At 63.0% G+C, this 83,762-nt stretch carries 66 protein-coding genes, 1 tRNA gene and 2 pseudogenes (1 of these 69 only partly in view); 37 read left to right on the plus strand and 32 right to left on the minus strand.

Translation table 11 applies throughout. From position 1 onward, the window contains the following. Together KPG66_RS06220 and KPG66_RS06225 are read left to right on the plus strand one after the other, a co-directional pair. A protein-coding gene (locus tag KPG66_RS06220; protein ID WP_041754229.1) for a DUF47 domain-containing protein crosses the window boundary here: on the plus strand, positions 1 to 470 show its 3' portion. The gene continues 157 nt to the left of window position 1, outside the view; the window shows 470 of its 627 coding nt (coding positions 158-627); its start codon lies beyond the left edge, outside the window; it ends in the stop codon at positions 468 to 470. 12 nt (positions 471 to 482) lie between these two features. After that, the gene (locus tag KPG66_RS06225; protein WP_013435144.1) at positions 483 to 1,493 is read left to right on the plus strand and encodes an inorganic phosphate transporter; all 1,011 of its coding nucleotides are present in this window, start codon (positions 483 to 485) and stop codon (positions 1,491 to 1,493) included. A gap of 191 nt (positions 1,494 to 1,684) precedes the next feature. Here KPG66_RS06225 and KPG66_RS06235 read toward each other — a convergent pair whose 3' ends face one another. The 11 genes from KPG66_RS06235 to KPG66_RS06285 form a co-directional block, all read right to left on the minus strand. Further along, positions 1,685 to 2,731 (minus strand): C40 family peptidase, encoded by a 1,047-nt coding sequence (locus KPG66_RS06235; protein WP_237070282.1) that lies wholly within the window; start codon positions 2,729 to 2,731, stop codon positions 1,685 to 1,687. 269 nt (positions 2,732 to 3,000) lie between these two features. Further along, positions 3,001 to 4,896 (minus strand): PhoH family protein, encoded by a 1,896-nt coding sequence (locus KPG66_RS06240; protein WP_237070283.1) that lies wholly within the window; start codon positions 4,894 to 4,896, stop codon positions 3,001 to 3,003. 260 nt (positions 4,897 to 5,156) lie between these two features. Then, positions 5,157 to 5,621 carry a peroxiredoxin gene (locus KPG66_RS06245; protein WP_237070284.1) on the minus strand — a complete coding sequence of 155 codons (465 nt, stop codon included), beginning with the start codon at positions 5,619 to 5,621 and terminating at the stop codon, positions 5,157 to 5,159. A gap of 70 nt (positions 5,622 to 5,691) precedes the next feature. Further along, entirely contained in the window at positions 5,692 to 6,588 is an 897-nt protein-coding gene (locus KPG66_RS06250; protein WP_237070285.1) for a polysaccharide deacetylase family protein, read from the minus strand. Between the two features lie 17 nt (positions 6,589 to 6,605). Then, positions 6,606 to 7,646 carry a bifunctional UDP-4-keto-pentose/UDP-xylose synthase gene (locus KPG66_RS06255; protein ID WP_237070286.1) on the minus strand — a complete coding sequence of 347 codons (1,041 nt, stop codon included), beginning with the start codon at positions 7,644 to 7,646 and terminating at the stop codon, positions 6,606 to 6,608. Beyond that, positions 7,643 to 8,599 carry a formyltransferase gene (locus tag KPG66_RS06260; RefSeq protein WP_237070287.1) on the minus strand — a complete coding sequence of 319 codons (957 nt, stop codon included), beginning with the start codon at positions 8,597 to 8,599 and terminating at the stop codon, positions 7,643 to 7,645. The genes KPG66_RS06255 and KPG66_RS06260 overlap by 4 nt, the downstream gene beginning before the upstream one ends. After that, a complete protein-coding gene (locus KPG66_RS06265) occupies positions 8,596 to 9,687 on the minus strand; it encodes a glycosyltransferase (RefSeq protein ID WP_237070288.1) in 1,092 nt (363 codons plus the stop codon). The genes KPG66_RS06260 and KPG66_RS06265 overlap by 4 nt, the downstream gene beginning before the upstream one ends. Further along, positions 9,684 to 10,832 (minus strand): DegT/DnrJ/EryC1/StrS family aminotransferase, encoded by a 1,149-nt coding sequence (locus KPG66_RS06270; RefSeq protein WP_237070289.1) that lies wholly within the window; start codon positions 10,830 to 10,832, stop codon positions 9,684 to 9,686. Before KPG66_RS06270 ends, KPG66_RS06265 begins: the two co-directional genes overlap by 4 nt. 39 nt (positions 10,833 to 10,871) lie before the next feature. Beyond that, positions 10,872 to 11,243: an SMR family transporter gene (locus KPG66_RS06275; RefSeq protein ID WP_041753446.1), complete on the minus strand. Its 372-nt coding sequence runs from the start codon at positions 11,241 to 11,243 to the stop codon at positions 10,872 to 10,874. A gap of 19 nt (positions 11,244 to 11,262) precedes the next feature. After that, positions 11,263 to 13,032, minus strand: coding sequence for a glycosyltransferase family 39 protein (locus KPG66_RS06280; protein ID WP_237070290.1), 1,770 nt, complete (start codon positions 13,030 to 13,032; stop codon positions 11,263 to 11,265). A 110-nt stretch (positions 13,033 to 13,142) separates the two neighbouring features. Then, complete coding sequence (locus KPG66_RS06285) at positions 13,143 to 13,532, minus strand: Mth938-like domain-containing protein (RefSeq protein ID WP_041753448.1); 390 nt, start codon at positions 13,530 to 13,532, stop codon at positions 13,143 to 13,145. Positions 13,533 to 13,845: 313 nt separating this feature from the next. On the opposite strand from KPG66_RS06285, the gene KPG66_RS06290 reads away from it, so the two are divergent. The 6 genes from KPG66_RS06290 (at position 13,846) to KPG66_RS06315 (ending at position 20,241) form a co-directional block, all read left to right on the plus strand. Then, positions 13,846 to 15,078 (plus strand): pyridoxal phosphate-dependent aminotransferase, encoded by a 1,233-nt coding sequence (locus KPG66_RS06290; RefSeq protein ID WP_013435156.1) that lies wholly within the window; start codon positions 13,846 to 13,848, stop codon positions 15,076 to 15,078. Between the two features lie 55 nt (positions 15,079 to 15,133). Further along, positions 15,134 to 16,465 (plus strand): homoserine dehydrogenase, encoded by a 1,332-nt coding sequence (locus tag KPG66_RS06295; RefSeq protein WP_237070291.1) that lies wholly within the window; start codon positions 15,134 to 15,136, stop codon positions 16,463 to 16,465. A 52-nt stretch (positions 16,466 to 16,517) separates the two neighbouring features. After that, positions 16,518 to 17,969 (plus strand): threonine synthase, encoded by a 1,452-nt coding sequence (gene thrC / locus KPG66_RS06300; RefSeq protein ID WP_237070292.1) that lies wholly within the window; start codon positions 16,518 to 16,520, stop codon positions 17,967 to 17,969. Between the two features lie 11 nt (positions 17,970 to 17,980). Then, a complete protein-coding gene (locus tag KPG66_RS06305; RefSeq protein ID WP_442929414.1) occupies positions 17,981 to 19,387 on the plus strand; it encodes a molybdopterin molybdotransferase MoeA in 1,407 nt (468 codons plus the stop codon). A 64-nt stretch (positions 19,388 to 19,451) separates the two neighbouring features. After that, entirely contained in the window at positions 19,452 to 19,709 is a 258-nt protein-coding gene (gene moaD / locus KPG66_RS06310) for a molybdopterin converting factor subunit 1 (RefSeq protein WP_237070294.1), read from the plus strand. A gap of 37 nt (positions 19,710 to 19,746) precedes the next feature. After that, the gene (locus tag KPG66_RS06315; RefSeq protein ID WP_237070295.1) at positions 19,747 to 20,241 is read left to right on the plus strand and encodes a molybdenum cofactor biosynthesis protein MoaE; all 495 of its coding nucleotides are present in this window, start codon (positions 19,747 to 19,749) and stop codon (positions 20,239 to 20,241) included. On the opposite strand, the gene KPG66_RS06320 is transcribed toward KPG66_RS06315, so the two are convergent. After that, entirely contained in the window at positions 20,235 to 20,708 is a 474-nt protein-coding gene (locus KPG66_RS06320; RefSeq protein ID WP_013435162.1) for a group III truncated hemoglobin, read from the minus strand. The genes KPG66_RS06315 and KPG66_RS06320 overlap by 7 nt on opposite strands. A 192-nt stretch (positions 20,709 to 20,900) precedes the next feature. Here KPG66_RS06320 and clpB point away from each other — a divergent pair, with 192 nt between their 5' ends. The 3 genes from clpB to KPG66_RS06335 all read left to right on the plus strand — a co-directional run bounded on the left by clpB (position 20,901) and on the right by KPG66_RS06335 (position 28,245). Then, the gene (gene clpB / locus KPG66_RS06325) at positions 20,901 to 23,495 is read left to right on the plus strand and encodes an ATP-dependent chaperone ClpB (protein ID WP_237070296.1); all 2,595 of its coding nucleotides are present in this window, start codon (positions 20,901 to 20,903) and stop codon (positions 23,493 to 23,495) included. Between the two features lie 503 nt (positions 23,496 to 23,998). Then, positions 23,999 to 25,864, plus strand: a complete 1,866-nt coding sequence (locus KPG66_RS06330; RefSeq protein WP_442929418.1) for a VRR-NUC domain-containing protein — start codon at positions 23,999 to 24,001, stop codon at positions 25,862 to 25,864. Further along, the gene (locus KPG66_RS06335; protein WP_237070298.1) at positions 25,864 to 28,245 is read left to right on the plus strand and encodes an ATP-dependent DNA helicase; all 2,382 of its coding nucleotides are present in this window, start codon (positions 25,864 to 25,866) and stop codon (positions 28,243 to 28,245) included. The genes KPG66_RS06330 and KPG66_RS06335 overlap by 1 nt, the downstream gene beginning before the upstream one ends. A 126-nt stretch (positions 28,246 to 28,371) precedes the next feature. Here the strand turns inward: KPG66_RS06335 and zwf are convergent, their stop codons facing one another. Then, positions 28,372 to 29,856, minus strand: coding sequence for a glucose-6-phosphate dehydrogenase (zwf, locus tag KPG66_RS06340; RefSeq protein WP_237070299.1), 1,485 nt, complete (start codon positions 29,854 to 29,856; stop codon positions 28,372 to 28,374). An 84-nt stretch (positions 29,857 to 29,940) separates the two neighbouring features. Further along, a pseudogene (locus KPG66_RS06345) lies at positions 29,941 to 30,205 on the minus strand (IclR family transcriptional regulator domain-containing protein); the annotation flags it as partial. A gap of 164 nt (positions 30,206 to 30,369) precedes the next feature. Here KPG66_RS06345 and KPG66_RS06350 point away from each other — a divergent pair. Continuing rightward, positions 30,370 to 30,501: pseudogene (locus KPG66_RS06350) on the plus strand (3-oxoadipyl-CoA thiolase); the annotation flags it as partial. Between the two features lie 78 nt (positions 30,502 to 30,579). Next, positions 30,580 to 31,371 (plus strand): 3-oxoadipate enol-lactonase, encoded by a 792-nt coding sequence (gene pcaD, locus KPG66_RS06355; RefSeq protein WP_237070300.1) that lies wholly within the window; start codon positions 30,580 to 30,582, stop codon positions 31,369 to 31,371. A gap of 25 nt (positions 31,372 to 31,396) precedes the next feature. Here pcaD and KPG66_RS06360 read toward each other — a convergent pair whose 3' ends face one another. Further along, positions 31,397 to 33,802, minus strand: a complete 2,406-nt coding sequence (locus tag KPG66_RS06360; RefSeq protein ID WP_237070301.1) for a hybrid sensor histidine kinase/response regulator — start codon at positions 33,800 to 33,802, stop codon at positions 31,397 to 31,399. Positions 33,803 to 33,936: 134 nt separating this feature from the next. Between KPG66_RS06360 and KPG66_RS06365 the strand changes: the two genes are divergently transcribed. Beyond that, complete coding sequence (locus KPG66_RS06365; protein ID WP_237070302.1) at positions 33,937 to 34,818, plus strand: cytochrome c oxidase assembly protein; 882 nt, start codon at positions 33,937 to 33,939, stop codon at positions 34,816 to 34,818. Between the two features lie 138 nt (positions 34,819 to 34,956). Beyond that, entirely contained in the window at positions 34,957 to 36,132 is a 1,176-nt protein-coding gene (bamC, locus tag KPG66_RS06370; protein ID WP_237070303.1) for an outer membrane protein assembly factor BamC, read from the plus strand. A 521-nt stretch (positions 36,133 to 36,653) separates the two neighbouring features. On the opposite strand, the gene KPG66_RS06375 is transcribed toward bamC, so the two are convergent. The 3 genes from KPG66_RS06375 to KPG66_RS06385 all read right to left on the minus strand — a co-directional run bounded on the left by KPG66_RS06375 (position 36,654) and on the right by KPG66_RS06385 (position 38,272). Beyond that, entirely contained in the window at positions 36,654 to 36,914 is a 261-nt protein-coding gene (locus tag KPG66_RS06375; protein WP_041754240.1) for a hypothetical protein, read from the minus strand. A 145-nt stretch (positions 36,915 to 37,059) separates the two neighbouring features. Beyond that, positions 37,060 to 37,338, minus strand: a complete 279-nt coding sequence (locus KPG66_RS06380; protein WP_237070304.1) for a hypothetical protein — start codon at positions 37,336 to 37,338, stop codon at positions 37,060 to 37,062. A gap of 214 nt (positions 37,339 to 37,552) precedes the next feature. After that, on the minus strand, positions 37,553 to 38,272 hold the full coding sequence (locus tag KPG66_RS06385; RefSeq protein WP_237070305.1) for a YdcF family protein: 720 nt from the start codon (positions 38,270 to 38,272) through the stop codon (positions 37,553 to 37,555). Between the two features lie 200 nt (positions 38,273 to 38,472). Here KPG66_RS06385 and KPG66_RS06390 point away from each other — a divergent pair, with 200 nt between their 5' ends. Continuing rightward, a complete protein-coding gene (locus KPG66_RS06390) occupies positions 38,473 to 38,787 on the plus strand; it encodes a hypothetical protein (protein ID WP_041754242.1) in 315 nt (104 codons plus the stop codon). Between the two features lie 205 nt (positions 38,788 to 38,992). Here KPG66_RS06390 and KPG66_RS06395 read toward each other — a convergent pair whose 3' ends face one another. After that, complete coding sequence (locus tag KPG66_RS06395; protein WP_041753449.1) at positions 38,993 to 39,271, minus strand: hypothetical protein; 279 nt, start codon at positions 39,269 to 39,271, stop codon at positions 38,993 to 38,995. Between the two features lie 323 nt (positions 39,272 to 39,594). Next, on the minus strand, positions 39,595 to 39,996 hold the full coding sequence (locus KPG66_RS06400; protein ID WP_237070306.1) for a transposase: 402 nt from the start codon (positions 39,994 to 39,996) through the stop codon (positions 39,595 to 39,597). 462 nt (positions 39,997 to 40,458) lie between these two features. Between KPG66_RS06400 and KPG66_RS06405 the strand changes: the two genes are divergently transcribed. From KPG66_RS06405 to truB, 8 genes are all read left to right on the plus strand, one after another. Continuing rightward, complete coding sequence (locus KPG66_RS06405; RefSeq protein ID WP_237070307.1) at positions 40,459 to 41,361, plus strand: LysR family transcriptional regulator; 903 nt, start codon at positions 40,459 to 40,461, stop codon at positions 41,359 to 41,361. 299 nt (positions 41,362 to 41,660) lie between these two features. Further along, the gene (gene scpB / locus KPG66_RS06410) at positions 41,661 to 42,590 is read left to right on the plus strand and encodes an SMC-Scp complex subunit ScpB (protein ID WP_237070308.1); all 930 of its coding nucleotides are present in this window, start codon (positions 41,661 to 41,663) and stop codon (positions 42,588 to 42,590) included. Positions 42,591 to 42,659: 69 nt separating this feature from the next. Then, the gene (gene rluB, locus KPG66_RS06415) at positions 42,660 to 44,351 is read left to right on the plus strand and encodes a 23S rRNA pseudouridine(2605) synthase RluB (protein WP_272907040.1); all 1,692 of its coding nucleotides are present in this window, start codon (positions 42,660 to 42,662) and stop codon (positions 44,349 to 44,351) included. 394 nt (positions 44,352 to 44,745) lie between these two features. Further along, complete coding sequence (gene rimP, locus KPG66_RS06420) at positions 44,746 to 45,204, plus strand: ribosome maturation factor RimP (protein ID WP_041754243.1); 459 nt, start codon at positions 44,746 to 44,748, stop codon at positions 45,202 to 45,204. Beyond that, the gene (gene nusA, locus KPG66_RS06425; protein WP_013435193.1) at positions 45,201 to 46,676 is read left to right on the plus strand and encodes a transcription termination factor NusA; all 1,476 of its coding nucleotides are present in this window, start codon (positions 45,201 to 45,203) and stop codon (positions 46,674 to 46,676) included. The genes rimP and nusA overlap by 4 nt, the downstream gene beginning before the upstream one ends. Positions 46,677 to 46,781: 105 nt before the next feature. After that, positions 46,782 to 49,727: a translation initiation factor IF-2 gene (infB, locus tag KPG66_RS06430; RefSeq protein ID WP_237070309.1), complete on the plus strand. Its 2,946-nt coding sequence runs from the start codon at positions 46,782 to 46,784 to the stop codon at positions 49,725 to 49,727. Between the two features lie 65 nt (positions 49,728 to 49,792). Then, positions 49,793 to 50,161 (plus strand): 30S ribosome-binding factor RbfA, encoded by a 369-nt coding sequence (gene rbfA / locus KPG66_RS06435; protein WP_237070310.1) that lies wholly within the window; start codon positions 49,793 to 49,795, stop codon positions 50,159 to 50,161. 21 nt (positions 50,162 to 50,182) lie between these two features. Further along, a complete protein-coding gene (gene truB / locus KPG66_RS06440) occupies positions 50,183 to 51,127 on the plus strand; it encodes a tRNA pseudouridine(55) synthase TruB (protein WP_237070311.1) in 945 nt (314 codons plus the stop codon). Here truB and KPG66_RS06445 read toward each other — a convergent pair. The 6 genes from KPG66_RS06445 to KPG66_RS06470 form a co-directional block, all read right to left on the minus strand. Further along, a complete protein-coding gene (locus KPG66_RS06445) occupies positions 51,030 to 52,292 on the minus strand; it encodes a hypothetical protein (protein ID WP_237070312.1) in 1,263 nt (420 codons plus the stop codon). The genes truB and KPG66_RS06445 overlap by 98 nt on opposite strands. 463 nt (positions 52,293 to 52,755) lie before the next feature. Then, positions 52,756 to 54,156 (minus strand): hypothetical protein, encoded by a 1,401-nt coding sequence (locus tag KPG66_RS06450; RefSeq protein WP_237070313.1) that lies wholly within the window; start codon positions 54,154 to 54,156, stop codon positions 52,756 to 52,758. Between the two features lie 545 nt (positions 54,157 to 54,701). After that, positions 54,702 to 56,261: a DHA2 family efflux MFS transporter permease subunit gene (locus tag KPG66_RS06455; protein WP_013435200.1), complete on the minus strand. Its 1,560-nt coding sequence runs from the start codon at positions 56,259 to 56,261 to the stop codon at positions 54,702 to 54,704. Positions 56,262 to 56,270: 9 nt separating this feature from the next. Continuing rightward, positions 56,271 to 57,515 carry an HlyD family secretion protein gene (locus tag KPG66_RS06460; protein WP_237070314.1) on the minus strand — a complete coding sequence of 415 codons (1,245 nt, stop codon included), beginning with the start codon at positions 57,513 to 57,515 and terminating at the stop codon, positions 56,271 to 56,273. A gap of 68 nt (positions 57,516 to 57,583) precedes the next feature. Beyond that, on the minus strand, positions 57,584 to 59,062 hold the full coding sequence (locus KPG66_RS06465) for an efflux transporter outer membrane subunit (RefSeq protein ID WP_237070315.1): 1,479 nt from the start codon (positions 59,060 to 59,062) through the stop codon (positions 57,584 to 57,586). A 190-nt stretch (positions 59,063 to 59,252) separates the two neighbouring features. Then, positions 59,253 to 59,729, minus strand: a complete 477-nt coding sequence (locus KPG66_RS06470) for a MarR family winged helix-turn-helix transcriptional regulator (protein ID WP_041753459.1) — start codon at positions 59,727 to 59,729, stop codon at positions 59,253 to 59,255. A 280-nt stretch (positions 59,730 to 60,009) separates the two neighbouring features. On the opposite strand from KPG66_RS06470, the gene typA reads away from it, so the two are divergent. From typA to zapE, 5 genes are all read left to right on the plus strand, one after another. After that, on the plus strand, positions 60,010 to 61,836 hold the full coding sequence (typA, locus tag KPG66_RS06475) for a translational GTPase TypA (protein WP_237070316.1): 1,827 nt from the start codon (positions 60,010 to 60,012) through the stop codon (positions 61,834 to 61,836). 377 nt (positions 61,837 to 62,213) lie between these two features. After that, complete coding sequence (locus KPG66_RS06480; protein WP_237070317.1) at positions 62,214 to 65,069, plus strand: 2-oxoglutarate dehydrogenase E1 component; 2,856 nt, start codon at positions 62,214 to 62,216, stop codon at positions 65,067 to 65,069. 115 nt (positions 65,070 to 65,184) lie between these two features. Beyond that, entirely contained in the window at positions 65,185 to 66,489 is a 1,305-nt protein-coding gene (gene odhB, locus KPG66_RS06485) for a 2-oxoglutarate dehydrogenase complex dihydrolipoyllysine-residue succinyltransferase (protein WP_041754244.1), read from the plus strand. A 15-nt stretch (positions 66,490 to 66,504) separates the two neighbouring features. Next, positions 66,505 to 67,935 carry a dihydrolipoyl dehydrogenase gene (gene lpdA, locus KPG66_RS06490; RefSeq protein WP_237070318.1) on the plus strand — a complete coding sequence of 477 codons (1,431 nt, stop codon included), beginning with the start codon at positions 66,505 to 66,507 and terminating at the stop codon, positions 67,933 to 67,935. A 126-nt stretch (positions 67,936 to 68,061) separates the two neighbouring features. Then, positions 68,062 to 69,159, plus strand: a complete 1,098-nt coding sequence (gene zapE / locus KPG66_RS06495) for a cell division protein ZapE (protein ID WP_013435210.1) — start codon at positions 68,062 to 68,064, stop codon at positions 69,157 to 69,159. A gap of 137 nt (positions 69,160 to 69,296) precedes the next feature. Here zapE and KPG66_RS06500 read toward each other — a convergent pair whose 3' ends face one another. Further along, a complete protein-coding gene (locus KPG66_RS06500; protein WP_442929415.1) occupies positions 69,297 to 69,770 on the minus strand; it encodes a DUF2147 domain-containing protein in 474 nt (157 codons plus the stop codon). A 479-nt stretch (positions 69,771 to 70,249) separates the two neighbouring features. On the opposite strand from KPG66_RS06500, the gene KPG66_RS06505 reads away from it, so the two are divergent. Continuing rightward, positions 70,250 to 70,969, plus strand: a complete 720-nt coding sequence (locus tag KPG66_RS06505) for a DUF2968 domain-containing protein (RefSeq protein WP_013435213.1) — start codon at positions 70,250 to 70,252, stop codon at positions 70,967 to 70,969. A 9-nt stretch (positions 70,970 to 70,978) separates the two neighbouring features. Here the strand turns inward: KPG66_RS06505 and KPG66_RS06510 are convergent, their stop codons facing one another. Further along, complete coding sequence (locus KPG66_RS06510) at positions 70,979 to 72,142, minus strand: AI-2E family transporter (protein ID WP_237070319.1); 1,164 nt, start codon at positions 72,140 to 72,142, stop codon at positions 70,979 to 70,981. Positions 72,143 to 72,340: 198 nt separating this feature from the next. Here KPG66_RS06510 and KPG66_RS17880 point away from each other — a divergent pair, with 198 nt between their 5' ends. Then, on the plus strand, positions 72,341 to 73,006 hold the full coding sequence (locus KPG66_RS17880) for a hypothetical protein (protein WP_442929416.1): 666 nt from the start codon (positions 72,341 to 72,343) through the stop codon (positions 73,004 to 73,006). 128 nt (positions 73,007 to 73,134) lie between these two features. Further along, entirely contained in the window at positions 73,135 to 73,668 is a 534-nt protein-coding gene (locus KPG66_RS06520; RefSeq protein WP_041754247.1) for a DUF4142 domain-containing protein, read from the plus strand. A gap of 159 nt (positions 73,669 to 73,827) precedes the next feature. Here KPG66_RS06520 and KPG66_RS06525 read toward each other — a convergent pair whose 3' ends face one another. Beyond that, positions 73,828 to 74,637 carry a MipA/OmpV family protein gene (locus tag KPG66_RS06525; protein WP_237070320.1) on the minus strand — a complete coding sequence of 270 codons (810 nt, stop codon included), beginning with the start codon at positions 74,635 to 74,637 and terminating at the stop codon, positions 73,828 to 73,830. A 500-nt stretch (positions 74,638 to 75,137) separates the two neighbouring features. Here KPG66_RS06525 and KPG66_RS06530 point away from each other — a divergent pair, with 500 nt between their 5' ends. Together KPG66_RS06530 and KPG66_RS06535 are read left to right on the plus strand one after the other, a co-directional pair. Next, positions 75,138 to 75,647 (plus strand): ferritin-like domain-containing protein, encoded by a 510-nt coding sequence (locus KPG66_RS06530; RefSeq protein WP_237070321.1) that lies wholly within the window; start codon positions 75,138 to 75,140, stop codon positions 75,645 to 75,647. 749 nt (positions 75,648 to 76,396) lie between these two features. Then, positions 76,397 to 77,836 (plus strand): hypothetical protein, encoded by a 1,440-nt coding sequence (locus KPG66_RS06535; protein ID WP_237070322.1) that lies wholly within the window; start codon positions 76,397 to 76,399, stop codon positions 77,834 to 77,836. A gap of 550 nt (positions 77,837 to 78,386) precedes the next feature. On the opposite strand, the gene KPG66_RS06540 is transcribed toward KPG66_RS06535, so the two are convergent. Together KPG66_RS06540 and KPG66_RS06545 are read right to left on the minus strand one after the other, a co-directional pair. Then, a complete protein-coding gene (locus KPG66_RS06540) occupies positions 78,387 to 78,578 on the minus strand; it encodes a hypothetical protein (RefSeq protein ID WP_049786376.1) in 192 nt (63 codons plus the stop codon). Between the two features lie 23 nt (positions 78,579 to 78,601). Beyond that, a complete protein-coding gene (locus tag KPG66_RS06545) occupies positions 78,602 to 79,141 on the minus strand; it encodes a hypothetical protein (RefSeq protein ID WP_013435224.1) in 540 nt (179 codons plus the stop codon). Positions 79,142 to 79,193: 52 nt separating this feature from the next. Here KPG66_RS06545 and KPG66_RS06550 point away from each other — a divergent pair. From KPG66_RS06550 to rlmB, 3 genes are all read left to right on the plus strand, one after another. Continuing rightward, a tRNA-Leu gene (locus KPG66_RS06550) sits at positions 79,194 to 79,278 on the plus strand. Positions 79,279 to 79,579: 301 nt separating this feature from the next. Beyond that, positions 79,580 to 82,030, plus strand: a complete 2,451-nt coding sequence (gene rnr, locus KPG66_RS06555; RefSeq protein WP_237070323.1) for a ribonuclease R — start codon at positions 79,580 to 79,582, stop codon at positions 82,028 to 82,030. Between the two features lie 35 nt (positions 82,031 to 82,065). Then, positions 82,066 to 82,812, plus strand: a complete 747-nt coding sequence (gene rlmB, locus KPG66_RS06560; RefSeq protein ID WP_041753465.1) for a 23S rRNA (guanosine(2251)-2'-O)-methyltransferase RlmB — start codon at positions 82,066 to 82,068, stop codon at positions 82,810 to 82,812. A 636-nt stretch (positions 82,813 to 83,448) separates the two neighbouring features. Here rlmB and KPG66_RS06565 read toward each other — a convergent pair. Beyond that, a partial coding sequence (locus tag KPG66_RS06565) for an Rpn family recombination-promoting nuclease/putative transposase (RefSeq protein WP_237070324.1) occupies positions 83,449 to 83,762 on the minus strand: 314 nt, incomplete at its 5' end.

Consider the following 83,762-nt stretch of genomic DNA (forward strand, 5'->3'; position numbering starts at 1 on the left):
GTGCCGACAAGCTGACGCACGAATGTATCGATTTGCTGCACAAAACCTTTATCACGCCGTTGGACCGCGACGAGGTCCATAAGCTGATCACGACGATGGACGACATCCTCGATTTGATGGAGGATGTCGCCACTGCGGTGTCGCTGTACGACGTGCGTGCGGTAACCTCCGAGGCGAACGAACTCGCGCATGTTTGCCGGCTGACGTGCGAGCGCGTGCAGACGGCGGTGGGTTTGTTGCACGACATGAAACGCGCCAGTGCGATCCTGAAGGCCTGCGAGGAGATCGATCGTTACGAATCCGATGCGGATCGCCTGCTGCGCTCGGCGATGTCCAAGCTGTTTCGCGAGGAGGACGACGTCAAGACGTTGATCAAGCTGAAAGCGATTTTCGAGTTGCTCGAAGCCGTGACGGATAAGTGCGAGGATGTCGCGAACATCATCGAAGGTATCGTGCTCGAGAACGCATAGATAGGGCAGCTGATGCATTCGATCCAACTTGCTCTATGGGCGGTCGCGCTGCTGGTTGCCGTCGCGCTGGTATTCGATTTCATGAACGGTTTCCACGACGCGGCAAACTCGATCGCGACCGTGGTATCGACCGGTGTGCTCAAGCCGCACCAGGCCGTGGCATTCGCCGCCGGCTTCAACGTCGTCGCGTATTTCATTTTTCATCTGAAGGTGGCGGCCACGGTCGGCAAAGGCACAATCGACCCCGGCATCATCGATCACTACGTGGTGTTCGGCGCGCTGGTAGGGGCGATTGGCTGGAACATCGTGACTTGGTACTACGGGATCCCGTCGAGTTCGTCGCATGCGCTGATCGGCGGTTTGGTCGGCTCGGCGCTGGCCAAGTCGGGGTGGGGCGCGCTGAACGTGGACGGACTGGTAAAGACGATCGCCTTCATTTTTGTGTCGCCGTTGCTCGGCTTCGTGCTCGGGTCGCTGTTCATGCTGCTCGTGTCATGGTTTTTCTTCCGCACGCCGCCAAGCCGCGTTGACCGGCATTTCCGTCGGCTTCAACTCGTGTCCGCGTCGCTGTACAGCCTGGGGCACGGAGGCAACGACGCGCAGAAGACGATCGGCATCATTTGGATGTTGCTGATCGCGACCGGCTATGCGTCGGTGAGCGCCGACGCGCCGCCGACCTGGGTGATTGCCGGTTGCTACGTGTCGATGGGCCTGGGCACGTTGTTCGGCGGCTGGCGGATCGTGCGCACGATGGGGCAGCGCATCACGCGGCTCAAGCCGGTCGGTGGCTTCTGTGCGGAGACCGGTGGTGCGATTACGCTATTCATGGCGTCGTGGCTCGGTATTCCGGTCTCGACGACGCACACAATCACCGGCGCAATCGTCGGCGTCGGGGCGACGCAGAAACTGTCGGCCGTACGCTGGGGTGTCGCCGGCAATATCGTCTGGGCCTGGATTCTGACGATTCCGGCATCCGCCGCGCTGTCTGCTGCCGGCTGGTGGCTCGGTCAGCGGCTGCTGTAGGCGCACTCGGATCACTGCCGCGCTGCGGCCGTCCATCGGGATGATCGCACCGTGCACGTAATTGGGGCGCGCACTGGCCAAGAGCAGCGCAACGTCGGTGATTTCGTCCTGCTTCGTGTCGCGGCCCAGCCCAGTCCAGTACGAGCCGCGGCTGGTTGCGCGCGAGTCGTGCTGATCGGGTGGCCTGGCACTCAGAAATTGTCGTGGGCGAAACGGGCGATGGGATCATTGGCCGCGGCCGCCTGCGCTGGCGTGGCCATCGGCGTATCGGCCCCGTAGTCCTGGCTGCCCGCAGCCGGCGCGGCGCTTGCTGTCGTGGCGGCAGGATCGGGGGCGGCCGACATGACCGGCGCGGCGGTCCATGAAGCCGCTTGGCTGCGCGTGGTCGCAGCGGTCGGCGGGAACTGCTCAAACGCATCGAACAACGTATCGCCGGCGGCCGCCATCGCGCCGATCGGGTCTGGCTCGACGGCACCGACGCCGCGCGCCTGCGCGCGTGCAATGGATACCGACGGTGGCGTCGACGCGAACGCATCCCGGCCGCTCACGGCTTCGCCAGCGGCATAAGCCATCCCGTGCCGCGTACTCGCAGCAGCAGGCGCCACCCAGCTGGGCATCGCGCCGCGCGTGCCGGTTGGCGGTGTCGGTGGCGCTGAGGCCGCCAGCAGCGTCGGTGCGTCAAACGGCCCCTTTGGCGCGTTGCGCACCGGGGCGACACGGCGAATGCCATCGAATCGCTTCGCCCAGTACGGGTTCGTCATGTAGTCGATGCGTACCGTGCCACCGGTTGACGGCGCGTTGACGAAGCGCATGTTGCCCACGTAGATGCCGACGTGCGAATGCGGCCGGCCGGACGTGTTGAAGAAGACCAGGTCGCCGGGCGCGATTTCGTTCGGCTGGATCGGTCGCCCGCGTCGGCTCATTTCAACCGTGGTTCGCGGCAGCTCGACCGCCACCGAGCGTGCTAGCACGTAGCGTACGAGTCCACTGCAGTCGAAACCGCTGCTTGGCGTGTTGCCTCCCCAACGATAGCGCACGCCGACTAGGCTCATTGCCTGGATTGACACTTCCTCCTGGCCGACACTGTGATCCACGAAGCCGAGCCCAGACGATGGGCGCGTGCGGTAGCCGCTCGCCGGCGTTGCATCCCCGCGCGTGACGGGCGGCTGCACGCTGGAGCAAGCGGCAAGCAGTACAGCGATGGAGCAGGGCGCGAGTGCAATCCAGGGGAGGCGCATGAAAAAGCGGGCGGGCGACCAGGCGCACGCCTTCCGGCGGGGCAATGTCCGAATCATAGCCGCCGCACCGGGCTCTGGCCAATACACTTAAGAAAGAACTTTAAGTTTCCGAGGAATGACGTCGCCTGGATAGCACATGTTTCGTGTCGGCAGCTGGCGTGGCATCCCGAAAAAAAAGCGCCGGATCATTAGATCCGGCGCTGGAAGCTGATGTTGGCTGGCGGTGGGGATCGCCGCGCTGTTCGCTATAGCACCACAGCGCTACAGCACTACAGCACGTCCGAGGCGTAGTCTGCCAAGCGCGACCGTTCGCCACGCGCCAGCGTGACGTGGCCGCCGTGGGTCCACCCTTTGAAGCGGTCCACCACATAGGTCAGTCCCGAACTGCCTTCTGTCAAGTACGGCGTGTCGATCTGCGCGATGTTGCCCAGGCAAATCATTTTCGTGCCGGGGCCGGCCCGTGTGACCAACGTCTTCATTTGTTTCGGCGTCAGGTTTTGCGCTTCATCGATGATCACGTACTTATCGACGAAGGTGCGTCCGCGCATAAAGTTCATGCTCTTGACCTTGAGCCGCGAACGGATCAATTCCTGCGTGGCGGCGCGCCCCCATTCACCGGCCGTGTCGTCGGTTTTTTGCAACACTTCGAGGTTGTCGTCGAACGCGCCCATCCATGGCTGCATCTTTTCCTCTTCGGTGCCGGGCAGAAACCCGATGTCCTCGCCTACCGGCACGGTCGCGCGCGTGACGATGATCTCGTTGTAGCGCTTGTCATCGAGCACCTGCGCCAGGCCTGCGGCCAATGCCATCAACGTCTTGCCGGTGCCGGCCTGGCCGAGCAGCGTGACGAAATCAACCTCCGGGTTCATCAGCAGGTTCAGCGCGAAGTTTTGCTCGCGGTTGCGCGCCGTGATGCCCCATACGTTGTTCTTGTGGTGTCCGTAGTCGCGCAGCGTCTGCAACAACGCTGTCCTGCCGTTGATTTCGCGCACCACCGCGTGAAAGGCCGGCTCGCCGTTTTGAGGCTCGAGATAGACGAACTCATTGACCAGCAGCGACGCACACAGCGGCCCGGTGACCCGGTAGTACGTGGTGCCGCTCTTGGTGTCCTGCCAGCTCTCCATGCCCTTGCCGTGCCGCGTCCAGAAATCTTGCGGCAGCGCGCGCACGCCAGAGTAGAGCAGGTCCTTGTCCTCGAGGACCTGGTCATTGAAATAGTCCTCGGCCGGCAAGCCGAGTGCATGCGCCTTAATACGCATGTTGATGTCCTTGGACACCAGCACGACTTGCCGCTCCGGCATCTGCGCCTGCAGCGCCCGCACAACGCCCAGAATCTGATTATCCGCTTTGCCTTGCGGGAGCCCGACCACCAGTTCAATATCGGTGAGTTCGGTTTGGAAGAATAGGCGCCCGGCCGCTTCTCGGTTGCCCAACTGCGACAGCGCGATGCCGGTGATCATCGCGCTGCCGGCGTCGGCCACCAGCGCGTCCAGCGTGCGGCTGACCTGCCGCGCATTGCGTGCGACCTCCGACATCCCTTTCTTATGGTTGTCGAGTTCCTCGAGCGTGATCATTGGCAGGTAGACATCGTGTTCCTCGAAGCGGAACACGCAACTCGGATCGTGCATCAGCACGTTTGTGTCGAGTACGAAAAGCTTGCGCGTCGTGTCGGCGGCGCGCGTACTAGCCCGTCGCCGCGTGCCCCGTGTGCTCGGCGCGATGGAAAGCGTAGGCGGTGTGGCGCGTGTCGGCGTGGGCGTCTCGCGCAATGCGACGGGCGCCGGCGCGGCCGCGTCACGGGCCACCTCGGCCGAGACTGAGTTGGGGGCGGCCGTCTCTGGGGCGGGGCGTGATGGCTGAAGCAGCGCTGCGGTCTGCTTCGACTTGCGCTTGCGCGCGGTGGGCGCCTCGCGTACCACCTCCTCATCCGGCAACGCTGCGCGCAATGCCGCATTGTCTGCTTCAAGCGATGTCAGCGCCGGCAGGGGCTCGCTCACCGCGGCGCCGAGCGCGACACCGTCGTCCTGGCTTACGTAAGCGTCGTCATGGTCGTGCCCGGTGGCAGGCGAGCGCTTGCGCGCGCCCTTGGCCGTCTTCACCTTGGCCTTGTATTCGTCGGGTGAAAGCAGGTTTCCGAGTTTGCTCGGCGCGGTAGGCAAAGGCATGGTTTCCTCTGACGGAATCAGTTCAACGATGCACGCCGCTTGAGCGCCGATACAGCGGCGCCCTCTGCGACGTGCGCGAGTGTCAGTCACATGTAATGGGTGCCGGTTCGCCTAGGTCGGTGCGGCTCCAATAAAAAAAGCCGCACCCCCTTGGACGGGGAGCACGGCGGTAAGGTAGGGAGTCAGCCTTCATTGCGGCCCACTATAACCTGCGTCAAACGCTCACGTCAAAGGGCACATGTGGCGCTGCGTCAACTGCGTCACAGGGCTTGCACGGCGGCCAGCACCTCATCGACATGGTTGGGCACCTTCACGCCGCGCCACTCGCGGCGCAGTACATGCTGCGCATCGAGCAGGAAAGTCGAGCGCTCGATGCCACGTACCTGCTTACCGTACATCTTTTTCATTTTGACGACATCGAATAGCTGGCACACACTCTCGTCGGCGTCGGACACCAGCACGAACGGCAATTCGAGCTTGCGCTGGAAGTTCTCGTGCGAGCGTACACTGTCGCGCGAGATGCCGACGATCTCGGCACCCGCCTGCTTGAAGGCCGGGTACGCGTCACGAAACGCCAGGCTCTCGGTGGTGCAGCCCGGTGTGTTGTCCTTCGGATAGAAATAGAGAACGACCTTGTTGCCTTTCAGCGCAGACAGCGTAAATTCGCCACCCGTCGCTGAAGCGCTGAAATCGGGAACGGCGTGGTCGATCGCAATGCTCGGCACGGATTTCTCCTGTTGTTATGACCAGCGGCAGCGAGCAGGACCGATGCAGACCGACGCTCGCGCCATTGCTTCAGTCGGGCTGAATGATTAGCTCGCCGGCGCGGCCTGGTACCTCACCCCACGCGACAGGGTACGATGGCAGCGAGTCCAGGTCCAGCGTGGCGTAATAGTCGGCCATCGACACCAATGCATGCCCCTGCGCGCGCCAGCCCGCCAGCAGGCGTTCGAGCACGGGGGCGAGCTTCTGTCCTTCCAGTTCTGCGTGCAGTGTGAATACGTGGTCAACGCCGTCGTGCCGCGTCAGCGACAACAGGTAATCGGCGACGTTGTCCACGCTCAACCCATCCAGCCCGAGCACTTCGTCCAATGTTGGCAGCGTGGTTGGCAGCTGCACATGGGCAAGCGGCATGCCGTTTACCGTCGGCCGATACGGGCCATGGCCGCGCCCGTCGGACGCGTACCGGATGCCCCATGCGTCGAGTTGATGAAATGCATGGTCGTTCATCTGCCAGCCTGCTGCGCCATGGGTACGCGGCGCCTCGCCGAATACCTCGACGAAGCGCGCGTGGCTTTTCGCCATTTGTGCGATCGTCCATGCGCGCTCACGCGTGCGCACGTTGTCCTGCCAATACACGTGGTCCCATGTATGAATGCCCACCTCGAAGCCGGCATCGCGCGTGGCACGCATCTGCGCCGCCGCGCGCGCGCCGATGTCCGGGCCGGGCAGCAGCACGCCGTAGGCGAGCGTCTTGAGGCCATAGTGTTCGAGCACCGACGTGCGCGACACCTTGCGCAGGAACCCTGGTCGGAATACCCGGCGCAATGCCCAACCGGTGTGGTCGGGGCCTAGGCTGAATAGAAACGTGGCGCCGGCGCCAGCGTGCCGGAGCATCCGCACGAGGTTCGGCACGCCTTCACGGGTGCCGCGCAGCGTGTCGACGTCGATTTTCAGTACGATACGGGCCACTGCCGTCACTCGTGCCGTCAGTCGACCAGCGCGCGGGCTTCGGCGACCTGCGAGCGGTAGGCCTCGAAGATCTTGCGCAGTGCGTCGTCCATCGACAGCGTCGGTGCCCAGGCCAGATCCTGCTTCGTATTGTCGATTTTCGGCACGCGGTTCTGCACGTCCTGGTAACCGGTGCCGTAGTAGGCGCTCGACGAGGTTTCCACCAGCTTCACCTGTTGTGCAGACTGCGCATACTCAGGGTAATCTGCCGCCAGCGCCAGCATCTTGTTGGCCAGCTCGCGCACCGAGAAATTGTTGTGCGGATTGCCGATGTTGTAGATTTTCCCGGTCGCGATGCCGGCCGGGTTCTCGATGATCCGCATCAGCGCCGAGATGCCGTCGTCGATGTCGGTGAACGCGCGTTTTTGTGCGCCGCCGTCCACCAGGCTGATGTTCTCGCCCCGCACGATATGGCCGAGGAACTGCGTGACCACGCGCGATGATCCCTCCTTCGGCGTGTGGATCGTGTCCAGCCCCGGGCCGATCCAGTTGAACGGGCGGAACAGCGTGAAATTCAGGCCCTCCATGCCGTAGCCCCAGATTACGCGGTCCATCAACTGCTTCGAGCATGCGTAGATCCAGCGCGGTTTGTTGATTGGGCCGTAGATCAGCGGCGAGGCTTCCGGGTCGAACTCGCCATCGGTGCACATGCCGTATACCTCGGAAGTGGACGGAAAGACCAGATGCTTGCCGTATTTGACCGCTGAGCGCACAATCGGCACATTGGCCTCAAAATCAAGCTCGAACACGCGCAGCGGCTGCTTCACATAGGTGGCTGGTGTGGCGATCGCGACCAGCGGCAGAATCGCGTCACACTTACGGATGTGATACTCGACCCATTCCTTGTTGATCGTGATGTCGCCTTCGAAGAAGTGCATTCGCGGATGCTGCGTCAGACCACCCAGACGATCCTTGTGCATGTCCATCCCATAGACTTCCCAATCGGTGGTCTCGAGGATGCGCTTAGACAGGTGATGGCCGATGAAGCCGTTGACGCCGAGGATCAGGACTTTTTTCATGAATGCGATGAGGATTGAGTAAGGCGCAGGAACGTTGCCGCGTCGATTACGCGCTCGTCGTGCGTGGGATCGCAAGCGTTGCGGCCGACATGGCGCAGTTCGCGGATCGCCAGCGCGCGGCCGTCGCCGCACACGCCAAATAGCGCATTATCGCAAACCTGCAAGCCTGGCGGCAATTTCGCGGCGACGGCCGCGCCGTGACGCGCGAGCCGGGCCGCGGCGACGATGAAGCGCTCGCCGCCGACGTCGGTGAACGCGCCTGGATACGGTGGCGCGACCGCGCGCACCAGGTTGTAGACCTGCTGTGCGGGCAGGCGCCAGTCGATGCGGCCATCCTCGGGCCGGCGCCCACCAAAATAGCTACCCGCGGCCAGATCGTTCGGCAGCCGCGGTGCGTCGCCAGCCAGCAGTGCTGGCAGCACCCGCCACAGCGTCTGCTCGGCGGCCACGGTCACCTTATCGAACACCTGGCTCGCAGTATCGTCCGGCAGGATCGGCACTGGCGTTTGCGCGACGATCGCGCCGGCGTCCGGCTTGGCCGTCATCTCGTGCAGCGTGGCGCCCGTCTCGGTCTCGCCGTTGAGCACGGCCCAGTTGGTCGGCACGCGGCCACGGTACTTCGGTAGCAGCGAGCCGTGCAGGTTGAAGGCGCCGCGCGGTGCCAGCGCGAGCAGGCCAGCCGGTAGCATGTGTCGGTAATAGAAAGAGAACAGGAAATCCGGCTGCACCGCGCGCACGGCCTCGGCCAACTCTGGCGCGCGCGGATCGGCGGGCGTAATCGCCGGCAGTCCGTAGTCGGCCGCGACCGCTGCCACGCTTTCGAACCAGATGCGCTCTTGCGGATTGTCTTGATGCGTGACGATGAGCGCGACGTCTACGCCGCGCGCGAGTAGCACGCGCAGGCAGCGCGCGCCGACATTGTGATACGCGAAGACGACGGCGCGCGCGTTCATCGGTTGCGCTCCATCGCGCCGTCCGCGTTGCGCTTCGCCTTGCCGTCTGCGTTGCGCTCCACCATGTCATCTGCGTGCTCGCCGCGCGCAACGCGCGGCGTCGGGGAAGCCGGTGTGCGGCCGGTGCTGGTCGCATGCCTGGGTGCATCGCTGTCGCGCTGTTGCAGTACCGCTTGCACCAGATAGCGTGGCCGCGCGCGCACTTGCTCGTAGATTCGGCCGATGTATTCACCGAGCAGGCCGAGCGCGAAAATGATCACGCCGAGCAGGAAGAACGTAATCGCGAACAACGTGAACACGCCCTGAACTTCCGCGCCAATGATAAAGCGCCGCACCAGCAGCAGTATGAACAGCGCCGCGGAGCCGCTGGACAGAATTACGCCGACGAACGACAGCCATTGCAGCGGCACCACCGAGAAGCCGGTGACCAGATCGAAGTTCAACCGGATCAGGCTGTACAGCGAGTACTTCGATTCGCCGGCGAAACGCTCTTCGTGCGAGACCTCGATCTCGACCGGGTTTTGCGCGAACGTATAGGCGAGCGCTGGGATGAACGTGTTGATTTCGCCGCACAGGTTGATCGTGTCGATGATGCGGCGGCTGTATGCGCGCAGCATGCATCCTTGGTCGGCCATCCGGATCCGCGTGATGCGCTCGCGCAACCGGTTCATCGCGGCCGACGCCTTGCGGCGGAATAAGCTGTCGCGCCGCTGTAGCCGGATCGTGCCAACGTAGTCGTGGCCCTCGCGCATCTTCGCCACCAGCTTGCCGATTTCCTCCGGTGGATTCTGCAAATCCGCATCGAGCGTGACCACGATGTCGCCGCGTGTCTGCTCGAACCCGGCGAGGATGGCCATGTGCTGCCCGTAGTTACCGTTGAGCAGCACAACACGGGTGGCGTCTGGGCGTGCGTGATACTGCTCGGCCAGCATCGCGGCCGAGCGATCACGACTGCCATCGTTGATGAAAATCACTTCGTAGGTCAAGTCCAGCGCGTCCAGCGCCGGATAGAGCCGCGCAAACAGGGCGGCCAGGCCCGCTTCCTCGTTGTAGACGGGGATCACGACGGACAGTTCAGGCGTATTCATTGTTGGTGACGGTGAATAATCTCATTGACGGCTTGCACGACGCGCGACACGTCAGCCATCGTCATTTGCGGAAACAGCGGCAGCGTGACGATTGCCCGCCCAACGCGCTCCGCGTGTGGGAACATGCCCGGGCCGAAGCCCCGTTCCCGGTACAGCTTGAACAGATGGATTGGCGGATAGTGCACGCCGGTGCCGATGCCGCGCTCCTTCATCTGCGCCATGAAGTCGGCGCGCTGGATCGCGAGCCGCTCCAGCGGCAGCACAATCTGAAACATGTGCCAGTTCGAGTTTGTGAAGTCCGCGGGCGGCAACTCGACGCCGGCGGCCACGGCCGCGCCGCCGGCGAAATGCTCGAAATAGGCGCGTGCCAGCGCGCGGCGCTGCGCGGTGATTTCGTCCAGGCGGGCCAGCGAGCCCAACCCAACGCGCGCGGCGACGTCAGTCAGATTGTACTTACCGCCGAGCACGTCGCATTCCATTCCGTCAAAGCCGGTGCGCGTGATGCCCTGCAGCCGGTACTTTTCGGCGAGCCGCGCTTCGTCGTCGTTGTTCAGCACCAGCGCCCCTCCCTCGATGGAGGTGATGTTCTTGTTTGCATGGAAGCTGAACGACACGAAGTCACCGCACGTGCCGACGCGCCGGCCGTTCCAGCTCGAGCCGAGCGCCTGTGCGGCGTCCTCAACCACACGCAATCGGTGCGCGCGCGCGATCGCATGGAGCTGTTCCAGGTCCATGGGCACCCCGGCCAAATACACTGGGATAATCGCGCGCGTGCGCGGCGTGATGGCGGCCTCGAGCTTGTCCAGGTCCAGGTTGCGGGTGACTGGATCGATGTCGACGAACACCGGGGTCGCCCCCACCTCACAAATCACGTTGCTGGTGGACACCCATGACAGCGGCGTGGTGATGACTTCGTCGCCGGGCCCAATGCCGGCGATGCGCAGCGCGATTTCCATCGTGCAGGTGCCCGAATTAAATGTTCGCACCGGCCGGCCGCAGTAATTGGACAGCGCTGCTTCGAAACGGGCGTTTTGCGGGCCGGTCGTAATCCAGCCGCTGCGCAGCACCTCGACGACGCCGGCAATCGTTTCCTCATCGACGTGTGGCCGCACGAACGGCAAAAAGGGCAAGGAGGTTTCACTCATGGTTTGTCTGATCCGGTTCTCTCGGCAGGCTGGGTGGGCTCAACTGCGCGCCAGTACGATCACGCCGAGCAAAATGATACCGATGCCCACGAGGCGCTGTATCGAAATGACCTCGCCGAATAGGTACCAGGCCGCTATCGCATTGACCGCATAGCCGAGCGACAACATTGGGTAGGCGATCGACACGTCCACGCGCGACAGCCCGAGGATCCAGACGACGACGCTGACGACATAGCATGCCAACCCGCCGATGATCGGCCACTGCGTGGCCAGCCGCACGCTGATCGGCACGATGTTCGCCGCCGAGAATTCAAAATGGCCGACCGCATTCACACCGGCCTTGAGCAGCAACTGCGCGCACGTGTTGAGCAGCACGCCGGAAAGAATGCACGTAAGGGAAATCGGATTCATCTTTAGGCTCGGCTTACGGTTAAGGTTTGGCGACGATGACGCGCCGCGTGTCGCGCGCAATCACCCTCATCGGCACGCCGGCGGCGGCCAGCTGCCCGTACAGCGAGGGTGGCAACAACGCCAGTGCGGGTCCGGGCTCACGCCACCGGGCGCGCCACTGGTCAACCGTCGGAATCCACTTGCTTGGCTCAATGGTTGCTCCGAACCATAGCTCATCGGCGTGCTGGACCATGATGGTCGTATGGCGGACATAGAACGGCAGCGTATGGTCGAGCATGTCCACCGAGTAGAACGGCGTGTCGGCCGGCAGCTTCGCCAGCTCTGCCTGGACCGCCGGTGCGAGCAGGGCGCCGCTGCTGTGTCGTCCGAACACCTCGTGGCCATTGCCGCCAATGGCGCCGAGCAGGAACCAGCCGATGCCGAACACAACGATGCTCGCTGCCGGCGGCGCGGCATGCGGCGCGGCGCCGCACGGCAGCGCACGCCGCCGCACGAGCCAGCCGGCGAGCAGCGTCAGCACGAGGCCGACGCCGATGGCGATCTCGACCCAGACGACGTATTCTCGATACAGCGCGTTCGGCGTCTTCTCGTCACCGTCCCCGCTCAGCGCGAAGTACGCGACCACGGCCGCTATGGCCAGGAACGCCGCATAGCCGAGCAAATGCTGCCGCCATTGCGCGCGCGTGACCCCCGGCAGGTACAGGCCGATCACTAGGGCCAGCGCCGGCGCCACGGGCAGCGTGTACGAGATCAGCTTTGAATGCGACGCGCTAAAGAACAGAAAGATGAACGCAGACCACACCAGCAGCAGCGTGACTGGCGCGAAGCCGTTCTGCTGACGCGGTATCCGCCAGCCCTGGCGCACGCTCTGGGCGACGATCGAGACCCAAGGCAGGAAGCCCACGAGCAGCACGCCCGCGAAATAATAGAATGGCCCGGGCCGGTTTTGCGCGGGTGTTAGGTAGCGCTCGAACTGCTGGACGATGAAAAAATAATGGAAGAACTCTGGATTGTTGCGCTGCACGAGCACGAACCATGGCAGCACGATCCCGGCAAAGACCAGCGCGCCGCTGATCAGGTAAAGCCGTTTCCACACCGCCCAGTCACGTGCCACCACTGTGTAAATCACCAGCGTCGCGCCCGGCAGGATGAGCCCAACCAAGCCTTTGGATAGGACCGCCAGCGCCATTGATGCCCAGCACAGCCACATCCAGCCACGTCGCGCGCCGGCCGGCAGGTGTGCGCGCTGGGCTAGCAGCAGCGAGCACAGTGTCAGTGCCATCCAGAACGCCAGGCCTGTGTCCAGCACGTTAAAGTGGCCCATCAGATTCCAGTACGGCGACGCGGCCAGCACCAGTGCCGCCATCAGCCCGGCCGCCGGATTGAACACGCGCGCGCCGGTGTAGCCCACCAGCAGGATGCCGGCAAAACCGCACAGCGCCGTGTAGAGCCGTGCCTGCCAATCACCCAGGCCGAACCAGGCGAACGTGATGGCGTTAAACCAGGTCTGCAGCGGCGGCTTCTCGAAATATTTGTACCCGTTGTAGCGTGGGGTGATCCAGTCGCCGGTGACGAGCATCTCGCGTGCCATTTCCGCATAGCGTCCCTCGTCGCTCGGAACCAGGTGGCGCCAGTTCAACTGCAGGAACCATGCGAGTGCGAACAGCAGCACAAGCAGTAGCAGGGCCGCCGGCGACAGCGGCAACGCGCGCGACGGCGTGTTGCCGACGGCGCTGGGCGGGACGGTCGAGGGCGCCGTCGGCCGCATCGGGTCGAGCAAGTCTTGCATCAGCTATCCGTTTTTCAGAGAGTGTGTAGTTGTCGTGGACGCGTGTATGGGCACGCCCGCCCGCCACGGGCCGTGGCGCGGCTAGCGGGCCACCGCATGGTGGCTCGCGCTCATGGTTTTTCGATCAGCAACGCGAGCGCGACCTTGCGGCCTTCGGCCATCAAGATGTTATAGGTGCGGCACGCGGCCTGGAAATCCATCGCTTCAATGCCGATGCGCCGGCGCGACAGGGCTACGGTTAACCGCGGGTGCGCAAAGCGCAGCCGTGCGCCGGTCCCGAAGATCACGACCTCGATGCCAGATTCGCCGGCGGACTCGACCAGCGCGTCAAAATGCTCGGGCGTGAGCGCATCGAATGAGGAGACCGGCCACGGCACGACCGGCGTCTGCGGGAAGACTAGAACGCTGTGTTCGTAGCGTTGCAGATTGACGTCGACATAGTCAGCGCCGTAACCGGTCACGGTATTCAGGGCGCCGGCAAAATCCTGGTGTAATTTCAATGCAGCAGTCCATGTGCGCCCGCCGCATGCGGCAGACGGTGGGCGCGAGTTATGGGACAATGGAAACGACCCGCGAGGACCCGGCGAGTTCCGCGCGCGGCACGTGCGGCCGCCACGGGCAAGCCGCCCGCGATCGTTTGATGCATTGCGGAACTACGCCAGAATCCGCTAAATTATACCCTTTGTCGTCCGTTAAGCCCGCTAGCTCACGCGAGCGGCGCCGCGTCAGCGGGCGGTGCGCGGTCCGGTGCCCCGGCCGCCCTCCGGCGATGGCCGCGTTCCAGCGTGAGCGCCGATTTCCCTTACCGAAGCGTTGGCCGTGAAGCCCATCCTAAAGTCGCATAAGCTATCAAACGTCTGCTATGACATACGCGGGCCCGTGCTCGAGGAGGCCAAGCGCCTCGAGGAAGAGGGGCACCGGATCATTAAGCTGAACATCGGCAATCTCGCTGCGTTCGGTTTTGACGCGCCCGACGAGATCATCACCGACATGATCCGCAACCTGCCGGAGTCGTCCGGCTATTCGGATTCGAAGGGCGTGTTTGCGGCGCGCAAATCCGTCATGCACTACACGCAGCAAAAGGGCATCGTCGATGTCAAGCTCGATGACATCTTCATTGGCAACGGCGCGTCCGAGTTGATCGTGATGGCGATGCAAGGCTTGCTGAACGACGGCGACGAGGTGCTATTGCCGGCGCCGGACTACCCGTTATGGACCGCGGCGGTGAGCTTGTCGGGCGGCACGCCGGTCCACTACCGGTGCGACGAGTACAACGGCTGGCTGCCGGACCTGGACGATATGCGCGCGAAGATCTCACCGAATACGCGCGCCATGGTAATCATCAACCCGAACAACCCGACCGGCGCGCTGTACCCGGACGACCTCGTGCGGGCGATGCTCGAACTCGCGCGCCAGCACCAACTGATTGTGTTCTCCGACGAGGTCTACGACAAGATCGTCTACGACGGCGGTGTGCACACGTCGGTCGGCGCGTTATCGCAGGATGTGCTCACCGTCACGTTCAACAGCTTGTCCAAAAGCTACCGGTCTTGCGGCTACCGGGCCGGCTGGATGGTGGTGTCGGGCGACAAGCGGCATGCGACTGATTATCTGGAAGGGCTCGGCATCCTCGCATCGATGCGGCTGTGCGCGAACGTGCCGGGCCAGTATGCGATCCAGACCGCGCTGGGCGGCTACCAGAGCATCGACGAGTTAATCCAGCCGGGCGGGCGCCTGTATAAGCAGCGCGAGCTTGCCTACGACATGCTCAGCGCGATTCCGGGCGTGTCGGTCGTCAAGCCGAAGGCGGCCCTGTACATGTTTCCAAGGCTGGATCCGGCTGTCTATCCGGTGCGCGACGACCAGCAACTGATTTTGGAACTGTTGCAGCAGGAGCGGGTGCTGCTGGTGCAGGGCACCGGATTTAACTGGCCCGCTCCCGACCACTTCCGGGTCGTATTCCTGCCCAACGTCGATGACCTGGGCGATTCGCTGAGCCGTGTCGCACGGTTCCTCGACGGCTATCGTAAGCGTACGAGCGCGTGAGGCGTGTCGCGCGCGCGTTGCGCCCCCTTTTAATGACTATGACACACGCGGGATGATGGAACCGATCAAAGTAGGATTGTTGGGCTTTGGCACGGTCGGTAGCGGCACGTTCAACGTGTTGCGCCGCAACCAGGAAGAAATTAGCCGCCGGGCTGGCCGCGGGATCGAAATCACGCGCGTCGCGGTGCGCAATCCGGCTAAGGCGCAACAGGTGCTGGGCGATGCGCTTGGCACGGTGGCGCTGACGTCGGATTTTGTCGCGGTGGTCGACGATCCGTCGCTGGACATCATCGCGGAGATGATTGGCGGCACCGGCATCGCCCGTGAACTCGTGCTGCGTGCGATCCACAATGGCAAGCATGTGGTGACGGCCAATAAGGCGCTGCTTGCTGTGCATGGAACTGAAATTTTCGAGGCGGCGCGTGCCAAGGGCGTGATGGTCGCGTTCGAAGCCGCGGTGGCCGGCGGCATTCCGATCATCAAGGCGTTGCGCGAGGGCCTGACGGCGAACCGCATCCAGTATATTGCCGGCATCATCAACGGCACCACTAACTTCATTCTCTCTGAGATGCGCGAGCGCGGCCTGGATTTCGCGACCGCGCTGGCCGACGCGCAGCGGCTCGGCTACGCGGAGGCCGACCCGACGTTCGACGTCGAGGGGATTGACGCTGCGCACAAGGCCACGATCATGGCGGCGATCGCATTCGGCGTGCCGGTGCAGTTCGAGCGTGCCCATGTCGAGGGCATCACCCGGCTGGACGCGCTGGACATTCGCTACGCGGAGGAACTGGGCTACCGGATCAAGCTGCTCGGCATTGCGCGGCGCACCACGCAGGGCATCGAGTTGCGCGTGCATCCGACGCTGATTCCGGCCAAGCGGCTGATCGCGAATGTGCAGGGGGCGATGAACGCGGTCCTAGTCTACGGCGATGCGGTGGGCGCGACGCTGTACTATGGCAAGGGGGCGGGTGCCGAGCCGACGGCGTCGGCCGTGGTCGCTGACCTGGTTGACGTCACGCGACTGCACACGGCGGACCCCAACAATCGCGTGCCGCACCTGGCATTCCAGCCGGACCGATTGGCGAACACGCCGATTTTGCCCATCGACGAGGTCACCAGCAGCTACTACCTGCGGTTGCGCGTTGCGGACCAGACCGGCGTGCTGGCCGACATCACGCGCATCCTCGCGACCCTAAACATCTCGATCGATGCGCTGCTGCAAAAGGAGTCGGAGGTCATCGACGTAAGCCTGGCGGGCGAGACCGATATCATCCTGATCACGCACGAGACGCTGGAGAAGAACATCAATGCAGCGATTTCTCGTATCGAAGCGTTGTCCACGGTGCGCTCGGGCGTGACCCGACTGCGCATGGAAGCGTTGAACTGATGCCCACGCCAATTGCTTCGGCCCGTGGCCGGAGCGCCAGGAGCTTTCCCGGATGAACTACATTTCCACGCGCGGCGCCGGGCTCGGCGAGCGCCATTCATTTTCCGACATCCTACTCGGCGGTCTTGCGAAGGATGGTGGCCTGTATTTGCCGGCGCAGTATCCGCGTGTGTCCGACGCTGAGTTGTCCCGCTGGCGTACGCTGTCCTATGCGGACCTGGCATTCGAGATACTCGCAAAATTTTGCGACGACATGCCGGCCGACGACTTGCGGGCGCTGACGCGGCGCACTTATCGCGCCGACGTGTATTCAAACGTGCGCGCCGGCAGCGATGCGCAGCGCATCACGCCGCTCAAGACGCTGGGCGTCGAAGGCGGCGCGCCGCTGGCGCTGCTCGAGCTGTCCAACGGCCCGACGCTCGCGTTCAAGGACATGGCGATGCAGTTGCTCGGCAACCTGTTCGAGTACGTGTTGACGCGCCATGACCAGCAATTGAACATCCTTGGCGCGACGTCTGGCGACACCGGCAGCGCCGCCGAATACGCGATGCGCGGCAAGCGGGGCGTGCGTGTGTTTATGTTGTCACCGCATCGCAAGATGAGCGCGTTCCAGACCGCGCAGATGTTCAGCCTGCAGGACCCGAACATCTTTAATATTGCGGTCGAAGGGGTGTTTGATGATTGCCAGGACATCGTCAAGGCCGTCTCGAACGACCACACGTTCAAAGCCCGCTATCAAATTGGCACGGTCAACTCGATCAACTGGGCCCGGGTCGTCGCACAGGTTGTCTACTATTTTCGAGGCTATTTCGATGCGACGCGCGGCAACGACCAGCGCGTGTCATTCACCGTCCCGTCGGGCAATTTCGGCAATATATGTGCTGGCCACATTGCGCGGATGATGGGCTTGCCGATCGATAAGCTGGTGGTTGCCACCAATGAGAACGACGTGCTCGACGAGTTCTTCCGTACCGGTACGTATCGCGTGCGCGTCGCGGCTGAAACCTACCAGACGACCAGTCCCAGCATGGACATCTCAAAGGCGTCGAACTTTGAGCGCTTCATCTTTGACTTGCTGGGCCGCGATTCGGCGCGCGTGTTGCAGTTGTTTCGCGACGTCGAGGTCAAGGGCGGGTTCGACTTGGCCGCGTCGGGTGATTTTGCCCGCGTGCGCGAGTTCGGTTTCGTGTCCGGTCGCAGCACGCACGCGGATCGGATCGCGACGATCCGCGACGTCCACCGTCGCTACCAGGCGATGATCGACACGCATACAGCGGACGGCGTGAAAGTGGCGCGCGAATATCTAGAACCGGGGGTGCCGATGATCGTGCTCGAGACCGCGCAGCCGATCAAGTTCGGCGACACGATCCGTGAGGCGCTGGACCAGGATCCTGCGCGCCCGCCGGCCTTTGAGGGACTGGAGGCGTTGCCGCAGCGTTTCACTGTATTGCCGGCCGACGCCGAGCGTGTGAAGGACTTCATTCGCGCGCAGATTGACGGCTAGGCGGCGTATCGGTGCGGCGCCGCGGCTACCGCGCCGGGGCTACAATACGTCTTTATTCGTCAACATCCGGCCCGAATCCGATGTCGATCCCGAACGATACCGCGCCGGTGGCGTGGGCTAGCCAAACGGCCGGCGCCGCCACGGCCACGGACGCCATCCACCCACCACGGCTGTCCACGCAGGACGCGCTTGCGCAGTTGCTGGCCGCGGCGTTTCCATCCTGCGTGCAGCCTGACGCGGTCGAGATAGTGCCGACGCAAGACGCGCTGAACCGCGTGTTGGCCGCCGACATTCGCTCGGCGCTCGATGTGCCGCCGGCCGACATCAGCGCGATGGACGGCTACGCGGTGCGGGCCGCCGACGTCGTGGCCGGGCGGCCGATGCGCGTGTCACAACGCGTGCCAGCTGGCCATGCGCCCAGTGGAGCGCTCCAGGCCGGCACCGCGGCGCGCGTTTTCACCGGTGCGCGACTGCCCGCGGGCGCCGACACGGTAGTGATGCAGGAGCAGGCGCATGCACATGGCGAGACGGTCGCGTTCGATGCGCCGCCGCCAATGGGCGAGTGGATCAACCGGCGTGGTTCGGATATCCGCAAGGATGCGGTGATCTTGCCCGCCGGCACGCGGCTAACGCCGCAGGCGTTGGGTCTGGCCGCGTCGGTCGGCTGTGCGACGCTGCCGCTCGCGCGACGGCCGAGGGTCGCGATAGCCTTTACCGGCGACGAGTTGACGATGCCGGGCGAGCCGTTGCGTGAAGGCGCAATTTACAATTCGAGCCGGTTCACGCTCGGTGGACTGCTGGCCGCACTCGGCTGCGACGTGACGGATCTTGGTATCGTGCCGGACCGGCTCGATGCGACGCGCGATGTGCTGCGTGAGGCGGCGCTTGCGCATGACCTGATCCTCACCTGTGGTGGTGTATCGGTGGGCGAGGCAGATCACGTGCGGGCCGCGGTGCAGGCTGAAGGTTCGCTGCACCTGTGGCAGATCGCGATGAAGCCGGGCAAGCCGCTTGCCTTCGGCACGGTGCGCCGACCGGCAGCTGCGGGGCCATCGTGCGCCGGCGCGCCGCGCGACGCGGCGTTCTTCATCGGCTTGCCTGGCAATCCGGTGTCCAGCTTCGTGACGTTCCTGTTGTTTGTGCGTCCGTTCATCCTGCGCCTAGCCGGCACGAGATGCGTCGAGCCTCGTGCGCTGCGCATGCGGGCCGATTTCACGCAAAAGAAGGCGGATCGCCGCAATGAATTCCTGCGCGCGCGGATCAACGAGGCTGGAGGCCTGGACCTGTTCCCGAATCAAAGCTCGGCGGTGCTGACATCGACAGTGTGGGGGGACGGATTGATCGACAATCCCCCTGGGCATGCGATCCAGGCGGGTGAGACGGTGCGTTTCCTGCCATTCTCGACGTTGCTGGCGTAATGGCGTAGCAGCGCGACGGAGAGGGCGCGCGCAGGCGAAACAGGTTTTTCAACGGTCAAGGGCAATGAAGATCGAACTGAGGTTTTTTGCAAGTGTGCGCGAGGCAGTCGGCACGGGCGCGGAAACGGTTGACGTACCGGACAGCGTTAACACGGTCGGCGACGTGCGCGCCTGGCTATGCTCGCGCGGCGGCGCGTGGGCAGGCGCACTGGCGGACACGCGCCCGCTGCGCATGGCCTGCGACCACGTCATGACCGACCCGGCGACGCGACTGACCGACGGTTGTGAGGTAGCGTTTTTTCCACCCGTCACCGGCGGGTGATGCGGCAGCGGCCGGGCGGGGTACTGCGGAGGATGAGATGACAGTCAGCGTGCAGGTACGCGATTTTGACGTGACGACGGAGCTTGCCCGGCTGCGTGCGCGCAATCCACGCATCGGCGCGGTGGTTAGCTTCGTGGGTACCGTGCGCGAGTTGAGCGACGGCGAGTCAATCAGCGCGTTGGAACTCGAGCATTATCCGGGTATGACCGAACGGGCGCTGGAGGCCATTGTTGCCGAAGCCGAGCGCCGCTGGGCGGGCATCGACGTGTGCGTGGTGCACCGGTACGGTCGGCTCGATGCAGGCGAGCAGATTGTGCTGGTCGCAGTCGCGGCTGCACATCGCGGCGACGCGTTTGCCGCCTGCGAGTTCGTGATGGATTACCTAAAGTCTAACGCGCCTTTTTGGAAAAAGGAGCGCACTGAGCAAGGCGAGCGCTGGGTCGATGCGCGTGCCACCGACGACGCGGCGCTCGCGCGCTGGGGCATTGCGTCGCACAACGCGGCGAAGGGTCCGCGTGCCGACGATCAGTGAGCGGCACCACGCTCGCCGCGGCGCGGCGCGATTCGCTCGAGCAGCGCCTTCTGCTCCGGCGGCACTTGGTATTGCCATCCGAAGCGGCTCAGCTGCAGGCTTTCCGCGATGCGCAGCGCCGGCTCCATCAGCTTGAGCGCTGCGGCGGGCTCGAACAGGTGCTCGACCGTGTCCAGGAACAGGTACAGCCAGCGGTTGAAATGCTCGGGCTCGATACCCTTTAATGGCAGGTGGGCCAATTGCACATTGCCCTTATAGCGTTTGACGCCCAGCGCGATGCTGGCCCAAAAGTCGCACATTTTCGCCAGATGTGGATCCCATGCGTCGCTAATCGCCTGCGCGAAGATCGGTCCCAGCGTGTCGTCTGCCCGCACGCGTGCATAGAAGCGGTGGACTAGCGCATGGATGCCTGCTTCGTCCAGGATGGCAAGGCGGCTCGCCGCGGCGTCGGATTCGGGAATGAACATGATGTCGTGTCGTCAGTAGAGAGAGCGGATTGCAGCGCAGCCTAGCCGAGCTTGACAAGCACATGGTAGCTGAGTTGAGTCAGCCTAGCGTGCCGCTCGCGCACGCGCTAGGCTTGATCACATTGACCCCGGGCGCTTGAAAAGCGCCATTCGGGCCTCAAGATATGGGACAACCAAGGATTGGAGGTCTCGATGAGGATCGACAAACTCACCACGAAGTTCCAAGAAGCGCTTGCGGACGCACAAAGCCTTGCTGTTGGGCGAGACAATCAGTATATCGAGCCGCTGCATGTGCTCGCGGCGCTGCTCGCGCAGCCCGATGGCGCGGCCCGCTCGCTGTTGTCGCGCGCCGGTGTGCATGTGCAGGCGCTGCAGGCCGCGCTAGGCGCGGCGTTGGAACGGTTACCGCAGGTGCAGGGCACTGACGGCAACGTACAAGTGAGCCGCGAGTTGAGCGGCTTGTTGAACCAGGCGGACAAGGAAGCGCAGAAATACAGCGACGCGTATATCGCCAGCGAAATGTTCCTGCTCGCGCTCGCCGACGACAAGGGCGACGCCGGCCGGCTTGCACGCGAGCATGGCCTGACTCGTAAGGCGCTGGAAGCCGCCGTCGCGGCGGTGCGCGGCAACGCGCAGGTCAACAGCCAGGATGCCGAGAGCCAGCGTGAGGCGCTGAAGAAATACACGGTGGATTTGACCGAGCGCGCGCGTGCCAGCAAGCTCGACCCGGTGATTGGCCGCGATGACGAGATTCGCCGCGCGATCCAGATCCTGCAACGCCGCACGAAGAACAACCCGGTGCTGATCGGTGAGCCAGGCGTGGGCAAGACCGCGATCGTCGAAGGTCTCGCGCAGCGCATCGTCAATGGCGAGGTGCCCGAGACACTGAAAGACAAACGGGTGCTGTCGCTGGATATGGCCGCGCTGCTGGCCGGCGCCAAATATCGCGGCGAATTCGAGGAGCGGCTCAAGGCGGTGCTCAGCGACATTGCGAAGGACGAGGGCCGCACGATCGTGTTCATCGACGAAATTCACACGATGGTCGGTGCAGGCAAAGCGGAAGGCGCAATCGACGCGGGCAACATGCTCAAGCCGGCGCTCGCGCGCGGTGAGTTGCATTGCATCGGCGCGACGACGCTGGATGAATACCGCCGATACATCGAAAAGGACGCGGCGCTTGAGCGGCGCTTCCAGAAAGTGCTGGTCGATGAGCCGTCGGTCGAGGCGACCATTGCGATCCTGCGTGGGTTGCAGGAAAAGTACGAGCTGCATCACAAGGTCGAGATCACGGATCCGGCCATCGTCGCGGCTGCCGAGCTGTCGCACCGCTATATCACCGACCGTTTCCTGCCGGACAAGGCGATCGATTTGATCGACGAGGCGGCGTCCAAGATCAAGATGGAGATCGACTCGAAGCCCGAGGCGATGGACCGGCTCGAGCGTCGGCTGATCCAGCTGAAGATCGAGCGCGAGGCGGTAAAGAAGGAAACCGACGAGGCATCGCAGAAGCGGCTCGGGTTGATCGAGGACGAGATCGCGCGGCTCGAGCGCGAATACGCGGATCTCGAGGAGATTTGGACGGCGGAGAAATCTGCCGTGCAGGGCGGTGCGCACTTGAAGGAAGAGATCGACAAGACTCGCGCGGAAATCGTGCGGCTGCAGCGCGAGGGCAAGCTGGACAAGGTCGCCGAGTTGCAGTACGGCACGTTGCCGCAGTTGGAGGCGCAACTGAAGGCCGTCACTCAGGCTGAGGCCGGTACGCCCAAGAACGATAAGCCGCGGTTGCTGCGCACACAGGTGGGCGCCGAGGAGATCGCCGAGGTCGTATCGCGCGCCACTGGCATCCCGGTCGCGCGGATGATGCAGGGCGAGCGCGAAAAGCTGCTGCAAATTGAGGCGAAGTTGCATGAACGCGTGGTCGGCCAGGATGAGGCGATCAGTGCGGTGGCTGACGCGATTCGCCGTTCGCGGGCAGGCTTGGCCGACCCGAACCGGCCTTATGGCTCGTTCCTGTTCCTCGGTCCGACGGGGGTCGGCAAGACCGAGCTGTGCAAGGCACTGGCGGCGTTCCTGTTCGATGCCGAGGACCACTTGATCCGCATCGACATGAGCGAGTTCATGGAAAAGCATAGCGTCGCACGGCTGATCGGCGCGCCGCCTGGCTATGTGGGCTACGAGGAAGGCGGCTACTTGACCGAGGCCGTGCGGCGCAAGCCGTACAGCGTGATCCTGCTCGATGAGATCGAGAAGGCGCACCCGGACGTGTTCAACGTGCTGCTGCAGGTACTCGACGACGGCCGCATGACCGATGGCCAGGGCCGTACGGTGGATTTCAAGAACACCGTGATTGTGATGACGTCGAATCTCGGCTCGCAGCAGATCCAGTCGATGGTCGGCGAGCCTCATGCGGCGGTGCGCGATGCGGTCTGGGAAGAGGTCAAGCAGTATTTCCGCCCCGAGTTCCTGAATCGGATCGATGAGGTCGTCGTCTTCCACGGCCTGGATCGCAGCCATATTCGCTCGATTGCGAAGATCCAGCTGCAACGGCTCACCGAGCGATTGGCGAAGATGGACATGCAACTGGACGTATCGGATGCGGCACTCGAGCACATCGGCAAGGTCGGCTACGATCCGCTGTTCGGCGCGCGGCCACTCAAGCGCGCGATCCAGCAGGAGATCGAAAACCCGATTGCCAAGCTGATCCTGGGTGGCCGGTTCGGTCCAAAGGACCTGATCCCGGTCGACTTTGAGGATGGCAAGTTCGTGTTCGAACGGGTCGTGCACTGACAGGGCGCCAATGCGCGGGGGCGCAACGGCGGCGCTGGCGCTGATGCTCGGCGCCTGCGCCCCGCCCTGGCAGGGTTTTCAGGCTCGATGGCGCCGGCGCGCTGTGCAGCATGCAGAAAAGTCTTGATCCACTCCACGCCCAGAATGGCAACAAACCGCCCATTCTGAGCGGCTGCTCAGCGCATCGTACGTTAGTCTTCCGTTGCCCGGCAGACGCAATGATGCGGCGCCCGCCGCTGTACCGCTGGGCGGGCTGTTCGATTTATTCCCGCATTACCACGCGTTCGTTAGTCTCCTTAAACTAGTCGCCCCACGAGGATAAGCTGGTCGCCTCATGAGGGGGCGGCGACGCAGCGCGCTGTCGGCCGCGCTGTTCGGCTATCTCGCGGTTAAGGTGATGATTGGCGCCTACCGGACACTGCTACGATGGCGGGTGACCCGATGCGGCCGACGCTGGTATCATCTCGTACTGTATATTTATACAGGATTAGATGATGGACGCGATTCCCGCCGGCGGCGTGGACCCGTTCTACTATGTCGCAAACTTTCGTCGCGTTATCACGTGGTTGAGCGATCGATGCGATGACCTGCTTGACGAGCAAGAACGAGCCTTCATCGACGCGTTCGAGCCGTTACCGCACGCGTCGCGCGCGCTGCTGGTCCGGATGCTAATGCGCAAAGGACCGTTGTTTCGCACGGACAAGCTGCGTTATGCTGAGATCGGCGAGCCGCTTGCCGCATGCGGGCCATTGATTGCGCAAGGCTGGGTCGAGCTCGATCCGTCGATGTCGGTCGACGAACTGTTCACTGTGGCGACCAAGGCCCAACTCGAGCACCGCTTCGAGGCGGCGAAGACGGCGCGCGGCACGAAGGCGGCGCTGCTTGACGCGCTGCGCACCGCGTATCCCGGTGTACAACAGGCGTACTCGGCCTGGTGCCCGAACGGGCCAGCAAAGGTTGTCCGTTTCCTGCTGGGGCCCCTGTGTGATCGGCTTCGATTAATGTTTTTCGGGAACCTGTGGCAGGACTGGTCGGAGTTCGTGCTGGCTGACCTGGGTGTTTTCCGCTACGAAGCCGTGCGCTTGGACGGATCGTCCCGTGCATTCCAACGGCGCGAAGATGTCGATGCCTACTTCTCGTTGCATGCGTGTCGTCAGGCATTGGACGCGGCGCCTGACGACGCGACGCTGGATGCATTGCTGTCGCAGGCGTGCGCATGTCCGACTGAGAATCCTTGGCTCGGTATGCGTCGCGCCAAAGTGTTGTTTCGGATCGGCCAGCACTGCGAGCGGCGGCGCGATTGGCTGCGCGCGCTGCATGCGTACGAGGTGAGCACATATCCGGAAGCCCGCTATCGGCGAGTGCGCGTGCTCGAGGCGCTCGGCCGTCGCGGTGACGCGTTGGCGCTTGCTGCGCAAGTCGTACGCACGCCAGTTAGCGAGGTCGAGGCACAGCGCGCCGCGCGTACCCTTGCGCGGCTACAGCGCGTGCCGCGCGCCGCACGACAGCAATCGCCGCTGCCGATGCAATCAGCATGTGGCGAGCAGCCATCCGGCTCGCATCGCGTACCTTCACTACAATCTGATTTATCGGCATCGGCATCGGCATCGACACAGACACAGACACAGACACAGACACAGACACAGACATCGGCAACGCCGATCTCGCGCAGCGACTGGCTCCTGCCCATGCCCGCCGTGCCGATGCGGGTCGAGCACGTATTGCGCGCTCACCTGCATCGCCCGGAGGCGCCGGTGTTCTATGTCGAAAACGCATTGATCAACACCTTGTTTGGCCTGTTGTGCTGGCAGGTGATATTCGCGCCGATACCCGGCGCATTCTTTCATCCGTTCCAGCGCGGGCCGGCGGACCTAGACGCGCCAACGTTCGTCGCGCGTCGTCAGGCGCTGTTCGATGCGTGCCTGCAACAGCTCGACGATGGTCGCTATCGACGCACGATCGAAAATAATTTTGCCGCGAAGGCCGGGATTCAATCGCCGTTTGTGGCCTGGGGCGTATTCGACCCCGCGTTGTTGGCGCTCGCGCTGGACTGCATGCCGGCCGCCCACCTGAAGCTGTGGTTCGAGCGGTTGTTGTGGGACGTCTCGCAGAACCGTTCTGGATTTCCGGATCTAGTCCGATTCGTGCCGGCCGTGCGTTCGTATGAACTGATCGAGGTGAAAGGGCCCGGCGACCGGCTGCAGGACAATCAGTTGCGCTGGCTCGCCTACGCACACGAAAAGGGGCTGCCGGTCAGCGTCGCGCACGTGCGGTGGCTCGACGACGGAGATAGGATGTCGGCGCCGCCCGCCGCGGTCGGCAATGCGATCCCGGACGGCGTCAGCGCGCCAGCGCAGTGGGCGGTGTGATGCGCTATGTGATTGCCGTGCGCGCATTGTGCGAATTCACGGCGAAGCAAGGCGACCTGGATCTGCGGTTCACGCCGTCTCCCAGCGCCGAGGAGGGTAGGACCGGCCATCGCGTCGTTGCGAGCCGCCGCCATGCGGACTACCAAACGGAAATCAGTGTCACGGGCGAGTACCGGGAACTGACGGTGCGCGGTCGCGCGGACGGCTACGATCCGCAACGGGGTCGGCTCGAGGAAATCAAGACGTATCGCGGCGAACTGGATGCGATGCCGGACAATCACCGCGCGCTGCATTGGGCACAGTTGCGGGTGTACGGCTGGCTGTTCTGTCAGCAGGCGCGCGTGCCGTCGATCGAACTCGCACTGGCGGCTCGGGAACGAGCACACCGCGCCGCGCGCGATGCGATGCTGCACGGTTTGCAGTTGCCGTTTCCTGCGTTTCGTGCGGGTCAGCGCGAGCTTGCCGAGGCGGTCTACCGCGCGGCACTCGGCGCCCGTGTGCTGCTCGCGCAAGCACCGACGGGCATCGGCAAGACGCTCGGTACGCTGTTTCCACTGCTCAAGGCCTGTCCGCGCGCATCGATCGACAAAGTGTTTTTCTTGAGCGCGAAGAGTCCGGGTCGGCAACTGGCATTGGATTCACTGCAGTTTTTGACGCGTGGCACCGTGGGACCGCGACGGTCAGCAGAACCAACAGAACCAACAGAACCAACAGAATCAGCAGAATCAGCAGAATCAGCAGAATCAGCAGAATCAGCAGAATCAGCAGAATCAGCAGAATCAGCAGAATCAGCAGAATCAGCAGAATCAGCGCGGGCCGGATCCAGGGTGGTCGGACGCACAGGCATCGGCGCGCGCGCGCCAAGGTCTGCCCCCGCGCTGCCGCTGCGCGTGGTTGAACTAGTCGCGCGCGACAAGGCGTGCGAGTATCCGGGGAATGCGTGTAACGGGCAGTCATGCACGCTCGCGCAAGGCTTCTATGATCGGTTGCCGGCTGCCCGTGAGGCGGCGTTGGCAAGATACTGGCTCGATCGCAGCGTGCTGCGCGAAGTGGGCTTGACCCATCATGTGTGTCCGTACTACTTGGGCCATGAATTGGTGCGCTGGGCTGATGTGATCGTCGGCGATTACAACTACTATTTTGACACCGGCGCCCCCCTGTTTGCGTTGACCGTGCAAAATCAGTGGCGGATCGCCGTGCTGGTGGACGAGGCGCATAATTTGCCCGAACGGGCGCGGGCGATGTACTCGGCCACGCTCGAACAGGGAGAACTGGCCCAACTTGCTCGTGGCGCGCGCGGCACGCTGGGCACCACACTGCGTCGCTTGCAGCGATGCTGGAACACGCTGAATCGCGCGCAAGCCGAACCGTATCGTGCCTCTGACGTGTTGCCCGATGCATGGCTATGCGCGCTGCAGCGCGCCGTTGGTGCGATCGGCGAGCATCTGGCCGAGCCGCAACTTGTACCGGACGTGCGCCTGGAGCGCTTTTATCTCGATGCGATCCACTTCCTGCGCATCGCTGAGCGTTTCGACGAGCACTGGATGTTCGACGTCACACTGGCCACGCTGGAGGGGGCCGCGGCGCGCGCCACGCGGCGCTCGACGTTGTGCATCCGCAATATCGTGCCGGCGGCGGCATTGCGCGCGCGTGTGGCGGCAGCCCATTCGATGACGCTTTTTTCCGCGACACTGTGGCCTGCGCGCTTCTATCGCGACCTGCTCGGGCTACCGGACGATACTGTCAATGTCGACGTCGACAGTCCGTTCAGCGCGGAGCAACTCGCCGTGTACGTGACGCCGTCGATCTCGACCCGCTATCGGGACCGCCAGGCGTCGCTTGGCGCGCTGGTTGAGCAGATTGCCTCGCAGTATGCGGCGCGGCCCGGCAACTATCTGTGCTTTTTTAGCAGCTTTGCATATCTGGAACAGGCGGCTGCGCTGTTCAGCACTACGCATCCGTCGATTCCGGTGTGGCAGCAGGCCCGGGCGATGGACGAGCCGGCACAGCGTGCCTTCATCGCCCGCTTCGAGCCGCACGGCCGCGGCATCGGTTTCGCCGTGCTCGGCGGTGCATTTGCCGAGGGCATCGACCTGCCCGGCACACGGCTGGTTGGCACGTTTATCGCCACGCTCGGGATGCCGCAAATCAATGCGGTGAACGAACAGTTGCGCGAGCGGATGCAGCGGCTGTTTAGTGCCGGATTCGACTATACGTACTTGTTCCCAGGGGTGCAGAAAGTAGTGCAGGCCGCAGGCCGCGTGATCCGCAGCGAGACTGACCGTGGTGTCGTGCATCTGCTGGATGACCGCTTTATGCGGCGCGACGTGCGCGCGTTGCTGCCACGCTGGTGGAAGATCCAGCCGGAGAGTCACCGCTAGGCGGCGGGCAGCGGGCCGACCACTTGCGGCGTAACGGGTCAACTACCGGTAGGGCCACGGGCCTATGCACCGATCCGACCACCAACCGGGTGTTCCGGCTGGAACACCCGGTCGCCGCCCGCTGCGTCACATTTCTTCGGCCCACGACATATTTTCGTGCGCCATTAGCGCGGACGAAGCGGCGGGCCCGTAGGTGCCGGCCGTGTAGGTGCGGGGGCGTTCGCCCAGTTCGCGCCAGCCGGCCAGGATCGGCTCGACCCAGGTCCAAGCGGCTTCCAATTCATCGCGGCGCATAAAATGGGTCAGGCGCCCCCGGATCACGTCGATCAGCAGCCGCTCGTAGGCTTCGGCGCGGCGTCCCGTAAACGCCTGCTGCAAGTCCAGGTTCAAATTGACCGGCAGCATGTGCATGCCGCTGCCCGGCTCCTTCGCAAGCATTTGCAACTGGATCGATTCCTCCGGTTGCAGCTGGATTACCAGCCGGTTACCGTAGTTGCGCGGCCCGCTCGGAATGATCGAGAAAGGCAAGTCGGCGAAATCGATGACGATCTCGGAGAGCCGCTTCGGCATCCGCTTGCCGGTGCGCAGGAAGAACGGCACGTTGGCCCAACGCCAGTTGTTGATGTGCGCGCGCAGCGCGACGAACGTCTCCGTGTGGCTGCCTGGCGGCACGTTGTCTTCCTCAAGATAACCCTTGACTGGCTCCCTACCGATCGCGCCTGCGGTGTACTGGCCGCGCACCGTATCGCGGGCGATGTCCGAGACCGTCATCGGACGCAGCGAGCGCAGTACCTTGAGCTTTTCGTCCCGTACCGCATCGGGATCGAGCGACACGGGCGGTTCCATCGCCACGATGCACAGCAACTGCAGCAGGTGGTTCTGCACCATGTCGCGCAGCGCACCGGTCTGGTCATAGAAACCGGCCCGGCTGCCGACGCCCACGGTCTCGGCGACCGTGATTTGCACGTTCTTGATGTACGGCGCTTGCCACAGTGGCCCGAAAATCGCGTTGCCAAAGCGCAGTACCATCAGGTTCTGCACGGTCTCCTTGCCCAGGTAATGGTCGATCCGGTAGATCTGCGATTCGGCAAAGTGCTGGCCGACCGACGCGTTAATCGCACGTGCCGACGCGAGGTCGTGTCCCAACGGTTTTTCGAGCACGACGCGCGATTGTTCGTCGACCAGCCCGCACGCGGTGAGGTTGTCGCAGATCGTCGTGAAGAGCTCGGGTGAGGTGGCCAGATAGAACACGCGTTGTGCTCCGGGGCGGGACGCCGCGACGAGGTTGGCGTAGTCGGGTGACGAGCCGGCATCGATCCGCACGTAGTCGAGCAACGCCAGGAAGCGGTCCCACGCTTGTTTGTCCAGCACACTGCTGTCGACGAACGGCCGCGAGTGCTCGTCGATGAACGCGAGGTACTGGTCGCGCGAGAAGTCCTTACGGCCGATCGCGATGATCCGCGTGTCGGCCAGCAGGTTGCCGTGCAGATGCGCCATGTACAGCGCCGGAAGCAATTTGCGGGCCGACAGGTCGCCGCCGCCGCCGAAGATGATCATGTCCAGCGTAGAGGCGGATGCGGCGGAGGCTGCGGAAGAAACCGTGGTTGTCATGGTGCGTGCGTGTCGCGGGCCGGTTGAGCAACCCTTATGGTGCATGGTTATTCGGATTTTTGCACGCCCCCGCGCATCGCACGCTCAGCCGCGTCGTGCGATCAACTCGGAGACGCGTTGCGCCGCGTCGAGCAGTGGCGCAAGGCATGATTGGGTCATCTGAATTGCCGATTGTCGTTGTGCATTTTGCCGCTGATATTCATCGCGGCGATGATGCGCTGCTGGCGGTCGCGAATCGGCGCTGACATCGAAATCAGGCCACCTCCAGCTCCTGGTCAACGATGGACCAGCCTTGTTCGCGCACCTGTGCGATGGCTTGCTTGATCTGGGCCTTGTCGGTCAGCGTTTGCTGCGCCCGCGTTGCGTCGAATGAGCGGATCATCCGCCAGTTGGCGTGCGAACGACTGCACGTATGAGTCGCCCGGGCGTTCGCCGCCGGCGGGTCGTCCGGCGTCAGGCGCCGGTCCTTTGGCGGAGACGCTCGGATTCGAAGTTGTTGTTTGTTGCATCGTGCTCGCTTGCGTTAGTGCGCGGCTGACGTTGACGGCCACCTATGAATTGCAGCGACGGGCCGGGCGCTTCGTACTTGCGACAATGTGCATCGGCGTTGGCCAAGGCATCGCGCTTGCGCTCGAGCGCGTGTGAAGTCGGCGCGCTCCAATGTGCCATAGTGGGCGTGCAGCCCGCCGGCTCATTATCTGAACGACTGACGAGGAACCCATCATGCCATTTGCGTCGATCGACGGAATTCACCTGCATTACTGTATTGACGGTGCCGAGCATACCGATGCGCCGTGGGTCGTGCTGTCCAATTCGCTGGGCACGCAGCTCGCGATGTGGGATGCCCAAGTCCCGGCGCTAAACGCACATTTTCGCGTGTTGCGTTACGATACGCGCGGACACGGACAGTCAGATACGCCGCCGGGGCCTTATACAATCGGACGGCTGGCCGATGACGTGGTCGCGTTGCTTGACGCATTGGGTATCGAGCGTGCGCATTTTTGCGGTTTGTCGATGGGCGGGCAGATCGGCATTGCGCTTGGCGCGCGCCATGGCGACCGGCTAATCCGGCTGGTGTTGTCGAACACGGCACCCAAGATCGGCTCGCCGCCGGTATGGAACCCGCGCATCGCGAAAGCGCGCGGCGAAGGCATGGCTGGCTTGGCCAACGCGGCCATTGAGCGCTGGTTCACGCCGGGATTTCGCGAGCGGCAAGCCGCCCAGGTTGAGCCGTTGCGAGCGCAACTGATGGCTACCGACCCCGAAGGGTATGCCGCAAACTGCGAGGCGGTGCGCGATGCGGATTTACGCGACGAACTGGGCCGCATCACCCTACCGACGTTGGTCATTGCCGGCACGCACGATGTTGCGACAAGTCCGGAGCAGGGCCGGGCGATGGCTGTGGCGATCCGGGGGGCGCAGTATCTTGAACTCGACGCATCGCATATCTCGAACATCGAACAGCGCGACACGTACAACCGCGAGTTGGTGGCATTCCTGCGGGGCGCCGCATAACAGGGCCCGCTGGCATAAGCCATCGTCATGCCGCTTGAGGAAGCGCGGAGCGCAGCACGTCGAAATTGACCGGCTTGGGTAGCACCAGCAGGCCTTCACGTTGCGCCAGACTTAACTTGTCGGTGTGCCCGGTGACCAGGATCACGGGCAAGCTAGGGTTCGCATCGCGCAACGCGATGGCCAGGTCGATGCCGTTCATCGGGCCGGGCATTGTCACATCACTGATCACCGCATCGTATCGCGCGTGCCGATGGTAGATCTGCAGGGCTGAATGGGCGTCCGGCGCGGTGGTTACTCGATGACCGTCCAGGTTCAGCACTGCCGCCGTCGCTTCGGCGACCTCGTTATCGTCCTCCACCAGCAGGAGATCAAGCCCGGTCATGCCGGTCAAGGCGCGGCGCGCCCGCGCCGCGCGGCTCGGCCGGCCGTCGGATACCGCGTCGACGTTCGCCGGTGCCGTGGCGGGCGATCGTCGCGACAAGGGTTCATTGGGCGCCGGTACGGGAATGTCGCCGTTAGACACCGACGGATGCGGGGCAGCCCCGTCGCGTTCGGCGGTGCGCAGCCCGACGTGGGCGGGTGCCTCGGCTTCGGCTGCCGGCGCCGCTGGCAGGAACAAGGCGACCGTCGTGCCCACGCCGGGATGGCTAATGATTTGCGCATTGCCGCCGGCCTGCTGGCAGAAGCCGTAGACCTGCGGCAGTCCGAGGCCGGTGCCCTTGCCGAGCTCCTTGGTCGTAAAGAATGGCTCGAACGCGCGCGCTGCCACGTCGGCGCTCATCCCGCAGCCGTTGTCGCTGACCGCAATACGCACTAGATCCGGTTCGGCTATCGACGCCGCGCCGGCGTGCTCGTGCGCCGCCTGGTGGTTGTTGGCCGAAATGGCGATCTGGCCGCCGGCCGGTAGCGCGTCGCGCGCGTTGGCGAGCAGGTTGATCAGCGCAAGCTGCAGGTCGGTGGGGTCTGCCAGCACGGGCCACACGCTGTCGGGCACCGCGATGCGCACGTCGCACTGCGGGCCGGCGGATGCTTCGATCAACCCCTTCCACTCGGCCAGACGGCTGCGCAGGTCGATCCGCTCGGCTCGCGTAGGCTGCTTGCGCGAGACGCTGAGCAAACGACGGGTCAGCGCTTCGCCAGTGTGCACGGCCCGGTCAATGGCCTGCCACTGTTTTGCCATGTTGCCCTCGCCCATCTTTAGACGGATCAGCCGCGCATTCGCGGACAGCACCATCAGCAGGTTGTTGAAGTCGTGCGCGACGCTGCCGGTCAGCCGGCCCAGCGATTCCATTTTCAGTGCGTGCCGATAGTCTTCCTCGGCCGCACGCCGCAGCGAGGCTTCCGCCTGCCATTGGCGCCATGCTTTTTCCTCGCTATCGAGGCGGCGCAGTGCAACGAACGCCACCAGGAACAACGCGATGCTGGGTACGACCGAAAAGCCGGTGACGATCGCGGTGCGAGCGAGCCAACGCGAGAATACCTGGTCCAGCCGCAAGTAGTCGGTGACGTAGACGTCCCGCGAGCCCACGCGCCGGTAGCCAATGATCGCCTGCGTATCGGCCAGGTGGACCCGCTCGGTGCCGCCCAGTTGCGCGGCCAGCACGCCGCGCGGCACCGGCGGCTCGACGTCGCCGGGCACTGGCGGCGGATAGCGGGCGAGCAATGTGCCATCATTGCGCATCAGCGCGAGCTGGCCGATGTGGCTGCCGGTCACGAGCTCACGATAAAAGTCCTCGAAGTACGACGCGCGGATCGACAGGGCGACGACGCCGGCAAATGAGCCATCGCTGAGATGGCGCGGCGTGATGACATCGAAGATGCGGTCACGGTGTCCCCGTAAAGGGATCGCCTCGGTCACGTAGTCGCCCTGGTTCCACCGAGCGGCGTTGCGGAATGCATCGGTCTGCGCAAGACTGCGCGGCACGCCCAGATAGGGATCGTTGGTGACCACGAGTCGGCCGCTTGCATCGTACACACTTACCGCGGCCAAGTGATCGAAAGGTGCGGCAATTGAGCGCAGCTTGGTGGTCATTGCGTAACCGCCCAACGCGCCGCCATGAGATTCGGCTTCATAGATTGCCTGCAGGACCCTGTCCCGGATCACTTCATTGAGCTCGAACACCTTCAGCGCTTGCTCTTCGGTGATCCGCGACGAACGTGTGGCAAATCCACTGGCGTCGTCCAGCGCCTTGTGCCAACTCGTTATGCCGTAGTACAGCAGGAACCCCGCCGGCAGTACGACGGTGGCGATCAGCAGCACGACCAATGCACGGCGCAACGTGACGAAGTCGCGCACCGGCGCGTTGGGCTCGGCGTGCCCGGACAGCGGCACGGGCCAGTCCGCTCCGACGGTTGCACGATTGTCGGCGGTTGCCGGTTCGCTCGGCCCTGCAGGTCTTTTCGCAGGCGTGCGCATCTCAAATAGGGACATCTTGTCGACAAAAGATCCTCTATTTTAGGACCATCGCGCGAACCTGAGCCGGCTGCGGTTCGCTTTGCTGTTAAGATGGTGCCGCTTTTTATTGGCCGGCGCCGCTGGCGTGCGCCGCATCGTTCCACCTTATCATGTCCTCGTTGCTTCGTTTCCTGGAACCGTGGGAGCCCTCGTTCGGGCTGGTGTTCATCTTTGTCGCGGCCGCCGTGTTATTCGCGCGCGGCACGCTGCGCCAACGTGTGAGCATTGCGCGCCAGGTAGCGTTCTGGACGGGTCTCGTGATGCTGTATGTCGCGCTGCACACGCGAGTGGACTATTACGCCGAGCATCAATTCTTCGTCCACCGGCTCCAGCACTTGGTGCTGCATCATCTGGCACCGCTGCTGGTCATGTCCGCCTATCCAGGCAGCGTGATGCGTGCCGGCATGCCGCCACGCTGGCGCGGCATGCTGCACCGGGCGGCCCGGCGGCGTGCGTCGCGCATAGCCGGCGCCGTGCTGCTCAACCCGGCGTTCATCTCGTTGGCGTTCGTGATTTCGGTGCTCTTCTGGCTCATTCCGTCCGTGCAGTTCATTTCGATGCTCGACTGGCGCATCTACTTGTTCATGAATTGGTCGGTGACGGTCAGTGGTCTGCTGTATTGGTGGATGCTGCTGGATCATCGCCCGAGCCCGCCCAGTCGGGTAAAGCCGGGCATGCGGGTGTTGTCACCGGTGATCACGATGACGCCACAGCTTTTGGCCGGTGCGATCATTACGTTCTCCTCGCGCGACTTGTACCCGATCTTCACGTTGTGCGGTCGCGCCATGGACCTGTCGCCGGCGCTGGATCAAAGCCTGGGCGGACTGATCATGTGGGTGCCCGCGGCCGTCATAGAGACGATCGGCGGCCTGATGGCGCTGCGTCATATGATGCGCCTGTCAACGCTGCCGCCGCGTCGCCCCCCCGCACAGCGCGCGCGGGCCGCCACGCTGGCGGGCGTCGCCCCTGCATCACGGGCCGGCCGCTCATAGCGCGAGGTCGCTGTGCACCACTGACGCGTCGAGCCGGCAGCACGGTTCGCGCGTCATTTTTGTACCTTGCGAAAAGAGATCGGTACAATGGCCGGTTGATTGCCGGGCATTGGTCCGGGTGCATGCGGAAAGGATTCCATGAAACTGATTCAAACCCGTCTCATCTCGCGCTTTGTTGCTGGTGCCATCATTGCCGGCGCCGTGGCAGCCTGCAGTTCGCCCCATCCACAGGCGATCGACTACAAGAGTGCCACGCGGGCAAAGGCGTCGTCGCTGGCCGTGCCCCCGGACATGGCCCACGAGATTGCCGACCAGCGTTCGCTGCCGCCTCAAGGCGGCTCGGCGTCGCTGTCCAGATTGCAGCAGGTGCAGCAATCGGCGCTTGCGCCGGTGGGCGACGCGGTGCTGCCGCCGGTGCAGGGCATACATATCCAGCGTGAGGGTACGCAGCGCTGGCTGGTGATTGACAAGCAGGCGCCCGCACAAGTGTGGCCCCAGGTGCGGCGTTTTTGGCAGGAGCAGGGCTTCGTGCTGTCGCTGGACGCGCGCGATCGCGGGATCATGGAGACGGACTGGTACGAAACCCATCCGCAGGTGCCGGATGGCCTGATCCGCAATACGTTGTCCAAGGCGCTGGGCACCGGCTACACGACCGGCCTGCGCGACAAGTACCGCACGCGGCTTGAAAACGCGCCGAACGGCGGAACGTATGTGTTCATCAGCCAGCGCGGATTGCATGAGCAGTTGTTCGGCTCGAACAACGAGCAAAGCCGGTGGGAAGATCGGCCGAATGATCCGGCGCTGGAGGCCGAATACCTGAAGCGGTTGATGCAAGCGTTGGCGCGTAACCAGCAGGGCGGTGCGTCAATGGCCGCGGAGCCGGTGGCTGCATCTGCGCCCAAGGCCGCCGACGCGACGGCCAGTGCGTCGCAGGCAGCGCTCAAGGCGTCGGGGGCCACCGCGACGCCCACCGGGCCGACCGACATTACGCTTGCCGAGTCTTATGACGATGCGTGGCTGCGGGTCGGCGTGGCGTTGGACCGGAACAATTTCACGGTCGATGATCGCGATCGCACGCGTGGCCTGTATTTCATTCGTTACGTCGATCCGAACGACTTAAGTTCGGCCAAACAGGGCTTCTGGAGCCAAGTATTCCATGGCCGCAAGGAAAAAGCGGCGAAGCAGTACCGTGTGAATGTGCGCGCGCTGACCGAGACGCAGACGAGGGTCGCGATTGTGGATGAGAGCGGGCAGGTCGACGATTCGAAGCAGGCACGCCAGATTCTGTCGCTGCTGATCGACCAGTTGCACTGACCCTGCCGCGGCTGATTAACCAGTTGTGCTGCTCCGCCGCTGCTAATCAACTAAGTCGCGCTGACCGTCATCCCGGGCGGCGTGCGCACGGCACGCCGCCTTGCAATCTGCGTCAGGCCGCGAGTCCGCGCCAGGCCGCGCGTATGCCATGACGTCACTTGACGCCGTAACGGCTGGCGCTGTCATGTCAGCCGGTCCCGCCTCATCGTCGAATGGGCTCTCTGCCGGGGAAGGTTCTCTTTTCTTAATAAGTAGCTGCCGAGGTTGGCCGCTGATTCAACGAATGCGCCCCAGTGGGCGCGCAAGCGGGTTGCCATCGCCCGAACCATGGCGGTGCGTACTCGACGCGTCGCGATCCGGTATGACTCGACGTGGCTGCGCCAATTGCCAAGCCCGGCGCCGCCTTGACCCGGGCAAGGCGCCGATGACTCCGTTGCTTATCCTCGTAGCGCGACGGTTTTGTCCGTGCCTCGTGCTGCAAGAGGGGCTTTTCCGCGTTGACCGGGGCGGCGGCACACGCGTCAGTGCGCTTCGACGACGTCCAGAATCAAAATGATCGTCCAGTCCGCTTCGCCCTCGTGGTGATACTGCCGCTCCGCGACGATGAACGGCTGCTGTTTGCCCGGCGGGCCCAGAAACAACACGTCACCCTCAACGGGCAGGCATTCGATCGGTGGCAGCGCGATGTACGGCTCATCGCCGCGCGTGGTGCGCGGCATCAGCTTGTCGATCTTTTTCGAGGCTGCCTCGGTCCATTCGATTTCGAGTTCGATATTACTCACACCATCCTCTATGTCGTTGCGCTCGTGCATCGGGCGCGGGACTGTAACACGAAACCGACGCCCATAAAAAAGCCGAAGCCTGCGAGACTTCGGCCCGATGGCACCTCAGCGTGTGGTATGTCGTGCCGCACGCCGGTCGCAGCCGTTACTGGCTTGCTGCCGACGGTGCGGCAGCGCCAGCCTCAAAGGCCTGCTGCGCGTGCCCGGCCTTATGCTGCTTGGCAGCCTTGCGATGCTTGGCTGGTGCGTGCGTGGGCGCTGGCGCTACTGGGGCTTCCGATTGGGCAGCTTCCAGCGCCTGGGCGCGCTGTTCGACGTCGGCCGCTTTGGCCGGGTCGGTGCTCATCGTCACGCCGCGATCGGTCTGCGCATATGCCGTTGCGGCAAATAAAGAAACGAGCAATGCCAGGGACACTTTCTTCATCTTTATCTCCGTAGAGTGACAGCGTTCTCGGGCCCATGACCGGAAGTGCCATACTATCCGGCAGAGCGCGCATTTTAGCCAGCAAATAGGCTATCCGCAGCGACATTGTAACGACCTTGCCGTGACGTGGCATCTTGTTGCATATCGCGGACACAACAAATTCCATTCGGCGGTCATTTTTCCGCGCATACTATCGGGATTGGTCTGGGGGCTATCAGAACCACCCGATCCGCCGGTAGACGTAAAACTGCGCAAGGCCGATCCATTCGTGCCACGCGATGCTGGTGTTAATGACATGGGCGGAGTGCGGTCGCCAGCTTGGGCGTCGCCATCTGTGGTTGGATGCGAGCGGCACGACATCGATGCCGAAGTGGTGAAAGTCGAGCAGTGCGCGTGGCAGGTGGTACGCTGACGTGATCAGCACGATCTGGTCATAGTGGTGCCGGCGCAGGATCGCGCCGGTGTTGCGGGCGTTTTCATAGGTGTTCAAGCTGTCGGGCTCGAGCACGATGTTGGCCGCCGGCACCCCGTGCGATACCAGATGCGGTTGATAGTTGGCCGCTTCGCTGTGCTCGTGTTTTTGGGGATTGCCGCCGCTTACCACCAGCGTGCACTGCGCGCGCTGCGCACGGCATAGTATGAATTGCGCGGCTGCCGCGTCGATGCGTCGCCACGCGTCGAACTTCGGCACCAGCCGATGCGCATCGTCGTATTCAGTGCCGCTGCCGAGCAGCACGATCGCGACGTTGCCGCCGTAGCGCGGGGGGCTTGCGGCTGGCACACAGGTTTCCAGCGCGTGCAGCGCCGGTTCGCCGAGCCATCCGGCGCACAACAGGTAGGCGAAAAACGCCGCCGCGACGCAGGTCATACGGCGGTGGCGGCGCGATACGGCGATGGCGACGAGCCAGAGGAGTGCAACGAATGCAACGAGCATGGAAGTATCGTTTCAGGCATCGTCCCGGCCGGCTGCGTGCCGGTTGAGGCGATCGAGTTTAGGCGGTGAGTGTCAAGGGGCCGCCGTGCGCCAGGTCGAGCCGCGCCGGTGACGGTGCCCAGCTGGTCGCGGCGCGACGATTATAAGCGGACATGTCGAATGCGCCGGCCACCCTGGCCGGTGCCAATGTGGAGGGCGGAATGGATTATACGAACGAGGCCGTGCTGGAGGGCCTGCGGCGCGCGCAATACCGGCAGGTGCCTTGGCCGCGTCGACCGCGAGTGTTCGAGTTCCTGCGCGAGCAGGGGCTGATCGGTACCGCACGGCAACCTTCACCGCTCGTGCCAGGTTACCACGCGCCCGTGGATATTGCGGTGCTCAGCGCCCGGGGCAAGACGGAGTTGGGGCGACTGGAGCGCCGTGCGTGCCTACCTGCATGGCCTGTCGAGCGCGAGCTGCGCTATGCCTGTGACGCGGCCGCGTCGCTGCTTGCGCACGCCGACCCTCAGCCGTGAGGGTGGGGAGCATCGCGCAGCGCGGCTTGCCGGCGGGCAGGGCGATGGAAAAAGCCCGTATCCGCGCGGATACGGGAACATACCGGATGTGACTCATTGCCACGCTGTGCTCATGGCATAGTGTCGGACAGGGTGGGCGCGCGCAGGTTCCCGCGCGTGCGCAATGCACAAATGGGGGGGCGCCGTCACGCGTTGCCTCCGGGCTTCAGTGGGGAAGTAGTCCCCGCCCGGGCGGTGGACTGCGCCAGTCCCGCACATTGCGCTGGGCCCGCGCGTTGCTTTCGATATCGCTGCGCAGATCGCCTCGCGGTACCGGCAGAGTCAACGCCTCGGGCATGTACGCGCTGCGCTCGACGTGCTCGGGACGGCTGGCGTGCGCGACTGCACCGGCGCTGTGGTAGCCGCTGTCCAACCATCCTGCGGCAGCGGCCGCGCCGATTGACCATAGCGCTATGCCGCAGACGATCCGGACCTTCACGCTCATTGTTGTTCCCCAGGGCCGATCGAGGTGGCGTCTGTTGCTTCGATTCCACGATAAGCGCGGGGGAGAAGGGCCGCTGTAAATAAAAGTAAATGAATGTTTCCCGGGCCAGCCGGGCGATGGAGCGCGCTGTCGGGTCAGCGTACCGATAGCACCGTCTCAGGCCGCCCAGTGACGGGGGACGACCGCGCGAGTAACAGCCAGTGGCGCGAAACGCACTGAAACAAGCTGCCGTTTCGTGGCCCGAGCAGGCGCGCGTCGTGTCCGTAAAAGCGATCCGCCCGGCAACGCGGGCGGATCTGAGCGTGTCCGTCAAGTCCGTCAAGTCAGGCCATTTTCACTGGCGCGCGCCACGACTCCGGATTGGTCCAGAACGCGCCACGCAGCCGATCGCGGCTCGGTGGCGCGGGGGGCTTGACGGCCGTCGCGCCGATGCGGCCGCGCAACGTGATTTGGCGCCCAGCGCCGGCAAGGCGGCGCACGATCTCGACCAGCGTGCCGTCAGCCTGCCACTCATCGAAGCGCCGGCGACAGGTCGGCGGTGACGGATAACGACCGGGCAGCTTGGACCATCCTTCCCCGGTCGTTAAGACCCAGAGCACGGCATTGACCACGGCGCGCGGTTCGACGCGCGGCCGGCCGCGACGTTCGACGCGCGCTGGCTCCTCGCAAAACAGCGCCTCGACCAGCGCCCACTCGTGATCTTTTAAATCGTCGAACAGCATCATCGTTTCACCTCAACGAAGCAAACCCCGGTGTACCGCCCCGCACCGCGCACCTTGATCGCAACCCTGGCAGCGGGGCGCTGGTCCCCTTAAAAGCGGGCGTCGCTTGGTTCGCCGCCTTGGCTAGGCTGGTGCGCATGGCAAATGCAGAAACCGTGCCATTGGACCGGCATGCAGACGCTGCAGCGCCAGCCACGGTGGCCGGCCGCGACGGCAGCTGGAATGCATGTCCGGCTAGTTGTGTATCTCAATACGGAATGGCCTGATAAGGAATCGGGACAATCACCAATCACAGGCACGCGGCGCCACGTCGGTGCGCATCGACGTCCGATAGTGCACCGATGTACAGCGCGTGGCACAGCAGATTCGCTGCGCCGCCGTCATGGCGGCATAACTCGCGCAGCGCAGCGGCACGCAAGTTCGGCGTATGATTTGCATCATTGCGCGCATTTATGAATTCAATAAATGAATGTAACGCTCAGGCAACTCCGGGTCTTCATCGAAGTCGCGCGTCTGCAAAGTTTCAGCCGGGCAGGTGATGAAATTGGTTTGACGCAATCGGCCGTCAGCCGCTGCGTGCGCGAGTTGGAGATTGAACTGGGATTGAAGCTGGTCGATCGCACGACGCGCGAGGTACGCCCGACGGACGCGGGCGCGAATCTGCTGGGCGGCGTGTCGCGGCTGCTGTCCGACCTAGATCAAGTGCTGCAGGAGATACGGGAGATCAGCGAGCAGCGGCGCGGCCGGGTGATCGTGGCCGCAAGTCCGACCATTGCGTGCCGGCTGATGCCTCGCGTCGTTGCTCGCTGCCAACAACAATTCCCGTATATCCAGCTTGGCCTGCGTGACGATGTGCAAAGCGACGTGGTGCGCAAAGTGAAATCCGGCGAAGTGGACTTTGGGGTGATCGTCGGCGGTCTGGCGGCCGACGAACTGGTTGGCGAGCCGTTGATGACCGACTCGTTTTGCGTCGTCTGCCCAGCCAATCACCGGCTGGCCGCCGGCACGCAGGTGCAATGGGGCGCTTTGGCCGGCGAGTCGCTGGTGCTGCTCGGCCCAGAGTCGGGCAGCCGGCCGATCATCGACCGGGTGCTGCGCGAGCATGGCGTCGTCTCGCCGGTCGTGCAGGAGTTGGGACACTCGGCGACGGTGTTCGGATTGGTTGAGGCTGGCGTGGGCATCAGTGTGCTGCCGTGGCTGTCGCTGCCGTTGCCGGCCAATTCCGGGCTTGTCGCGCGTGCGTTGGTGCCGCGCGCGCAGCGCACGGTGGAACTCGTGCGCCGTCGCGATCGCTCACTATCGCCGGCCGCTCAGGCGGTATGGGAACTGGTGCGCACGCTGCCCGCCCGGGCCGAGGATCTGACATGAGTGGCCTCGCGATGCGCTGGGCAGGATGCACGACACCGGCACACGACGCATGGCACATAGCGCGCGCCCTGATCTTTACGCTTTGTGTTTTTTTGCGTACTATAACGTTCAGTCACGCGGTTCCTTACGGAATTCCTCTGGCTTCCCGGCTCGGTATGGCCCGTGGTCATTCTGCCAACCTCCGGGCGTGCTCCCATCAATATGATCGACCAGAAGCGGGCGAGCGCGGTCTTTCGTCATGCGCGTTGTTCAGGCGCTTTTGATCCGGTTCATTGACCAAACAGGTCTGGTCCAGCTGAATGAATACCCAAGAGGCGAAAATCGTCCTCGAGACTGCTTTGATTTGCGCGCAGGAGCCGCTCAGGGTCAGCGACATGCGCCGGCTGTTTGCCGACGCGATCTCGGCTGATACGATCCGGGCGCTGCTCGAAGAGCTGCGCACGGACTGGCGCGATCGGGGTGTCGAGTTGGTATCGGTGGCAACGGGATGGCGATTCCAGAGCCGTCCGGCAATGCGCGCATTTCTGGATCGGCTCAATCCGGAGAAGCCGCCAAAGTATTCGCGTGCAGTGCTCGAGACGCTCGCGATCATTGCGTATCGTCAGCCGGTCACGCGTGGCGATATTGAGGAGATTCGCGGTGTCACGGTCAATACGCAGGTCATCAAGCAACTGGAGGACCGAGGATGGGTCGAGGTGATCGGGCATCGTGATGTGCCCGGGCGGCCGGCGCTGTACGCGACGACTAAGCAGTTCCTGGACGATCTCGGTATGGCCACGCTGGACGAGTTGCCGCCGCTGTCTGACCCGAGACCGCAGGGGCAGGCCGATCTGCTGGCGCAGCGCGCCATCGAGTTTGCCGAGGGCGACGCGGAACCGTGTCGCGCTGCGGTGATCGGTGAGGCAGCCGGGTTAGCGCGCGACGCCGCAGGCGATGATTCGGCGGCGTCGCCCCAGCCAGAGCCTGTGACGGGCGAGAGCGCCGAAGCGGCGCCCACCGTCGCGGAGCTCGCGACCCCGGTCCCGGCCGTGGGTGGCCACCGTGATGCTGCCCAGAGGTGCGCGGTTCCGCCCGTGCACGATCTGGTAGTTGACCCAGCAGCGCACAGCCATACCGACGGGGGTGACGAGCATGCCAGACACGCGCATCCAGTAGCGGCGACCGCACCTGGCGACGTCGAGAAGATTAACGAGCAAGCGCCGAGCGACCCGATATCGCGCGACGTTTGACGTGACACGTACACCGACCCCGGCGCAGCCAAATGGCGCATGCCGGCATTCTGACACTCAGAGGTTGTTTTGAACGAGAACCACGATCCCGATTCTCCCGAGTCCGGTCCTGCCCGCGTGGCGGCCGTGGACGATCGCGATGCGGGCCAGCGCGCCTTGCCGGTGCTGCCGGCCGCGGAAGGCGGCGAAGGCGAAGAGCGGCCACGGCGCGGTTTGCGCCGCGGACCGCGCAGCCTGATCGCTCGCCGTCGTGCGGTGGCCAAGTCGAAGGCGACCGATGCCATCGGTGCTGCGCCGGCCACAGTGACTGAGGCGCCGCCCGACGGCGAGGTGGTCGCGCATGTACGCATGCCCCGTAAGGACCCCGCCAACAAGCGTCAGGGCAAGGGCGCCAAGCGTGACCCTGAGGCGCGCCGCGATGCCGACGCGCCCCGTCGCGAGCCGCGCGCGAGGCGTGACGCCAGCGCGGCGCCGGCCGGCGGTTCCCCGAAAGCCGGAGGGCGTGACGACGACGTATTTGCCTACGTCACGTCGCCGGCGTTCGATGCCGACAACACCGGTGCGGGTAGTGTGCGCGCGCCAATGCTGCGGCGCGGCCGCAAGGGTGGCGTGCCCGCTGGCAAGCGCGCGTTGTCGGCCGACGACGATGCGCCGAAGCTGCACAAGGTGCTTGCCGAGGCCGGCATGGGCTCGCGTCGTGAAATGGAAGAATTGATTATTGCTGGGCGCGTGTCGGTCAATGGCGAGCCGGCGCACATCGGCCAGCGGATCATGCCAACCGACCAGGTGCGCATCAATGGCAAGCCGGTCAAGCGCAAGCTGCCGAACAAGCCGCCGCGCGTGCTGATCTATCACAAGCCGGCAGGCGAGATCGTCAGCCACGCGGATCCGGAAGGTCGCCCGTCGGTGTTCGACAAGCTGCCGCCGATGAAGACGGCGAAATGGCTGGCCGTCGGTCGGCTGGATTTCAATACCGAAGGCTTGTTGTTGCTGACCACGTCTGGTGACCTCGCAAACCGCTTCATGCATCCGCGCTACCAGGTTGAGCGCGAATATGCGGTGCGGGTCATCGGCGAATTGGCCGAGAGCGCGCGGCAAAAGCTGCTCAGCGGCGTCGAGCTCGATGACGGTCCGGCGAGCTTCCTGCGCATTCAGGATGGGGGTGGCGAAGGCACCAATCGCTGGTACCACGTGGCGCTTGCAGAAGGGCGCAACCGCGAGGTGCGTCGCATGTTCGAAGCCGTGGGCCTGACCGTCAGCCGATTGATCCGCACGCGCCATGGCCCGATCGTGCTGCCGCGTGGCCTCAAGCGTGGCCGCTGGGAAGAACTCGAGGACAACCAGGTGCGCGCGTTGATGTCAGCCGTCGGGCTGAAAGGGCCGGGCGAGGACAAGGCGGAGCGCAGTAAGGCGACGCCGCGTCGCCAACCCGATCCGATGCAAACGGCGCTCGGCTATATTAGCTACGATGCGCCAGGTCCGCAGCGGCGATTTGGCCGCGGTGCGCGCGGCGGCGCGAACTGGACTTCGTCCACGCCGCCGGTGCCCGGGTATACCGGCTTTGCCGCTGCGCACGGGCACGGCAATATGACGGGCGGCAAACACGATAACCGTGACGTTAACGGCAACCAGGCATCTGGCAAGGGCGGCAACCGTGCGCAAAAGGGCAAGCCGCGTGGCGGTCGCGGTGCGCAGACGGCGCCGCGGCAAGATGGCGTGCGTCAGGGCGGTGCACCGCGGGGGCGCCCGCGCGGTCGTTAAGCGTGCGCTTGCCGAAGGCGTCCCTCGTGCGCGGCATGGCGTGCCGACGCGCCGCGCGCGTGTCGTCGCGTGGCCACGTTTCGGTTTCGATATGCGGCGTAGATTGCGGGTCGCGGCGAAAAACGCTATAATTTCGCAGTCGCTGGGCACACGTCTTATTAGTTAAGGTGCGGCTCGAGGCGCGACCACCGGTAAAAAGAAGATGGGCGTGTTGGCGCCCATTTTTTTTTGCCGTTGCCGCAGTGCGTCGTTATCGTGGCGGGGATGGCCCGATGACGCTGCTTCGCAGTACTGCCGCTTGCGTGCGCCGCGTTGCACGAGCGTGCCCGGTACTGCGAAACAGGAAACCGGTACGCGCGTTGCGCGCGGTCCGTGCTGCATGAGGTCAAACAACGTGCAATTGTCGGAACTGATTGAAAATACCGTTACCGGGCTCGGATACGAGCTTGTCGATTTGGAGCGCTCCGGCCGCGGCATGCTGCGCGTGTTTATCGACCAGCCGGCGGGCATCGCGATAGACGATTGTGAGAAGGTGACGCGCCAGCTTCAGCACGTGCTGACCGTCGAGAATATCGACTATGAACGTCTCGAGGTTTCGTCGCCGGGGCTAGACCGGCCGCTGAAGAAACGGGCAGATTTCGAACGTTTCGCTGGCAGCGAAGTGATGGTGACGCTGAAGCAGCCGCTGGGCGGCCGAAAATCGTTCCGCGGCATCCTGCACGCGCCCAATGGCGACACGATAGGTTTGGAATTTGAAGGAAAAGACGGCCCGGCGAGGCTCGATTTTACGCTCGCCGACATGGACCGTGCTCGTCTTGTTCCGCAAGTCGATTTTAGGAGCCGCAAACAATGAGTCGCGAAGTGTTGATGCTGGTGGATGCGCTGGCGCGCGAGAAAAACGTCAACAAGGATGTGGTATTCGCCGCGCTCGAGGCCGCGCTCGCTTCCGCCACGAAGAAGCTTTTCGACGAGGATGTCGACATACGCGTGTCGATCGACCGCGAGTCTGGCGAGCATGAGACTTTTCGCCGCTGGCGCATCGTGCCGGACGAGGCGGGCTTGCAACAGCCGGACCAGGAAATCTTGCTGTTTGAGGCGCGCGAGCAGGATCCGGATGCGCAATTGGACGGTTATATCGAAGAGCCGATTCCGTCGATCGAATTCGGTCGCATTGGGGCGCAAGCGGCCAAGCAAGTGATTCTGCAGAAGGTGCGCGATGCGGAGCGGGAACAGATTCTGAATGATTTCCTCGAGCGCGGCGAGAAGATCATGACCGGCTCGGTAAAGCGGCTCGACAAGGGCAACCTAGTCGTCGAATCGGGGCGGGTTGAGGCGTTGCTGCGCCGCGACCAACTAATCCCGAAAGAGAATCTGCGCATCGGCGATCGCGTGCGTGCATATATCGCCAAGGTCGATCGCACGGCGCGGGGGCCGCAGATCGAGCTATCGCGCACCGCGCCCGAATTTCTGATGAAGCTGTTCGAATTCGAGGTACCGGAGATCGAGCAGGGCTTGCTCGAAATCAAGTCGGCAGCGCGTGACCCCGGCGTGCGGGCGAAGATCGCGGTGGTCGCCTATGACAAGCGCATCGACCCGATCGGCACGTGCGTCGGCATTCGCGGTTCGCGCGTGCAGGCAGTGCGCAACGAGTTGGGTGGCGAGAACGTCGATATCGTGCTATGGTCAGAAGATCCTGCCCAGTTCGTGATCGGCGCCCTTGCGCCGGCTGCCGTGCAATCAATCGTCGTTGACGAGGAAAAGCACGCGATGGATGTCGTCGTTGACGAGAACGAGCTGGCTGTCGCGATTGGCCGAAGTGGCCAGAACGTGCGGCTCGCCAGCGAGCTGACCGGCTGGCAGATCAATATCATGACGCCGGACGAGTCCGCCGAGAAACAGTCGCAAGAGCGCAAGGTGCTGCGCGACCTGTTCATGGAGCGGCTGGACGTCGATGAGGAGGTCGCTGACATCTTGATCGACGAAGGCTTCACGAGCCTCGAGGAGATCGCGTACGTGCCGCTCAACGAGATGCTCGAGATCGAGGCGTTCGACGAAGACACGGTGCACGAGTTGCGCAATCGCGCGCGCGATGCGCTGCTGACGATGGCGATTGCGAATGAGGAAAAGGTCGAAAACGCGTCGCTCGAGCTGAAGAGCCTCGAGGGGATGGATCGGGAGTTGCTTGCTAAGCTCGCCGAGCACGAGATACACACGCGTGATGATCTGGCCGAGTTGGCCGTCGATGAGTTGGTCGAGATGACCGGCATCGACGAGGAGGCCGCGAAGGCGCTGATCATGAAGGCGCGCGAGCACTGGTTCCAGTGACGGGCGCGAAGCGAGATTATGATGGCGCATTGAAATGACGCGGCCCGATAGGCCGCACCGGGATGTCAACTGCAAGGACCGCTGTCCTTGCCTCAAGAGGGATGAATGGCGAGCAACAACGTAGCCCAATTTGCCGCGGAACTAAAGATGCCTGCAGGCCTTCTGCTCGAACAGCTTCAAGCTGCGGGTGTGCAGAAAGCTAGCGCTGACGACGTGCTGTCCGAAGCGGACAAAGCGCGTTTGCTGGATCACTTGCGCAAGTCGCACGGCAGCGCTGACGGCGACAAGCGCAAGATCACGCTGACGCGCCGGCAGACGTCAGAAATTAAGCAGGCCGACGCAACCGGCAAGGCTCGCACGATCCAGGTCGAAGTCCGCAAGAAGCGGGTGTTCGTCAAGCGCGACGAGCCAGGTACCGAAGTGCCGAACGGCGAGGACCAGGACAGTGCAACGGCCGAGCTTGCGCGTCGCGAGGAGCAGGCGCGTCTCGAAGCCGAGGCACTGGCCCAGCAAGCGCGCGAATTGCGGGAGCGGCAGGAGCGCCTTGAGCGCGAGGAAGCGCAGCGGCGTGCCCGCGAAGAGGCGGCCCAGGCGGAACGGCGTCGCGCCGAGGAGGAAGCGGCGCGGCGCGCGGCGCAGGCGGCCCAGGAGCAGGCCCAGGCGCAAGCGGCCCAGGAGCAGGCGCAAGCGCAAGCGCGTGCGGCCGCCCAGCAAGTGGCCGAGCAACAGCGCAATCACGATGTGCCGCAACCGGCCGGCCAACAAGCTGCCGCTGACGACGCTCGTGCGGCGGCCGAGCGCGCCGCCGAGCGGGAGGCAGCGAAGAAGGCCGCCGACGATGCCCGCGCCGCCGCCGACAAGGCACGCCTGGAGCAGGAAGCCATCCGCAAGCGACGGGAAGCGGCGGAAGCCGAGGCGCGCGCGATCCGCGAAATGATGGCGACGCCGCGCAAAGCAATGGTCAAGGTGCCTGAACCGCCAAAGCCGGTTGAACCGGCCAAGACCGCTGAGGCAAAGGGCACGCTGCACAAGCCGGCCAGGCCGGCGGGCGCGGCAGCGCCGGCCCGACCGGCCGCCGGTGCGAAGAAACCGGTGTCGGCGCCGACGGCTGCGCCGTCCGGCGACAAGAAGAAAGTTCCGGGCAAGAGTGGTTGGCAAGACGATGCGGCGAAGCGGCGCGGCATCAAGACGCGCGGTGATTCAAGCGGTGGTGTGGACCGTGGCTGGCGGGGTGGTCCGCGCGGCCGTGGCAAGCATCAAGATGCGCAGACGAATTTCCAGGTGCCGACCGAGCCGATCGTGCGTGAAGTACACGTGCCGGAGACGATCACCGTGGCCGACCTCGCGCATAAGATGGCCGTCAAGGCCTCCGAGGTCATCAAGGTGATGATGAAACTCGGCCAGATGGTGACGATTAACCAGGTGCTGGACCAGGAAACCGCGATGATCGTCGTCGAGGAACTGGGTCATCATGCGCTCGCCGCGAAGCTTGACGACCCGGAAGCGTTGCTGATCGAAGGCGAGGTGGCCGATGCCGAGGCGCTACCGCGCCCGCCGGTCGTCACGGTGATGGGCCACGTCGACCATGGCAAGACGTCTCTGCTCGACCATATCCGTACCGCGAAGGTTGCTGCGGGCGAGGCGGGGGGCATCACGCAGCATATCGGCGCATACCACGTCGAGACGCCGCGTGGTGTGATTACGTTCCTCGATACACCGGGCCACGAGGCATTTACCGCGATGCGGGCGCGGGGCGCGAAATCGACCGACATCGTGATCCTGGTGGTTGCGGCCGATGATGGCGTGATGCCACAGACGAAGGAGGCGATTTCGCATGCAAAGGCAGGCGGTGTGCCGATCGTCGTGGCGATCAACAAGATCGACAAGCCCGACGCGAATCCGGATCGGGTGAAGCAGGAATTGGTCGCGGAAGGCGTGGTGCCGGAAGAGTACGGTGGTGACGCGCCGTTCATTGAGGTATCCGCAAAGACCGGACAAGGCATTGACGACCTGCTCGAGAACGTGTTGTTGCAGGCCGAGGTGCTCGAATTGAAGGCGCCCATTGAGGCGCCTGCCAAGGGTATCGTGATCGAGGCGAAGCTGGACAAGGGCAAGGGCCCGGTCGCAACGATCCTGGTGCAGTCCGGCACGCTGTCGCGTGGCGACGTCGTACTGGCGGGCTCCGCCTATGGCCGCGTGCGGGCGATGACCGATGAGTTCGGCAAGGCGGCGAAGTCGGCGGGGCCATCGATTCCGGTCGAGATCCAAGGGCTGTCCGAGGTGCCGAACGCCGGCGAGGAAGTCATCGTGCTGCCGGACGAGCGCAAGGCGCGTGAAATCGCGCTGTTCCGGCAAGGCAAGTTCCGCGACGTGAAGCTGGCGAAGCAGCAGGCCGCGAAGCTCGAAAGCATGCTGGAGCAGATGGGTGCTGGCGAAGTGCAGAACCTGCCGCTGATCGTGAAGGCCGATGTGCAAGGCTCGCAGGAAGCGTTGGTACATGCGTTGCAGAAGCTGTCGACTGACGAAGTGCGCGTGCAGATTGTGCACAGCGCAGTGGGCGGCATCAGCGAAACGGACGTCAACCTGGCGACCGCGTCCAAGGCCGTTATCATTGGCTTCAACACGCGTGCTGACGCCCAGACGCGCAGGCTGGCCGAGTCGAACGGTGTCGACCTCCGATACTACAACATCATCTATGATGCGGTAGACGAAGTGAAGGCTGCGATGTCCGGCATGCTGGCGCCGGAAAAACGCGAGGCGGTGATCGGCACGGTTGAAGTACGACAGGTGTTCAAGGTGCCCAAGGTCGGTGCGGTCGCCGGCTGTATGGTGACCGACGGCGTTGTCAAGCGCAACGCATCAGTACGGGTGCTGCGCGACAACGTGGTGATCCATACCGGCGAGCTTGATTCGCTCAAGCGCTTCAAGGACGACGTGAAGGAAGTGAAGCAGGGCTTCGAGTGCGGCCTGTCGCTGAAGAACTTTAACGACATCCAGGAAGGTGATCAATTCGAGGTGTTCGAAGTCACCGAGGTGGCGCGCACGCTGTAATTCGATGCACCAGTGCTAGGGGCGGGGCCGTCGGGCTCCGCCTTTTTTGTTGGCAGGAATGGACTATGCGGAAAAAACGCAGCAGTGGCGATCGCAATGTGCGGATCGCTGACCAAATCCAGCGGGATTTGTCGGAGTTGATCGCGCGTGAAGTCAAGGATCCGCGGATTGGACTGGTGACGATCCAGGCAGTCGAGCTGACCCCGGATTACGCGCACGCGAAGATTTTTTTCACGACGCTGACCGCAGACCCTCGGCAGACGCAAGAAGCACTCAATCACGCGGCTGGCCACTTGCACAATTTGTTATTCAAGCGCTTGCACATTCATACGGTGCCAACGTTGCACTTTATGTTCGATGAGTCGATCGAGAAGGCCGTACAGATGTCGCGACTGATCGACGAGGCGAACGCGACGCGTGCCAAGGACGACTGAGCGCCGGAACATGGCATCGATATGACGCAACGATTCGATCCGGCGCGACCACGCATCGCCCGGCGTGCCGTGGACGGCGTGTTGCTGCTGGACAAGCCGGTCGGACTGTCCAGCAATGACGCGCTGATGCGCGCTAAGCGCTTGTTTAACGCGAAGAAGGCAGGGCACACCGGAACGCTGGACCCGCTTGCGTCTGGGCTGTTGCCGCTGTGTTTTGGTGAGGCGACCAAGTTTTCGCAGGATCTGCTCGATGCGGACAAGACCTATGACGCGACGCTGAAGCTTGGTGTGCGCACGACGACTGGCGACGCCGAGGGTGAGGTGCTACAGACGCGGCCTGTTACGTGCGACCGGGCGGCGATTGACGCGGCGCTCACCGCGTTCCGGGGCCCAATCATGCAGGTGCCGCCCATGTACTCGGCACTTAAGCGCGACGGCAAGCCCCTTTACGAATACGCGCGGGCAGGCCAGACGCTCGAGCGTGAAGCGCGGGCGGTGACGATCCATGCGTTGGCGTGCATCACGTGCGCGCTGGACGCTGCGGCGTCCGTGACGATTCGGGTTACATGCAGCAAGGGCACCTATATTCGCGTGCTGGCCGAGGACATTGGTGAAGCGCTGGGTTGCGGTGCGCATTTGACGATGCTGCGCCGCACCGGTGTCGGAGCATTGACATTGAACGATGCCGTGACGCTGGACGAACTGTCTGATGCGGATGAGCCGCGACGTTTAGCCTGTCTGCAACCGGTCGACGCGTTATTGTCAACGTTTGAGCCAATTGAGCTGGATGCCGAGATGGCCCGGCGCTTCACGCACGGTCAGCGGTTGCGGTTGGTGCGTGCGTCGAACGTGGGTGACGACGTCAGGGTCAGGGTATATGACGCTGACGGGCGTCGGCTGCTTGGACTCGGTCGGTGCCAGCACGGTGTGCTATGTCCAGAACGCCTGATCGCCCCTCGCAGTTAGCGCCGGTTCGTTGTGCTATTTCGTTGAATTGACTCTCGAGCCACGCCGCAGTCCTTTGTCGCTGTTCGGCGGGCAGTATTTCCGAGATCGATTCGAGCAGCGAAAGCGCGTCATTGAACTGCTCGATCGTCATTTTGCCCGAGCGCCACAACGTGTGACTTAGTGCTAGCACTTGGTCCCATCGATTCTGCTGCTCTGCCGCCGACGGCGGCGCGGTGGCATCGGATCGTGCTGTGTCGGCATCGGTAGCGTGGTGCATCGCCGCGGTGGCGGTGATTAGCGGCTCGACCGCGTCCGCGTCGCTATACTGAGCTGCAATTGATATCAAGATATCCAAACGGTCTTGCTGTTCGGTGCTTTCCAGCCATTGTAGGCATGGCACGAGATCCGCTATTGAAGTGGGCGAGACAACTATCGCGGCATGCACCAATGCGTCGAAACTGGCTGCGCGCTCATCATCGGGCAAACGCTCCAACAGCGATACCATGACCTCAATGGCGTCCACTTTGTCCGGTCCATGCAACTGGCCGATCGCGTCGAGCCCTACATTGAATGCCGCTCGCTGCGCAGAGTGCTCCGGCATGATGGCATCGCGGGGGCTGTCAAAACGGTGACACACGTGATTAAAGATTTTGGGTAGCACGTTGATCAATGCGCGGTACGGGGTGGCATTTGCATGTGTCGGTTGCTTCGCAAGCTCGGACAGTGTCCACTGAATTGCGTCCAGGTGCCCGTCCTGCATCCACTCGATTTGTTCGATTACATATGCTTGAAGCTTCGCCTTACCCAGGGGCAACTGGCGAGCGGCGTTGAAGATGTCTTTGAACTCCTGCAGCGGTGCTTGCTGGTCATCGCTGCCCAGGTCCATCGCACGCGCGTGAACCTGCGCTGCTGGTATTTGCCGCTGCGAAGCGTGCCACGTTTGGCGCGACGCGGTCGCGAACGACCACAGGTGACGATAAGCGGTGGTTTGATTGATGTTTGTCGTAGGTTCAGCGACTCGACAGGCGATGATCTCCAGCACTTCTAGTGGCAGCTTCGTTAGCGTCCGCGTGCGCACTGGCTGTTTGATTGTGGGATGGCGCGTCGGCGGGACTTCCGAGGCCGCGCTGCGCGGCAGTGACGCTGACACGTCCAAACGATAGTCGCGTGACTTTACCGGCATTTGATTGGGCTCAGCCAATGCAGTGTCGGCGTCCGGGGACTCAGAGGCGCCACATGCGCCTGTCATGCAAGGTAAATAAGCGAACCAGTTTCTTGACATCACGTATTTTCATTTTTAAGCCGTTTAACCCAGGAGCTGGCGGGCACGCTTCCTACTACCAGCTAACGCTGTGTCGATCATGCCACTCAGCATTGGTCATGGCGCCCAATGCGACGGGCTGTATCGCATTGGGCAATGTTTCATGATCATGGTAAGTTGCCATGTGCTGCGCAGCATAGTCATGACGTCAGCGCTGGGGCTGGTAAGGTAGATGTCATCGACAGGAAAACGAAATTTTCCAGTGCTCGATGTAGCCTACATGGTGCCGGTACCTTTGGGTACCTTTGGGTGCCTTTTGGTGCGGCCAGCGGATATCGTGGCACTGATGGATCAGTGCGTTACCGATTGTTCCTGCTCTGTGATGCTATCCGCAGGAGAATGCAATGCGTGCCAGACGCGACTGGGTGGGATCCGTGCACCGCTTGCTCCATTGTTCTATCCAAGGTTGCGAGGATGGCGAAAAATTGGCGGGTCTGCCTCGGAGTCGAAATGGGTCTTCAAGCGCAGTCTGCGCGTCGCGACTATTGTGTGGCGTGGCGCAATCTAGCATACGGGTCAGCATGTCGAAAACTTCGCGCTTTTTGTCATCTGGCGAACGGTGTATTTCCGTCACGAGGCAGGATAGCAGTTCAACACGTGAGCGTAATGCCGACCGTTCTAAAACCTGCTCTTGTGTTGGAAACTTGTTGACTTGACGAAGCAGCCATTCGTACATCGGCTGTTGCTCTGCCTGCGGAATGGCACTTAGTTTGCCAGCAACAGCGGCCAATATGACATTGGCGTCCCGATCCTTGGATGGGTTCAGCGATTGGTCTGCAAGGTGGCGAACTGCTGCACACGCCGCGCCAGCATCTTCGCCGGGAAGATAGACTGCGGCATTTAGCAAAGGCTGGATCATGCCTGCGATGCGGTGTTGTATTGCCACTTGCAGCAGCGCGTGCCAGCGTGCAGGCTGGTCGTTATCGGAAAGGACATAGAGTTGAGCCGCGAGCGTTGGCGCCGACGCACCGTCATGCTTCTGTACAATGGACAGTAAGTTATCGAACTTCGCAGCACGCTCTTCTGCTGGAAGTAGTAAAAGTGTTGGCAGTCGTGACGCAAGCACTGCCACCAGCTTGGGACTGATGGTGTGTGCTATGTTCACCAGCGCATCAAAACGGGGCACCAAGTCTTGCGCAGAGAGCATGGGCAGCACGGCCGCTAGCATAGCTTCAGTCGCTCTCTTCTTGGTGATTTTCTCGTTGGCACTATTCGAGTGCGGCGGCAGCTGGGACGCGGCGTCGACCAGTTGGAGCAGCAATGCGTTCAGGTTGGCACGAGTGTCCGGAGGGGATCGCCAGTCGCCAATGATGCGTGGTGTCGCCTTAACGACGCGCGGTATTTCTCTAGATAACGCAATATACTGTGCGTGGCACTCGTGGGGGGCGGACTGCTTGAGTTTGGCGGTGACGTGTTGTGCTGCACGATACGCGTCGTATGTCGGCAGGCAGTGCATCTGACCAATGACATAGGCTTCCACCTGAGGGCGCCGAGGTTGCAATGCCATTGCGCGCGTAAAGATTTCCTTGAATTTGTCAACTCGCTCCGGTTCGTTGAGCTGCTTTAAATCGCTGGCCTGCTGCGCGAGCTTGGCGCTCTCCAATTCCGGCTTTAGCCATTCGGACAAACCAGGTATCACCGACGAAAGCTGTTGCAGATTGTTGACGTAGGATGTGTACGGACTCGTCCAATCCGGTTCGATGCCGACCATCTTCGCGATGGTCATGTGAATTTCGTTGGGCAATCTCAGCAAGTGTGGCGTAGAGACCGTGGCATCTGTTTTAGGCGTACTGGCGCGAGAATCGCGCGACGCGTTGCTCTTACGCCATGGCGGTCGCCGAAGTGCCTTGAGCTTTGTCAATGCGTTGGCTCGATTCGATGTGGAACCGGCCGATCGTGACGGGCGTTGCGGTTCACAATCCATAACGTCGGGTTTGACGCAGGCCGCCAAATAATGAGAACAGTTTTTAAACCATGTGTTTGGCACGTTGCCCCCGTAGATCGATTCCGGACGCAAATGTTAAATCGTCCCCATTAATTTATAGTGCAAATTATCGAACTGGGCATTTGAATTACGAACGGCTTATATGTGGCCAGTATATGGCCGACACTGATGTTGCGAAAACGGGCCATTGCCGCGGACTGCGCACAACAAGCGCGTTTGCTGCAACCACGACTCGGCGTGGTCAGAGGGCGAAGTTGCCGAGGTGCTGGAACGGGGAGCGCGGCGGGCGGTCTGCATGCGGTTACCCGTCGCGCCGAACCCGGCGTTCAATGTGCGGCTGATGCCGCAGCCCCCGCATCGCTGCCGCTGCCGCGCTCAGGCTTAGTAATCCAGATCAACGCAATTAGTGCGATGAAGATCGCGGCGGATAGGTAGAACAGATCGTTGACCCCCAATTGCGCGGCCTGTTGCGTCATTAGATGGTTGACCATCCCATATGACTGGGCTTCACTCATGCCCAGCGCGCGCATCTGAGCGACCGATTGCCCGAATACCGGGCTGAATTGACCAGTTTGCTCCGCTAATTGCGCATGATGCAGGATGGTGCGATGGTCCCATGCGGTCTGGAAGATGGACGTGCCAATGCCGCCGCACATGATCCGCACGAAGTTGGACAGACCCGAGGCCGCGGCGATCCGATGCGGCGGCAAGCCGGACAGCGTGATCGACACTAGCGGGATGAAGAACCCGGCCATGCCGATGCCCTGGATAAACGTAGGCACCATCAGCGCGAACGTATCGACGCCGGTCGTGTACTGCGAGCGCAGGTAGAAACACAATGCGAACACGGTGAACGCCGCGGTCGCGATGTAGCGTGGATCGGTCTTGGGCATGTATTTGCCGGTTAGTGGCGACAACAGAATCGCGAAGATGCCGACCGGCGCCATGACCAGTCCCGCCTGTGTGGCGGTATAGCCGATGTGCGTTTGCAGCCACAAGGGCAGCAGGACCAGGTTACCGAAGTACAATCCGTAGCCGACCGACAGCGCCACCGTGCCGCCGGTGAAATTGCGCCGCTGAAACAACGACAGATCGACGACCGGGTGCTTGTCGGTCAGCTCCCATACGACAAAGAACGCGAAGGTGACAATTGCAACCAGTGCCAGCACGATGATCGTTGTCGAGTTGAACCAATCGAGGTCCTTGCCCTTGTCGAGCATGATCTGTAACGAGCCGACCCACAGCACGAGTAGCATCAGCCCGACACCGTCGATCGGCGCGCGCTTGACCTCGGAGTCGCGTTTGCGGAAGATCACCCACGTCGCGATCGCGGCGATGATCCCAACCGGGATGTTCACGTAAAAGATCCACGGCCACGAATAGTTATCGGAGATCCACCCGCCCAGGATCGGGCCGAGCACGGGCGCGACGAGCGTGGTCATGCCCCATAGCGCGAGCGCCATCGAGGACTTGGAGCGCGGGTAGCTCGCCAGCAACAGCGTTTGCGACAGCGGGATCATGGGGCCGGCCACCGCGCCCTGGAGCACGCGCGACGCCAGTAGGAACGGCAGCGATGGCGCCAGCCCGCACAACCACGATGAGATGACGAACAGCACGATCGATGCGAGAAACAGCCGAACCTGGCCGATCCGCTCGGTCAGCCAGCCGGTCAGCGGCACGGAGATCGCGTTGGCGACGGCGAACGAGGTGATGACCCATGTGCCCTGATCCGACGATACGCCAAGGTCACCCGAGATAGTCGGGATCGCGACATTGGCAATCGACGTGTCCAACACGTTCATGAACACGGCGAGCGAGACCGCGATGGTCCCGACCACCAGTTGCATGCCCGACAGCGGTGGGTGAGGCGCTTGTGTCTGGCTCATGACGTGGCCCTATCGTGCGGCGTGCCGGGCTGTGGCCGGGGCCGGGGCCGGCTTGGCCGTGTCCGCCGCGGGGGCGGCAGTGTCGCCGCTGCCGTCGTTCTGGCGAATGATGCGTTCGATTTGCGCGTCGGCCTGCTTGCCGTACTCGTCGAACACGTCGGTCTGGTACACCGTGGTCGGTGCGTTGCCAAGCTCGCCGCCTTGCTCGTCCTTGATCGACACGTTGGCGGTCATTGACAGGCCGATGCGCAGCGGGTGTTGCTTCAACTCCTCGGGATCGAGTTGCACGCGCACCGGCAGGCGCTGCACGACCTTGATCCAGTTGCCGGTGGCGTTTTGCGCGGGCAATAGCGAAAAGGCCGAGCCGGTACCGGCTGAAAAGCCTTGGATCTTGCCGTGGTACACGACCGATGAGCCGTAGACGTCGGAGACGACCTTAACCGGTTGGCCGATGCGCATGTGCTTGAGCTGGACTTCCTTGAAGTTTGCGTCGACCCAGACCTCATTCAGCGGCACGATCGCCATTAGCGGCGTGCCGGGCGAGACGCGCTGGCCCACTTGCACGCTGCGCTTGGCGACATAACCGGTCACCGGTGCAGGTAGGGTGTTGCGCGCGTAGTTCAGGTAGGCATCCCTGACCTTGGCCGCGGCCGCCAGCACGTTCGGATGCTGTGCAATCGCGACGTTGGCGGTCAACGCGCGGTTGGATGCCAGCTGCTGCTGCGCGATGTCGAGAGCAGCCTGTGCAGCCTTGACCGCGTCACGCGCATGCGAGATTTCCTCCTGCGATACCGCGCCGGTCTGGGCGATCGTCAAACGGCGACGCAAGTCATCCTGCGCGCGCGATAGATCGGATTGGCGCTGCGCGACCGCGGCCTGATACTGGTTGTTGTTCACGTACAGCGTACGAACCTGGCGCACGGTCTGCGCCAGATCGGCTTCAGCCTGTTGCAGCGCGACGCGTGAATCAGCCGGATCAAGCAGTACCAGCGGCTGACCCTTCTGCACGACCTGAGTGTCGTCCGCCTTTACCGCGGTCACGGTGCCGGTGACCTGCGGCGTGATCTGCACGACATTGCCGTTGACGTATGCGTCGTCGGTTTCCTCATAAAACCGCGCGATCAGTAGGTAATACGCGCCGTAGGCGATCGCGGCAATGACGATCACAATGGTTATCAGCGCCATCAGGCGCCGGCGTTTGCCATTGCCTGCGTTTGCGTCGGGCGTGGCGCTTTGTTGTTGGGGGCTGCTCATCAATCGCTCCGTGTCCTCAAGTTTGATTCATTGGCATGGCCGGGCGGCCACATGTGCAGGTTGGCTCATCATTGGACCGGCTCGGTGGCGCCGAGCACGGTGCCGTTCGCGTCGAAACCGCCGCCTAGCGCCTTGATCAGGGCCAGTTGCAGGTCGCGTCGACGCATTGTCAAATTGACCATAGTCTGCTGCTGCGCCAGCTGCAGGCTGTCGGCGGAGAGCACCTGTAATTGCGGCGCCAGGCCGGCCTTATAGCGGATCACCGCCAACTCGTACGCGCGTTTGCTCGCGTCGTAGGCGGCTTGCGCGTCGACGCGTTGCTGGTCAACCGAGCGGATCGCAGCCACCTGGGTCGCGACATCGTTCAGTGCGCCGATCAGCGTCTGGTTGTAGTTCGCCACCGCGCTGTCGTAGTCGGCAAGCTTGCTTTTTAGGTTCGCGCGCAGCGTGCCGCCGTCGAAGATCGGCAAGTGGAGCGCCGGTCCAGCCTGGATCTGGCGGCTGCCGGACTGCAGGAACCGGCCCCAGCCGAAAGCATCGAAACCGAAACCGGCGCTCAGGTTGATGTCCGGGAAGAACTCGGCCTTGGCCACCTTGATGTCGTGCATGGCGGCCTCCACCTGCCAACGTGCGGCGACGATGTCCGGGCGGCGCGACAACAGGTCCGCCGGCAGGTTCGCCGGCAGCGCGACGCTGCCACCCACGCCCAGCCGCGGCGTCGCGATACGCAACCCGCGGTCCGGACCCTTGCCGAGCAGTGCACCGAGTTGGTATCGCGTCGTGGTGATCTGTCCGTCCAGGTCAGTCAGCGAGGCCTTGCTTGTCGCTATGTTGCCCTCAGCGGTGCGGCGCTCAACTTCGGTATCCAAGCCTGCGGCGAGGCGCCCTCGCGTGATGGCGCCTACATCGGCGCGGTTCGAGATCTCGCGCTGCGCGACTTCACGCAGCGCGTACAGTTGCGCGAGCTGGTTGTAGGCACGTGCCACCGATGTTGCCAGCGTCAGCCGCGCCTGCTGCGCCTCGGCCGCGGCGACTTTCTCCTGGGAGATCGCCGAGCGCAGCGCTTCCCGATTTTTACCCCACAGATCCAGTTCGTACGTCGCGCTGGCGAGCACATTGTTCTCGCTGTACCACGCGCCGCCATACGGCGGCGGGAAGAGCGCATTGCCCGAGTAAAGTTCGCGCGTCCAGGTGTATTTCGCGTCCGCCTTGGGCAGCGTGCTGGCGTTGGCGCCCTGCACATACGACGCGGCCTTGGCCAGCCGCGCCTGCGCCTGGGCAATGGTCGGACTGTCGGCTAGCGCCTCATCGATCAGTTGCGGCAATTGTGGATCGCCGAACTGAGCAGCCCAATCCAGCGTGGGCCAGGTACCGCCTTCAGTGGGCAGGCTTTGCGCGCTGTCGAAGCTGTCGGCCCGAGCCGGCTGCTTGTCGCTGCGCAGCCCGATATAGTTGGCGCAGCCGCCGAGCACCAGGGCGGCCGCCACCAGCGCGGCGGTGCACCGGGCCAGCCGCGCCGGCGGGGCGGAGCATGAAACGACTTTCATTAATCGGTCCTTCAAATGAGCCATATATTGGACATTGCAACCAATTTCTAACTATCAGCCAACAAAATTCTGACTATCAGCCAACAAAAACTTCACTAAAAGCTTGTCAATACAACTGATTGCACGTGACATGACCGGATCCGTCGGCGCGATCTGATCGCCGCCGGCTCGGGCAGCAGGTCCCTGGCGTTTAGCTAGGTGTTTCGTCGCAGTTAACCAGGATGCGGCGCAGCATACTTTTGAGGAAACCGACTTCTTCGGCAGTGAAGCCAGTCAGCAGCTTGTCCAGTACCCGGTTGTAGATCGCTGGCATCCGCGTGGCTAGCGCGGTCCCTTCGTCCGTCAGCCTGAGCCGCACGACACGACGGTCTTCCTCGCTGCGCACCCGGCAGAGCAGACCGCGTTTCTCGAGCCGGTCGATGAGCCGCGTCACCGCGCTCGCGTCGATGCCATATTCGCGTGCAAGCTCGGCCGCGGCCAGGCACCGGCCACTGCCGAGCATGAATAGGATGCTCGCCTGCGTGCTGGTGATGCCCAATTCGGCCATCGTTTGCTGCGACACCATATTCCAGATGTTCGAGCGGACCCGCGCGAGCAGATAGCCGACGCTCTCGCCGAATGGGTAATTTGCGATTTCGGGCGGCAGTCCGGCGTTCGGATTCGACATAAAAGGTGTATCTGCAATGGTTGACTTGACATGTATTATAGGAATCGCCTTGTGACATCGCAACAGGGTTTTTCTCAAAACTGCTTAAAATCGTAGGATGGTGTGCCGTGTGTCCCGCGCGCGCATGTCGTGCACGCTGCGGCGTGGTAGAATCTTAGGTTTCCAATTTGGCGCCCGTGCCTGCATCGCCCGCCGCTGTGGCGCGACCCTCGGGCTGCGTGCAGCCGCTTTGCCTTGCGTCGGCCCGCTTCGCCACGCACCGCGTTAGAACGACTCCTCTATGACACGCCCGCTCCGCAATATCGCCATCATCGCGCACGTCGACCATGGCAAGACCACGCTCGTGGACCAGCTGCTCCGGCAGTCCGGCACGTTCCGTGAAAACCAGCAAGTCGCCGAGCGCGTGATGGACTCGAACGACATCGAGAAGGAGCGTGGCATCACGATCCTCGCGAAGAACTGTGCCGTCGAATACGAAGGCACGCATATCAACATCGTTGACACGCCGGGGCACGCCGACTTTGGCGGCGAAGTCGAGCGTGTGCTGTCAATGGTGGACTCGGTGCTGCTGCTGGTTGACGCGGTCGAAGGGCCGATGCCGCAGACGCGCTTTGTCACGAAGAAGGCGCTGGCGCTCGGGCTCAAGCCGATCGTGGTCGTCAACAAGATCGACCGTCCAGGCGCGCGGCCGGACTGGGTGATCAACCAGACATTCGACCTGTTCGACAAGCTCGGCGCAAACGACGAGCAACTCGATTTTCCGGTGGTTTATGCATCGGCGCTGAACGGCTATGCCAGCCTGGACGCGCAGGTGCGCGAAGGCGACATGCGCCCGTTGTTCGAAGCGGTACTGCAATACGTGCCGGTGCGCGCGGCCGATCCAGATGCGCCGCTGCAGTTGCAGATCACGTCGCTGGACTACTCAACCTATGTCGGCCGCATTGGCGTGGGCCGCATCACGCGCGGACGCATCAAGGCCGGCCAGCCGGTCGTGATGCGTTTCGGCCCGCAGGGCGAGCCGTTGAACCGCAAGATTAATCAGGTGCAGGTCTTCAAGGGGCTGGAGCGCGTGCAGGTGGACAGCGCCGAGGCCGGCGACATTGTGCTGATCAACGGCATCGACGATGTTGGCATCGGTGCGACGATCTGCGCACCGGACGTGCCGGACGCGCTGCCGATGATCACCGTCGATGAGCCGACGCTGACGATGAACTTCTGTGTGAACACGTCGCCGTTGGCGGGCAGGGAAGGCAAGTTCATCACCAGCCGTCAGATCCGCGAGCGGCTGAACCGGGAGCTAAATCATAATGTCGCGTTGCGGGTCAAGGATACCGGCGACGAGACGGTGTTCGAGGTGTCCGGCCGCGGCGAGCTGCATTTGACTATCTTGATTGAGAACATGCGTCGCGAGGGTTACGAACTCGCGGTGTCGCGTCCGCGTGTGGTAGTGCGTGAAATCGATGGTGTCAGGCATGAGCCGTACGAGTTGCTGACCGTGGATCTTGAGGACGGTCATCAGGGCGCGGTGATGGAGGAGCTTGGTCGCCGCAAGGGCGAGTTGCTTGATATGGCGTCCGACGGCCGCGGGCGTACGCGGCTGGAATACCGGATTCCGGCGCGTGGGTTGATCGGCTTTCAAAGCGAGTTTCTCACGCTGACGCGCGGCACCGGCCTGATGAGCCACATCTTCGATGCGTACCAGCCGATGCGGGATGGCACGATCGGCGAGCGGCGCAACGGCGTGCTGATCTCGCAGGATGACGGCGCCGCGGTCGCGTACGCGCTGTGGAAGCTGCAGGATCGTGGCCGCATGTTCGTGTCGCCGGGCGACGCGCTGTACGAAGGGATGATCATCGGCATCCACAGCCGTGACAATGACCTGGTGGTCAATCCGATCCGCGGCAAGCAGCTGACGAATGTGCGCGCCTCGGGGACCGACGAGGCGGTGCGCCTCGTTCCGCCAATCCAGCTGACGCTCGAGTACGCAGTCGAGTTCATCGACGACGACGAGCTTGTCGAGGTCACGCCGCAGTCGATCCGGTTGCGCAAGCGGCACCTGAAGGAGCATGAGCGCCGGCGCGCGAGCCGCGAGGCCGCAGCCGACTGACGTACGGGGCTGCGATACGGGGCTGCGGCGATGCCGTCGGCCGGCGAAGCCCCGTCACGCCGCATCGGTGCCGTCGGCCGGCGAAGTCTCGTCGCGCCCGCATCGGTGCCGTGCCCGCATGGGCTGGTGCGGCGTTTTCGTCTCGGTGTGGTGCAGGCGACCCGTCCTCGGCCCGTTGCGTTCAGGCCCGGCATCGGCCCGCTTGCACACGAGGCAAATAGCCGCAATAGGCTAAACGTGATAAGCTTCGCCGGTGCATGTTTTAGGTCCTTCCCAGCAGACTTGATTCGCGCAATCCGCTACACGGTCAGGCCGTCGCGCGGAAGGTTTCGTAACCCGCTATTTCTCGAGAAACTCGAAGAAAGGTGAGCGTCAAAATGATGAAGCAATTCCAGCTGAACTCGTATTTGTTCGGCGGCAATGCTCCGTACGTGGAAGAATTGTACGAAGCATATCTCGATAATCCGGCGTCCGTGCCCGAGAACTGGCGCAGCTACTTCGATGCGTTGCAAAACGTCCCTGCGTCGGACGGCTCGAGTGCAAATGACGTGGCCCACGCGCCGATCGTCGAGTCCTTCGCCCAACGGGCCAAAGCGAATGCATTCATTCCACGTGGCGGCAACAACGACCTGTCCACGGCGCGAAAGCAAGTCTACGTTCAATCGCTGATCGGCGCCTATCGCTTCCTCGGCTCGCAATGGGCCAACATCGATCCCCTGAAGCGCCGCGAACGTCCGCATATTCCCGAGCTTGAACCTGCGTTTTACGATTTCACCGAAGCCGACATGGATCAGACGTTCCATGCGACGAACCTGTATTTCGGCTTCGAGCAAGCATCGTTGCGCGACATCGTGAAGGCGCTGCGCGACACGTACTGCGGCACGATCGGCGCGGAATTCATGTACATCAGCGATCCTGAGCAGAAGCGCTGGTGGAAGGAGCGGCTGGAGTCCACGCGCTCGACGCCGAATTTCTCTGCCGACAAGAAAAAGCACATTCTCAAGCGATTGACCGCGGCCGAAGGTTTGGAGCGCTACCTGCACACGAAGTACGTCGGTCAGAAGCGTTTCTCGCTCGAAGGCGGCGAGAGCTTCATCGCGGCGATGGATGAGGTCGTGCACCACGCGGGCAACAAGGGCGTGCAAGAGATCGTGATCGGCATGGCCCACCGTGGGCGCCTGAACGTGCTCGTCAACACGCTCGGCAAGATGCCGGCGGACCTGTTCGCCGAATTCGAAGGCAAGCACGTCGACGACCTGCCGGCTGGCGACGTGAAGTACCACAAGGGCTTTTCGTCCGATGTCTCGACGGCGGGTGGCCCGGTGCATCTATCGCTTGCGTTCAACCCGTCGCACCTGGAAATTGTCAACCCGGTGGTCGAAGGCTCTGCGAAGGCGCGCATGGATCGTCGTGGTGACCTGAACGGTCAGCAGGTGCTGCCGGTGCAGATCCATGGCGATGCAGCCTTTGCCGGCCAGGGTGTCGTGATGGAGACACTGAATCTAGCGCAAACGCGCGGCTACGGCACGCACGGCACGCTGCACATCGTGATTAACAATCAGATCGGCTTTACCACGTCCGATCCGCGCGATGCGCGCTCGACGCTGTATTGCACCGATGTCGTAAAGATGATCGAAGCGCCGGTACTGCACGTGAACGGCGATGACCCGGAGGCGGTCGTATTCGCTACGCAACTGGCGATCGATTTTCGGATGCAGTTCCACAAGGATGTCGTGATCGACATCGTCTGCTTCCGCAAGCTCGGCCACAACGAGCAGGATACGCCGGCGGTCACGCAGCCGCTGATGTACAAGAAGATTGCGCAGCATGCCGGCACGCGCGCGCTGTACGCGGAGAAGCTGGTGACGCAGGGCGTGATTGGCGCCGACGAAGCTGATCAGTATGTGAAAGCGTACCGCAAGGCGATGGACGAGGGGCACCATACGATCGACCCGGTGCTGTCGAACTACAAGAGCAAGTACGCGGTCGACTGGGTGCCGTTCCTGAACCGCAAGTGGACCGATGCGGCGGATACTGCAGTGCCGTTGGCTGAGCTTAAGCGCCTGGCCGAGCGGATCACGACGATCCCGGAGAACTTCAAGCTGCACCCGCTGGTGGAGCGCGTGGTCAACGACCGTCGCAAGATGGGAGCCGGTGAACAGCCGCTCGACTGGGGCATGGGCGAGCACCTCGCGTTTGCCTCGCTGGTCGCCTCCGGCTACGCGGTGCGCTTGACCGGGCAGGACTCGGGCCGTGGCACGTTCACGCATCGCCACGCGGTGCTGCATGACCAAAATCGCGAACGCTGGGACGATGGCACGTATATTCCGCTGCAGAACGTCGCGGACGGGCAGGCAAACTTCACCGTCATCGATTCGGTGCTGTCCGAGGAAGCGGTGCTCGGCTTCGAGTATGGATATTCGACCGCCGAACCCAATACGCTGGTGGCCTGGGAGGCTCAGTTCGGCGACTTCGCCAATGGCGCACAAGTCGTCGTCGACCAGTTTATCTCGTCCGGCGAGGTCAAGTGGGGCCGCGTGTCCGGGTTGACGATGCTGCTGCCGCACGGCTACGAAGGGCAGGGCCCGGAACACTCGTCGGCGCGCATCGAGCGGTACCTGCAATTGTGCGCGGAGCACAACATGCAGGTCGTGCAGCCGACGACGCCGGCACAAATGTTCCACTTGCTGCGTCGCCAAATGATCCGGCTGTTCCGAAAGCCGCTGATCGTGTTGACGCCGAAGTCATTGTTGCGCCACAAGGAAGCGGTGTCGGACCTGTCCGAGTTGGCGAGCGGTGCATTCCATCCGGTGCTTAGCGAGACCGATGCGTCGATCGACCCGAAAAAAGTCAAGCGTGTGCTCGTTTGCTCGGGCCGTGTCTACTACGATCTGATCGCGCATCGCCGCGAGGCAAAGAATGCCGACGTCGCGATCTTGCGTATCGAGCAGCTTTATCCGTTCGCGCACAAGCAGTTCGAAGCCGAACTGAAAAAGTACGACAACGCGACCGAGGTCGTCTGGGTGCAGGATGAACCCCAGAACCAAGGACCCTGGTTCTACATCGAGCACCACCTCGCCGAAGGGATGCGGGACGGCATGAAGCTCGCGTACAGCGGGCGTCCGGCGTCCGCGTCGCCGGCGGTCGGCTACTACGCGAAGCACTACGAGCAGCAGAAGGCGCTGGTCGAGGCCGCATTCGGCCGGCTCAAGGGCGCGACGCTGATCAAGTAATCACGCAAGGATGATACCGGGGGGGCGGCGTATGCTCGCTCCCCCGGAGCCGTGCGCCGCGTCTTCAGGCGCCTGGTCGCACGATACGGCACGATACGTATTCAGGATAATGACGATGGCTATTGTTGAAGTTAAAGTTCCGCAGCTTTCGGAGTCGGTGTCCGAAGCCACGATGCTCCAGTGGAAGAAGCAACCGGGGGAAGCGGTTGCGCAAGATGAAATTCTGATCGAGATTGAGACCGATAAGGTCGTGCTCGAAGTGCCGGCGCCGGCTGCGGGCGTGCTCGCTCAAGTGATCAAGCACGATGGCGACACGGTCGTTGCCGATGAGGTGATCGCCAAGATCGATACCGAAGCGAAGGCTGGCACCGCAGCGGGCGCGACGGCGACGGAAACAGCCGCAGCCGCCGCCGGCGCCGAAGTGAAACCGGCGCCGCAAACTTCGCCGACTCCCGCGGCGCAACCGGTTGCGGCCGGCGGCGCCAGCGGCGCAATCGCGTCGCCGGCCGCCTCGAAGCTGCTCGCGGAGAAGAACCTGAGTGCCGGCCAACTGAGTGGCACCGGCCGCGACGGTCGGGTGACGAAGGGGGACGTGCTGGCAGCTGGCGCAGCGCCGGCCGCTAAGCCGGCCGCGCCGGCCAGCGTGACCGCGAAGGCGGCGCCGTCGCGCGCCGCGTTGCCGCAGGTCGCCGCGCCGGGTGCGGACACCTGGCTGACGGACCGTCCGGAACAGCGCGTGCCGATGTCACGGCTGCGCGCGCGAATCGCCGAGCGTCTGCTCGAGTCGCAACAAACCAACGCGATCCTGACCACGTTCAACGAAGTGAACATGGCGCCGGTCATGGATCTGCGCAGCAAGTACAAGGATCGCTTCGAGAAGGAACACGGCGTGAAGCTCGGCTTCATGTCGTTCTTCGTGAAGGCGGCCGTGCATGCGCTGAAGAAGTTCCCGCTCGTGAACGCGTCGATCGATGGCAACGACATCGTTTACCACGGCTACTTCGATATCGGCATCGCGGTCGGATCGCCGCGCGGTCTGGTCGTGCCGATCCTGCGTAATGCAGATCAAATGAGTCTTGCGGACATCGAGAAGAAGATCGCCGAGTTCGGTGCGAAAGCCCGAGACGGCAAGCTGTCGATCGAGGAAATGACTGGCGGCACGTTCTCGATCTCGAACGGCGGCGTGTTCGGCTCGATGCTGTCGACGCCGATCATCAACCCGCCACAATCGGCGATCCTCGGCGTGCATGCGACGAAGGAGCGGCCAGTCGTCGAAAACGGCCAGATCGTGATCCGTCCGATTAACTACCTTGCACTGTCGTACGATCACCGGATCATCGACGGTCGCGAGGCGGTGCTGTCGCTCGTTGCGATGAAGGAAGCGCTGGAAGATCCGGCACGCTTGCTGCTCGACCTTTAAGCGAGGAATGTCTTCATGGCAAAAGAATTTGATGTCGTCGTGATCGGTGCGGGCCCTGGTGGCTACATTGCGGCAATCCGCGCCGCGCAGCTCGGCAAGAGCGTGGCTTGCATCGAGAAGTGGAAGAACCCGGCCGGCGAGCTCAAGCTCGGCGGCACCTGCCTGAATGTGGGTTGCATCCCGTCAAAGGCGTTGCTGGCCTCGTCCGAGGCGTTCGAGGATGCCTCGCATCACCTCGACGATCATGGCATTTCGGTATCGGACGTGAAAATCGATATCGCGAAAATGCATGCGCGCAAGGACGCGATCGTCAACAAGATGACCAAGGGCATCGAGTTCCTGTTCCGTAAGAACAAGATCACGTGGCTCAAGGGGCACGGCAAGTTCACCGGCAAGACGGACGCGGGCTATCAAATCGACGTGGCCGGTGATGGCGGCACGGAGTCGGTGATCGCGCGCAACGTAATCATTGCAACCGGCTCGAAGGCGCGCCACCTGCCGTTTGCGAAGGTGGACAACCGGATCGTCGCAGACAATGAAGGGGCGCTGGCATTCGACTCGGTGCCCAAGAAACTGGCGGTGATCGGCGCGGGCGTCATTGGGCTCGAACTGGGCTCGGTGTGGCGGCGCCTCGGTGCCGAGGTGACAGTGCTCGAGGCGCTGCCGTCATTCCTTGGTGCCGCCGACCAAGGGTTGGCAAAGGAAGCCGCGAAGCAGTTCGCGAAGCAGGGATTGAAGATTCACCTGGGCGTGCAGATCAGCGAGGTGAGTGCGACCGATAGCGGCGTGACGATCTCCTACGCGGACAAGGACGGTCACGCGCAGAAGCTCGAGGCCGATCGCCTGATCGTGTCCGTGGGCCGCGTGCCCAATACCGACGACCTCGGTCTTGACGCGATCGGGCTGACGGTTAACGAGCGCGGATTCATCGACGTCGACGACCATTGCCGTACCAAACTGCCCGGTGTCTATGCGATTGGCGACGTGGTGCGCGGTCCGATGCTCGCGCACAAGGCCGAGGACGAGGGTGTACTGGTCGCCGAGGTGATCGACGGGCAAAAGCCGCACATCGATTACAACTGCATCCCGTGGGTCATCTACACGGAGCCGGAGATTGCGTGGGTCGGCAAGACCGAAGAGCAATTGAAGGCGGAAGGCCGGCAGATCAAGGCCGGACAATTCCCGTTCATGGCCAACGGACGTGCGTTGGGCATCAATCGCGCCGATGGTTTCGTGAAGATGATTGCCGACGCGAATACCGATGAACTGCTTGGCGTGCACATTATCTCGGCGAATGCATCCGACCTGATCGCCGAGGCGGTTGTCGCGATGGAGTTCAAGGCTGCATCGGAGGACATCGGGCGAATTTGTCATCCGCATCCGTCGCTTTCCGAAGTGATGCGGGAGGCGGCGCTCGCCGTCGACAAGCGCGCGTTGAACATGTAACGCGAAGCCGGCATCCGCCTCGCGCCGAGGTGGATACCGAGGCTGGCTGCCGGTCGGGCTGAGTGAGATCGCCATGCGACAGGCGGCGAAATAGGGCGGGCCATACCCGCCCATTTTTTTGCACCGATGAACGTCACCGAATACTATGAGAAGGAACTGGCTGAACGCGGCTATCAGGCCGATGCGGCGCAACAACGCGCGATCAGCTGCCTGCAGCGCTGCTACGACGACTGGGTGGCTTACAAGGCGCGGCGTTCCAACGTGCTCAGAAAGTGGATCGTTCGAGCGGAGCCACCACGCGGGGTCTACCTGTGGGGCGGCGTCGGGCGCGGCAAGAGCTTCCTGATGGATAGTTTCTATGCTGTCGTGCCGGTGCAACGCAAGACGCGGCTGCATTTTCACGAATTCATGCGCGAGGTGCACCGTGAGCTTGAGGCACTCAAGGGCCGTGCCGATCCGCTGGACGAACTTGCACGACGGGTCGCGAAGCGTTATCGATTGATTTGCTTCGACGAGTTTCATGTCTCGGACATCGCCGATGCGATGATCCTTTATCGGTTGTTGTTGAAGTTGTTCGACAACGGCGTGCAGTTCGTGATGACGTCCAATTACGAACCCAGTACGCTATACCCGGACGGGTTGCATCGCGACCGGGTGCTGCCCGCGATCGACTTGATCAACGAAAGGCTCGACGTGTTGAACGTGGATGCCGGCACTGACTACCGGCAGCGCACGCTGGCGCGGGTGCAGGCCTACCATACGCCACTGGGCGCCCATGCCGACGGGGCATTGCGTGAGGCGTTCGCGCGGTTAGCCGCGATACCCGATGAGAGCCCGGTGCTGCATATCGAAAAACGCGAGATCAAGGCGCTGCGCCGCGCCGATGGAGTCGTCTGGTTCGATTTTGCAACGCTATGTGGTGGGCCACGGTCGCAAAACGACTACCTGGAGTTGGCGACACGCTTTCACACGATCATCTTGTCGGACGTGCCGCAGATGACGCCGCGCATGGCGTCCGAAGCGCGTCGCTACACGTGGTTGATCGACGTACTGTACGATCATAAGGTCAAGCTGTTGATGTCGGCTGCCGTGCCGGCCGAGCAGCTGTACGTTGAAGGGCCGATGGCCAATGAATTTGCGCGGACCGTGTCGCGCATTGTCGAGATGCAATCGAAGGAGTATCTCGAAGCGCCGCGGCGCATCGTCGATACGTCATTGACGTGACGATGTGTGGCCCCGTGGCCGTGCGCGGCGCGGTGCGCTGTCGACGGGCCGCGGTCCGATGGACGCTTACAACGCGTGACTGCTAGCTGACGGGGACATACAACGCGTGACTGCTGATTGATGGGGCGTGCAACGCGTTACGGCTGGCGGTCCCACGTCTGTGAGCGGCCGATCAACGACACGCCGATATAACCGCGCACGACCAGCTTTTGGCCGTTGTCCTCGACGTGCATCTTGCATTTGTAGACCTTGCCGTTCTCCGGATCAAGGATATGTCCACCCTCCCAACTGTCTGCGTCCTGTTTCATGCCGTCGATGATCGTCATGCCGAGCATAAACTGGTCCTTGCGCGCGTCGGTGCATGCGGTGCAGCGGCGATTGGGTTGGTCGTTTGCGGCTAGCCCCTCGATGATTTTGCCTGACAGCGTGCCGTCGGCTTCCTGCGCGATCTGGACCAACGCCTTCGGTTCTCCTGTGTGGTCGTCGATCGTTTGCCAAACGCCAATTGGCGATGCGTTGCCGGCGGCGAAGGCGTTGGCAACGGACATGGCCAACGTCATCGCGACTAGCATGCCGCGGACCACGCGGAGATTGAACAGCGCTTGCATCATGTCTTCCTCCTGAAACGAGTCGTATCTTCACGGGCTATGGTGGACCCGGTGCGATGACGGTGTGACGCGTCGCATGATGCAGGGGCGCGAACCGATACATACGGCAGTGCGGTACGACACGGCGTCGCCGCGTCACCGATCGTGAAAAGCATACGGCAAAGCGGCGCTGCCGTTTGGTAGAGCGACTTCTAAGCGCACGCGCGGTCGCTGGCATTTGCCCGCTGCGCCCCCCGTGCCGGCGCGAGAATGCGTCCGAGGTGTTGGTCGATCGCAGTCAGCGGGATAGGGCGGAATGCTCGCGGATTATTGCGGCGTTGGAAGTCAATGGCTGGAAGCGGCACGGCACCACGTAGCATCTGGGCATGAGCCGCGCGGTATGATGAAAAAGATGCGCCAATACTCAATCTTCGACGAGGAACCCGAAACCCACGAATTTAAGTAATATTGACCCCACGAAAAAGCGCACACTCGGAAAACAAATGAATCAATTACCACGAGCAAGGGGTAGGGTGCTGACGGCGGTTGCCGCGGCCATTGTCAGTCAAGCAGCGGCCGCGCGGGCCGGTATGCCGCCACAGGAGCCGGCTAGTAGCGTCGCTATCTCGCAGGAGCCGGCTGCCAACGTCGCGTTGCCTGACGCGGTGGCGTCTAGCACGCCCACGGCTGATGAGGCGCGTCATTCAACCGGCGGCAATGTCGCCGAATTGCAACGGCTGATCCACGCTTCGGCGTTGACCGAATTCCGCACGTCGTATAACGGCAGCTACGGTGCAAGCCTGCTGTTCTATGACAAAGAAATGACCTATTACATTGCGTTGTTCCAGCAAAAAAACTTTTGGCGTGTGATCAAGACGCAGGACCCAGTCCGAGCCGAAGCCATCTATGCGGGTTTGGTGCGGCAGACTGTGCAACTGTCCGATATCGAAATTCGTCGTGCGCGGCTGGAGGCGCAGAAGGCATTTACCGACCGTATGATCGCGCTGTCGCGTGATCGGGCTGTGCGGCTGCAGGCAGATTTGAACGTGGCGCGCGCGCAGGAGGCGGAAGTGACGACTCGACAGAAGCAGACCGCCGCGCAGGCGCAGGCACTGAACGAGCAGAAAACTGCTGCGCAAACGCAGCTGCGCGAGTTGCAGCGGCATATCCGTGACTTGCAGCGTCAGACCGAAGCCGGCCTGCCGCGTTCGAATCCCCGCTGAGCGGCGTACTCACGCATCGCTGGACAAGTCCCCGTGCCGCACCACTCGTGGTGTCCGACGCCGCCGCCGCGCGCCATTGCGCGGCGGCGCCAACACGTCATCGACAGAGGGGGACGGATGGGTCTCGTCGCGCGCGATGAGCACTGAAATGTCCCAGCACGCGATGAACAGCGCGGCAATCAATGGACCGATGACGAAGCCGTTGATGCCGAACGTGGCCATGCCGCCGACCGTGGAGATCAGTACGACCCAGTCAGGCAGCTTGGTGTCCTTGCCCACCAGAATCGGGCGCAGGATGTTGTCGACGCCGCCAATGACCAGCGAGCAGAATAGCCCCAGCACAACCGCTTTCCACAGCGGACCGGCCAGCAGGAAATAGATCGCTGCCGGCCCCCAGACCAGCGCCGAGCCAATCGCCGGCAGCAGTGACAGCAATGCCATCAGCGTGCCCCACAGCAGCGAGCCGCTGATCCCGAGGATGAAGAAGATTAGGCCGCCGAGCAGTCCCTGCACCGCGGCCACCGCGATATTGCCCTTGACCGTCGCGCGTACCACGGTGGTGAACTTGCCGAGCAGCTTTTGCTTGTGCGAGTCCGCGAGTGGCACCGCTTCACGGATACGCCGCGAAATGGCGCTGCCGTCACGCAGCAGGAAGAACACCATATAGAGCATGATGCCGAAGCCGACAGCGAACTGCAGCGTATTTTGACCGATCTCGACCGCCTGTGCGGCCACGAATTGGCTGATGCGGGCAGCCCCTTCGGTCAGTTTGGCCTGCAGGCTTTGCATGTCGGCCAGGCCGACGTCGTTAAGCCAGTGCTGCGCGAACGCGGGCAGTGCGCCGACCGCCTTCTGGAAATACAGTGTGACGTTCCATTGGCCGGTTTTGATTTGCTCGTAGGCGAACGAGACTTCCTGCACAAGTGTGCCGATCATCAGGCTGACGGGCAGGATCACGACTAGCACGCACAGACTCAGTGTGGCCAGTGCTGCGAGGTTCGCGCGGTTGCCCAAACGCGCGGTGAGCGTGCGCTGCAACGGCTGAAATAGGATCGCGAGGATTGTCCCCCAAAAAATTGCGCCGAAGAACGGCAGCAGAATCCAGATGAGGGCGAGCGATACTGCGTACAGTAGGACTTGAAAGCCTCTTTGATTCCGTGTGTTTCTGTCCATGAGTCCGGTCGGCACCGTCATGCGGTCCGCGCGTAGAAGGTGGGGGCGTTTGCTAGCGCCCGGGTAAGGCCATCTTGACATGGCGCGCCGCGCACGTCACGTCATAGCGTGAGCGGTACTGTCCAGGAACCGCGGGCGCGGACCAACAGGCCAGCGCCAGCAACGCGCACGGGCGTCGCTGGCGGACAAGGGGCCGGCTTGGTCATCGGTATGTTGATGATGCTGGCAAATAGGTCGATCGAGCCAATCATTACCGTCTATATGGCCCAGCGGGTGCCCGTCTCGCAGGTCACGATGGTGCTGGACTGGGTGATGTTCGCCGCCGCGCTTGGCCGCATCGTATCGGCGTCGTACCTAGGCAGGCTCGCCGAGCGCGTTACATCGCACAGGCGTCGGGCCGCTGCTTGGTGGCTTTTATGCAGGCCACCTCGGCATGGCGCCATGTTACATGTCGGCTTAATCGAGACGGCGCTTGTGCGCGGCATGGGCCGAGGCACGGTGTCTGCTACCTACGCATGCATACTTTGCATGGAGAGCATCATGAGTAGCACACTAGATCCCGACAACAATTTGTTGCAACCTCACGTGCCCGGCCACGATACCGAAGCGCTTGGCCCTGGCGATTCGTCCGACACTGGCAGTGACACGATTGGCGCGAAGCGGCACGATTTTGATCGTGACACGGCACTGGACAACCACGCGCTTGAAACGGGCATGGCGGAACAAGGCAGTGACACCGATCGTGCCGGCACGGGCGAGCGCGCTGCCGCCGATGGCGACGAGACGATAGAACTCGATGCAGACGTGATGCCGGATCGGATTGAACAGATACCTGCCCAGGATCGGGCCGATCGGCACGATTGAGTCGGCAAAGGCTGGCATACGCGATGCAATAAAACATCATTGCGGCACGGTGCTTGCTAAGGGTATTCATGAGTCACGGCGGGGCTACGGCCGTACTCGATCATGCCACTTTAATTGGAGAACTTATAATGAAGTTAACTACAGTCGTTTGCCTTGGTGCGCTGCTGCTTACCCCGGCTGTTCATGCTCAAACACAGGCTGCGTCAACGACGGCCGCGAACCCGCTGTCAAGTGCGGATCGTGACTTTATCCAAGCGGCCACGATGTCGTCATCGACTGAGATTGATGCGGGCAAGCTTGCGCACAAGAAGTCGAGTAACGCAGATGTCAGATCATTTGCGCGTCATATGATCGCCGACCATATGAGGTTGACGGTGCAGTTGAAAGCGGTGGCCCCTCATGGCGTGGAGGTGCCCAAGGACAATTCCGATATTGCACTGCTTGAATCACTCAAGTCCTTGACTGGCGCGAACTTCGATCACGCGTATGTGCGTAAGGTGGGCCTGGAGGCGCACCGGCAAGCTATCGCCGCATTCGAGAAAGAAGCGAAGGATGGAGAGCTTCCATCGTTGAAGGAGGCGGCGCTAAAGGCTCTGCCTACGCTCAGAGAACACTACCAGATGTCGCAGAAGCTTGCACAAAAGTTGGGGATTGTCGAGTAAGCCGCAATATAGTTTGGCCTGCGCCCGTTAATAACGGGCGTGGCCCGGCCACAGGCTACATGCTGATAGTCACGGTTGTCGTGGTGTTCCCGTCACCTACCGCAGGGTCAATGCGCGCTTGCCATGACGCGCATCGGTGGAGTGAATAAGACGGTGTTGTCAGAACTGGTAGTTAATCGACACGTCACAGACGCCGTTGAGTCGCGAACGGGTAATTGGGCTGTCCGCTGCGCTGCCAAGCATGCGCTTGAAGGCGCCGTCAGCGCTGACGAACCAATGTTTGTTCACGAAGTAGACCATTGTGATACCAAAACCCGCAGACTTCAGTCCGGCACGCGCGTCGTATCGACGGTATCCGGACTGCGCGGCTTGGTCCGGATTGACACCAAACCAGCTGTTCATGTACTTTGCGTCCGCGAAGGTCACTGACGGACCCGCGAACCAGTAGAACGTCTCCGAACTGCCGGGCAACGGCATATAGGTGCCTAGATCGAACCACCAGCCATTCGAGCCGCCGAAGCTGCGTGTGGCCACGCCGCGCAGCACCAGCGGAAATTGTTTCGATACCGCGTACTCCGCAGCGATTTTCATCTCCGGCGCCGGGCTGATGTTGCCCAGCCCATTGAGCCGCGAAGGGTCATCGTGGCCGCGCCGGCCCAGGTCGTACGCCGCGGCGACACTGATACGCCAGTTCGGCCCGCGCAGTACATTAACGCCGATACCTTCGCCGGTCGATAAGAACGCAAGGTCGCGATAGCGCATATCCACGCTCGGGCCGACCAATGTGTGATATCGGTTCTCACCGTCATAGCGCGGCTTGAATGTCGTGCCGATGCCAAGCCTCGTCTCCCATTCTGGGGTAGACGACACGTACAGTTTTTGCAGTGCAATACCGGCCGAGTACTGCCATTCGCCTAGCGGCGACGGCGTCTGTGCCTGCGTCGGCGCGGTGTAAAGCATCAATGCCATTGCGGCTGCGGTAAGCGGGGTGGGATCCCGTCGTTGGGAGTCGCGAACACGATGGGTGGAGCAGGATTGTTGCCCCGCCGTGCAGATGTCGAGCGCCATTGGGCCTCCGATTATCAAACGGACGAGCGAGGGTAGCACATACTATGCCAATCGGATGCGCTACCGCTCACGCCCTGTATTGCTTTGCAGCACGCTGTTGTACCGCCTGCATGGCCTGCCGCAAAAGCGAGATGCGGCAACGACAGCGCAGTGTAGTGAAAAATTTGCCGTCACGGGGCGCTGTCTCACGCCAGGCGTCAGGCCACTTGTCTGGCCCCTCATGCCGGAGGCGGTCGTTCGCGCGCCGCGGTGCTGCAAGGACGAGGCGAACGGATTGCGCTGCCGGTATCGCGTGCCATGCTGGCCAGCCGCGTCTTGTCGGGTATGACGGTTGCGCAAATCGATGCGCCGTGCATGTTGCGCGGCGTGCTATACGGTGCGGTACCGGCGAGGAAGACATGATGACAAGCCCACGCGAACATATGATTGATTGGCTGAAGGACGCCTATGCGATGGAGCAGCATGCCGAGTCGATGCTCAAGGCGCAAGCTTCGAGACTGGAACATTACCCCAAGCTCAAGCAGCGCATCGAGCAGCACATTGACGAGACGATGTCCCAGCAAAGGCTGCTCGAGCAGTGCCTGGACCGATTGAACAGTAGCCCATCGACGATTAAGAACCTTGCCGCCCGGGCTGCCGCATTTGGGCAAGCGCTCGGCGGGATGACCGTCACCGATGAGGTGGTCAAGGGCGGCATGGCTGGCTATGTATTCGAGCATATCGAGATTGCCGCGTACACGGCATTGATCGCGGCCGCCCGTGCGGCCGGCGACGTCGAGACGCAACGTTGTTGCGAGCAGATTCTGCCCCAGGAGGTCGAGATGGCGCGTTGGCTGCACGACAACCTGCCAGAAGTCGTGACTGCCTTCCTGGCCCGTTCCGCGGGCGAGCGCGACGACGCGAAGCGTTGACCCCCATACGCAAGCGGAACCTGGTCATGAGCTTGCCCGGCATCTCGCCGGGTCGGCGTGGCTGCGTTGGATGCTTGCCGATGGCACACTCGTCGCCGTCGGTGCGCTGGCGACAGTGGCGGGCCGCACGCCCGGCTCAGCGCTGCAATAATGTGCTGCACCGCTGGAGCCGGACAGGCTTGCGCTTAGCGATATCCCGTCGCTTGCCGATCCGGCCGCCGCTGAAGTGTCTTCCAGTGCTGGGGCACTGGCGGCGTCGCGCACCGCCATGGCAGGTGTCACGGCCATAACGCCGGTGGTCATCACGTCGATTGCTTGATGGTCGTGTCCGCGCCACGCGTGCGGCGTGTGGTTTGATTTCAGTCAAGGGCCCGGGCACGGATTGAGGCGATCATTGATACGTGGAGCAAATACGGGTGTTCGGGTCGTGTGCCTGGGTGGCCGGATACCGCGACGCTCATTGATTGGCGTCATGGCGTACCGGCAGGCGATACGCGGCGCTGCACTTATCGATGCCGGGGTTGTGTGCGACGGACATCCGGCGAGCCGGCCTGCCGGGCGGCAAACCAGTTCACGAGGCATATGCCAGGGAGAAAAATGGGTTACCTGATGTGGATGATTGGTGTGGGTGCGGCGTTATGCGCGGGATTTGCCAGCGCGATCTGGTTTGAGAGGAATCGGGGCTCGGCGCGCGCCACTTGTCCGGTGCGCACTGCGCCGAGGGGGGATTTGAAAAGGAGAACAGGATCTTGAAGGAGGGCACGAGCGACGCCATGCCCAGCGGTGCGGACCCGCACGCGCTGCGCCGCTACGCGATCTATCCGGAGCGTGGGTGGTTCGTTGACGCGTTCGACGAAGCGGCGCTGGCGGCCTGTTACGCCAGCGCGTCGCCGATCAGCGGTGCTGGTTTGGGTGACGGGGCGGGTACGGACCCGGCGCATATCGCACTGTCGGTTGTCGTACCGGCGCTCGCACCGGGCAATGCCGCCTATCTAGCGTTTGCGCGCCGCATCGACGACGACATCGCGTTTCACCGGCAATGGGATCCGGCGCGATCCGACGTCGTGGAGTTGCACTGGAGCGGCGCGCTCGGCTTGCTCGGGACAAGCGGCATCGCGCGGCTCGTCGCATTATTGCGGCAGCGGTTCGCGTTCGCGCGCGATGCCCGCTGGTCGGTTTCGCTCGATTGGCGTGCCGCACATGACGAGACATTGCTCCACACGCTGGCATTGAACGGCTTCGCGCATCTCGAACTGCGCGGCGGCGCAACGACGACGGCGCAGCCCGGCGGCATCGCCGAGGGCACGTGGTCATCGGCAGAACGCGCCGACGTGGGCGAGCAGGGCCCGACGGACGCCAAGCGGCGGCGTTTAGCCGAACTCGTCGCGTTGGCCCGAACGCATGGTTTTGCAACGGTGGGGGCGGTGCTCGAGTATGGTGCTGGGCCGCGCGGGCCTCGCGGCCCAGCACTGGGCGTGCAATCGCCGGGCACGCTGCACGCGCTCGATGCATTAATCGCCGAGGGTGTCACGCGGATCCGTTTGCAAACGCGTTGCACGCGCGCCGACGTGCTCGCCGAGCGGGTGGCACTGGTCGAGCGGTTACATGCGTGTGGCTACGTGCAATTGGGTATCGACGACTACGCGCGTCGCGATGATCCGTTGGTATTGGCGCAGCGATTCGGTCGTCTCGTATGCAAGCCGTTCGGCTTGTCCTCGCGTGCGACGCGCGCTGTCGTGCCGCTCGGGCCGGGGGCGATCGGCGCCACCGCCGACGCCTATTTCCAGCATCTGGAGGCAGTGCCGTCCGGACCCGTGCGTTCTATCACGGGGCGCAAGGTGCACGCGCCCGGCTTGCGCGGATGGCGCTTGTCGGCCGACGACGCGATCCGTCGCACGGTCATCCAGTCGCTGGCCACCAATTTCTTCATCGACCGGCAGGCGATCGAGTTGGCGCACAACATCGAGTTTTCCGACTACTTCGCCAACGAGATCCGCGTGCTGCGCCGCTGTGCGAATGCCGGCCTGCTGTCGCTGGAGGGCAACTTCATCGAGACGACCGATGCGGGGCGCGTGCGTTTGGGCAATCTGTGCGGCATCTTCGATCGTTATCGCCACATGCGCCATACGTGGCTGCGTTCATTGGCCGGCACGGCCTGCTCGCTCGAGCCGTTGCTTGCCGTGTGTTGAGTGCAGTGTCTGGTATCGGGCGCAACCGCCCTGCGCCGCCGCTAGCCTGCGTGGCGGTCCAGCACGGCGCGGGTATGCTGGGCGATCATCAAGTTTTCGTCGGTCAGCACGACCTAGACGTTGATGCGCGACGCCTCGCTGGAGATGCGCGGGCCATCCGCGCGGTTGACGTCGGCATCCAGCTCGACGCCAAGCATCCAGCTCGACGTCAAGGTAACGAAGTGCGTCGTGTACGCAGGCGTGCCCCGGTGCCGATGCCATCGATGCCGCCGTGCGCCCCAAGTTCTAGCGCGCGACTAGGACCGGTTTCGTACAGCGAGAACTTGATGCGCGACGAGCCTGCGTTCAGTATCAGGAATGGTACTTGTATGGCATTGGCAACGTGACAGATTTAAAGGCCGGCGGCAACCCGGCCGGCAAGCGCCACGCCTGCGCCGGCCAGTGACGCTGCCGTATATAGGGCGGAACGTGTACGACGGGTCACATGCTCAGGTGTCTCATGAGGTGCACGCGCGGTTAAGGCCAAGTGTACGCGGCGTGGGCCGACGGGTCACGAGACGACGTCCTCAAGAGGCCGGCGTCCGGGGTGTCGTGCCGGCGGTGCATAGCCGACGCGCAACAGCAACTGTGGGACCGCCGTCGTGCCGCACAGTTGTGCCAGTTGCGCACGCAGCGCGCCGACTTCAATGGGTTGATTCAGATATGATGCGGTGACGCCGTCGCGCGCCAGAGTCAGCAGCACGCGTTGCAGCGCTTGACCGGCCGCTAGCCACGCGTCGTGCGTATGCCGTCGGTGACTAGCAGTATGAGCCGTGGTGATCCGCGGACCAATTCGCGATGGGCGGCGGCTACGCCGTTGCCCACGTCGAAGGTCCGCACGATCGACGCCGAGACCGGCGTGGCCAGCGCTAGCATCGTGTCCGCGACGCTGGCATACAACGGCATGCCTTCGGCGTGGCGTGCCGGTCGCAACCATTGGGCCAGTTCGCGCCGGAATCTTGGGTCGCTGAACTGCAGTCGATCAGCCTCGGCGATCAGTTCGGCGATGCGCTCGCGCACCGTACACTTGCCGATGCACCGAGCCTGTGCGCCTTCGGTTGCCGCAGCCTGCGCAAGTTCCTGGCACAGTGCTTTGGGCACGGGCGTGTCGGCAAATCGCGTGTGCGTCGTCACACGCCGGGTGATCGCCGGCAACAGGGCGCGCAACGCCGGATCGGCAAAGCCAGAAGTCGTTATCCGGACTTTGGCCAGCACCAATGTACCGGCTAGCCGTGTCACATCATTTTTTAACGCGCTTGTTGACACAACGGTGGCAGATCAGCATAATAGCGTTCTTCGCTGATTACGCAGCAAAGCCGCCCAGGTGGCGGAATTGGTAGACGCACTAGTTTCAGGTACTAGCGGGTAACTCCGTGGAGGTTCGAGTCCTCTCCTGGGCACCAACGGTTGCGCTGTTGTGATGCGACGAAGTGGTACGATAAACCCTGTAAGATAAAGGTCTTACAGGGTTTTTTGTCTTTCAGCCAGCCGGCGGGCAAGCCGGTGGTTCATCCGTGTCAACGTGCGTGCTGTCCGCAACGCCGGCGCACCAAGCGCATCGACCCTGCATCGGCCAAACCCGGTGTTAGAATCATTTACCAGTGAGTTGGCCGGTGCCACCGTGCGTCGGCCGGGCAGTGACGATCCGTGACACGCCAACCCGCGCGTCGCGCGCATTCACGACAACCATTCATCGACAAGGCCTTGAGCAAATACCCCTATCCGATTCCTAGCCGCGAAGAAATTCTCGGCGTACTGCGCACGACCGAACAGCCGCTTGCCGGCAATGACATTGCCGAAGCACTCGCGATCAAGCGCCAGGAGCGCGAAGGGTTTTTCAAGCGCCTCGGCGCGATGGAGCGCGATGGCCAGATCAGGCTCGACAAGCGCGGTTATTACCAGCTCACGCATCCGTCGAACTTTGTCGCCGGTCGGGTTCAGGGCCATCGCGACGGCTACGGCTTCCTGATTCGCGACGATGCCGGTGTCGACCTATTCCTGTCCAATGCAGAGATGCAGAAGGTCATGCACAACGACCGGGTGCTCGCGCGCGTGTCGGGTTATGACCGGCGCGGCCGTCCGGAGGCCCACATTGTCGAAGTTACCGAGCGGGCGAACAAGCGAATCATCGGCCGGTTGCTGAACGAGAACGGTGCATGGATCGTTGCGCCGGAGGACAAGCGGATCGGCCATGACATCCTTGTGACGCAGACGGGCAAGGTCAAGCCCAAGTCCGGCCAGGTCGTCTCGATCGAGTTAACAGACTTCCCGAGCCGTCATTCGCAGCCGGTCGGCAAGATCGTCGAGGTGCTGGGCGACATCGACGATCCTGGCATGGAAATCGAGATCGCCGTGCGCAAGTATGGCGTGCCGCACCAGTTCTCGGACGCGGCGCTCGCGCAGGCGGCCAAGCTGCCCGACGACGTGCGTGCGGCCGATCTACGTCAGCGCGTGGATTTGCGCGATGTGCCACTCGTGACGATCGATGGCGAGGACGCTCGTGATTTTGACGACGCCGTGTATTGCGAGCCGGTCCGCGTCGGCAGGCAAAACGGCTTTCGGCTGCTCGTGGCGATCGCCGACGTGTCGCACTACGTGGCCGACGGTGACGCGCTTGATCATGACGCGCTCGAGCGCAGCACGTCGGTGTATTTCCCGCGCCGCGTGATTCCGATGCTGCCCGAGAAGCTGTCCAACGGGCTGTGCTCGCTGAATCCGCAGGTGGATCGCTGCACGCTCGTCTGCGACATGGTGATCAATGCGAGTGGCGACATCAAGGCATACCAGTTCTATCCGGCAGTGATGCACTCGGCGGCGCGGCTCACATACACCGAGGTGGCCGCGGTCTTATCGAACACGAAGGGTCCCGAGGCGGCGCGGCGCGGCGCGTTGCTGCCGCATCTGCAAAACCTGCATGCGGTGTTTAAGGCGTTGCTGCTGGCACGCGAAAAACGCGGCGCGATCGATTTTGACACGACCGAGACATACATCGCGTGCAATGCGCAAGGCAAGATTGAGCAGATTCTGCCGCGCCAGCGCAACGACGCACACAAGCTGATCGAGGAGTGTATGCTCGCGGCGAACGTGTGCGCGGCCGACTTCCTAAAACGCAACAAGCATCCCGCGTTGTATCGGGTACATGCGGGGCCGACCGACGAGAAACTGGCGAATCTGCGCGCGTTCCTGCGCGGTTTCGGGCTGACACTGGGCGGCGGCGACAAGCCGCACGCGAACGATTATGCGGCGCTGATGAAGCAGGTGCGAGACCGGTCCGACGCGATGATGCTGCAGACGATGCTGCTGCGCTCGATGCAGCAAGCCGTCTACAGTCCCGACAATATCGGACACTTCGGTCTCGCGTACGACGCGTATGCACACTTTACCAGTCCGATCCGACGTTATCCAGACTTGCTCACGCACCGTGCGATCCGCGCGATTCTGGCGGGCAAGCAGTACCAACCTCATGCCGCCGGCGACGTCAAGCTCAATACGTCGCTGGCGCCTCATGCGCGTGCCTTGCAGCGTGATGACGAACGCGCGCGTTCGCGCGACGCGATCTGGGAGGCGCTTGGCCTGCATTGCTCGGCCAATGAACGCCGTGCCGACGAGGCATCGCGCGACGTCGAGGCATGGCTGAAGTGCTACTTCATGCGCGACAAGCTCGGCGAAGAATACGGCGGAATGGTCAGCAGCGTGACACCATTCGGTATTTTCGTGCAGCTTGACTCACTGTTCATCGAGGGGTTGGTCCACGTCACCGAACTTGGCGCCGACTATTTCCAGTACGACGAGATCAAAAACGAATTGCGCGGCGAGCGTACCGGGATACGGTATCGCCTGTCCGAGCGCGTGCGTGTGCAAGTCAGTCGTGTCGACCTGGATGCGCGCAAGATCGATTTTCGCCTGGTGCGCGAAGTGTCGGCTAAGTCGCCGTTGCGCGCAGCCCCGCGTAACGTGGCCGCTGACGAGGCGAGCGGCTGTGCCCCGCGGGTGCAGCCACTTGCTTCAGTGGACGGCGGCCCGCGCGGTGAGACGGCGGCGTCTGCGCCGAGCGCGCCTATCAACGACGCACGCGGCGCGGCTAAGGCTGCCGCGAAGAAACGTCTGCCGGCCGGCGCTGGCGCAAATGGACGGGTGCGCGGCAAGAAACGGTAGATCGGTCGCGCCACACTTTTTTGAAAGCGGTTCCTATGGCACGTTTAAAAGTTCTTTATGGATTCCACGCGGTCACCGCGCGGCTACGTCACGACTCGTCCAGCATCGAGGAGGTGCTGTACGACGCGACGCGACGCGATCGCCGCATGCAGGATTTTCTGCAAGCGGCGCAATCATCCGGGGTCCGGCTGATTGCCGCCGACGATGCGCGGCTGCACGGGCTGGCCGGCACGCACCGGCACCAGGGTGTCGTCGCACGCGCGACGGATTTGCCGCTTGCGCAAAACCTGGCCGAGTTGCTCGACGCGCTGCCCGGACCCGCGCTGCTACTGGTGCTGGACGGAGTCACCGATCCGCACAACCTTGGCGCGTGCTTGCGCGTGGCCGATGCGGCAGGCGCGCACGCAGTGATTGCACCGCGCGATCGTGCGGTTGGCCTCAATTCGACTGCCGCGAAGGTAGCCAGTGGCGCGGCCGAGACCGTGCCCTACATCACGGTCACCAATCTTGCTCGTACACTGCGTGAATTGAAGGACGCCGGCGTCTGGGTGATCGGTACGGCTGGCGACGCTCAGCGCAGCCTGTACGATATCGCGCTTGATGGCCCGGTCGCGCTGGTCATGGGCGCCGAAGGGGAGGGCATGCGCAGGTTGACGCGTGAGACCTGTGACGACTTGATGCACATCCCGATGATGGGCAGTGTGGGCAGCCTAAATGTGTCGGTTGCCAGCGGCATCTGCCTGTTTGAGGCAGTTAGGCAGCGTACGGGCATTAAAAATTAATGATTTAAAATGCATGTTGCCGCTTCTATGAAGCGTTGATGCCCATGCAGTACCCCCGCGATTGCCTTTAAAAAGGCAGCTTAATGCAAGGCGCTAGCCGACTGGGAGCGAGCGCGTGCGTTCCGCGCCTTATCGAAGCAATCCTCGCTGCTGGCAGCAGCACGTTGAAGATGGCTTTCCACACTGATCGAAGCTACCGTCGGCTTGCTGCGACCTGGCTGTGCGCCTAAGCTAGTGCGCTGAGGCACGCTCCAATTCATCGGCAAGGAATTGGCAAACGCTGGCCCGCCGCGCGCGCAGCCACATCGTGGCAAGGCCGAATACGTCCTTATTCGCGTTATGAATGGCTCAGTGTGACGGGTAGCGGCGCTGCGCTGACCTCTAATGGGCATAATGAGCAGTGTGCCTTCAGCCCGGCCGGCAGTGGGGGGCAAGCCATGGCGATAGGAGCAGCTCAGCTGCCAACCCCGGCGGCGCGGCTACACTGCGCGCATGCTGGACTACGCTGTGCGCACGCACGACTATGCCGGGTTGGCCTGCCGCAGCGGCTTGAGGCGCACCGCGCGAAGGTATGCGCTTACGTTTAATTACGTGGCGCATGGTCCTATGCTGCTCAGCACTGAATTGTCCTTATTGTTAGTGGCAAATCTGCTTCATGTCGGCTTCGGACAAGCCCGTCATACGCTTGACCGTTTCGCGCTCCAAGCCGTTTTCTAGCAACGTGCGCGCGATCTTCAGCGCAGCTTCCTTGTGCCCTTCTTCACGGCCTTTTTCACGACCTTCTTCGCGCCCCAGCATCCGGCCGCGCTCCAGGCCTTTTTGCTCGAGCTTCTGTGCAATCGTCATCAAAACCTCCTCGTGTTGCGGGGAACGGAGCGCCAACTCTCGGATAAATCGCTCCGGATCCGTCGTGTCGCCCCACTGCAGCATATAATGCATCAGCGACACCA

The organism is Mycetohabitans sp. B2 (genome assembly GCF_021733735.1).
Classification (GTDB): domain Bacteria; phylum Pseudomonadota; class Gammaproteobacteria; order Burkholderiales; family Burkholderiaceae; genus Mycetohabitans; species Mycetohabitans rhizoxinica.

Coding starts and splice junctions, on each gene's coding strand:
- KPG66_RS06260 (WP_237070287.1), bottom strand. CDS start 8,599: ATGAACGCGCGCGCCGTCGTCTTCGCGTATCACAATGTCGGCGCGCGC.
- KPG66_RS06395 (WP_041753449.1), bottom strand. CDS start 39,271: ATGAGCGTGAAGGTCCGGATCGTCTGCGGCATAGCGCTATGGTCAATC.
- KPG66_RS06400 (WP_237070306.1), bottom strand. CDS start 39,996: ATGATGCTGTTCGACGATTTAAAAGATCACGAGTGGGCGCTGGTCGAG.
- lpdA (WP_237070318.1), top strand. CDS start 66,505: ATGGCAAAAGAATTTGATGTCGTCGTGATCGGTGCGGGCCCTGGTGGC.
- scpB (WP_237070308.1), top strand. CDS start 41,661: ATGAATACCCAAGAGGCGAAAATCGTCCTCGAGACTGCTTTGATTTGC.
- KPG66_RS06530 (WP_237070321.1), top strand. CDS start 75,138: ATGACAAGCCCACGCGAACATATGATTGATTGGCTGAAGGACGCCTAT.
- KPG66_RS06390 (WP_041754242.1), top strand. CDS start 38,473: ATGGATTATACGAACGAGGCCGTGCTGGAGGGCCTGCGGCGCGCGCAA.
- odhB (WP_041754244.1), top strand. CDS start 65,185: ATGGCTATTGTTGAAGTTAAAGTTCCGCAGCTTTCGGAGTCGGTGTCC.
- typA (WP_237070316.1), top strand. CDS start 60,010: ATGACACGCCCGCTCCGCAATATCGCCATCATCGCGCACGTCGACCAT.
- KPG66_RS06385 (WP_237070305.1), bottom strand. CDS start 38,272: ATGCTCGTTGCATTCGTTGCACTCCTCTGGCTCGTCGCCATCGCCGTA.
- KPG66_RS06525 (WP_237070320.1), bottom strand. CDS start 74,637: ATGGCATTGATGCTTTACACCGCGCCGACGCAGGCACAGACGCCGTCG.
- KPG66_RS06240 (WP_237070283.1), bottom strand. CDS start 4,896: ATGCCTTTGCCTACCGCGCCGAGCAAACTCGGAAACCTGCTTTCACCC.
- KPG66_RS06505 (WP_013435213.1), top strand. CDS start 70,250: ATGAATCAATTACCACGAGCAAGGGGTAGGGTGCTGACGGCGGTTGCC.
- KPG66_RS06380 (WP_237070304.1), bottom strand. CDS start 37,338: ATGAAGAAAGTGTCCCTGGCATTGCTCGTTTCTTTATTTGCCGCAACG.
- KPG66_RS06500 (WP_442929415.1), bottom strand. CDS start 69,770: ATGATGCAAGCGCTGTTCAATCTCCGCGTGGTCCGCGGCATGCTAGTC.
- infB (WP_237070309.1), top strand. CDS start 46,782: ATGGCGAGCAACAACGTAGCCCAATTTGCCGCGGAACTAAAGATGCCT.
- KPG66_RS06320 (WP_013435162.1), bottom strand. CDS start 20,708: ATGTTCATTCCCGAATCCGACGCCGCGGCGAGCCGCCTTGCCATCCTG.
- KPG66_RS06465 (WP_237070315.1), bottom strand. CDS start 59,062: ATGAAAGTCGTTTCATGCTCCGCCCCGCCGGCGCGGCTGGCCCGGTGC.
- KPG66_RS06225 (WP_013435144.1), top strand. CDS start 483: ATGCATTCGATCCAACTTGCTCTATGGGCGGTCGCGCTGCTGGTTGCC.
- zwf (WP_237070299.1), bottom strand. CDS start 29,856: ATGACAACCACGGTTTCTTCCGCAGCCTCCGCCGCATCCGCCTCTACG.
- clpB (WP_237070296.1), top strand. CDS start 20,901: ATGAGGATCGACAAACTCACCACGAAGTTCCAAGAAGCGCTTGCGGAC.
- KPG66_RS06315 (WP_237070295.1), top strand. CDS start 19,747: ATGACAGTCAGCGTGCAGGTACGCGATTTTGACGTGACGACGGAGCTT.
- nusA (WP_013435193.1), top strand. CDS start 45,201: ATGAGTCGCGAAGTGTTGATGCTGGTGGATGCGCTGGCGCGCGAGAAA.
- KPG66_RS06255 (WP_237070286.1), bottom strand. CDS start 7,646: ATGAAAAAAGTCCTGATCCTCGGCGTCAACGGCTTCATCGGCCATCAC.
- bamC (WP_237070303.1), top strand. CDS start 34,957: ATGAAACTGATTCAAACCCGTCTCATCTCGCGCTTTGTTGCTGGTGCC.
- KPG66_RS06520 (WP_041754247.1), top strand. CDS start 73,135: ATGAAGTTAACTACAGTCGTTTGCCTTGGTGCGCTGCTGCTTACCCCG.
- KPG66_RS06365 (WP_237070302.1), top strand. CDS start 33,937: ATGTCCTCGTTGCTTCGTTTCCTGGAACCGTGGGAGCCCTCGTTCGGG.
- thrC (WP_237070292.1), top strand. CDS start 16,518: ATGAACTACATTTCCACGCGCGGCGCCGGGCTCGGCGAGCGCCATTCA.
- KPG66_RS06460 (WP_237070314.1), bottom strand. CDS start 57,515: ATGAGCAGCCCCCAACAACAAAGCGCCACGCCCGACGCAAACGCAGGC.
- KPG66_RS06235 (WP_237070282.1), bottom strand. CDS start 2,731: ATGCGCCTCCCCTGGATTGCACTCGCGCCCTGCTCCATCGCTGTACTG.
- rbfA (WP_237070310.1), top strand. CDS start 49,793: ATGCGGAAAAAACGCAGCAGTGGCGATCGCAATGTGCGGATCGCTGAC.
- KPG66_RS06480 (WP_237070317.1), top strand. CDS start 62,214: ATGATGAAGCAATTCCAGCTGAACTCGTATTTGTTCGGCGGCAATGCT.
- KPG66_RS06405 (WP_237070307.1), top strand. CDS start 40,459: ATGAATGTAACGCTCAGGCAACTCCGGGTCTTCATCGAAGTCGCGCGT.
- pcaD (WP_237070300.1), top strand. CDS start 30,580: ATGCCATTTGCGTCGATCGACGGAATTCACCTGCATTACTGTATTGAC.
- KPG66_RS06450 (WP_237070313.1), bottom strand. CDS start 54,156: ATGACCATCGCGAAGATGGTCGGCATCGAACCGGATTGGACGAGTCCG.
- KPG66_RS06265 (WP_237070288.1), bottom strand. CDS start 9,687: ATGAATACGCCTGAACTGTCCGTCGTGATCCCCGTCTACAACGAGGAA.
- KPG66_RS06510 (WP_237070319.1), bottom strand. CDS start 72,142: ATGGACAGAAACACACGGAATCAAAGAGGCTTTCAAGTCCTACTGTAC.
- KPG66_RS06470 (WP_041753459.1), bottom strand. CDS start 59,729: ATGTCGAATCCGAACGCCGGACTGCCGCCCGAAATCGCAAATTACCCA.
- truB (WP_237070311.1), top strand. CDS start 50,183: ATGACGCAACGATTCGATCCGGCGCGACCACGCATCGCCCGGCGTGCC.
- KPG66_RS06280 (WP_237070290.1), bottom strand. CDS start 13,032: ATGCAAGACTTGCTCGACCCGATGCGGCCGACGGCGCCCTCGACCGTC.
- KPG66_RS06275 (WP_041753446.1), bottom strand. CDS start 11,243: ATGAATCCGATTTCCCTTACGTGCATTCTTTCCGGCGTGCTGCTCAAC.
- KPG66_RS06295 (WP_237070291.1), top strand. CDS start 15,134: ATGGAACCGATCAAAGTAGGATTGTTGGGCTTTGGCACGGTCGGTAGC.
- KPG66_RS06455 (WP_013435200.1), bottom strand. CDS start 56,261: ATGAGCCAGACACAAGCGCCTCACCCACCGCTGTCGGGCATGCAACTG.
- rlmB (WP_041753465.1), top strand. CDS start 82,066: ATGGCACGTTTAAAAGTTCTTTATGGATTCCACGCGGTCACCGCGCGG.
- KPG66_RS06445 (WP_237070312.1), bottom strand. CDS start 52,292: ATGCCGGTAAAGTCACGCGACTATCGTTTGGACGTGTCAGCGTCACTG.
- moaD (WP_237070294.1), top strand. CDS start 19,452: ATGAAGATCGAACTGAGGTTTTTTGCAAGTGTGCGCGAGGCAGTCGGC.
- KPG66_RS06270 (WP_237070289.1), bottom strand. CDS start 10,832: ATGAGTGAAACCTCCTTGCCCTTTTTGCCGTTCGTGCGGCCACACGTC.
- KPG66_RS06335 (WP_237070298.1), top strand. CDS start 25,864: ATGCGCTATGTGATTGCCGTGCGCGCATTGTGCGAATTCACGGCGAAG.
- zapE (WP_013435210.1), top strand. CDS start 68,062: ATGAACGTCACCGAATACTATGAGAAGGAACTGGCTGAACGCGGCTAT.
- KPG66_RS06360 (WP_237070301.1), bottom strand. CDS start 33,802: ATGTCCCTATTTGAGATGCGCACGCCTGCGAAAAGACCTGCAGGGCCG.